Here is a 115,343-nt window from a genome sequence, read left to right on the forward strand (position 1 = left end):
TTTATTCCTATGTCGCAAACATTGAAGATGAAGAATATTTTATGGAATCTTCTGTTTTGCAGTGTGAATCAGATATTCGCACCAAAGGTGCATTGGCCCTTGGTGTTATCTATGATGGTTTAACAACTGTTGGGGGAGTCGCTCGTGATGCCCTATTACTTCCGGAATTCGCCTCCTGCGACCTGAACCGCACAGGAAAAATTATTACTTTGGAACCAATTCGCTTTTAAATGAGGGTCACTATGAAATCAATTCAAACTGTCATATTCCTATCAGTTGTTTCTTCTTTGATTGTGAATTGCCAAAAGCCTGTTGCAACGGATAAGGATACACAATCGTTACTTGTCTCAGGAATATTTGGTTCTTGTTTTAGTCTCGATACTTGTTTTGATCAGTATGCAAAAACTACCGATGAGGGAGCTAGTTTTCAAGTATTTGACGGATCAGGTAACAGATTCTATGCGAGACAATCCATTTTGGATTTTAATACCTATAAACCAATTGCGTCTGGGTCCAAATGGGTGACTGCCATCACCGCTATGCGAGTGATCGATTGTAATGCGGGAAATGCTACCAATTGTGGAACAGTCACTGCTGCATCATGTAATAATGGAGCAATCGGAGGGGCGATTTCCCTGTCACGGACGACGGCGCAAGTATTAGGTTGGACAGGCACATATGCAAACGTCACCTTACGACAATTATTATCTTTTACTTCCGGTTTAAACGCAGGTGGAGGCAATGGTTCTGGCCAAGCAAGTTGTATTTCAACTTTACCAGCAGGAGCATCTTCAACGCAAAAAGATAGTTGTGTGGATGTTATCCGAGACCAGTCCACGGGAACTCCCGGTGCCTTATACCAATACAATTCCAATCATATGGCAGTCGCACAACGTATGTTAGAAGTTTCTTGTAACAAAACTTGGGATACTATGTTTACACAATTGATTGTTACTCCACTTGGATGGGATGCAAGCCAGGCAGTATGGCGGGGCAACTCAAGAGGGGGGATAGATACGGATGGAAGTTTATCCGGTGCTTATGGACTATCGATATCTCCAGCTCATTATGCAGGGATGCTAAATGCGCTATTAACGAATGGAACTGCAAAAAATTCAAGTGGCACGAATGTGAATACTTTTTTATCCGCAACTTCTGTTACCGAAATTTTAGCGGACCAATACAATGGTGCTAAGATTGGTTACTCCCAATTTTCAGCCTTTGGGTATCGTTGGCAATACGGACTTGGCAACTGGAGATTTTGCACCATTACGGATATACCCGCAGAATGCGATAAAGACCTCATTTCGCACAGCATTGGAATCAATGGATTTTATCCATGGATTGATAAAAATCGAAACTATATGGCAATCCTTGCTGTAAATAATACGGGAAGAAAAAATGGATTGAGTTTGTTACCAGCATCTTCAACCTCATTATTCTTTGCAGAAACAGTGAGACCACTCATCCATATACAAATAGGTAAGTAACCATGACAAAAAAACAAATCCTCATTATGACTTTGATAGGAATTTCCTTTCTATCAAATTTATCTTCGCTCTTTGCCCAATCACCCGAATGGTCGGAGTCCAAACGGAAAAAAGGCATCCAAGTACTCACTCGTCCTTTTGCAGGTTCCAACCTTGATGAGTTTTTAGGTCGAACTGAAGTGGATGCTTCTATTTCTCAAGTGATTGCGCTCTTAACTGATCCGGCTTCTTGCAAAAATCTTTACCACCAGTGTAAAGAACTCACTGTGCTTTCCGGAACTGAAAAAAAATCAGTTGTTTATCTTCGTAACGGTGCACCTTGGCCAGTCAATGATCGTGATTTGATTATGGATAGGGGATTTGAACAAAATGAAAAAACTTTGGCCACTATGATGAAAATCAAACGCCTTGATTCGAATGCACGCCCAACTCCTTCTGGAGTCACTCGTATGGAAAACTTTGAAGGTGTTTGGCGTATCATTCCACAGGCCAATGGAAAACTAAAAATTGAATACCAGGCTCACTTTGAACCAGGTGGGTCCGTTCCCCAATCAGTTATTAATTTAGTTTTAACGGACACTCCTTACGAATCACTTTTGAATTTAAAAACCTTAGTAGAAGAAGGAAAACATAAAGATACAAAATTTGATTGGGTCAAGGAACCCACAAAAAAATAACTACAATCGGCGATTTGCTTCATTAGCCTAGGCCACCAAACTTTGACATCACGGAATTTTCATTTAGATTCTCTGTGATGTCAAAATCTAGTTCTGAATCCATAACTGACATAATTGGATCCACAATTGGGATCAGGGGGACAATACAAACCAAAAATTCCTGATCTGTGATGAACTCTGATAAAAACTTCCGTTTTTCGTTCAAATGGCAAATAAGAACTAAATTCCACCATCATATAATTTAGCAAAGCTCTGGATTCGATGGCATCTTTTTGCAAACCATCCAAATAGTATCCTTTGGCTTTATTCTCTAATTTTGGATTTTCAGAAGCAAGAGACAATCCTTCGCCTAACGATAAACTGAATGGTGAACCATACATTCGATCGATTTTGACAATGTAAAATCCATTCACTTCCCAATGATTCATTTCTCCGAAATGTTTGGTGACATTTCCTTCCCATAAAAAATCAAACCAACGAATACGGTAATCGAATGGTCGCGAAATTCCTAAACTTCCTATATATGATTCTTTGTAGTCGGTTTTTTGCCGAAATACTATGGGGATGAGATCTGTTGTTGTAAAGATCCCTCCGTATAAAACCAAATTCCAATTTTCTTTTGGTAAAGAAACGGAATGAAGGTCCCGCAAAGGAAAGAGTGCAGTTAAAAAAATACAAGAAAGGAAAATAACGAGTTTATTAAAAAACATCCGATTGAATTTTATTTTTTGAATATGAATCAAATGAAAAATTACCTTCGTTACGGTTGGAACCAATCCGTATTTCTTTTTTCCCATTCCTTCAATTGTGAATGGATATTGTCGTAATTTTGAAGGAATAACCTTCTTAAAAAAGTTTCATATTCTTTGCAGTTTTCTGTTTGAGATTGTTCCAGTGATTCTCTCAGTTTACTTGGTTTTTCTTGTATGCAAAATTTTTGTAATTTCGATGGGTAACGGTTCGAATTAAAAGCAGGTCCGACAATACTGGATCCAGTACCAATATAAAATGGCATCGGTGCCCATATCGTTTCATGAGTGGATAAAAAAGAAATTCTATGCAAATTCGTTTCACCGGATGTCCAAACTAGCTCTGCTTCTGTTTCCATTGTGCCATAGTACAACATCGTCAATGCAAGTAAACTCAGTCCGACGCTATAAAAAGGTCTTTGGCTTTCTTTTCGAATGACAACCGTAAGATTATCAATATTAGACAATTCAAATCCACGGTCCCACCTTGGGAGTTCATTTGGATTGATAGGTTTTTCTTGTTTTGGTTTTGGTGCAAATTTTGGATCGGGTTCTGCCATTGGAACCGTAGACAAATCTGCAATATTCACAGTTTCATCTAACAAAATGGCAGGTGGAACAGGAAAAATCTCATTAAAAACTTTGGCAAGAATGGGATCTGTGGTTGTCCAACGAATAGAAATCATTTTGTTTTTGGAAAGTTTTGCCTCCGAACTCAGCTCAGGCATAGGAGTTTTGCAGGAGAGGTTCAAAACAATAAAAACAAGGAAATAAAAAAATATTCGTAGGATCATATTAGGTTAAATTTCAAAATTTGATTTTGCAATATTCTAAATTCTTATCTGCCGAATTAAATAAACATAAATAAAAATGACAAGCAACAAAGAAAAGATGACTATATTTCAAGTTAGACTTCCAAAATGAAAATGAATAGGAGATTATCCTGTTATATTAAGTTCTTTCAAGATATAAAAAAAGCCCGAGAAATCGGGCTTTTTCCTTTTCTCTGTGCCGATAGGATTTTCATCCTATCGACTCAAAAAAACTTAATTTCTAACTAAGAAGCGAGTGCTTGGTCAAGTAGGTCTTTCGCAACAACGCGAAGTGCCATTACTTCTTCCGCACCTTCAAAGATAGAGAATACACGAGCATCCACAAAGTATCGTGATACTGGATATTCTTCCGCATAACCCATACCACCATGAATTTGCATTGCTTCACGAGTCACCCACTCAGCAATTTTGGATGCATACAACTTAACAAGTGTTGCTTCCATTTGGCCTTTGTGGTTATCAAGTAAAGTTGCTACATAGTTTGTGTATTGGCGAGTTGCCTGCACAATCATAGCCATCTTCGCGATTTTGAACTTAGTTAAAGTGTAATCGTAAATTGGTTTTGCGAATACTTTACGTTCTTGGGAATAACGAAGTGCTGCTTCGAGAGCCGCTTGCATCACACCATTGGCACGAGCTGCTGTTTGGATACGTCCACCAGCAAATCCTTCCATTTGGAAGTAGAATCCTTTTCCGCGTCCAGCATCACCACCAAGAAGGTTTTCTTTCGGAACAAAGTAATCTTCGAAAGATACTTCGTAAGAGTGCATTCCTCGGTAACCGATGGTTCCGATTGCTTTTCCTTGGATGGTTCCGCCACCGTCTTGTTTGTAACTGAATTCATGTCCTTCAAAGGATGGTTTTTCAGCTAAAATGATAGAAAGACCTCTGTGTTTGAGACTTGGATCAGATTCTGTACGGCAAAGGATAAGAAGGAGATTCGCATAACCTGCGAATGTGCACCAAGTTTTTACACCATTGATCACAAATCCGCCATCTACTTCTTTTGCTGTAACAGAAACTCCAGCTACGTCAGAACCGTAGTTAGGTTCTGTTACCATAATCCCTGCGAATTTTTCACCAGATGCAAGAAGTGGTAACCATTTGTTTTTTTGTTCTTCCGTTCCCCCTTTTAGGAGGGCCTTGGACATAATTTCTGGTCTAGTGATAAGAGATCCAGCAGCTCCGAGGGAACCACGAGAAAGTTCTTCAGTCACAACTAACATAGAAATGTTGTCTGGACGATCATCTGGTTGGATTCCACCAAATTGTTCTGGAATACAAAGACCGAAACAACCCATGTCTTTTAGTCCATTGATGATTTCTTGTGGGATCAGATCGTCATGTCTGTGGACATGTTCTGCATGAGGGACAACCACGTTTTCAGCGAAATCTTTGAAAATTCCGCGGAAGTTTTCATGATCTTCTGAAAGACCATAAGCACCGAAGTGTCCAAGATCAACGATCTTGTCTACAATCGCTTCGTAGTTTTCCATTTTGGATGCTGCTTCTACGTAAGTATTGATTTCATCAGAAAAAAGTTTGGAGAATAGTTCTTGGTATGTGAGTTCATACTCTGCAGGGCGAGCTGCGAGTTCCGAACGAATGTTGGAAACAGTTTCAGCCGCAAAAGTAAGGGCCATTTTCTGTTCCATCTCGCCAGTTCCCTTGGAAGCATCCCAAGCATAAACGATAAAGTTCTCAGCAACACGTTGTTGAGCGGTCATCCAAGCCAATTGGTAAAACACATGTTGTGTTTTGTCCATTTTGCTTACGGATACTTTGCCGTTGTCGGAATTTTTCAGAGCGAGTCGTTTGGTTACATCATTGAGGAGGGCGGCTTGAGCACTAAGAGCCTTCTCCGCCTGGGATTTTTCGAGTTTCACTGCCGTTGCGGTCATGTGTTTAACGTTCCTGCGGTGGTTTTCTTCCACTATACGGAAAGAAAGTACCTTGTCATTTTCATTTTTAGACTAGGTTTTGGGTCGGTGCGGGCCAAACTGGGCAAAAGTTGCGGTTAAGGAAAGAAATTATTGAAAATCATCGGCATTGACCCTGGATCCCACCGTGTGGGGTATGCAATTCTTTCCTTTCCTGAAGGATTGCGTCGTAACCCCGAACTGTTAACTTACGGAACCATTGAAGTGGCTCCGAAAACCCCTTCTCCTACCAACCTCCTCCAAATCCGCAAGGAACTGATGGATATCCTCACCGAATTCCAACCGGAGGCGGCCGCGGTCGAAGAACTCTTCTTTGTTCAGAACACAACGACCGGAATGAAGGTCTCCGAATCTCGCGGGGTCATCTTACTTTCCCTCGGCGAAAAACAAATTCCTGTGGTATCACTGACAGCAACGCAAATCAAAAAAGGAATCTCCGCCAAAGGGAATGCCACCAAAAAAGAAGTCCGGGCAGCCATCCAAATGATTTTAGGATTTAAAGATCTGAAAGGCCACGACGACTCTTGGGACGCCATCGCTTGTGCCTTTGTGGGTCGATCTTTAGTTTGATCCACTCCTTGCATTGTTCATAGACAAAAAGATTTCATTCTTTTGTTCCCGACTCGCATTTGCTGAAACAGTCGAAAATCCAGTGGTGATTTCTAAATCTCCATTTCTTAATCCACTGATCACACCGTCCGCATATTCATCCAAGTTGAGTCCCGCCGTATGCGTGTTAGGAATCCCTAAATCCGTATCGACCATGGGAGGAGAAACTTCAATCACTTCAATCGGTTGGTTGCGAAATTGAAACCTTAAGGTCAAAGTAAAGGAATGTAATGCCGCTTTCGTTGCACTATACACCGGTGCATAAGCCAAAGGGATATGCGATAGTCCGGATGTTGTATTTAAAATCGCCGCATTTTTCTTTGCAAACAGGTGTTTAGCGAATAACATCGAAAGATGAATGGGAGCTCCCAAATTTAAATCAATTTCTTTTCCCAAATCTGCCCAAGGTTCTAGTTCATTTAATTTAGGATAACGTTGGATTCCTGCATTATTGAATAACACATTGAGTTCCGGAAAATCCTTTGTTGTTTCTTGGAATAATTTTTCTCTCTCTTCAGGCTTTGAAATATCACGAAGATAAGTCCCCCACCCAGGATAAGTTTTCCGAATCTCTTCCATTTTCTTTGCGCTGGTTCCGCAAACTAAAATTTGGTTTCCGAGACTGGAGAGTCGTTTTGCCAGAGCAAGTCCGATCCCACTTGTTCCTCCGGTGATGAGGATTGTATTTCCATTCAATTGCATAAATTTTTACCTTTTCCTTAGTTACATTTACAATATTCTGTAAGTTACAAAAAGTCAAGTCCGTAAGTTTTGAAACTAACATTTTTTTCATTTTGTAATTTGAGATTGACCCCCTGGATTTCGATCCGATCCTTTCCTTATGCCAAGAACCGGTCTCACAGCCTCGGAAATCCAAGACAAAGCGGTGGAAATTGCCATAGGCGAAATGCGGGCCAAAGGTTTTGAAAAGGTTCGTCTGGTGGATGTAGCCAAAGAAATGGGGATTAGCCATGCGGCCCTCTACTCTCATTTTCAAGACAAAACAGCTCTTTTTGATGCTGTTTCCGAACGTTGGCTTGTGAAGTTAGATGAAAAACAGGATTTGCTGGTAAAAGAAAAACGAGACCCCATCCAAAAGATCCTCACTTGGTTTCTAAATCTCCACCGAATGAAATTGGAAAAGGTAAATCTTGATCCTGAGTTGTATAAGGCTTTTGATATGGCAGCAGAAGAGTCCAAACCCTTTATCCAAACTCATTTGACCAATATGCGAATCCAAATGGCTAGTTTGGTCACAGAAGCCATAAACCAAAAGAAGATCAAAAAAAGAGATGTGAATTTGGTGGCAGAAATTCTGATTTCGGCAGGAACTGCTTTCACTCACCCAAAACTTGTGGCCCAACACTGTCATGAGAACAGAGAGTCGTTGTTAGTGGAAACGATTGAAGCGGTATTGAAGGGACTAGGTTGAGATGGTGATCAATGTAGAAACGAAACTGTCCACTGATCACTAAAAAGAAAATAAGTTTTTTTTTACTCTTTTTCTCCTGCTAAAAACCTAGCCGTGTTCACATTGCGTATTGTCATTGTCTGATACAATTTATGACTGATTAATTTGGCAAGTTGGCTTTTGTTTACATTTTCTCTTTTGATATTCCAAATGATCGCACCTTTAATATAACGAATATCGAGATAGTCCATTTTAAGTGGAAGTTCCTCGATGATTTTTTTGGAATCTGCTTCTGGAAACAAGTAAGCAATATCCGTCCTTTGCGTGTCATCGTTTTGCCATTCCTCTGGGATCGCTTTGGCAATTTTTTTCATTTCTTTTTCTGTCTTCACAAGAGTGGGGATTTCGAAATCAAAAGTTTTTTCAAAAGCCTTTATAATTTTTGCGAGAACCGTTTTTTGATCATCTTCTGATTCAAAAATGATATTCCCTGAGTTGATATAAGTAGAAACTTTCGTATAACCAAAGGATTCAAAAAGTGTTCGAAGTTTTTTCATTTCGACCTTTCTGTTTCCTCCTACATTGATTCCTCTGAGTAGTGCGATGTATTTCATGGTGGTGTTAGGTGTCGTCCGACTATGTAATTACAAAGAATTAAGATGCTATTGCTAAATCTTTGTAATTGTGAATGCCGTTAAATTCTTTTTGCTTTTTCAACATTTCTTCTTCCAGATCATAATCATTTTGTAAACCAAGCCAGAATTGAGGAGTAGTTCCGAAGAATTTTGATAAACGTATTGCCGTATCAGCGGAAACTGATCTTTTATAGATTAGAATTTGACTGATTCTAGTTTGGGAAATACCAGTTTCCTTTGCAAGTCGATAGGCAGTAATTTTTAATGGAGTAAGAAACTCTTCCGATAGTATTTGTCCAGGATGTATGTTTGCTAAACGTTTCATATTTTTACCGTTATCCGTATTCTCAAACAATTAAAGATCATTAAACCAATCTCTATTAATTTCAACTTTTTCCACAATTTCGATTTCTAAACCTAACTGAAGTTCTTTTAATTTATCTATTAATGCATCTCCATCGATCAAATCAATAGGTGGAGCCCCGTCTCGTGTTGCTTCCTTAATAGCTTCTCTTGTAAACGAACTTGTTGTTACGAACAAACCTTTATCAGCTCGACCCTGTAAGGCACCTCTAAAATCTCGAATTTCAGATGCAGAAACAGAATTATTGCGGTATCTTTTGCATTGGAATAATACATTAAAACTTATAAATCCAGCTATTCTAAAAATTCCTTTTCCATCAATTCCACCATCACCACTCTTGCCTGTTACTTCAACTTGATGAAATCCGGATTCTCTGAGAATTCTTTTAAACAATCGCTCAAATGCATCAGGTTTGATTGCAAACAGTATTTCTTTTAAACCATTTCTCCAATTCCTGAATTCTTCTGGTGCATCGAGATCGTTAGTTTCGAAATCCTCAATTTCTTCTTTTTCTTTTCTTTCTACTTTAGTTAAAGACCTTACATGGGAAACGATATCTTTGGGATTTAATCGATTAGCATTCTTACTTTCACTAGTAAGCGACCAAACACCTCTTGATGAATTTTCCAACATACCCGCACGTTTGAGGTAAGTTCTTGTCCATGCCAAACGATACTCAACCTCGCTACGAGACCCTTTCTCACCATGAGGAATTTCTAGTACATCATTAGAAAGTTCCATTATCGCAAATACTCTTTCGTTTATTTCTTCTATGGTTCCCGATCCTCCTAATTCTTTTAACGCAGAAATTAAAGGATTCATCATTTCGTCATAAGTTGGAATTTTCATTTTATTATTAAATTATTATTTAGAGCGGTAAGATTTAACATCGTCTTAATATTATACATTAAACTTTAGTTCTGTACTTTATCCTAATACGACAGCCTAACCAACACCATCTTATTTAAAATGTATCTAAATACTTTCCTATGGCCTTGGGCAAACCAAAAGGAAATCTTCAAACACTTGCGAAATCAAAAGTTTGTTTTTGAAAACAAGTCCCGTACTTCCGGCTGAAATTTCTGCACCTTCATTGGCATACACTTCAGTGACTTCTTTGTTCTCTGGATTGATTTTAAAAACACGAGTGGGTGCTAGATTCGTTCGATTCATCACATGACGAATGAATTTATAGGTTGAATCATGGGCCGCAAGCCATAACATTCCATTTTCATCTTCTAAAATATTATCGGGGCCCGCACCTATGGCGATGGATTCCAAATACTTTAAATTGATCTTTCCACCACTTCGTTCCACTTGATACACACGAATGGCTTTTTCAGAAAATACAGATCTGTATAAGAGTTCTTCATTTCCTTTTTTACGAATATATATTCCATTACCAAGCATAACAGGGACATTTAAGGCCTGGAAAGTTTTTCCATCATAATAAGATACATCTGCTCTTCCGCTGCGAACGATCATGTCCCAGTACTTACGAAAGGCATTACTAGTTCCATTGTCATTGGAAACAAAAATCTCTCCGGCTTCGTTCATAAAAATATCATTAGGACTTGTGAGAGTGGGATCACTCAAAGTTTTTGTATAGGTCCATTTGCCTGACTTAGAACGTTCAAAAATTTCAAGGGTATGTGGATTCTCATCCACTAGGGTATGGGAAATCACAGCTAGGGTATCAACACCGTTTACTTTCGCATAACTGATACCATGTGGACGAAAATTTTCAGGATAATTGGTTTCAATTTTTTTTGCTTCTAATTTTCCATTCGGGTTAGCGAAAGAAACTTCAAACAAAGCTCCGATATCTTTTAGTCCATTGCGGCGTTCATGGGAAGAAACAATGACTGTAGATGTATCACGGATGAGATCCAAATCTTCCGGGCCAGGAGTTCCTGGAATTCGTTCGCAGCCAGCAATGGGTTTTTCTTGGATGGGGCTACTGCAATTCGCAAACAAGAAAACAAGGGTCAAAATGGTGAAGAGATTCCTTAGGGTTTTTACGCGCATCCGACCATTTTAGCCCAGGAATTCAGAATCCTCCAGAAAATTCTTTCTGGACATTATTGTGCACTGCAAAATAATGGAGAGAGAAGGAGTAACATCCGATGAGCAATGTGGAAAACAAGCTGCAAGATATCGTAAATGCTGGGATTGGCGCCGTAAAAACTTCCAAAGAAGTCTGGGAGAAACTGGTCGTTGACCTAAACGAGAAAAAAAGCAAATTTGAAACAAACTTTCAAAAGTTGAAAGAACAAGGCGAAAGTGATACGAGTGACAATGCCCTAAAAGTAAAAATGGGTGTGGCTTGGGGAATCGTTCGTTTTGATGAAATCAAAGACAACGTAGTAAAATATTTAGATAAAGTGAAAGAAGGAAACCAAAACAAACCTTCTTAAGATTTAGTTTTTTTTGTATCTCACCATCCTGAATTTTCTTCCGGCAGGTTTGTTCGCAGGCCTGCTGGGTTTTTTAAATCAGAACTTTTGAACTTCGGAGTGACCGGATTTGAACCGGCGACCCCTTGCCCCCCAGACAAGTGCGCTACCGCTGCGCTACACCCCGTGTTCTGGAATCCAAAAACCCTACGATCAACGCTCGGTCAAGTCTTACTGATAATTTAGGAAATCAAAGACCCAGATTGTCTGGAGAAATCGCCCAAATAATTTGACCATGTGCAAATCTCTCCCGAGCCACATTGATCGCAATGGTAGAACCAGGTTGGAAAATTAAATTTTCTGCTGCACCGGAATTTCCTAAAAGTTTTGCAGCAAAATACGTGATGTCTGGATTATGACCGACTAACAGAACTGTGTCGGAATTTGTAAAATTGACTAAACAAGAGATAATATCGCTACAACCTTTACCAGCTAATAGGTCATCGGAAGCCACCATTTCGCAACCATACTTTAATTCTTCAGAAAGAATCTCAGCAGTGTGTTTGGTCCTTGTATAAGGACTATAATACACTTGTTTGACGGCTAAGGATGAGTTTTTGATAAACCTTCCGATTTTATGAATATCACTGACACCTTTGTCTGTTAGATCCCGCTGTGAATCGGAAATGGCTGGAGTTGCGTTTTCAGCCTCACCGTGACGAACCAAAATGATCTTCATAGTACTTCCTAAGTCCAAGATTGGAACCACGGACTGGCGGAGAAACAAAAAATTAAGGAATTTCTTGCGAAAATGGCTGATAGAGCCATTCTAAGAAATATGACAGACAAACCCTACCGCAAAAATGTAGGCATGGTGGTTTTTAATTCTTTAGGCAAAGTAATTGTAGGGGAACGCGTACAATTCCCTGGTTCTTGGCAGTTTCCTCAAGGCGGAATCGATGAAGATGAGGATTATTTAGATGCCGCTAAACGAGAATTATATGAAGAATTGGGAGTCAAAAAAGCAATCTATGTAACGGAATATCCTGATTGGATTCCTTACGACTTTCCAAATTCTTTGGGTCTCAATTCTCATTTACAAAAATTTCGTGGGCAATTACAAAGATGGATTTTATTTTATTGGAATGGAACTATTGATGAATGTGATTTGGTCCACCATGAACAAGAATTTTTAACAGTCCAATTTATGGAAATTGATGATACAATCCAATCGGTTGTCGAGTTCAAACGAGCCGTCTATGAGAAGTTTGTTCCTCTTTTTAAATCTGCCATTCAAAATTACATTGCAGAGAATTCAAAATCCAAGTAAGTTCTAGAAAGGAGACTATCTTTGGGAAAATCAGAAGAAGCAAGAGCGCGAATTTTAATACGGGGAACTGTACAAGGGGTCGGATTTCGTTACTATGTCCTCCAAAAAGCCCAAGAAATGAGACTCAAAGGTTATACTCAAAACTTACCCAATGGGGAAGTGGAAGCTGTTGTAGAAGGTGATAAACTTTTTATTGAAGATTTGTACAGAGCCATGCAACGAGGACCTACAAAAGCAAAGGTAAAGGATCATGTCATTGAGTGGAGTGATCCAAAAAATCAATTCAGAACTTTTTTAATCAAAAAATAACATGAAAAAACGAAGACTTGGCAAAACAGGAATGGTGGTTTCCGAAATTTGTATGGGAACCATGACATTTGGCTCCTCGTGTAACGAAGATGAGGCGTTTCGAATTCTGGATCGTGCTTACGATGCCGGAATCGATTTTTATGATACAGCTGAAATTTATCCTGTTCCGCCGCAGAAATCTTGGGTGCATCGAACTGAAGAAATTTTTGGAAAGTGGCTCAAAACAAAACCTCGTGATGGTATCATCCTCGCAACAAAAGTGGCTGGCCCTGGTCACGGTTGGTTTAGTCCCCCACTCCGTGAAGGAAAAACGGCATTAGACAAATACCATATCCGTCGTGCGATCGAAGGCTCCTTACAAAGATTAGGTGTTGAGACCATAGATTTATACCAAACACATTGGCCAGACCATGATGTATCCTATGACGAAACTATGGAAGTTTTGACTGAACTAAAAGAAGAAGGAAAAATTCGTTATGCAGGTTGTTCCAACGAAACTTCTTTTGGGCTGATGAAAAGCCTTTGGACTTCCGACAAATACAATCTCATTCGTTATGATTCCATTCAAAATAACTTTTCCATATTAAACCGTCGTTTTGAAGATGAGCTAGCGCAAGTTTGCCGAAAAGAAGGAGTTTCTTTATTACCTTACTCTCCGCTTGCTGGTGGAGTCCTTACTGGAAAATATAACGGGTCTGTTCCTCCAGAAGGGGCACGATTTGTTCGTTATATGGCGGAGGGAGAGAGACAAAGAAGAATGTCGAATCGTTTCTTAAATGAAAACACTTTGGCATCCACTGCGGAACTGTTAAAAATTGCTGAAAAATATGGGATGAGTGCCACTGTCCTTTCTGTCGCTTGGAGTAAACAACATGACTATGTTGCCTCTACGATCATTGGAGCCAATACGGTAGCCCAACTGGAAGAGTCTTTAAAAGCAACCGATGTCATTTTATCTGATGAAATTCTATCGGAAATCAATCTTGTTTCAAAGAAGATCCAATACCCGATGGGTTAAGGAAAGTATAAACAATGAGTCCTAATTCTTACGATGGTCATATAGAAAAACGTTCCGATTTCGAGGGAGAATCAAATCCGTCAGAAAAAAAAATTTCCAAGTTTGAAAAGATCACCTCGGGAGTCTTTCGAAAGTTTTTAATTTTATTTTTGATTACCTATCTATTCCCTGAATGTTCTAGTTTTGGACCAAAAAATGCACAGAGTAGCCTTATCATTCTTCACATGACAATTGTTAAAGATGAAATGATTTTGGATGAATTGATTGATCCAAGATTTCAAAAGGTTACACTCAAAAAAGGGGATAAAACTTTTGAATACAATGAAAATTCAGAGCACTATTATTACTTCCAAAATTTAAAGGAAGGGCAATATGAAATTCATGATGCAGTCCATCTTTTGAATCGTGGTGCATCAGACTTTTCCTTTGGAAGTACAAAACAACCCACAAAAATTGATATCGATTTTGACCGAGCCGAAATCGAAAAATCAAGAGTGGACTTGCAACCAGGTACAGTTGTGTTTATGGGAAGTTTTCATGTTACCGTTGATTTTAAATTCCAAGAAGAACCTAAAATTACAGTTCGTTATAGCAAATCGAATGAAGAAGAATTAGCAGCGATGGAACATTTGTATAAAAATTTTCCAAGAACTGGTTGGGGACAAAAAGCTAAAAATAGAATGAAACTTCTATCATCATTTGCGCAGTAAAAATCAAATTGGTTTGTCCTCATTCCAAAGTGTTCAAACCAATTTACAGCGATTTACAATTCATTATTTTATAATTCTTAAACTAAAGTTACTAAATCTGGGTTTTGCAAGTGAGGGGTATTATTCCAACTCACGGGCTCCCAATGGCCGTTTTCTCGTCGAAAAACACTAAGAGAAGAATTGGTAATGGATTTCATAAATACTGGAAATTCAACTGGTTGCATCTTGCAGGATAAACCCATCATAATCGCTATGGGAGTGCTGGACGAAACAACTAACGTACTTTTTACGTCGGTTGGAATCTCTTTTGGACCAAAGGAAACTTTTTCAACATATTCTTTAAATGTATAGGGTTCCACAGGATCCCAAACTCCATGAACCCAATCGTTTAAAACAATTTGAATGAGTTCTTGGAAATAATCCCTTGTTTCCTCTTTGCCCTCTTCCCAAGCTTTTTTATAAGATTCATATAATTTGGCAAAGTTATCATTCGCATGACGAATCTTAGCTGCCAGTCCAAGCCACATTTTGGAATCAAATTCATCCCAGGCTGAGTTTTCCAGTGGTTCAGGAATACAAAACAAATCTTTTGAAAAACTTTCCATGATGCCTTGGGCTGTTTGTTTTTGTCGATTGAGGCTACCAGTGTATACAGAATCAAATTCGATCCTTTGGCTTTTAAAGTATTCACCTAATAATTTTGCTTGTTTCCAACCATGTTCAGTTAGTTGGTCATAGTTTTTTCCAAGGCGATCTGCTTGTCCATGACGGACTAAGTACAATAAAGACATTTATGTTTGGAACCTCGGGTTAGAGATGGCCAAATTTTCTTTGAGTTGATTTTTTGCAAAATTCCAAATTTTACCACCAGGTTTTAAATCGGAGTTTGTTTTATCTTTTGATAAGTTTCGAATTGTATTTGCAAATTCTTTGTTCCAATTAAGTAGCAGATTGTATTTTTCTTTTCGAGTTAAATTGGCAAATTCTTCGGATTTAAACTTAGTTTCTAAGTCAGAAATTTTTAAATTTAAATTTTGGATTCGATGAAAGTCGGATTCAAACTCAGAAGATTCTGTTTCTCTTGCAATCACACCCAACATATTCCAAGAAACCAATGTTTTATATGATAACAAATCATCTCCTTCCAATTTTGGAAGAAGTTCCTTCATTAAAAAATCCTGAATGGAGGAAATGAGTTCCTTTGTTTCTGGTCTATATTGCATTACTTACCTCTTCAATGAGTCGCATGGCTTCCCATTCCATTTCCGCGGTTCGCCGACCAATGGCCGCCAGTTCAATTCCTTTGTCTTTGCCCGAAATATGTCTTTCTGTTTGTTGTGCACTCCCGATGGCCCAACGAACATTCCCCATAATTTCCCAAAAAGTTACCTTAAAGGGATCCACTGGGATTCCCGAAGTGTTTTGGTAAGCCTGGTAAAAATCTTTGCGATCACCAAATCCACCCACTTCTTTATTAAGCCTTCCAAATCTCCAGTCGCGCATACACAACCAAGCAATGTCTTCGTGGCGATCCCCAAAGTGGGCGAATTCATAATCTAAAATTCCTTGGAGACCTTCGGAGTTCATCATAAAGTTTCCCGTACGAAAATCTCCATGAACAAGAACTATATCATCAATTGAAGGAGCATTTGATTCTAACCAAAACAAACAAAGTTCTATGGCAGGATGTGATTCAGGAAGTTCGTCTAACGATTGTCTTAGATCAGAAATAGCAATAGAAACATAGTTTTCTTTAGTGACAAATTTTAGTTTTTGTTTGAGTTCTTCATCAGAGACAGAACTTGGTTTTACTGTATGGAGTTTGGCTAAGTTTGCTGCCAGATCCGATACCATCTGAGATTTGCGATAGGAATCTAGTTCCTTATCTTTTGTGATGTAACGTCCGGTGGCTTTGCCTCCAATTTTTTCCATTAGAAAAAAAGGAGAACCTATCACATCGGAAGTTTCTTCCAAAAAAACTGGAGTCGGAGTTTTGACACCTGCTTTATAAACAAGTTCTGCCACTTTGAACTCATCTTTTTTCGACAAAGAAGAAAGTAAACTCGCTCCTTTGTCTGTACGCAAAACTAACGACTGTTTTCCGGATTTAGAAATCAAGTCCAATGCATAATTGTCTTGGCAAGCTCCTCCACTTAAATGTTGCATTTGGGAGACTTTAACATTGTCTTTCCAAACGGAAGATAAGTGAAGTTCAACTTTTTCTTGTAATTCCTTAATTTCCATACTTCTTAGAAGTCCCATTTTTCTGAAATGTAGTTTCGACCAATGACCATCTTATGAACTTCGGATGGTCCATCGGCAATCCTTGCGGCTCTGGCATCCCTATAAAACAATTCTAAAGGAAGGTCTCTTGAATATCCCTTGCCTCCACAGATTTGGATCCCCATATCGATGGTATTGCACAAAGACTCACTCACTTTCCATTTTGCCATAGAAGTTTCTTGGCGGGCATCTTTCCCTTTTTGTAACAACCAAGCCGCTTTCAAAGTCAAAAGGAAGGCCATTTCAATTTCAGTTGCTCGTTCGGCAAACATCCATTGGATTCCTTGGTGGTCTGCAATTCGTGAATTAAATACTTCTCGTTCTTTCGCATAACTTCGAGCAATTGCTAAGGAACGTCTTGCCATTCCTGTCCATCGCATACAATGCGTTAAGCGAGCAGGACCTAATCTTTCTTGAGAAAGTCGAAAACCTTCTCCAACTCGGCCAAGAATCATATCTTCTGGAACTTCTACGTTTTCAAAATTGAGTTCGCAGTGCCCACCTGGTCCATGAGAACCCATCAGTTCAATTTCTCGAACCATCGTGTATCCTTTTGCATCTGTTGGTACAAGGAACATGGTTGTTTTTCGGAAACTCCCATTTACTTTCGCCATCACAATTAGATATTTTGCCCCATTGGCCCCAGTACAATACCACTTACGACCGTTGATAATATATTTATCTCCATGCTTTTCCGCATTGGTCTGTAAGGTGGTTGGATCCGAACCTGCCCCGGGACCTGGTTCTGTCATTGCAAAACCAGTTCGCAAATCACCTTTGATGAGTGGGTGTAGGATTAACTCTTTTTGTTTTTCAGAGGCAGCAATCGAAAGTAAATGCATATTCCCTTCATCAGGTGCATCACAGTTAAATATGTAAGGAGCAATAGGTGAACGACCCAGTTCACTAAAAATAATACATGTTCCAACCAAATCTAAACCCAATCCACCTTCTGCTTTTGGAAGATGTGGAGTCCAAAAACCAGCAGCCTTTACTTTAGCACGCGCTTGTTGGTTGATATCTTCTGGCATTCGACCTTTTTCATAATCATAATGTTTTTCCAGAGGGATGATTTCATTTGTAATGAAGTCGCGAATATTTTTACGAAGTGTTTCCACTTCTTGGGGAATTTCAAAGTCCATTGATTCCCAGAATTACAAGAATCAATGAGTAACGTAAAATCTTTTTTTAATGAGATCGAAAAATAGGTCTTTCTCGTTTTGAATTTCTTCTAATTTCAAAATGCAAATGTGGACCGGTCGCTCTACCTGTTTGTCCAACTTCCCCAATTTTTTGGCCCTTTTTTACTTTCTGACCTACATTTATATTAAAATCAAAAAGATGTCCATAACGAGTTTCATATCCTAAACTATGTTTTAAGATGATTAAATTTCCATAACCACCTTGTTTACCTTTGAAAATTACTTCACCATCCATAGAGGCAAATACATCTGATCCTTGTTCGGCGGCCAGATCAATCCCACCATGAAAGGTATCTTTTTTAGTGAATGGATCAATTCGTTTACCAAAACCAGAAGAGATCCTAGCTTCGGTTAATGGAAATTGAAATCCAAATCCATAGAAAAAAGATTTTTCGGATTTTCCCATTGTGATTCCAGGTAAAAACCATTTTTCTCTTTCAGAATCATATTGTAATTTGTTGGAATCGAGATTATATTTTTCGGCTAACGCTAATTTGGTTTTTTCATCTCCTGTTGATTCTTCAGGGTGAAAGGTTCCCCGCATATTGGGAATTTCTAAAACCATCCCAGGTGATAAATCGTGCGGTGAACTGAGTTCATTCACAGAGGAAAGTGTTTCCAAGTCCATACCTGTTCGTGCCATAATTTTAAAAAAATTATCTTCCTTACGAACTTTGTATTCATAATATTTAAGAGGTATGAGTTCTTCTCTCCTAGCACCGGACTTGGAGATCCTTAAATTTTCTTTGATTTCAGAACGAAGATTTTTTAACGAAGGATTGGTATATTCCAAATTTGCCAGAGTGAGTGGGCTGGAAAAAAGAGACGAGAAGGCACTGAGAATGACCAGGAACAGAGCGCATTTCGGAAAATTGGCAGTTTTAGACATAATCTTCTAATTTGAATATCGACCATTTCCCAAAAAAACGGTGACGATTCTTGCCGAAATTGAGGAACTGTAAGGCAGATGCAGAATCGTTTTTTTGAGATCTTCCGGCTCACCGCTTATTCTTTGGGTCTCGTTTATGTATGTTCTTTCTTCTATTCCGTCATTTTTTTAGCCTTTGTGAACAATACGGTGCTTGGCGATCGGATTCCAGAAGACCAGATACTTCCCCTTTATGAAGAATATTGGGAAGGGAAAATGGATTTTTCCACTATGCTTTCTGAGTATGAAAAGATTGTGACTCCAATCAAAGATCAGTTTCAGAAAGAAATAACTGAGAATCCAAGTTTACTTTTGTCTCAGTTTTATGATAAGGTGTTTTCCGAAAAACCGCATTACCTATTAGGTCATTCGATACCGTGGTTTTTATGTTATGTGGGCTTAGGATATTTACTCTATAAAAAAGTCTTACAAATTCCTGTTACCAATTTACAGGATGAGTTATCAATACCCATATTACTTCGAGGGATTGCCAATGGATTTATTTGTTTTATCGTTGTCGTAATCTTTGGATTGATATTAGAAAGACTATCGGTTCCTGTTGAATCTGGAGTTTTTGCAAAAAAACTTTATGAAGCAATTCATGGAAACACTTACTTATTAGCCTGGGGAATTTATGTTGTCGGTATCATCACAGGAATTTTGGAAGAAATCTTTTTTAGAGGTTTTTTACTAAAGGCTTTTATCGATAAAAATCTTGCGCAAGAAGGTTTATTCATAGTTTCTTTGCTTTTTGGTTGGCTTCATTATGGAGAAGGAACTTCGGTCGCCATTCCGTTTATTATATGCGGAGTGGGTATGTTCTTTGGATACATTTACATTAAGACTGGAAATATTTGGATCGCGATGGCTTGTCATGCCACATACAATTCGTTAGGTTTAATAAATGCTTACCTTCAACTTCCCGGAGTGCAGTCATGAGTTTCATTTTTAAAGGATTCGTATCCTTTGTTTTCTATTTTTCATTTCTCTTATTATTGCCAACAAGCGGAATCGGTTCCCTATTCGCAGGAGAAACAGTTGAAATTTTAGGTGGCCCTGAAGATGTAAACCTTCGTTTGGTGGCGCTCTTAAACAAACTAGATCCGGATTTTTATGCAGATGAAAAAACACAAGGGTTTGTTTACAGATATAGAAACCGTTGGAAAAACCCGTATGATTTTAATATCTATGTAGGAAAAGTTGGAAAAACATCTCCTGATTCTATCATTCGTATTGAATCACCTAGACGTGGTCAGGAAAAAATGTGGAAAGAGATTTTAGAACAAGAATTGCTTCAAAAAGCTCCGCATGAATCAGCAGTTCCATTATCAGAGAAATACCATGTTGTCTCTCAAGGTTTAAACTTAATCTCCCCAATGGCTTCCGTTGGATACAATTCATGGAACTCTCCTCTCTTTTCAAATCGAGATACTTTTGTTAGTATGAGTATTTATTTATTATGCGATTTGATTTTGGCAGGTGGTGCTTATCTTTATGCACAAGAGAATTTACCCAAAAAAAATATTTGGGATAATATGGCCAATGTTAAAGGTGCTGGGAATGTTTGGGACTCGCCGAACGCAGTGGGAGTATTTGCGGCACTCGCCGTCTCAAGAGCGGTTCGAGCCTTTGATGCTTGGGAAGATACATCAGCTCATAATAAAACAGCACAATTTGGTTGGTCGTTTAAATTTTAATCGTTTTAAACTGACAACCAAACCTAATATTCGTAATTTATGATTTGAATAGGTCCCTTGCTGCATCTGCTGCACTTGACCTTTCAAAATCTTCTCTTTCAATTAAAGTTAAGTCTAAGCCTTCTTTGTCAATTCGACTTAGAATCTTTCCAATATCTGCCACCTTACTCAATTTAGTTGCCAAATATTTAAAAGTAATTCCACATTCTGGGCATTTTTTATCTTTTAGATAATTCAGTCCCAATTTTTTACAATTTCCACAAGTTCCATAGAGATCATCAATATAGAGTAGTTGTTTTTTTACATCCTCTACATTGAGCTGTCGCCAAACTCTTACAAATTTAGTATTCTTTCCGGATGCATCTGAAGTCATAGGCAATAGGAAGTATCGTTAATGAATCTTGTCAAGAAGCAATCCTCTGCGCTTTTAATCCTTCTCATTTGCCTTTCTGGTTTTTTAGCTGTTGCCATCGGAGCATTTGGTGCCCACGGACTAAAAAAGATAGTAACACCCGATTTGATGGTAATTTATGAAACGGGAAATCGATATCATTTTTATCATACATTGGCATCACTAGTCGCATTTCTCTTGTTACAACATTCGTTGGTATCTGAATCTTCGAATAAAAGTAACACTTATTTGAAAATAGCTACCTGGATGTTTCTAATAGGAATTTTGATTTTTTCTTTTAGTTTGTACGCCTTAGCCATCACAGGGATTCGGGTTTTAGGAGCTATCACTCCCTTAGGAGGAGTGAGTTTTTTAGTTGGTTGGATTAGTTTAGGAATTGGGTCTTATTATCTTTTTGTACCAAAAAAATAATTCCCTTGTTTACTGATTAAATTTCTAGAAATTAAGCCGTCTGCGATGAGTAACAACCCTTCTGCGGCGGCTTTTCTTGCTTCTTCTGAACTATCCTTTTGTAAGGACATAAGTTCATGTACATACTTTCTTTTTTGTACATCCAAAACTCCAAGCATTGAACCTGCTATTTTTTCATCCATTTGCATGAATGCTAAGGCAAGTGTTTGTGGAGGAGTTTCAATGCATAAATAGTATAATGCAAGGTTATCGAAATATGATAATTGGCTTAGTTTTTCTAATACTTGTTCTGATCCTGACATATGGTTCCTTTGGTTTTAAATTCAGATTTAAATTATTTCGTTACTTCTTTAATTTTCCCATTCAAATAAGAAATTAAGTATTTAGAATTTGCAGATTCGCCTGTGGTTTGTTTCATCAATGTATCGACATCAAATAGTTTCCCCTTTGAATGAATATTTTTCCTGAGCCAACCCAGTAGGTCAGAAAAATCACCTTTCGTAGAAAATTTGTTATGCGAATCAGGAAATTCTTCTGTAAATTTTTTGAAAAACTGCGAACTAAAAATATTTCCAAGTGTGTATGTTGGGAAATATCCAAAAGCACCCATCGACCAATGAATATCCTGCAATACACCTTCGGCATCATTCTCTACCGATAAACCAAAACTTTCTTTCATCTTTGTATTCCAAATTTCAGGTAAATCTTTTACCTGGATTTTTCCATTGATGAGATCCCTTTCAATTTCAAATCGCAGAATGATATGTAGATTATAAGTTACCTGGTCAGCTTCTACTCTTACTTTTGTTTTTTCTGTGCTATTGATATATTGGTACAACTCTTTAAATGGAAGTTCTTTATCTGTGAGACCAAAATCAGATAACAAAATGGGATAAACAAATTCCCAGAATGGCAAGGAACGTCCCACTTGGTTTTCCCACAAACGACTTTGTGATTCATGAATACCTAAACTCAAAAATTCAGTAATTGGCGTGGGCCAATCTGGCATTGCTGACAACCCCGATTCATATAAGGAATGACCAGTTTCGTGTAACACACCAAAGATGGAAGACAGTGGATCTGTTTCAGAATATCTAGTTGTGATTCTCTTATCACCTTTCCCTAAACTTGTGGAAAACGGATGGTTACTAGTATCCAATCTGGATTCTTTTGTTGTTAAACCTAGAAGTGATGGCAAACGATTACAAAACTTAGTTTGTTTCTCTAAGGAGATTGGTCCTGGGAAAGGATTTTTGAATTTAGGAGCGGTAGCCACAATAGGAACCAGTGATTCCTTCAAATCAGAAAACAAAACTTGAATTTGTTCTGCTTTCGCACCTTTTTCGTAACTGTCAAGTAATGCATCATAAGGCTCTGTCGTATAACCGAAGTAATCTGCTTGTTTTTTAGATAATTGTACTAATTCTTCTAAACGTTTTGCAAATGATTGGAAGTTTTTTTCTTTTTTTGCCGTTGCCCATTCTGCATGTGCTAAGTTAGTAACTCGTGCAAATTCGGAAACAAACTCAGAAGGCAGTTTATCTGCTTTCTCTTTTTCTTCCATGAGGACTTCCAACTCACGATTCCAAACTGAACGCTCAAATTCAGGTAGTTCTTTGATCGATTCCTTTGCAGATTGGATTTGATTTAAAAAAGATTTGTCAGTCATCCAATCATGTGTGAGTTCTGCGACTGCGGCGATTTGTGAGGACCGGTATTCCCGACCTTCTTCGGGCATCATCACCTCTGAATCCCAATGCAAAACGGAAGCTACATCTTGGAATAATTTGATTTTACGATATTGTTTTCGGTAATTTTCGAGTGCTTGGGGCAGGGCCATAGTCTCATTTTCTTCCTCCCTCACTTTCTGGAACCAAAAATCATTGACCCTTTACCCCCAACCAAAACTATGTATTTACTGTCGCGGGTGTGGTGTAACGGTAGCACAGCAGCCTTCCAAGCTTCTGGCGAGGGTTCGAGCCCCTTCGCCCGCATGACAATCTCTCTTACTTTTTACAAAAATCCAATCTTAATCTAGAATTCAATTCGAAGGGATCGAACAGTGGTGCGAGCTGATTTGTGAGTGACCCATAGGGAACGAATAAATCAGAAAGAAAGCCACGATGGCTTTCGACGAGCGACGCCGTGACTCGGAGCGCAGTGAGGACACAATGTCCGAACAGCGGAGAGGACGAGCCCCTTCGCCCGCAAAAGACAGACTCTTACTTTTACAAAAATCCAATCATCATCAAAGAATCAATCCGAAGGGATCGAACAGTGACGCGAGCTGATTTGTGAGTGACCCATAGGGAACGAACAAATCAGAAAGAAAGCCACGATGGCTTTCGACGAGCGACGCCGTGACTCGGAGCGCAGTGAGGACACAATGTCCGAACAGCGGAGAGGACGAGCCCCTTCGCCCGCAAAAGACAGACTCTTACTTTTACAAAAATCCAATCATCATCAAAGAATCAATCCGAAGGGATCGAACAGTGACGCGAGCTGATTTGTGAGTGACCCATAGGGAACGAACAAATCAGAAAGAAAGCCACGATGGCTTTCGACGAGCGACGCCGTGACTCGGAGCGCAGTGAGGACACAATGTCCGAACAGCGGAGAGGACGAGCCCCTTTGCCCAGGCAGGTACAGAATGGATATCCGTATCCCCACCCGATTAGGGAGGGGAACTAGACCCGCCACCCAATGACTTCCTCTTACCACAACATCGCTAAATCAAAAAGTCGATTCGGAGCTCTAAAGATTTTTTTTTCTTAAAAATTCATAGTTTTCCATAATGAGTTCATCTATTTACAATTTGGAATTGGTCTTTGCGCCACCGATCGAAGTGGAAATCCTTTCCCGAAGGGAAAGATTGGAACGGAGAGCGGGATCGCTTAATCAATATTAGTTGATTTTACTTTTTTTTGCGAGGCGCCCTGGATAACAACCTAAATATTGTTAGGATATGACATCGTGACAAAACCTTTGAATCCATCTTGATAGACTGCTAAATATAGTTTATCTTTTCCTGGCACGACGACTATGATATGAGAAAACAAACTTCCATTATGCATAGCATAGTATATAGGTTTACTTCCATTAGGTGTTAATGCGAGGATTCCTGTTTTTTTAGAGACTGGCAAAAGACTTTCTGGTATATACAAAACCAAAGATTTCCAAAATGGATGTTTGTGCAACCAAGTGATTAGTTTAGATCGTTCCACTGGAATTGCGATCCAAATTCGGCCCTCAGAATCCCGGTCCATTCCATCCGGAAATCCAGGAAGGCCATCAATCACAACTTCGTCAGTTCCTTTTTTATCTCCAGTTAGGTGAAGGCGAATGAGTCTTGATTTTGATAGTTCGTTCAATAGAATCGATGATTCTATTTCGCTGTTTGAATATTCTAACAAAATTCCATCTAGATAAGTATATTGATGGGCAATCAAACTCGCAGTGTTATCTTTTAAATCATATTTCCATAGATGTCCGTTTCTTCCCAATGTCAGTACTTCATGTTTTGATTGGGAACTTACGCCAAGAATAGAATTAGGATGATCGTATGGTTCAGTAAAATAGATGCGTTCTCCATCTTTGCTAATTGTAAGATCATCTGCTTTTTCTACGTAACGACTGTTTGTTTCATTTAATTTTGAAATTGGGATTTTTGTTTCTTCCTTCCATGGAAAAAATTTTCCGATTTGTCCTTCGGAAGGCTCGACTGTTTTGTCAACAAGTGGAACTCGTGTTCCAATTTTACGTAAACGTTTGGTTGATATCGTTAATTCATAAATACCTGGTCCATCTACGAGAGGGTCTTTGTGTTCTTTTCCACGCGACAAACACATATAAATGATATCTTGGTTCTTGGGATGAAAAACCATTCCACCAGGAAGAAGGGGAGTTTTCACAAAAGGTTCGGAAGTATTTTTTGCTAAATCTACTTTCCAAATCCAACCATCAATAGATGCGATAAAAGCTCGGTTCAAATCTTCTTGAAGAAGGATTTCATCTTGGGCTGGCAGTGTATTTCCGTTGATTGTAACATTATTCTTGATCGGGTCTCCCTCTGATCGAATGGACTCGACAATAGGATTGTAAGAAAGTTCGACAGGACCTTTGATTTGATTTTTAAAATATTCCTCTGGTGTTTTGCAGGATAGGAAAACTAAACAAAAGTTGAATACCAAAAAAGTAAGAAAAGATTTTTGTAAGTTAGATAAATTATTTTTTAATAAAAACATAACTATTCACCTAACAAAAGATTATTTGTCGAAATCGAATACAATCCACGGGAAGACGTATCAAACGATGGGAAATAAACTGAATCTTCATTAGGAACTGCAACAGATATATCTTTTATTTTTGAGCCATCATGCATCGTAAAATAGATTGCTTTTTTTCCAGTAGCATCCAATACCATAATTCCAGTTTTCTTTGCGATTGGCAAAATTCGTTGGGGTAATGAAAGCAAAAATGATTTTATCCAAGGGTTGTTATGGATAAAATTCACGAGACCGGATCTTGGTTTAATGATACCGACCCAAATCCTTCCTGTTGTATCTCGCTCCAATCCATCCGCAAGACCAGGTAAGTTATCAAAAAGTACCTCGAATGTACCTTCTTTTTTCCCACTGATATTGGCTTTGATGATTCGAAATTTTGTAGTTTCTGTTATGATTACCGACTCTTCCTTTGTAACAGAATGTTCCGCAATGATGATTCCATCAACAAAGGTAAAACCATTCATCACAAGGGAAATAGTTTTTTGTTTTCTATCATACATCCATAATTTACCATGAGGATAAAGTCCGATAGCCTCTGGAACAGCTCCGCTTCCCATTGCTGCGTTCACTCTTTCAAATGGCTCTGAAATATAAATTCGATTCCCATCATTTGAAACAGCGAGATCGTTACATAAAGAGAAAGGTCTTGAATTGTATTCGTTTAATGACTGTAAAGAAAATGTAGGGCGTTTCGATTCGGAGTAAACAATTTCAAAATCAGAATTTTCTATTTTTGGAAGAGAAAGAAGAATAGGAGTTATCGACTTTGTTTTGATATTTACTTCATACAAACCAACTCTTTGTGAATCGTCATAAGTGACCCCTCCGAGTTTTGAAGCACAAAACAATATGGATTCTTTCTTTTTATCTGCAAATTGTAATCCAGCAGGATTAACTGGCGGTTTTACCCACGCAGTTTCAAGGTTTGATTTGAAGTCTAATTTCCAGATCCAACCATCCATCCCGGATGCATAAGCTACTTTTTCTTGATTGTTGAAAATAAGATCATCATGACCAGGTAACAGTCGCATAGTGACATTTAAATTTTCTAAAAATGGATCTGGCTTTGTTACTTCCTGAATGGTATTCGGTACAGGTCCTAATTTGTATGCCTTACCAATTTTGATATTGTTTGTATTACATCCAATAGTGAATAAAAGCAGGAAAAATAAGTATTTTTGTTTTTGAATTTTCATTTTAGTTCTTTCCATTCGGCATTTGGTATTTTTTTACGTGAGGGACTTCGTTGTCTAACCAATAGGCTTTGTTCTCTTCTACGACTAAAATCTCTTCAAATTTAAACCCAGTTTTACCCTTTCCTAAATGTGGTTCCACTGCCCATAATCCCACTTTATTACCCTGATGGTCGGGAGTTAATAATTCAGGTAATACTTTGTGTGATAAAAATTCATAAGACCCTTGCAAACTGAACCAACTTGCAAAACTCACAGGCAACAAAGGAAAAGAAACATTAGGAAGATTTACTTTATATACTCTATGTCCAAGTACAGCAAAAGGATATAACGAATGTACGTTGTCAAAACCAGATTGTTTTGCATCGGAATCGATTTTCCACCAAATTTCTGATGGAGTCATTGTAGAACTAAAATATTTCGGAATCTCTTCGCGAAGGTGCAATAGGTATTTCATACCTAAGTCAAGTTCGGAATTTTTGATTAGAGATGAAGAATAACCTATATCGCCGATATAACCATCGACTACTGGTGATACATCCAAAATAAAAGATTCTTCTTCAACCAATTGTTTTTTACCTGGATGAAATTGAGTGAATCGTTTGTATCCGTCAAACCTTGCATGTTCACCAAACCAAGCAAAAGGTCTATGTAAAAAGACATTTACACCGTGATCTCGCAAAAACTCATCCATTCTTTTTGCTGTTTGTTTTTCAGTCCAACCTGGCAACATTTCTTTCTCAATGGTTGTGACACAGTCGTAAGCTAGTTTCTGAGCTTTTAAAAATCCATTTTTTTCATCAGCTGTTGGAATCCGAATCGATTCGGAACTTAGTTTTGAGAGCTTTGAAGATAATTTTGATAATAAACCTTTTTCTTGCAATAATGGCATGAGTCTCTTTTTCCTTAGTAAAAAAAGAGAATAACAAAATATAAAAATCTCTGCTTGAACGATTCCGGTATTTTTATGATTTATTGAAAACTTTCATCCGATTCACAAAATCGAACTTCGGCGGTTTTGAGGTGACCAAAAAAGAGAGAAGGTATAAATCCAAAATTTTCTTTGAAAGTCCTAGAGAAATGTGCCGAATCGGAAAAACCTGCAGCATGTGCTGCATCGGTAAGATTGTTGCCTGCCTTTAATTCTTTCACTGCACGCAAAATACGAACCCATAACAAATACCTTCGAAGAGGGATTCCTAAATTTTCTTTAAACAAACGAATCAATCTATCTTCTGAAATAGAAAAATCTTTTCCTATTTCTCTCATTCGAATGCTATCGGGAACTTCTAGTCGAATTTTTTTAGCAATTTTTTGAATTCTAGGGTCGATTGAAGTTTTTAATTCTTCAAATGGATAAACAGTTCGAAGTAAACTGATCTGAAGTTGTGTTGCTTCTTGATGATTTAAATCACCAAAATACAATGACCACAAAGAATCGATTAATGGTAAAAATTTTTTAATATCTAAACGTTTGACTTCACCAGAAGAAATAGATTCTGAGATAGATCCAAATTCATACGTCTCTGGGTCTATCAACAATGCAACCATTTTCACTCCAGGAGATATAGTTCGGTGGTACGTATTCGGGCCAACTAATGCAACCCGGTATTCTTCTTTTCCTAATTCAGTTTCGATTGTAATATTTTTTTCTAAAGAAATTGCTAATGTAGCTGCATAATGTGAATGAAAGTCAGTTTGCATATTATTGGTTGCAAACATAACACGACTGTTCCATAAATAAAGTATGCTTTTGTTTTCAAACTCCATCTATGATCCTCATACAGAAAACAGATGGGTTAATTTTTATGATAAAACTTCTCTTGTAAATCGAAATAAAATTTAAAGATGCTGTTACTGAAAGATTGCTTCTTATTAAAACAAAAAGTAAAAACATCGAAGAAACAATAAATCAGCGTTTACGATTTCTTCAAGATTGGTTTTTTTGAGTTTGTAGTCTTTTTTTTTTGAGTTTTCTTCTTCTGTTTTTCTAAGTTTTCGCTCACTCTAAATTTAACAATTTTTTTGATCAGAGTATACGGGATTGGCTCATCCAATGGAAATTGAATGGAACCTTTCCCATTTTTATATTTAGAAATTTCTTTTTGAAATGCAAGATTTCCAGAAGGAAGCGCATAAAAACCAATGTGTTTTGCATAAGCTGCGAAATGTACCAAGTTTCCATTTTGTACAAATGTTGGCATCGCATAACTTATTGCCTCTGATGCTTCTGGTGCTTCTTTCTGAATGATACTTCGAACCTTCTGAAGGATATCTTGTACATCTTTCGGAAATCTTCCGATGTATTCATCAATTGATTTTGCTACCTCAGATTTCATAACTTTATTCTCTCTATACTTTTGTTTGTTTCCAATTTCCTTTGGTAAATAACCAAAGAGTAAAAACTCCTACGGAAGATTCCGAGATCATGATAGACCAAAATACCCCTGTGGAGCCAAAATCGAAATGTTTTCCTAATAGATAAGCTAAAGGGATTTGAATGACCCAAAAGAAAATGATATTAATTTTTGTAGGAGTGATTGTATCTCCTGCACCATTAAAAGCTTGTCCAGCAGCCATCCACCATGCATAAATAAAATATGAGTATGAGACAATTTGTAACCATTTACCACCAATGGCGATGACTTCCTGATCATTTGAGAAAATGGAAATTAGGTTTTCACTCCAAAAAAAGTAAATGATGGATACCAGAATTAAATAACCCATATTACAAAAACCGGTAAACCAAACAGATTGTTCCGCACGATCTGGTTTGCCTGCTCCTAAATTTTGACCAACTAACGTAGCAACTGCGTTAGACATTCCCCAAGAAGGCATCATGGTAAACATCATCGTCCTTAAAGCAATGGTTGCCCCGGCAACTGTTTGACTCCCGAATTCCGAAAGTATTCTCATGATAAAGATCCAAGATGTCATACCAACAATCATTTGTCCAATCCCACCAAGTGAGGTTTTTAAGATTCCTTGGATGGTTTCCCATTCTAATTTTAGGTGGGATTTCAAAATTTTGATATGTTTTCCGCCTTGGAATAACAACCACAATTGGAAAAGCACTCCGATCCCACGACCCAAGTTCGTGGCAATTGCTGCACCCGTTATTCCATAAGCAGGAATTGGTCCCCAACCAAAAATAAAAATGGGATCTAAAACAATATTCAGACCGTTGGATACCCATAAAACTCTCATTGATATCGCGGCATCCCCTGCTCCGCGAAAAACTGCATTAATGAGAAAAAGAAGGACGATGACTATATTTCCACCTAACATCCACTGCATATAGTGGTATCCTTCGCTCAAAACCCACTCATCTCCACCCATTAGTTTGAGAAGTTCTTTTGAAAAAAATATTCCAGCGATTGCAAAAGGAACAGAAGCAAGGATGGCGATCCAAATGGATTGAATTGCTGCTATTCCTGCTTTGTCTTTCTCTTTTTCTCCAATTCGCCTTGCAATGATCGCAGTGACCGAAAATGACAAGCCCATTGCAACGGAATACAATAGAAATAAATAAGTTTCGGTAAGACCAACAGTTGCGATTGCAGATGCACCTAAAGCGCCAACAAAATAAATATCGACAACGGCAAATACGGATTCTAATACAAGTTCCAAAACCATTGGAACTGAGAGTAGGAACACAGCTTTACGAATGCTAACTTCTGTATAATCTTCTTCAGAACCAGCAAGAGCTTTTTTTAAATCTTCCCATAAACTAGCACTTGTCATTTGGATTTTTCCTGTAATACATAAAGTTTACCACCTAAATAAGCAATGAGAGGAGTGAGAATCACTAGAGACCATGCATACCACCAAGGTCCAAGATGACCAGCAAATACAACACCTGCAATTCCTAACAATAAACCAATACCACCCAAGATATATGCGTGTTTCATTGGGTTTTGCGGAGCTAACTTAGCAGTCAAATAACATCCAAAAATACTGAATATTATTCGATATCCTAATACAAACAAAACCAAAGGAGTTGATACAAACATATGATCATAAGGAAGGAAATTTAATACCTTAAGAATTGTATCGCAAAGTACAGAGAGGATTACGTTGGATAATAATCCAACAACAATTGCTATGAAACTCTTTAACATTGATAGTTTTCCTATTTTTGATTTAAGAACTGATCAAGTTTTGAAAGTGTCTGTTGTCCACTTTCAATCGCACCAAAGGCAATCACCGCATTTCGAACATTTGTATCAGGAAAAGCCAGTTGCATTTTTACAATGGTTTGATTCTCGCCGAGAGCTATTAGAAATATTTTAGCCAAAAAATCATCCTTTTTATTTACATCACCTGAACCATGTGTGTATTCCATGTAGTCGAATTTCCTAATTTCTTTATATTCGATTACATTTGGATAAACTGTCCCATCTGGTGCGACCATGGTAAAAATCCATTTCCCTCCAATTCGAAAGTCCATTGATTCAGTTGTTGTTTTGAATCCACTCGGCCCCCACCAATGGTCGATCGTCAATGGATTAGAAAGTGTATTAAAAATCAGTTCCTGTGAATGATTCATTTTTCTCTCCATGGAGATTTCATTCGGTTTAGGTAGAGCATTTATTTCTAATTTTTCAAAACTTTCTGACCAACCTTCCTTCATACCTGAACTTGCAAATCCATCTCGAATTTGGTTATTGGCAAATTCGGTAAGGAGAACAACTTTTGTTTTACCATCAACTTCTTCGAACAACACTCTTAACTTTGAATTGAGTATTTTTCTATCGCCTGTTACTCCTGCCATCTTTTGAACTTCCGCCACCCATTCATCAGGATGTTCGTCTACCAAATCACTGATTACAAAACTCTGGAATGGAGTGATTTCTAAAAATTTCCCAAAAACTGGATAATCAACCCCTTCAGGAGATCGCATAACAATTCGATATGATCCGCCTACTTTAAAATCAAATTCAACTGATGGATTTGTGAAACTTTTTGGGCCCCACCATTTTTGGATATGCAAAGGATTTGTCCAAACTTCCCATACAAGCTTTAATGGAGCATCAAACAATCGTTCGATGCGTACTATTTTTTCTTCCAGTGTCAAAATTGTTTCTGAATTAAACATTTTAATAATTTCCTTTCGATTTTTGTAATTCGGTTAAATATGCATCCAAACGATCTAATCGTTCTTCCCATAATTTTTTATATTGTTCTAACCACTGATTGGCTTCCTGAAGTGCTTCCACTTTTAAACGACAAGGTCGAAACTGCGCTGCCTTTCCTTTTTCAATAAGCCCTGCTTTTTCCAAAACTTTCAGATGTTTGGAAATCCCGGGGAGACTCATTTGAAATGGTTCTGCCAATTCGAGAACTGTCGCTTCACCAGATACGAGTTGCATCAGTATCTTTCTACGAGTTGGATCTGCCAATGCTTGGAACGTGGCATTGAGAGTTTCTTCCGAATCCTGCAATTTAACCATTTAGATAATTAACCATTTGGTTAAACTAGAAAGAATGGAAGTTTCTGTCAACAGGGTTTTACAGTTGGTTCGGAGAATTTAGCGGTACAGATTGGATATCAGTATCCCCGCCCGATTAGGGAGGGGAACTAGACCCGCCACCCATTGACGTCCACCTACCACAAAAACCCAGAGAAGAAAATACAATTCTCAAAAATGGAAAATTTAATCTTGAGAAGTTCATGTTTCGAATTTCTCTTAAATTGTTTTTACAGAACGATTTAGAAAATAGGAAGAATTCCCAACGAATTCTTGTTCGCTGGGATGAAAAGGAAGATTCTTTTTTAAATGAATGGATTGTCCGTTTGGATTTACGAAGCCCTTCCAATTTTTGTGGCTTCTTTGACTTCTACTAACTTTCCTGTTTTCACATCGTAATAATATCCATAAACAGGAATGTCTTTGGGAATCAAAGGGTGGTTACGAATTCGTTTGACATCATCAATAACACTTTGTTCCAAATTTTCAAAAGTCAAAAAAGGAATGAACTTCGCTTCATCGGAGCCACCTGATTCTTCTAAGTTACGCCATCCGTTCGAATCAATGGTCGCTGTTTTCAAACTTTTGGAAAGGAGGTTCCGTATGATGGGATCAGTGAAAAGTTGCATTCCACAATCTGAGTGGTGGATGACAAAAAATTCTTTAGTTCCTAATAATTTATAAGAAATGACGAGAGACCGAATGGCATCGTCACTTGCTCGGCCTCCAGCATTTCGGATCACGTGGGCGTCACCTTCGGCAAGTCCTGCTTATTTTGCTGGGTCTAGTCTTGCATCCATACAGGTGAGGATGGTAAAACTTCTTGCTGGAGGAAGGGCCAATTCCCCTTTTTTCCCAAATTCAGATGCATATTTTTCGTTCGCACCGAGGACTTCTTGATGAACTTTGCTTGTTTCTTGTTGGATGAGTGTGTTCGACATAATGGAAATAAAATTCACTATAACGAAGTAGACAAGAAAACCAATTTTGGATCCAAGATTTCCGGTTCAGATTTGTACAGTGGATTTTACAAACGGCCAAAGGACTGGAGATGTACCTTTAAGATTGAAATTTTGTGCCAGGGATACGAAGGGCTTGGTCACCTGCCATCGTTAGATGGTAGGTGACGGGAGCGAACGCGGACCCCGGAGTAGCCCGGTCAGCTACTTTGAGAGTCCGCTCTTGTTTTTATTTGAGGCACCATAAAAGAAACACAATCGTTCTATTTTGTGGTGGGTGAATGTGGATTAACTTGCTAATGGATAGTCGATATAACCTTTTTCATCAGCTGTATACAATGTTGTTTGATCAAAAGAAACCAATGGAATGTTTTTTTGAAATCTTGTGACTAAATCAGGATTGGCTAAAAATGGTTTTCCAAATGCAACTAAGTCTGCAAGTCCAGAAGATAAATCTTTTTCAGCTCGTTCTGCATCATAACCACCACTAAGGATGAGTGTCCCCTTGAATGCTTTTCTGATGTTCTGAACTGTTTCCGGTTCTACCTTGGGAGCACCCATAGAAGAATGATCTACCAAGTGGATGTATACAACTCCAATTTCATTTAATTTTTCAGCTAACAATGAATATTCGTCATGAGTTTCAGGAAATGGAAAAAGATCGTTAAAGGCCGTATATGGAGATAAACGAATGGCCGTTTTTTCTTTGCCGATAGCATTACTCACTGCCGTTGCTACTTCTAAAATAAAACGAATTCGGTTTTCAATGGAACCACCATATTCATCTGTTCGTTGGTTTGAAGATGGATGCAAAAATTGTTCTAATAAATAACCATTGGCTGCATGCAATTCAACTCCATCAAATCCTGCTTTGATTGCATTTTTGGATGCTAAAACAAATTCTTCGATAGTTTCTTTTAGTTCTGCTTTTGACATTTCTTTCGGTGTAGAGTGTTCTTTCATTCCGTCTGTGTCAGTCCACATTTGTCCTTTGGCAAGGATTGCCGATGGCCCAAGAACTTTCGCACCTTTCGGTAAATTCAATTCATGTCCGATACGACCTGTATGCATGAGTTGGACAAAAATTTTACTTCCTTTCGCATGCACTTTGTCTGTGACTTTTTTCCAGGCTTTTGTTTGTTCTTCTGAAAAAATTCCAGGGATTCTCGCATAACCAAGACCATTCGGAGAAGGAGAAGTTCCTTCTGTCACGATGAGTCCCGCTTCCGCTCTTTGTTCGTAATAAGTTGCAACGATTTCTCCTGGCACATTTCCGATGGAACGGGAACGGGTCATGGGGGCCATCACCACTTTATTCTTTAAGGTAAGGTTTCCTAACTTCGCTTCTGAAAATAATGATTTCACAAGGTTCTCCAATTTTGATTTACTATTTAGGAAATAGACTACGATATGAAGTGATTTGATATTGCATTTATTTAATATTAAACTAATTTTCCAAAAAAAATCATAAATCCAACCCGAGGATGGTTAAGTCGTCCTGGCGATCCTGACCATTTAGAAAGTTTTGTAGTGTTTTTAGGAGATGGTCCACCACCCCATCCAAACTGAGAGCACGTGTGGATTGGAAGAGGTGGTAAAGCGATTCCTCACCAAATTCTTCATCTTTCGAGTTAAAAGCCTCAAAAACACCGTCAGTAAAGACAAAAAGCCGATCTCCCTTCTCAAAGTTTATTTCGGATTGTTCATAGTGGATTTGTTTTTTGAGCCCGATCATCCTTCCCGTTTTTGAAAGAAGTTGGATTTTTTCTTTCTGCACCAGTACAGCTGCAGGATGGCCTGCGGATGCATATTGGATTTTTTTTTCGATCAAATCGATATCGAGGATCATTGCCGTCAAAAGACTATTCAAAGAAACAAAGTTATCCATAAACTCTTCATTAAAAATCTCCAAAACTTTAGCAGGTGGTAATTCAAAGTTTTTGATAGGATCATACAAACCTTTGATTGCCATAGTGATCATTGCCGCATGAACACCATGGCCTGTTGCATCAGAAATTAAAATTCTATACTTTGAGTCTTTGAGAAGGCTTAAGTCAAAAAAATCACCACCCACTTCCGATACAGGAAGATAACGATACACTAAATTTAATTTTTTGATGAGATTGGAGTCAATGGCCAAGGAATTCTCTTGGATTTTTTTTGCAACGAACAGGTCTCGTTTCATTGCATTGAGTGTACGATTCAAAGTGAAGGTTCTTTCTTTTACTTTTTCCTCTAAATCAAAATTGGATTTTTCTAAACTAAGTTTTACTTGTTCTTCTGCAGTTTCTTTTTCTCTAATGATGGTATGATAACGATCCGCCAGTGCAAACGCAAGTAACATCATTTCAGCCGCTGATCCATATTGTGGGCCATCAATCGTAAAGGAATTGGTAGGGAGATAACCCAATGCACGCAAAGTAGAAAGAATCAAAGCAAAAAACAAAAATGCAAATGCTAGAAGGAAAAAATAGGCGATTCTCTGCCTTTGGAACGAACATACTATACCAATGATTAAAATCCAAAGTGATGTAATGGTATGGCTAAACACTAAAGTTTTGATCCAGAATTCAAAAGAATAAATATATAAAATAGGCAATCCGATTTGGATCAGAATCAATATTATGCTCAAACGATCTAGTTTGGGAATGATCTGTTTGGTATTTAACAAACTTCGCATAAAAATTAAAAACAGGATTAATACAACGGAAATAAAAAGATTCACCGAATATTGGTCCATCCAAGGTGAAAATTTCCATAAATATTCCGAAGCAATTCCGTTATGCGAGGCAATCGTAAACGCAGTACTAGTAACCACTAGAACATATAAAAAATAATTTTTGTCTTTCAGGATAAAAAACAAAAACAAATTGAATAGAGCCATCGCAAATGCAATTCCAAAGTATATGGCTTGGATGACGTGATCGTTGATTTCATGGCGATCATAGAGATCTTTATTCCATAACTGAATGGGAAGATTGATGGAGTTTGGCGACTTTACTTTGAAATATACAATCGCATTAGAATTTTCCGGAAAAGAAATGGGAAATACAAAAAATCTGCTTTGGTAAGGGCGATTCAACATGGGAACCGAATATCCCGAAGAAATCTTTTTAATTTTTTTTGGGTTACGAAAATAAAAATCCAAAGTTTTTAATCTTGGATAAGAAACAACAAAGGTAACCTCTTTAGAAGAAAAACTTTGATTTTCTAACGAAACCCTTAACCAATAGGTTGAGTTTGAATAGGAAAAATTGAAAGCTTCCTTCGAAGATTTAACTTTCAGAAATTGTGATTCATATTTTGGTGAAACAATATCTTCGAAGTTCAATTGGTTTGTTTTATCTTCCAAAACTAATATCGAATTTGTAAGATAAAGCGGAGAAAAATCACAATCTTTGATGTCGATTACAGAGTCTTCGGCATCAATTTGAGAAGTTGCTAAAAACAAAACCAAAACAAAGAGAAATCTTTTTTTATGAATCAAATTCATTTGGATTCTTCTGTCTCAAATAAATCAATGGAGAACATTTGGTTGTTTTTTGCAAAAATACAAATGCCATCAAAACTAACCGACAACCCTTTCGGACCAGGGAGTATTTTTTGTTTCAGCTCTTTTCCATTGGGTGAGAGTAAAATAAGTTCAATTTGGTCTTCTTCGCTATATTCATCAAAAAAACTCAAAATCAAAATTGTATGTTTTCCATCAAAGGTAAAAAGGGAAATCACTTCACTTTGGATTGGTTTTTCAAAAACTACATTCCCCAAAAAATCAATCATACGAATTCCAGAATGATCGGCCGTGATGATGATCCGATCTTCTGTTACAATCACCGGTGATTTGGCATTACCGAATGAATGTGGTCCAAGAGTATCGGTTGTGCTGAAAGGAAGATCTTTGATTGTATTGAGTTCAGAATCCAAAAGAAGAGAACCATCCAAAGCAAATGGTAAATAAATCCCGCCAGGAAATTCTACAGGTGGAGAAGCCAATTCCCGCACCAAAGAAATTCCAGAACTATGTGTTTGTTCAAAGAGTTTTTTCTTTCCTGTATTTGCCGATTCAACAATGGCATAATAAAAGTATAATTGGAATTGTGAATCGATAAACACTGGATGATAAGGAGAAAAATATTGGAAAACTTCTTCACCAGTTGGACTGATTCCCAAAATTCCTTTTAGAGTATGGAACAAAAGATTTCCGGACTCTGTTTCAAAAGCTCTACCAGAAAAAATCTCAAACTTTGGCAATGTAATTGTTTTCTTTAGTTTTCCAGAATTCAAATCATAAACATGGATTTGTGATTGGAAAGGAAGATACAAAGTATCAGAAAGAATCGTAAAATTGAAATTATGTACGATTCGATTTTCTGAGACATCACGTTCTTCAGTTGAAAGGATTTCATAACAATGAAAAGCAAGTTTGATTGATAGAATAAGTTTACCAGAAAGATCATAAATACAAAGTGTATCCGGTCGATTTAGTTTTGAATAATATTCTGAACCTTTTTGGAATCCTTGGTAAGAACAAAGATAACCGGCTTGGTAAAAAAGAACTGGAATTTCTATCCCATCGACAAATGGTTTTTGAATTTTTTCCTTCCAAAGCATTTGTTTTTGATTAAGGTCAAATGATTGTAGAAAATAGTTTTCTTCGCTATAGGCAATACATACAAATTGATCCCTTCCGATGAATTCAGAGGCAAAAAACGATTCATTTTCCTCCAATTGGAATAGTAAACGTGAGGACTGAGGAAACCATTTTTTTTGAATTCCTTGGAACTCCAAGAGAAATTCTTTTTGAAACCATTGGCGTAACCAGCGTTTTACGGAAGATGGTAAATTCGGATCTCGGTTGAGGAATAAAACTTTTAGTTTTTCTGTTTCTGTTTTAGAAAGAATTTCCAAAACCTCTTCAAAGAATGAGTAAGGAAATAAGTTTTCCTTTGCGGCCACGAGACGAGAAACAGTGGGGTTACGAATCAATTCTGAACGCTGGTCATCAATTCGTTCTGCTGTCTGTTCGTAAAACTCTGGATAGGTGGATCTTGGGTCACCAGTCCCTCTGGTTTTGATCCACCAGAAGCTATGGCAATCCTTACATTCATAAATTTCTTTGAATCGATTCAGGGAATTTCCTACGATATCATCGGTGGGAAATTGGTATGTCAACCTTTCATCACGAACGGGTTCTAAACGTGAAAATTGGCTGGATCCTTCTTGACAAAATAAACAAGACATATCGTTTCAGGGAGTATAGGTCTATCTAGGAATAATACGTAAGTCAAGCCAGATTCATACCCAAGGAAATAAAGAAATCCAACACTTAGTTCTTGGCAATTTTTTTCCAAAATTTGAATCTTACCAATCATCCATGTCGATTCTCCCTAAGACATACGAAGCATTATTTGCTGACCTAAAAAGGTTGGAATCAGAAAACCAAGTTTTAAAACAATCTTTGGAAGACAAAGATGTAAGCCACACAAACCTAATCCATGCTCTGCAATTCACGCAGTTTTCAATTGATACCATCTCTGAATCCATTCTTTGGTTGGATTCAAAAGGCAATTTTGTTTTCGTAAATGACGCCGCCTGCAAAAACTATGGTTACACAAAAGAAGAATTTCTTTCCATGCAAATGTTCCAAGTTGATCCATTGTTTGATCTCGAAACATGGAATGCACATTGGCAGGAAATCTTAGATCGTAAAACATTTTCTATCGAAACAATTAACCAAAGAAAAGATGGTATTTCTTTTCCTATCGAAGTTACGGTGAATTTGGTGGAATATGCTGGAAAACAATACAATTGTGCCATTGTTCGCAATATCACAGAACGAAAATTAGCAGAAACAAATTTAAGAGAATCTGCAATTCGTTTGGCAGAACTCAACTCATCAAAAGATAAATTTTTTTCCATCATTGCGCATGACTTACGTGGGCCACTTGGCACCCAACGGGAATTTACCAAAATTTTAAGCGAAAAAGATTCTAAATTTTCTGAAATCGAAAGAACAACTTATTTGAAAATGTTGGAAGAATCTTCTGACTTAGTGTATTCGTTACTCGAAAATTTATTGGATTGGGCTAGATCTCAAAGTGGAAATATAAATTACCAACCAGTATCCATTCAATTTTTTGACCTCGTCGAAAGAGTGATTGGTCTTTTGGCATTATCAGCTAACAAAAAACAAGTAACCATTTTAAATCTTATTCCAAAGGACCAAGTTATTTTTGCTGATTTATTTATGATTGAAACTGTAATCCGCAATTTAATTTCCAATGCAATCAAATACAGTATTGCCAATACCGAAGTAACGGTAGGAGTTTTACAACAAAACAAGGAATTACATTCTAATACAAATTTGGAATTTGAAAATCCCACAACAAAGTCTCCAGTGAATGAATTCATTTTCTTCGTTAAAGATAGAGGAGTGGGAATGAAGCAGGAACAAATCGATAACCTTTTTCGATTGGATCAAAAATCTTCAACCAAAGGTACGGCGCAAGAACCGGGAACAGGACTTGGACTCATTCTCTGCAAAGAGTTTTTAGAAAAACAAGAAGGTAAAATTTGGGTAGAAAGTGAACTAGGATTGGGTTCTACTTTTTTGGTTCAATTAGTACAACACACAAAAACAAACTAACATCATTCTAAATTTTCAAAATCAATTATCTTTCTAATTTTCTTTTTTTCTAGATTCTATTTTTCAAAAATTTATTTTTTACCAATGATGAATCGAATATGCAAAAAATTATTTCTAGTACTTGCCTTACTAGTCACACCAATCTTTGCTCAAACTCAATCCAATCCTCCAGAACCAAATTTGGATTCAAAACCTAAATCTTCTTCCATACTTGGTAAAGGATTAAAAGTCATCGAACTTGCTGGAGAATTTGCACAAACACCTTCAGAAGGTGGGCCACAATCGGTATCGAGTATTCTCAATTCTTCCCGTGTGGCAGCAAGTTTTGTCAATTCCGGCACGGCAAACAACCTGAACCCTCCAGGGATTATTACCGAAAGTGCGGAATCAAGACCAACTTCTACAGTATCACCTCGAATCAAATATTCTCACCAAATCTCTGAAGATTTTTTTATCGGATTGGTTTATGCAAAAGGAGAACATTACAATGATACAAGAACCAGTTTTAGTACAAATGGATTGTATTTGAACGATCGAGTTCGATCAGGAATCAATGAAGTTGGATTTAAAATTGGCGTTGGTCCTTTAAATTTTCTAACAGAAACAAGTTCACATGAATTTAGTTTTTCTTATTCTGAATTATCTTCCAAAGGACCATTTCAATCCTTTCAATTAAAATTTCCTTTTTTAAGAACTGGCGAACAATCTGTAACGGAAGGTTATGCATTATCAACAGGAACTGTTGAGTTTCGGACTAAAAATTATGGAATGAACTACGGTTTTGTGACTTCAATTACCGATTGGTTAAACTTTTATATGATGGGTGATCTTATCGTATTTGCAGGACAATTAAAACTAGCCTCTTACGGGATTGAAAACTCTTCAACTGGCACACTCAATTCGAGTAACCAAGTTGTATTTAGTACACCTGTTACCAAAACAGACTTAACCATATTTCAATCAAAGGAAGGTTTGGCTCGTGGACTTGGTGGGGCTTCGGTTTCTTTTGAGATGGGACTTGTTTGGAAATTCTTTGATACCTTTGGTTTAAAGTACGGTGGATTTTACCAAATGTCTTCTTTTAGTGTCTCAGAAGTGACAGGTTATAATTTAGGACCTGGAAAAACTCCCGTGGAACTCAGCACAGTTCCCAATCTCAATTCCTCACAAAGTGCCAAAGAATATGGTTCTTTTGGAGTGAATGTTTCTATTGTGAAAAACTTTTGATTCTTAACTACTGTCTTAATAGTAGCGATACTGATCGCAAAAATAGGATTCACTCATGAAACACAAATCGATAGAATATGCCCAAAAACTAGACTTCCAATGGCCAACTTCAGATCCATTTTTGTTTTGTGTACACCATGAAGATTTTTATCCCAAAGGCAATGGAAAGTTTGGGCCAGACGCTTCCTTACAGGGAAGACAAATTGGCCAGGACTTTGCTGGCAAAGATGGATGGAGGATGTACCACGGGGAAACCATTCCCGGTTTTCCTGGGCACCCACACCGCGGATTTGAAACTGTAACAGTTGTCCAAAGAGGTCTGATTGACCATGCCGATTCCCAAGGTGCTGCTGGAAGGTATGGAGATGGAGACGTCCAATGGATGACAGCAGGTGCTGGGATCCAACATTCGGAAATGTTTCCTCTCGTAAATGAGTCTGGTGATAATACTTTGGAGTTATTTCAGATTTGGTTGAATCTGCCTGCAAAAAATAAATTTGTAGATCCCCACTTCAAAATGTTTTGGAACGAAGACATTCCAGTGAAAGTGGTGACTGATACTTTAGGCAAAAAAATAAAAATTAAAACGGTCGCAGGTTCTTTGTTTGGCGAAAAACCGCTAGATCCACCTCCAGATTCCTGGGCAGGTGATCCAAAAAACGATGTGGGCATTTATATTTTAGATTTGGAACCCGAATCCAGTTTTGTGATTCCCGGAAGTTCTAGTGGCAACAATAGAAACCTATATTACTTCCGTGGAGAAGGCCTAGTGCTTGATGGAGTTGTGGTTCCGGGAAAACATATGTACAATCTAAAATCGGAAATTGACGTGGAACTAAAAAACGGATCCGAATCTGCTCGTATTTTAATTTTAGAAGGTAAACCCATAGCCGAACCAGTGGTTCAGTATGGACCTTTTGTGATGAACAAACAAGAGGAAATCCAACAAGCATTTGACGATTACCGCAAAACACAGTTTGGTGGTTGGCCTTGGGATTCTTATGATCCAGTACATGTTGGTAAATCAAGATTTGCAAGACATGCCGATGGCAAAGAAGAAATCCCCACTAAATCCTAAATCGAGTGGGGATTTCCGTTGAGAGTTAAAGGGAATGTGAATTTTTAACGGTCTGTCAAACAACCCGTACTGGCATCTTTTACCATCTGGATGTATTTCCAAAGATACCCAGAGGTAATCCGGTACGGAGGTTTTTTCCAAGTAGCCCTTCTTTTTTCTAGTTCTTCCGGTGATACAATTAACTCAAGTTTGTTGGTGCGTGCATCAATGAGAATTTTGTCACCATCTTGGACTAGGGCCAATTCTCCACCTTCCATGGCTTCAGGTGTGATATGACCCACAACAAATCCATGGCTTCCTCCAGAAAATCTTCCATCCGTAATGAGGGCTACGTTATCCCCAAGACCTGCACCGATGATGGCAGAAGTTGGTTTTAACATTTCCGGCATTCCCGGTCCTCCTTTTGGTCCTACATAACGAATCACAACCACATGGCCTGGTTTTACTTTACCATCTCGAATTCCTGCGTTGGCTTCCACTTCGGAATCAAAACAAATGGCATTCCCTTCAAACATTTCCCCTTCATGGCCTGTGATTTTTGCCACAGCACCTTTTTTGGCAATGTTGCCGTAAAGAACCTGGATATGGCCTTCTTTTTTGATGGGGTTACTGACAGGTCTCAGTAAGTCTTGGTCACTTGGTAAATCAGGAAGTCCTTCCAAGTTTTCTGCAATGGTTTTTCCAGTGACGGTTAAACAAGATCCATCAATCAAACCTTCACGTAACATAAATTTCATGATGGCAGGAGTTCCACCAATGGCATGAAGGTCTTCCATAAGATACTTTCCACTTGGTTTCATATCAGCTAACAGTGGAGTTGTGTCGGTTACTTTTTGAATTTGTTCCAAATCAAGTGGAATGCCCATTGTCCTTGCAATCGCAATCATATGTAAGGCAGCATTTGTGGAACCACCAAGAATGGTCACCACACGAAGTGCATTTAGAATGGATTTGGGAGTGATGATATCAGAAGGTTTGATATCCTTTTCAAGAAGATTGTACATATACTTTCCAATATTCATACATTCTTTCTTTTTTTCTTCACTACGAGCAGGAGAAGAGGAACTATAAGGCAAACTCATTCCCATCACTTCAATTGCCGTTGCCATAGTGTTTGCCGTATACATTCCACCACAAGCTCCAGGGCCTGGGCAGGAATTCTTAATTACTTCTTTAAAATCTTCTTCAGTGATTTTGCCGTTAATTTTTTTTCCATAAGCTTCAAAAGCAGAAACAATATTTAATTTTTCACCTTTGTAATTTCCGCCATTGATCGTTCCACCGTACACCATGATGGATGGCCTGTTGAGTCTTGACATTGCCATAATGGCACCTGGCATATTTTTATCACAACCAGCAGTAAAGATAATCCCATCATAATAATGTGCACCTGAAATTGTTTCGATGGAGTCGGCAATAATTTCTCTGGAAGGTAATGAATAACGCATCCCATCATTTCCATTCGTGATTCCATCACTAACACCAATGGTGTTAAATAATAGACCCACCATTTGTTTTGTATCTAATACACTTTTCTTTTGTAAGGATGCAAGAGTGGTGAGGTGCATGTTACAAGGATTTCCATCAAATCCAGTGCTTCCAATTCCAATGAATGGTTTATTTAAATCTTCATAAGGAACTCCAGATCCAATGATCATTGCTTGGGAGGCAGGAAGGGATTCATCTTGGGTAAGAATGCGGCTATATCGATTCAAAGTCATAAAATTCAATTTCCTTCAGATTAAAGACAAAATGTGAGATGGCGAGGTTAAGGAAAGCGGATTTTAGATTTATGGATGAACGATTTCGACCAGGATTTTATTCTCATTGTTTCCTTGCGCAAGGTCCTTTTCCCAATCTTTAAATTCTAAATTCAAACAACTGTTAGCACGGTCACGATTTGCCTGAGGCAAAAACCCATTGGCTACTATGAGTTTTGCTGCTTTTGCAATTTTTCCTCTAACAGACTCCAACCAAAGGATTTCAGTAAAATTAGCGAACCTTGTTCCATTGTTTACTTGGAATCCTTCTAATTCGCAAGATTCAGCCACAAGAAATGTATATTGGGATTTAAAGGTATCAATATTGGCCGTAGTTGTGGCCTTCAAACTCAATACTCCTGATTGCAAAATTGATTCTTGGCAATCCGTAGTTCTTGTTTGGATGATGCGAGCATCATTGATCATCACATTCACTTCGCTCTGGGTGACAATGAGTTGGTTGACATTGCATACACCAAGAGGTCTTCGACTACAAAATTGGTTATTCGAAGATAAGGAAGTATTGGTTTTGATACAATTTCCCGATTCACGAATTAAATACAAAGTTGTTAAGTTAAAAGTTTGTTTGTTCTCTTCTTTTTTTTGTTTTTCTTCCCCACTATCAAAACAAGAGGTTAACATTAATATGATCGATAATACAATCAGTGTATTTTTCAAAATCGCACCTCCATCCCAATATTGATAAGAGGAATAAAAGCTAATTTTCCATTCGGAGTTTGCGAAATAATGTATGGAGAATTTACAGTATCATAAGTTGGTGCGGGATTTTGATTCCTTTGGTAGTTTTTTGTATTATCAAATTCGAATCCTGCTTGGTTCCTACGGCCATAAAAATTTACAAATTCAATATAAGTATTAATATAACCCCAAGAATAATTTTCAATCCGATCGATTCTTAAGTCAAATTGATGGAAGGGCAAAAATCGATCACTGTTATAGTTCCCAGAATAATTTGGAAAATATAAGTTCAAACCAAAAGTTGCGGCTTGATTTGCTCGTGTAGCACTTGTAATGGGAGTGTAAGGTGTACCTGAAAAATACCGAAACCTTCCACCCACCATCCATTCAGGATTAAATTTATAACCAAATACAATATTTAAAATATGAGTTCTATCTAAATCATAAAGTTGTTCTTTATCGTTATTATAAACAACTTCAAATTGGTTATCATCATAATAATTGATATAGTTGGTTCCAATTTTGGATTGGGCAAGAAGCGTTCTGGAATTATTCAGTAAAGTTCTGTTTCTTGTTTCATCACTGGATAATCTGGCTTGGTTATTGATTCGTTTGGTGATGGAATTTGTGTAGGAAATCCAACCAAAAAGTCCAGATTGTTCTCTTGGATCTTTTGTTTTTTTAATAAAAATTTCAACACCTTCCGAATGACCATAACCTGCATTCGAATAATTTAGATTTTTGGGTGTGATGGGATTTGCGAGGACTTTGGCTGTCTCATTTACAAAAACTCGAGTGTCATTGTTCAAAGCATACGGATCAACAATGTAGGCATCAGGAACAATGATATTCTGAAAGATATTCCGAAAACCTTCGATTTTAATTTGCCAATTGTTAGCAAACTCCTGGCTGACTCCGACAGAATTATGTTCGGAACGTTCCATATATAGATTAGGATTTCCTGACTTAGCAGACAAGGCCTCAATCGACACAGGAGCATTGTAATGAATTCCATGCCCAACCATAAACCCTGTTTTTGTGGATTCAAAAAGATAACCACCTGTGATTCGGGGAGCCAAATTGGTTTCATTGCTGCCAGAATAGTTGTCAACCCTTGCTCCTGGTGTTAGGCGAAATCCACCGTATTTAAAGGGAAGTTCCGCATAAGCAGATTTTTCCCGGTATCGAATTCGATCTCCATCGATCACGGATCGAAAAGCAGCATTGGAATTTAAAAGATCATTAAATATATTATAAAATAATCGGTTATAAGAAGAGATATTCTCTCCTTTTAATGTGGTCTCGCGGAACCGACCTTGGACACCCGCTTCTAATTTAAGATGTTCTTCCCAAAGTTCCCATTCAAAAGCATTATGAACATAGGTGGTGGTATCAGCAGTTCGATTTTGTAATCCAAAAATATTTTCTGCTGTCAGTGGATTCGTAAATCTCAATTCAAAAAATTCATTAAAGGAAGTGCGTGAGTATGATAGGGTATTTCGAAATGTTTTTCCCTTCCAAACGTATCGGATGGCATCAGTGCGAAACATTCGGTCAAGGCCAGTCGGAGGACGCGGGTCTTCTCCTCCCCTTTCCAAATCTGCTTGGGCTTTGGTGTATGCTTGCCTATCTCGTGTTCCAAACGTTTGGATGGAAAGTCGGTGTTCTGAACTAATATCCCAAATCAATTTCCATTGGTAATCTTGATACTCTGCATACTTTGCATCTTCAGGAATCCCTTGCGGATAGGCCTGTAATAAAACCAAGTTAGGATAGTTTTTCCTTCCAGAGCTGATCATTGCCAGTCCTGGCAGGACTTTGGATTGGTTATAAATATCTGATAAAAACAAATTAATATTGATGACTGTTTTATTTTCATCAACACGATCAGTACCTTCGATGGCAATAATCCCACCAGTCGCATAACCATATTTAGCTGGAAAAGCACCTGTAAATACATCAAAGGATTTAATTAAATTGTTATTTAGTACGGAAGATTGATTTCCCAAATGGAATGGATAAGAAAGTGGAAATCCATCAAAATAATATTGGTTTTGTCTTGTCCCACCACCGCGTAAGGATAAATCTCCTCTTTCACTATTGGAATAGGGATTTCCGGTTAACAAATTGGTTCCAATGTTTGTAAAGACTGATGGTAAAATTCCGACGGGGGCACCAATCACAACACCCGGAATGGTTTGGAGAGCTTTTAAGGAATCACCAGAAACTCCGGGGAGTCGTTTGATTTCCTCTTGTACAAGTCCATACCGAGAAAGAGGAGTTTTGTCCCTTTCTCCGCTAACTAAAATTCCCGATAGGTTTGCTTCTGAGATGGTGACGAGGATCACCTGCCCTTTGAATCGAACTTCGCGAAACACAGATTCGGTTCTGTCGGCAGTAGAGATTTTTATTTCATAATACCCAGGTTCGGGAAATCGAAGTTTGGCGATCCCCTCTTCATTGGAAACTCCACTAGCTTTGCCTTTTTTTGAAATCACCACAGCATTTGTGACAGGTTTGCCAGAATTGGATTTTACAATTTGGAATACAACTTCTAGGTTTCCATCTGCGTACAGAGGTAAAAACCATCCCAAACAAAAAATATAAATGATCGATTTGGTATATTTCATTTAGAAGTTGGGATCAAACTCTCAGCAATTCGGTAAAGTTCATCCAATGACCTTTTGTCATCAAGCAAACGGTACCCTTGCAAAACCCCTTCGTAGACAAAAAATAATTGTTTAGCGAGTAATCGACAATCCACTTTAGAAATGATAAAACCATTTTCCAAAGACTCTTCTAAATATTCAGCCAAACAATCGATGGTTTTCTGGGCAATTTCCTCAATTTCTTTCAAAATTTCCAATTCGTTTGGTGCAATCTGTGCTCGGAAATTGGCCATCCCACATCCAAAGAGTTGGGATTCTCTCGCTTCCCGGGAAAGAATCCGAACCCAAGCCTTTACAAAATCTAGTGGTTTTGGATTTCGTTTCATCAGAGATTTGAGAAGAGTTAAATTCTCATTCGAATAAATTCGAAGTACTTCCTTACCCAACATCTCTTTTGAGGAAAAATGTTGGTACAAACTCGCTTTGACGGTTTCTGCTTCCCCGACGATTTGATTGAGGCCAGTTTCCGAATACCCTTGTTTTAAAAAGAGTTCCTTGCTTACTTGCAAAAGGCGTACACGAGTTGGTTCTTTTTTCATATCCCTTACAAATTCCAAAATTACAAAAACTAGGCAAACATTATACCAACCGGTCTGTATGAAAAGTTCTTGCATATACATACCGGTCGGTATGTATATGGACCAGGAGCATCCATATGAATTCTGAAATGATATCCATCCATGAGTCTGCCAAAACAACAACGGAGGCCCTAGAAACTAGACATAGCATCCGAGAATATTTAGAAGAACCTGTCCCAGATGAAATCCTCCAAAGGATCTTCAAAAAGGCTCTACGTTCCCCCAGTTGGAAAAACTCACAACCTTGGAAGGTACATATTGTGAGTGGCAATAAACGAGAGGAGTTGGCATTGGAACTTACCAAAGCGGCAAAAGAGTCATCCCCCCAACCAGAAACCAATTGGCCAGAATCTTATCCCAGTGATGCCAAAAAACGAATGTTTGATTTAGGGATGAAAATTTACGGAGTGGCTGGAATTGATCGTAAAGACAAAGAGGCAAGGGATCAATTTATGCTTCGCAATTTTGAATTCTTTGGAGCACCGACTGCCGTTTTTATCACTTCTAAATTTGATCTTAATTTTTTTGTAGGAATTGATTTGGGTTGTTTTTTACAATCGATTCTTCTTTTGGCAAGAGAGGAAGGATTGGGAACTTGTCCACAAGCTGCTTTGGGTGCATTTCCAGATGTTGTACGAAATCATTTAGGACTTCCGAAGGAAGAAAAGGTGATCCTCGGACTGAGCATTGGATATCCAAAACCAGATTCTGAACTCAATCGTTTTCACACCCCAAGGGAATCTGCAGAAGATTTACTTCGGTTTTATTGAAAAAGTAGTTCTGATTCAGAAAGTTTAGTATATGATGATGCAACCAAAAGAATAAACGGCAGGGACACCATGTATTCTAAAACTTTCTGGAATGAACGTTATGCGAATGAAGACTATGTTTACGGAAAAGATCCAAACGATTTTTTAAGAACTCGTTTGCCTAATTTGAAAAAAGGGAGAATTCTTTTTCCCTGCGAAGGGGAAGGACGAAATGCCGTATTTGCTGCAGGACTCGGTTGGGATGTATTTGCCTTTGACCAATCAGAAATCGGAAAACAGAAAGCAACTGCACTTGCTAAGGAAAAAAATGTCACCATCCACTATGAGATTTCTGATGTTCTGTCTTACCCTTATGCTCCAGAACAAATGGATATGGTTGCTTTGATCTATTGTCACTTTCATAAATCGATCCGCACAACAGCGCATCGGAATTGTGTTCGGACATTAAAAACAGGTGGGATTTTATTATTAGAAGCATTTTCTCCGGACCAGTTGCAATACACTTCTGGTGGTCCCAAAGATCCCGATATGTTGTATCAGTTAAAAGATTTGCGAATGGATTTTTCCGAAATGAGCGTTGAATATGAAGAGGCCTTAGAAATTGAACTCAATGAAAGCCCGTTCCATAGAGGAAAGGCAGCCATTGTTCGTTTGGTTTTACGAAAAATATAAGTTAGTTTTTTCTTTTAACTTTTAAAATCCATGATTCTCTTTTTCCGAAAGAAAGGGAGATTCATTTTTATGAAGGTTTTAGTTTCGGTATTTATTCTCGCAGTTTTGAGTTTACAATGTTCCTTCGGTCAAAAGGTAAAGTATGCGGAACTAAAACAATCTTATCCCAAAGTCAATTGGGAAGCACGCAGGTCGGAAGCGGTAAAACTTTTATCAGATTTATTAAAAATACCATCGGTTCGTGGAAACGAAATTCAGGTGGCCAAATACATCCAAGCGGTTCTTGCCAAAGAAGGAATCCCTTCTCGTTTTGTTTTTGATCCGAAATATCCAACAAGACCAAATTTGATTGCAGAATTACAAGCGACTGTTCCTAATCCCGAGCCAGGAATCATTCTCGCAAACCATTTAGACACAGTCGAATTTGATTCTAAAGAATGGAAGGTTAATCCGCTTTCTGGAACGGTAAGTGAAGGCCGGGTTTGGGGACGTGGTGCCATTGATATGAAAGGTATGGCCGTGATGGAATTACTTGCCTTTCTGGAAATCAAACGATCTGGAATTCCAAGAACTAGAAAAATTATGTATTTGGCTTTGGCTGATGAGGAATCAGGTTCCGAGTTAGGCGGCAAGTATATGACTTCAAAACAAAAACAAGTTTTTGAAGGATACGAGTACGCACTCAATGAAGGTGGTGTGGCGACAAGGGACATTGTGATCCCAGGTTCCACTATCTTTAACATTCAATATGCGGAAAAAGGAAACATTTGGTTACGAGCCAAAATCAAAGGAACCAGTGGGCACGGATCTTCGCCTCCCACTCAATACCCAGCATTGTCCTTAATCCAATTTTTTAATGAAGTCAGAGAACTGGAATCTGATATCCGCATCACTTCCGAAACTGATGCATTTTTTTACCAACTAGGTACCATCAGTTCCTTTCCAAATTCATTTTTTTTGAAGAATGCCAGAAACCCATTGATCAAACCGTTATTACATGGAACCATCCGAAGCAATCGCCACCTAACAGCAATGACCACAAACACTAAGTCTATCACTGGATTTAGAACCACAGAAGGCGAAGGAGGAGAAAACGTAATTGCAGGGGAAGCCTCAGGAAGACTCGACATCAGAACATTGCCCGGAGTTGATATTGAAGAATTTGCCAATAAAGTAAAAACTATTGCCGCTAAATACAATGCAGAAATTACTTTTACCGATATCAATCCAACCGACGTATCTCCTATCAACACTCGACTTTTTAGCACTTTGGCAGCTGTGTCTGTCAAAAAGTTTCCAAACAGTACGGTAACTCCTTTTCTTTCTCCCGGAAAAACAGACAATTCCTACTTGAGAAGGTTGGGAATTAAATCATACGGATTGATTCCTGCGGTTCTCAAATCGGAAGATATTGATGGGATGCATGGTAAAAATGAAAACATGACCATTGATAACTTAGAATTAGGGACTAAAATTTTATTTGAAACCTTGGTGGAGATGAACCAGTAAGGAAGTAAAAGTTGTGAAGAATGAAAGTTGGCACTGACTCTGAAAAGGGTGAGTGCCATGGAAGATTTACTAAGCGATGTTATGTGAAGTTGCCATTTATTCTTCTCTCATTAAATTCTTACTTTATTGAAATTTAATTAGAGTTTCTTGTGCATAAAAATTGCTGAAGATGGACAAATGTCTCTAAACTGAGTAGATTGTTGAATAAGATCGGGAGCATTCGTTCTGCTAATTTCTTCAAACCCAAATTTTAAAAAATATTTATCCGCTGTAGTAGTAAGTAAATAAACATCCAAGATGTTTTCCGCTCGGGCGTAATCGAGTATTTTATTGATAAGCGACTTTCCAATATTATCATTTCGATAATTCTCTTCAACACAAAGAGAACGAAGCAAGGCTAAATTGTCGAATCTCTCTAGTGCAACCGTACCAATTATCTGATCGTTACATTTTACAATAATGAAATGAATTAATGAATTTGCATGAATATCTTCATTAGGAAGCTTAAATTTTTCTAGAAGGATAATGATTTGTTCTAAATCGGTTTTTTTGGCATTTTTAAATTCTAAGCTGTTCATAATTTTAAATGTCTCCAAAATAAGATAAGTTTAGCGGAAATTTCGTATAACGAATTAGACTTACCGACGTAGGCTGACACGGAGTCCCGTAGACAGGACGTTAAGGATTGAAATGACACTTGCACAGGCAAAGGGAGTACCTGAACCCTATGTGTCACAGACAGAGCGAGGCCGCAAGTGCCGAAGCAATTCGCTACTGTTATACGAAGGAAGAAGTTTTCATTGGCTTTGGATAATGACTTATTGAGACTCATTTTCTACAGATATTTTTTAGAATATTTATTTTAAAGGAAAAGTTGAGAATAAATTATCCTATTTAAAAAGATGAAGAGTTCAAATTATTTCGGAATTAATATGTCCTAATTGCATTAATCCATTAAGATTGTCATATTCAACCCAAGTCTCTGAAATCTTATCGTCGACGATTTTGAAAAAACAATTGAATGAAGCGGATAATATTTTGTTTGACGGGGGAAATTTTCCTAATTTACCTTTCTGAGTGCCTGTAAATTTAATTCGGGCAGCAACCAGATCATTTTCCTCTATTAAGAATTCAATTTTTTCATCAAGATCAGGAAAAGTTTTCAATTCATTTTTATGGAATTCTACTAGAGAGTGATTTCCATGAATTTCATGAGGAATTGAAGAGCTATGTCTTATGAAATTCGAATGTGTTAAGCTTAATACTTTTTTCCAATTGTGTGAATTTGTAGCTTTGATAAATTCTTCTACTATTATTTTTTTCATTCAATTAATATCCGGATATACTGTAAAGTTTAATCCTATTTAAATAAATTTCATAATATATATGAATCATACAGGGATTACTTCTTCTTTCGCATAACGAACTAGTCTTCCCGAAGTGAAGCAGTTAGTCGCTGTTATGCGCAATTTGGTTTTTATTGAGAATATATTGTGTTCAATCCGTACAATTGTAATTACAAAAATATTGGCTTTAATCGTTTCTAAATTAAAGAATTTATTTTTTCCGCTCATATAAATGTCCATTTGATGTTTTTAACCTAATTTTACTCACCTAATTCGGATAAACAAAGTTCCGCATTTGCTAGCTGTTGAGTCCAAAAACTGTGTGCAATACCATTAGAATAACTTATTTCGCCTTTACGAATTTTGCGAATTTCCGTTTTTGCTGAAGATTTTAATTCTAGTAATGAGCTCTTAATTGTTTGAGAAGAAATCTTTTTTAAATATTTTGTCGGAATTAAATGTGCCATTAATCGACCACGTTGATCAATAGAATCGAATCGAGCATCATGTTTAATGAATTTTTCCTCATTAGCTGGAATTTCAAATAGTTTTTTTAAATGCAGCGTATTGAAAACAATAAAACCATTTTTATGGGCAAGTTCACCTGTTGGTAAACGGCAGTCTTCAATTAATAAAAGGAAGCCATCAGTCTTTAGGATTTTTTCAATGCTACTAAAGGTTTCACACCATGACTCATGTGGTATTTCATGGAGGACATTACTTAAGACAACCACATCAAAGTAATGGTCATCTACCTTAGACCGTAAATCTTCAAGTGAATTATGATAACGATTGGTTTCATTTGAATAAGATAATGAAATATTCTTAAGGCAATGTTCTTTCTCTGAATCTGATGAATCGTATGCATGATAATCCAATATAGCTGGTGATATGTTTTCGTAGTCTGCAAGGTTAGCAATCATTCGACCTTTACCTGCACCAAAATCAAGCAGACTAATAGTTTCTTTTTTTTTCCAAATTATTTCAAGTTGGTCATAAAGCTGTTTAGATTGTGGGTCTTTAGAATCAGTTTCAATAACTTTAGGAGAGCATAAACATTCGAATGCAAAACGATTTCTAGCTAATTCATTAGGTAAGCTTGTAAAATCTTTTAATTTCTGAATTCTTTCTTCATTGCCTAATAGACTTTTCAATACTTCTTCTGGTTTCTTACCTGAGTGTTTTATTATACCTTCTTCTACAAACCAAAGAGAAGAAGCGTCAAAATGCGATAAAAGTGGTATTGAGTGGGTTGCTATCCAAATTTGACCATTTGGATTATGTTTTTTTATTGTATCTAATAAATCTATGACTGCAGAAGGATGTAAATGGTTTTCAGGTTCATCCATAAAGAGAATATGATTTGATAAATTACCTCCTTGAGCATAAATTGCGACACAAAGTTGCAGTAATACTCTTTGCCCCGCTGAAAGCTGGGCTTTAGCAATTGGTTTTTTAAAGATAGTAGTATAGCCGTCATTGTCCCATTCTATTTCGGTACCTAAAAACGATTTTACTATGCTTTGTAAGCGGTGGTAATTATTTGTCGAATTCTCGATGTCGTTATCTGAATTCTGTAATTTTGGATGAGTTGAATTAATCCAACGATCTAATACTTGTTGTATTAAGGGGAGTGTTGAATGGTGAAGGTTTGAAACTCCTAGGTTTGTAGCTTGATGAGCCTTCCGCATCCAATTTTCTTTGCTTTGATTTGACCAATCCTCTAAATCAATCTAATTAGGAACAAAATCGACGATTATTATGTTTTTTTCATCGTTTTCTGTTATTATGGGAATTTGTTTTTTTACCAATTTTTCAAGATGTAGAATTTGTTGCTCAAAACTTTGTTTTTGTTCAGGTTGTTGTGATATTTGTTGTTCGTATTGTATGATTGCGTTTTGATAGGCTTGAATTTGTTGTTCAAAACTTTGCTTTTGTTCGGGTTGTTTCAATATTTGTTGTACAAGTTGTAAAATCGTGTTTTGATAGGCTTGAATTTGTTGCTCAAAACTTTGTTTTTGTTCAGGTTGTTGTATAATTCTCTGTTTAATTTGATCTAGTTGATTAGTCGCTTGTTGTTTCTGATTAAAAAAGTTGTTTAAATTTAGTGTTTGATCACGTATAAGATTTAGGATTCGTGTTTTACCTGATCCATTTTTTCCTGCTAAGAGTATAGTGTTGCCAACTTTCTTCATAGAAATTTCTTTAAGACCAACTATGCTTGCTGTTTCTTCATTTATATTAACCTCAGATATTTTCATGATTTATTTCCTTTAATTGTATGAATGACACAGAATAAGTAATTTATGCACGCAAATATATAGCAATATAATATTAAAACGAAGCACCAAATTTCGCATAACACTTTATATTCGAACCAACTTAAATCGGAAACTCCTATTTAAGCGAACGCAGATATTTCAAGATCCCGTCTTCCCCTCGTTCTTCTGCCAGCTCTGCAATGCTGACCCCACCTACGGTTTTGACTTTGGTTTCTGCACCGGCTTCTACCAGAAGTTTGACTAATTCTAAATTACCACGATAGACGGCGCGGTAGAGGGCGGTCTCACCTGTTGTGTTACGAAGGTTGACGTTGGCACCTTTGTGGATTAAAAATTTGGCAATCGCCAATTCTTCCTCATCAACTGCTTTGATTAAGGAGGAATTGCCTAGGGAATCCTTTGCATTGATCGAAACACCTTCCGCTAACAGTTCTTTGACTAGTTCGAGGTTTCCCTTGTCGACAGCCTGAAAGAGACGTAATTCCAAACTCTTAGGAGCTTTGACTACAGATTCGTCTTCCGTACACGAAACACTCATTCCGATGAAAGCCAAAAAAACAAAATAAAGTGGTGCTGAAATTAAAAATCGACTGGATAGAAATTGTAACATCGGTTTTAGTCTAATGGTTTAACTATGAAACGTCGATCCATTTTTCCCAACAGTTTCCGGTTCCTTCCCATAATTGCGGTAAGTCTATTTTTTGTATCTTGTCTCACCATCATCAGTCCGGGTGAAGTTGGGCTTATGTGGCGACCATATAGTAGCGGTCTTAGCCAAAAACCCCTAGAATCCAGGGTACAAACTTATATGCCTTGGAATAGTGTTTACGTTTATTCTATTCAGTGGGTGAGTCACCAGGAAAAAGTAGAAGTTCTCACTCGTGACGATTTAACAATTACAGTGAGTGCTGCCATCATCATCCGGCCAATCGAAAACGAAATTTACGAATTGGAAATGGAAATTGGAAGGGGTTACTATGAGAAGGTAGTCAAACCTCAATTTCGCACAGCCATACGAAATATTTTGTCTGCTTATAATATGGTTTCGATATCCAAAGAAACACCGAATGTTTCGGCCCAAATTAAAAAGTCCCTGGCTGAGAAGTTAAAAGATAAACATGTCGAAATTGATGATGTGATTATCGATGACGTAGAATATAGTCCATCCATATTAAAAGCAATCGAGAGTAAACTCACCAAACAACAAGAACAGGAACAAATGAAGTTCGAAATTAACATTGCTAAACGAGATGCGGAGATTCAACAAATCACTGCAGATGGTAGAGCGAAGGCCGTTCTCATCGAAGCGGACGCTCAAGCGAAAGCGCAAAAGATGATTTCTGAATCATTAACACCAAAATACATTCAGTTGAAAGCAATGGAGAATCCAAATAATAAATTGATTTTTGTTCCCAATGGAAAAGATGGATTGCCGATTATTGTGAATCCGGAGGGGAAATAGGGAGGGTGGACTTGTGAATCTCGCTATGCAAAGTAATACAATTGTTTTGTGTTACCTTTCAATTATAGGATATGGTGAATAGATTATTGGTTTGAAAAAGAATTCTTCTAATGTTTATTAATTAAGGAAATTTTTTATTTTATCTAACAACCATCATATCAGCTTAAAACCGATCAGATGGTTGTTATTGTTAAATCTTAGAAAAACTTATAAGTCGCTGCGACAGTAAACGTTACACCCATTCGATAAGAGTAGAATAGTAAATCTTCACCAGTAACTTCACTTTTTTGATACACTTTAAATCGCGTATCCATGATATTTTTGGCCGCAGCTTTGAAATCAAGACGGTCATCATGTTTATAACTATAAACAATATCCGTGATTCCTACTCCACGTTCTATGGCATCAGGAGTACCGTTGGCACCGACAGCATAAATTCGATCACCGAAGAAGTTATAATAAACTCCTATCGTTTGGTTTTTCTTTGCTGTAATGAAGTAATCAAATTTTAGATTGTATACATATTCAGACTGTCCTTGGAGTGGTCTCGAAATGTTAGTAGGATCAAAAGAGGCACTCCTATTGATTTTATCAATGGCCCCTGCTTTAATCATAGCATTATCTTCCCAAGACATAACTTGCACTTGTGATTTAATGAAGAATAGGTTTGTTTCCACACGGAATCGATCAAAAAATTCTTTTCTGTAATCTAACTCAACCCCTTTGATCGTTGCTTCCTTAGCATTTGTATAAGAGAAATTAAAAGAAATTCCTCCCGATTGGGGTAATCCAACCATTTCAATTGGATTAGATAAGTGTTTGTAAAACGTTCCGATTCCAAAGAAATCAGTATTCGTAAGATAATATTCATATCTTACATCATAGTTATGAATATATGTTCTTCTTAAGTTAGGATTACCAAAAATCCTATCTGCTCCGAAATATGGAGTAAAACCGAAAGGAGATAGTTCTCTTAAATCTGGCCGAGTTAAAGATTGGGTATAACCAAATCTTAAATTCATATCTTTGTGCATTTCCCAAACCATATTTACAGACGGTAGTCTATCTTGGTTTCTTAATACACCGATTCCATTATTGTCAGCATCACAAATATTAGATCTTACTAATGCAACTCTCACGTCCTCATTATTAATTGTACAACCGTAATCAACGTTTCTCAATGAACTTGTATCTTTCGTTCTAAACGTTTTTACTTTTTGGAATGAATCTTCAAATCGAACACCACCAATAAATCTTAGTTTTGGAACGAGTGGCATATCGACTTGTGCAAATTGTGCATGTAATTTCTGTTCAGCATCATAAGCATTTGGCTCGATTTGACGTTCAGAAAAAGTTTTGTTTGCAACACCAGTTGATTTTTGAATGTACTCCGTCGGATTATACACAACTTCACCAGGCACAGGGAAATAATCAACAGGGTATTGAGTTCCTACGTTTGATTTGTTTCCAAACTCTCTAAAGGTAAAACTTTTGAATCGATCAAGTGCCATTCCACCGATTTTGAGTTCTGATTTCAATCCATTCCACTGCTCGAAAGGAATAGAATACTTCATATTAGCTTGTCTGACAGTATCTGCCGTTGAAGAAAAAAACCTTGTTCCATCGGGGTTGTTTCCTAAACGGAAATAACCATCGGATAAGTTTGCTGGATTTGCTCTTCTCCAAACCTGTTGGATTAGATTGGGTTCTTCACGATTAGCTAATGAGTAAGCAACATTCCATTCTAGTTTATGAGGTCGATTCATACTTCCAAATTGCAAAGCATGGTCGCCTCCTAATACGGTATTTAACAATCCTCTTGAAGTTACAATTCCTGTTTGCGAAATAAAGTCGAAGTTATCGATAAAATTTTGACCAAATGCATCCCGAACCGTTGTATCAGAAGCAACAGTATAAAGATTTTTCAAATAGATTTGCTGGCCTTTTGTGAGCTCGTAAGATAAGTTTACGTTTGCTGCAAAGTTTGTATCTTTATTATAAACTTTGGTATCTTGTTTTTGGATTGGTATAAGATAAGTTGCATCTGACGTTTGAATTCCACCTGCGTAGTTTGGAACATATCTTGCCGATTTTTCATCTCGAATCCTATATTCCTCGCTTCTTACAACGCCTAAAAGTACTCCCAATCTTTGGCCTGATTCTGTTAGTTTAAATGTATTTCCGACACTAAAATTGATATTTTTATCGTAACCACCTTTTCCAGAATCTGGTGTCCATTGCTGATTGAATGCTAAAGAACTTAAGTTAACGAAATTAGGCGGAAGACCACCGAACCGGTTTCCCGGTTCAAGAGGTAAAAATCCAGGTAATGAATTTACAACTCCAGGGAGTTGGTAGGAAGAATTAGGTCTTCCTAAAAAATCAACGGCATCAAATGTTTTGAATTCATAACCAGTGGAATTCATGTTTCTACCGATTCCCAAACCTAAATTCATTTGGAATTTGTCAGGATATTCTTGCGTTTCTACTTTTACGAGTCCACCCGAGAATTCAGCCGGATCCTCTGGAATAAATGTTTTGATTACACGAATATTTTTTAAGATGGATGCAGGAAATATATCTAGAGGTACAACCCTTTTATCTGGTTCTGTTGTAGGAATGAGAACTTCATTCAAAACAGTATTAGAATATCTTTCTCCCAAACCACGAACGAATACATACTTTCCACCAATGAGTGTGATTCCTGTTACACGCCGCACTACATCTCCAGCATTAGAATCAGGACTTTTTTTGATCGCTTCCTGGGAGATACCATCAGAGACCGCAGCAGATTTTCTTTGAAGTGCTAATAAAGCAGATTCAGTGTTATTCGATGCTCTGTCTTTTACTTCGACTGTCTCCAGTGTTTGCGCACCGAAAGTAACATTGATAGATTGATTTTTTCCTGCTGCAATGTTTACAGTTCGTTTCTGTGGACCGTAACCATACATTTGGAATTCGACATCATAAGAACCTGGAGGAAGAGATAAGGAATATTTCCCATCAAAGTCAGTTTTTGCAAATTTCTTCTCAGAACGAACTACAATTGTAGCTCCAAAGACAGCCTCTCCGTTCTCAGAATCGATGATGACACCACTGATTGAACCAGTCGCCTGTGCGAAGAGCGAAAGTGGAGTTAAAATGACAATCATCAGGAAGATTTTTAGATATTTCATACGTTTAGATCTCTAAAGGTAGATTTTTGAATCTACCTTCGAGGTAAACGATAAGTGATTTAATAGCGTTACAGTGAGTTTAATTTTATGTTACAGAATTGTAATAATTCACGGTGCCAATATTGCTACTTTGTAACGGTTCCCTAACTGGATCACACTTCGGATTTCACCAATTTCTATTTTTCCTTTTGGTGTTCCAATGATCACTAAGCCAATTTTATGGAATTTTGTTTTTCCGTAATCTTTCACCGACCTTACCATAATCTTAATTGATTTGAGATCTGACTCCGTATAAGATTTTTCTTTTAATTTTCCTAAAGCTAGTATTTCAAATGAGCGAATCATTTTATTGTAATCGTCCAGTGGCGTTACGTCCAACGATGTTCCATATCCAAGAATATTAGGATAAAGAATAAATTCTTTTTCAGTTTGGTCTACTAGGGATTTTAACTGAGCGGATTCAATTTGATTTGTCTTCCGAACTTCAATTAGAAAATTTTTGACCGCTTCTTCCACTGAAGAATATCCTTGAAGAGAGTAATTCAATGATTTTCTTTCAGTTAAAATTTTTTTAGATTCTTCTAGTTTTAGTCTTTGTAATTCATTTTGAGTATTTAATTCTTGTTTTTCTTTTTTACATGCGAATACCAAACTTACTAGCAAAAGCATTAAGAGTATTTTCTGTTTCATTATTATAAAATAAAAAAGGCTCCGGAAATTCCGAAGCCTTTTTTGCTGTTTTTTAAATTTGTTTACCTACTTCTAAAAACAGCCCAACCATCCCACCATTTACCTTCAGCTACAGATCCACCACCGAGTGAACCGTCACCAAAAGTTGTTGTGAAGTCAGGTTTTGTTGCTCCAATACCGCAAGTTTCAATATTTCCAAGTGTTACAATTGGAAGTGAAGTGATTTCGGTGTTATTAGTAACATTAGTGCAAGATCCATTGATATTTGCTCCTTTTCCACTTTGACCTTTTACATTGGTCCAAGTAGTTGGGTTTGTATCTACATCACATTGAAAGTTATTTGCTATATAACCAAAAACCAATCCTTTGGAAAAGTTTCCAGCATGTCTTTCGCGGATTCGCATACCGACACCAGCAGCGTAGGATTGACCAATCGTAGTAAAGTTTGTAACAGTTGGATTTGAAGGACCAGCAATTGCAGCCCCAGCTTCTGTTCCATCCATTTCAAATCCATGTGGATCTGTCGATTTCGTTCCACCACAAGATTCTGGGTATTTCACACTGATGATGTGATTGAGTGTACCTTGAAATCCTTCATCCACGTCAAAATCATCATCCATACCACCTGAAACTAGTAGGTGTGAACCATTTACGTTTCCACCCCACCACTCAAATCCATCATCCAATGGTCTGTGAATCTGAACGTAATCATAGTTACTATCTTGAGTTACTGTGTAACTTGAAATACCATTTAACTCGTTACCAGGAGCAACCTCATTTCCAACAAATTCAACAACTACATACTTAAAGTTTGCAACTGCATTAAGAGTACCTGGATAAGACTTCGGATTAATTCCTTCCGAGTTGTTTGGAGCAGTGTGTGCGTGTACAGCACTGTTGCCAACGATAACGATTCCACCCCAATCTCCTGGTGCGCGTGTTCCAACAGTCGCCGCAGATGTAAAACAAATAGGATTACTTGCTGTTCCGATTGCGTTGATCGTTCCGCCTTCGTACACGAAAAGAGAAGATCCTCTTTCTCCGTAAATTACCGATTTAGGTAGTACAGTTAATGAACCACCGTTCGTTACGTTTACTGTTCCTCTTAAAAGAGCAGAACCGCTTACAGTTACCGCAGTAGAAATCGTACCTTCAAGTATTTGAGTTGGAGTAGGGACACCAACACCATCACAAAGATCTGAACCTGCAACACCTTGGTTAGAAAACAATAAAGCCGCCAAAAGTGCGGTATCATCATTTTTCTTTTCACCTGGACAATTAATCATAGTGAATCCCATCAACGCGATGGAAAGAAGCACCATGCTTTTTTTGAATGAATTTTTCATTTTAAATCCTCTTTCGAAAAAATTCGAATTTGTTTGGCTAGCGGGTCTTCCCGAAAGGGATTTGTAAAAAATTCTCCCTCTAGCTATAGAAAACTATGTTCTTTATATGTTACAAGGGAATGACAAGCTGGTGAAGGTTTTATGAAGGATTGGTGAATGAGGCTAATTCTTGAGTCGATTTAGAATTTTTGTAAGATTACTTTTGATGCGACGAATTTGGTCAGCAGTTAGTTGGAGGTCACCTTTTTCTGCTTTTTCGATGACAAGCTCTGCTTTGTTCACAAAAGTAATCGCTTCTTCATCGATGGCTTCTTTTGATTTTTGTTTTTTGCGATAGGCATCTAAGGCCTTTTGGACATCCAAAAGTTCCTTCGATATCCCACCGATTGCGATATTTAGTTCAACTATGTTTTCATCCATAAGTTAAAATACTCAATTCACATAAAAAAACTTTGATGGACTCTTTCTTTTCTATTGATACAACACATCGATAAATTTCTTTTTTGCTTCTAAATGTTCTTTAAATGTCGCGGAAAAATAATGAGATCCATCTGGTTTTAAAAGGAAAAATAATTTATCAGATTTCATTGGTTTAAAAGAGGCTTCTAACGCCGGTAAACCTGGATTAGAAATTGGTCCGGGTGGCCATCCACCATTGATATAAGTATTGTAAGGAGAAACAATCTTTAGGTCCGATTCAAAAAGCCTCTTTTTAGGTTTATCAAACAAATACTGAATGGTAGCACATGATTCCAAATTGATATTTTTTTCGATGCGAGTGAGGAAAACACCTGCCATCATTGGTCGTTCTTCTTTCCTTACTGCTTCTCTTTCCACAATGGAGGCTAACACAACTCGAAAATGAAGATCTGCTGGTTTGATATCCTTTGCTTCTGGAATAGATTCTAGTTTTTTATAGAATCGTTTGATCATCATCTCTGTAATTCTTTCTAAGGGATAATTCAAAGGAACAGAATATGTTTCTGGAAATAAGTATCCCTCTAAAGTTTTTGCAGGGATATTATATTTTGTAAGGAGTGCCTGACTTTGGGTTACTTTCAAAAACTCTTCGCGAGAAATCGCAAGTTTTTTTGAGACTAATAAATCTCCAATCTGACGGTTGTTATACCCTTCAGGAACTGTGAAGTTAACTAGTTTCACTTTTCCAGAAATAATGACATCCAAAATCTTACGAGAACTCATCCCATCATTAATATCATAAACACCTTGTTTGATTTTGTTTCCGGCTCGTGTGAACTTCATCAAATAATTAAAATACACAGAGGATTTGATCATGCCGGCAGCAGCTAACTCTCGAACGACGCTTGAAGATGGTTCTCCAGAATCAATGATGAGTTCATATTTATTTTGACCATCGCCGACAGCCCCACCTTTGATTTCATCCACGACAAAAAAACCAATCAAAGCTAAAATCAGCAGCAAGGAAACACCAAGTCCTGAAAGAATCAGGTATTTTTTAAGTTTCGAATTCATTCCATCCCCATTCTCTTTGTTATATCGACAATTACCAAATCTTTTTTAGGGTCTCACAACCGGTTCCATTTCCAATTGAACAAAAAATGTTTCAAATACTCGTTGTCTCACTGATTCTGCCATTTCTAAAAGTGCAGATGTTGTGCCCTCTATATTGATTAGACCTAAACAATGGTTCTCGGATATGCCCACTCCTCCGGGATATTTTGACCCTTTTTGAATTCCAGAATTTTCAATAAGCCAGGCTGCAGAAAGTTTTTTAAAGCCAGCGGATTCTGGATAAATTGGAGGATTGTCAAATCCCCTTTTTTTGGCATTTTCTAAAAATAAAACAATCTCATTTTCATTTAAAATTGGATTCATAAAAAATGATCCCACCGAACGGGTGTTTGGATCTCTTTCATCCAATACCATTGATTTTTTTTTCCGTAGTTCAATGACCAAATTTCTAATAGCTTCCAATTGAACAATTCTATAGTCGATACTAGATATATTTGAACTGTTAGAAGAAAACTTTTCCAATTCAATCTTTTCCCATGCTTTTTGAACTTCCGGATAACGAAAACATGGTGGAGACAATTTAGATAATTGGAAGGTAACAGAAACGACAATATGTTCTTTATAAATTCCAGATTTGAACTCACTATTTCGATATCGAAACTTACAATCTTCATTTGAGATTGTCATTAGTTCTCCAAATTTGTTCATACATTCAACATTTACAATTGAGTCTTTTACTTCTTGTCCATAGGCTCCGATATTTTGTATCGGGGATGCACCAACAGATCCAGGGATACCTGACAGGCATTCAATTCCAGCTAATCCTTGTTTTACTGTATATTCAACAAATTGATCCCACGGCACACCCGCTCCCACTTGATACAACGTACAATCGTCGTTTGTATCCAAACAACGAATTCCAGGAATATTCATTTGAAACACAATTCCAGGAAATCCAGAGTCCCGGAAAATTGTATTGGAGCCTCCACCTAAAATATAAAAAGATTGGTTTTGGCTTTTAGAAAAATCTAAAGCTTTCGCTAGGTCTTCTTTTGTTTTGATCGAAATGAAATAATCTGCCTTGCCACCCAAACGCAACGTAGTGAACGGAGCCAACGGAATATTGTTCTGGATCAACATAGTTCCAATAAAAAGTTTCCGCAAAAATCGTAAGTAAGAAAATCAGTCTTATGAGTCGTTCCAATCCCAAAGTTTACGAATATTCAGGATGCAGCACCTGTCGCAATGCTCTGAAATATCTGAAATCAAAAAAAGTGGATTTCCTACAAATCCCGATTCGAGAAACAGCCCCGACTGTGGCTGAATTAAAAAAAGCAAAACAATACTTAGGCGATATTAAGAAACTTTTTAATACCTCTGGAAAAGATTACCGAGAGGGAAATTGGAAGGAGAAATTGGGAAGTCTGTCTGAGGAGCAAGTTTACAAAGAACTTTCGGCCAATGGAAATTTAGTGAAGCGGCCTTTTGTTGTGGGTGAGGGTTGGTTTTTGGTGGGTTTTAAGGAAGAGGAATGGAAAGAGAAGTTGGGGTGAGCGGTACAGATGGGATTTTGGTATCCCCGCCCTGACTAGGGTGGGGAACTAGACCCGCCACCCAATGCGTTCCTTCTATCACATCTTATCAAGTAACCCAAGCGGAATCCCGACTTCCCGAAAAAAACTCCCAGAAAGTTCATATTTGTTCGCGAATTACGTCCACTTCGACTTTTAGTTTATGTTTTCCACCACCAAACAAAATCCCCTTCAACGGTGAAACGTCTGCATAATCTCTTCCAATGGCTGTAATGATATATTCTTCAGTAATCATTTTTCCATTCGTTGGGTCAAAATCCATCCAACCAAACAAAGGACAATAGACAGAAACCCAAGCATGAGTGGCATCGCTACCTTGTAATTTTTCAGTTCCTGGAGGAGGTAATGTTTCCAAATACCCACTCACATAACGAGTTGGAATCTTTAATGACCGTAAGGCGGCAATCATTAGATGTGAAAAGTCCTGACAAACACCTTTTCTTTCGTTTAAAACTTGGTCAATGGGAGTGTTGATACTCGTTGCTTTTGGATCGTATTGAAAAGTTTGGTAGATATATGTGGTCATCTCCAATGCTGCTGCAAACACTGGTTTTCCATCAGTAAAAAACATTCGCGCAAATTCTGAATAAGATTCTTTTGCTGCAATGAACGAAGAAGGTTGAATGTATTCGATCGATAAAATATCTGCATCTAAAGTTGATTCATGAATGAGCGAATAAATATTTTCCCAAGGAGTGGATTTGTATAAATCAATTACTAAGGTTTGATGCGTACGCACTGTTGACTCAACAACTACCTCTAAAAAACGATGAGGATCTTCTACCGAAAATAAAAACACTTGGTTTCCAAAATAATCCCTACGAAAAGAAGAAACCACAGGTTTTGGATTCACAGTCACATGGGTCCGAAAACAATCCTGGTGTGGGGATGTCAACGGATACATATGTGCCATATTATGACAATACGCAACAGTATCATCATAACTGTATTTGGTTTTATGAATTACCTTAAAATCAGCCATTTCCATCACCGATTCGAGTTTGTTCTTCGGTATAATTAAAGTACCTTGATGCCAAAGCATCAGATAAATTTTTCAAATCGTTATGAAGTTCTTCTAACCAAATCGAAACAGATTCCAAAGGATTTTCCAATTCAAAGAAAATGGAGATATCTTTCATTTTAAAGTGAGTATACAATTGTAATGCGGCACGATCTTCCGAATACACAACCTTGTCATTTTTTCCAGGTAAAAATTTAATATCGGAATTGATTTGTTCCAACTGATATGCGAATGACCTTGGATTTGTAGTATCAAATAATAGAATATCTAACACGGATTCTTGATCAATTTTTCCACTATACCGTCTATTGTATGTTAAACGAATATCATTAATTCTTAAAAAAGTTTCAAATGAGGCTTTGTCTCTAAAACTATCCCAACGAATCATACCTTGTAACATCAAAATCATATTGATTGATCTTTCAATTCGGCGACCAAGGTTTAGGAAATACCAACCGGCTTCCCGACTCATATTTTCAAAAGATAAACCAGTGAGAGAGGACAAGTTAACGACAATTTTTTGTAAAAAATCTATGATTTGATCATAAGATTCAATTTGATGGTTTGACTGATCTTCAAGATGCAAAAGAATCTTTTTCATATCATCAGAAAGGCGATCCCGAACAGACTTCGAAGCCATCACCAAACTACGTAAATGAAATGCTAAACTTCCCACAACCCCACGATCAGATGTCAATCTTTGCAATTCAGAAAAGGGATTTAAAAATAACTCACTTGCATCATCACCTAAAAATCCGGGATAACTATTCGTGACATGAGTTACGAGTTTTAATGAATTTTCTAAAGATTCTCTTTCGTAACCGTCTTCTACTTGTAAAATTTTAAATACAGCTTCACGTATAACTCTAGTTTGGTTTTCTGATCTTTCCAAATATCTTGCCAACCAAAATAGATTGTCAGCTACACGGCTAGGCACTCCGGAACTTTTTCTGGAAATCATCACCTGGTCAGATTTTGCTACAAGTAAGGACTCTTCTTTTTGTGTTTCCGTTGCTAACACCCAAAGATCTTTACTCCAAGCTCCTCTTTGGCTTGTAATGAAAAAATCATCCAAAGAAGGGGAAACTCTTACTAATCCGCCTGCCATCGTTTGGTAACCAGATCCAGACGAAGAAACAAATGTTCTCATGATGGCTCTTCCTGGCCGAAATCCATTTTCACCTAATACAGGTACGGTGGCCGATGCAATCATTTCTTGGGCAATAAAGCGATTGGGAGAAAGTTTTAGTTTTTGTAAAAAAGAATCCTTCCTATCTCCACTCAATTCAATAAAGGTAACTGGTTTTTCCTCATCTGTTCGAGATACGGTTTTAAAAACATATTTCTCTGGATTTTGTAATACCAATTGAAAATGTTCCTTTGTTCCCATCCAATACGTGGGGGCCATAGGAAGGATTAAATCTTCCCCTAAATAAAAACGGCATAGGTCAGAATAAAACGGCAATAGTGCACGATTTTCTAAAAATCCAGTTCCAATGGGATTGGCAATTTTAACATGTCCCGAACGAACCGATTCTAAAAGTCCAGGAACTCCTAAAAGAGAATCTCCCCTAAGTTCTAATGGATCCATAAAGTCATCATCAACGCGGCGCAAAATCAAATCGATTTGTTGTAAACCTTCCACGGTTTTCATATACACTTTATTTTTTCTAACCGTTAGATCTTCACCTTGTACAAGAGTGTAACCCAAATATCCAGCAAGATAAGCATGTTCAAAATAGGTTTCATTTGAAGGTCCAGGAGTTAAAAGGACAATCACAGGTTCACGACCACTAACACCCGCAAGCTGAGTTAATGATTTACGAAGGGAACGAAAATAAACCGCAACCCTATGAACCATTGCATCACGATACATACTGGGAAAAATTCGAGATAAAACAATTCGGTTTTCAAGGGAATAACCAGAACCCGAAGGAGCTTGTACCCGATCATTTAAAACATAAAAATTTCCATCGGCAGCACGAATCAAATCACAAACAAAAAATAATAAAGCAGGATTTTTAGTTAGGAAATGATTGGAATCATACATTCCATCACAAGCTCGTAAAAACGAAGATTCATTTAAAAGTATTTCTGGAGGAATTTTTTTCTCGTATAACAGGCGTCTTTTGGAATAAACATCTCTCACAAGGGCATCAAGTAAATCAGCGCGTTGGTTTAACCCTCTTTCTAAAACTCGCCACTCCTCACTTTCCATAACCAAAGGAAACAAATCCAAATCCCAGGGTCTTTCTTTTGCTTCTGGTGAGTCTGATTGGTATAAATTGTATGTGACACCATTCTCTCTAAGAATACGATCCGTATCACGTCTACGATTGACAAGTTCAGCGGGCCCAAGTTCTTGAAACGATTTGACTAAGAACTTATATTTGTTTCGGATCTGACCTTCTGCATCATAGAGTTCGTCATAAACTCCAGGAATCGTTTTATAATTTCCAATTAAATGATAAGGATCTTGTGTCATCATCTACTTGAATGTTACCATCCTAAGATCCAACGTTGATGGGAAGGCTTTATTTTCCAATCGAATGGGTGGAAGGCTTTTTCCAATTTTATGTCCATGCGTCCAAAAACGTGAGATCCTTCTTGATTCTGCTTCATATCCATTGATAGGGATAGTTTGGTAAGACAAACCTCCAGGATGAGAAACATGATAAGTACATCCACCAAGTGCTCTATGATTCCATGTATCATAAACATCGAATACCAAAGATTGTTGAGCAGGTAAGTGAGGATGTAAAGTAAAAACAGGAGTCCATGCTTTGAATCGTACGCCAGCGACATATTCATTATGAACGGATGTTGCTTGTAGCGGAACTTCGTACCCGTTACAACTCAACCGATATCTATCTGGCTGAAATCCTTTTACTTTTACTTGAACTCGTTCTGTTGCTGAATCAACACCACGTGAAGTTCCTTGCGCAGTATTCTCTTCGCCAAGAACATTCCAAGGTTCCAAGGCCATACGCAATTCAATTTCCATTCCATCCAAATAACAAATTCCATATTGTGGAAATCGAAATTCAAAAAATGGATCAAAGTCCTTTGATAAAAAACCGAATCCATTATTTTGTAAATCTAGAATCACTTCTTTAAAGTCACGATAAACAAAGTAAGGCAACATAAATCTGTCATGCAAATCCGTATTCCAATTGATTGGATTTCCATAATAAGGTTCTTCCCAAAACCGACAGATGATTGCCATCATAAATGCTTGTTGAATCACACTCATCTGGTAATGAGGAGGCATTTCAAAAGCGCGCATTTCAATCAGTCCCAATCGTCCGGTTGGTGATCCAGGATCAAATAGTTTATCAATAGAAATTTCTGTTCGATGTGTATTGCCAGTGATATCGATTAAAATATTTCTCAATACTCGATCTAACATCCAAGGAGGAGTATGCCGATTGGAATCAATTTGTTGGAATGCAATTTTTAATTCATGTAATGAATCATTTCTTGCTTCATCAATTCGGGGTGATTGAGAAGTAGGACCAATGAACATTCCAGAGAACAAATACGAAAGACCAGGATGATTTTGCCAATATGCCACCAAACTTCGTAAAAGCGAAGGTTTTCTTAAGAAAGGACTATCTCCAACAGAGGCACCACCCAAAGTAATATGATTTCCTCCACCTGTTCCAGAGTGTCGACCATCCATTAAAAATTTTTCAGCAGTCAATCGAAGTTGTTGCGCTTCCTCATAAAGGATTTTTGTTTTTTCTACAATCTCTCCAAAAGAAGAAGATGGATGGAAATTAACTTCAATGACTCCCGGATCTGGTGTGATTTTAAAACGATTTAACCTTGGATCCTGAGGAGCTTCATACCCTTCCAATACAATCGGAAGGTCTGTTCCTAGAGCCGTTTGTTCAATCGCATAAATCAAACGTAACCAACCTTCTAGTGATTTGATTGGTGGTAAAAATACTCTTATATTTCCATTTCTAGGCTCTACACAAAGAGCAGTGCGTGTTCTCTCTTCAGCTATCGTATAACTTGCAGTTGTTGTAAAGAATGGTGACTGGCCTAGTTCTTTTGCTTTTGGAAGATTTGGTTTCGGAGCTGCAGGGTCTTCAGGAAGAGAATATGTTTGTTTTCCACCTAACGAATGCAAAGGTAACCTTAATCCAATAGGTGAATCTCCAGGAATTAGATACATTTTCCCACGTCGAAAAATCCATTCATCCGATTTCCAAGACTGATTTAATACATCATAATCTAATGGCAGAGTATATCCCACTTCACGATGTAACCCCGAATCAACTACTTTCAGGATTCTTTTTCGTTCCATTTCATCGTAAGTATTTAAATCATCTAATATAGATTCAGTTTCCGCAGGTAAATTTGCTTCCTGCCAAAGATAGTATAGATTATCTTCGTAAGCAGTGTGAATGGATGTGGTCGGAACACGTAGATATTCACCCAGTACACTAATGAATCTTCTTGCATCTTCAGTTGTTGCCGAACCCGTATAACGATCATCGGCGAGAAGATATGGATGGCTCCAAATAGGTTCTCCATCTTTTCTCCAATAAGAAATCATCGCCCAACGCGGAAGTGGTTCTCCCGGATACCATTTCCCTTGGCCATATTGCAGAAGTCCACCTGGCGCAAAATGTTTTCCCAGTCGTTTGATGAGTTGTTCTGATTTAGAATATTTTTCAAAACCTAAAGCATCAAAACTCCATTCTGGTGCTTCTCTATTTTCCGTGGAAACAAAGGTTGGTTCTCCACCAATCGTAAGCCTTATATCATTTTTACGAATTCGTTTGTCAATGGAATCACCTAACCGAATGATGCGATTCCAATCTTCCTCTTGGTAAGGTAAAGTGACTCTTGGAGTTTCTAAAACTCTTTCCACACCCATATGAAAAGTAAATTCAACTTTGGATTTTTCAGCAAAACCTTGGATTGGACCCGCAGACTCAGGCTCTGGTGTTGCCGCCAAAGGGATATGGCCTTCTCCCGTAAAAAGACCGGAAGTGGGATCAAGACCAACCCATCCAGCACCAGGAATATAAACTTCTGCCCACGCATGCAAGTCTGTAAAATCTGATTCAGCTCCAGAGGGACCATCTAAAGATTTTACATCAGCTTTTAATTGGATCAAATAACCGGAAACAAATCTAGCAGCAAGGCCCATATTTCTAAGAATTTGAACAAGCAAATAAGCAGAATCTCGACATGATCCCATTCTTGAAGAAAGAGTTAACTCTGGAGTTTGGATTCCTGGCTCCATTCGGATCACATAACCAACGTCAGAGTAAATTTTTGCATTCAATGCTACCAAAAACTCAACGGTTCTTTTCTGCGTTATATCTATTGTTTTTAAGTATGGGGCAAGTAACTTCCCGGGTTTTTTAACTTTTAAGTAAGGAGCGAGTTCCTTTTTTAAAACTTTATCGTATGTAAAAGGAAAGTTCTCTGCATACTCTTCTACAAAAAAATCAAAAGGATTGATTACTTTTAAATCAGTAACTAAATCAACTGCTACCTGTAAAATATTGGTTTTTTCTGGAAACACCAACCTTGCCAAATAGTTTCCAAATGGATCTTGTTGCCAGTTGAGAAATTTTTGTTCCGGTAAAATATTTAAAGAATAAGAAACAATATGATTTTTAGTGTGCGGTGCTGGTCTCAGCCTGATCACATGAGGTGATAATTTTATCGACTTATCATATTGATAGGTTGTGATATGGGAAAGTGCAACTCGTATACTCATAGTTAGTTTGTAAAAAATCGTTCCACAATTTTGGAACCTATATGATTCAGTTCTATCTGAATATCATCTAGGTATTCATGTAGACCTTTATCAAAAATGGATTTGATATTTTCAGATCGCAAACGATTCAAATATACAGTAGTGGCGTCCTGTGCTAAGTTCCTTGGTAAACCTTCCTTAATGCCAGATATTTTTTCCAATGCCTCTTGCATCTCTTGGATACAAAAGAAAATGGACCTGGGAAAGGTTTCATTCAAAATCAAAAACTCAGCAATATCAGTTGGATCCACACGTTTGTATTTTTGATTGTACATCTCATGAGCAGATGCTGATTTTAGAAGAGACAACCATTGTAATAAATCTAATGTTGAACCTACATCATGAACGGAAGGAAGTAGAATAAAATACTTCATATCTAAAATTCTTGTGGTTTTGTCTGCTCGTTCTAAAAATCTTCCAAGCAAAGAAAAATTCCAAACTTCATCATGAGAGATCGTCGCATCAGAACATCCATAAAAACTTTGGCAACTTTTCCGAACTGTACTGAGGAACTCAGAAAGTCCCATTGATAATGTATCCCCATGCGCTTCTGCATTTTCCAAATACACTTTACGATAATCTTTTACGAAAAGATAAAACTCATTTAACACTTCCCACATAGAAGTAGAAATGTTTTCACGAATGGTTCGGGCATTCTCTCTGGCCCTTGATAGACATTGAAAAATTGAGTTTGGATTCTCTTCATCAAAAGTCATAAACCTTATGACGTTGACCGGACTTGGACTAGAGTATCTTTTCTCAAACAACTCAATGTCACCAGTGGTATGAACAAGAGGTAACCATTGGTTAGGAACCTCTTCATTCAAATCCAAAGACAACTGGTGATTGACGTCAATAAACCTTGAGTAGTTTTCTGCCCTCTCAATGTAGCGATTCATCCAAAAAACTGATTCTGCAACTCGGCTTAACATAAAAACACCTTTATCCTAGAACCCAGGTGTCTTTTGAACCGCCTCCCTGGGATGAATTGACTACTAATGATCCTTTACGAAGTGCCACGCGAGTGAGTCCACCAGGCATTACATATATATCTTTACCGTACAAAATAAACGGTCTTAAATCAACGTGTCGAGATTCAATTTTATCCGCAATGAGAGTAGGAACCGTAGATAAATTTAAAACTGGTTGAGCAATATAATTTCTTGGATCGGCTTTGACCAATTCCTTAAAATCTTCTTGTTCTTGTTTGCTTGCTTTAGGGCCAATGATCATTCCATAACCACCGGCACCGTTGGCTGCTTTTACCACCAAATTATGAATGTTATCCAAAACAAATTTTAAGTCGGCTTCTTCAGAACAAAGGTAAGTAGGAACATTAGGAATGATCGGATCTTCGCCTAAGTAGTATTTAATGATCTTGGGAACGTAAGAATAAATTACTTTATCATCCGCAACACCCGTTCCTGGAGCATTGGCAAGAGCTACATTGCCTCTTTTGAATGCTTCAAAAATCCCTTTTACACCAAGTAAAGAATCTGGTCTAAAACTTGACTGGTCCATAAAGGTATCATCGATCCTTCGGTAAATCACATCTACCTTACGAAGGCCTTTGGTTGTTTTCATATAAACTTTATGATTTTCAACGATAAGATCGGATCCTTCTACAAGATACACACCCATCTTTTGTGCCAGAAAACTATGCTCATAATATGCTGAATTAAAAACTCCAGGAGTCCAAACGGCAATCACCGGATCAACAACATCCGTTAGATTTTCTAACATGGATCTTAGGTGATAAGGATAATCGTATACCTGGCGGATGTTTAATTTTTCAAAAAGTTCAGGAAAGGTTCGTTTCATTACTTCACGATTTTCCAAAACATAAGAAACACCAGATGGACAACGTAGATTATCTTCTAACACATGGAAAGCGCCTGCGCCATCCCGAACCAAATCTGTTCCGGTAATATGAATCCAAATATCTTTGGGTGGTTTGATTCCAATACATTGTTTAAGGTATCCGGAACTAGACTCAATCAGATCCCTCGGAATGATTTTATCTTTTAGAATTTTACCTTCACCATAAATATCAGTTAAAAATAAATTGAGAGCTTGGATTCTTTGTTTCAGTCCTTTTTCTAAACTAATCCATTCTTCACTTGGAACAATACGAGGAATCACATCAAATGGCATAATTCGTTCTTGTTCTCCACCATCACCATACAGAGTAAAGGTGATCCCAAGCGACATGAGTGCTCTCTCTGCCGAACTACTACGTTTTACAAGTTCGATCCCACCCAAACTTTCCATTTTTGTTTTTACAAAATCGTAACTTTTGCGCGGATAACCCTCGCTGGAAAACATCTCATCGTATATATTTTTGGCACTATAGTCGGCAATAAACATGGGGGTACCCTCTGCTTACTTAGTTAGCAATATTTGTACCAAATGGAAGAAATGACCCGAAAGGATGGATTGCGTCACCATCCGACATAAGACTGTTAAACGAATGGGTTTCTATGTTCAAAAACTAAGCACGGGGAAGGAATCGAAAGAGAGATTGTATATTAAGAGTACGAAATGACTAATTTTCGGAGGATGGTAACAAATCAGCTTGGGAAATTTTTTTCTTTTTCTCCTGTTTTAATCGAAATGCATAGGCTAAGGTTCGGAAAAAACGTAAAAAAGGTAATAAATTTAATAAAAACCGATTTCCCCATTGGTAAAAATGTTCGTACCGACGTTTTTTAGGCCGAAGGATCGATTGCAAAACCCGATTTGCCAGTCGGTTTCCTTTTGAAAGTTTCGGTTCCATCGCAATGACCCGTGAAAATCGAAACTCTCTACCGATCTGTCCTCGGAAGGAATCCCAAAAATAATCCAAGGCAGCTTTGGAAGATCCATAAAGTCCAAATCCTGGTGTGGGAACTTTTGTTAAATCAGAACTAACAACGATGATATGGAGTCCTACAGAAATTAAGTTAGTTAATCGTTGTATGGTGTGAATGGGTGCTAAAGTGTTTGCATTGAATAAAATTTTTAATCTGTTCCAATCTTCTTTTTCATCTTCCGCATAAGTGATTTGTTCTGAGTTTAAAATGAAAACATCAATTTTATCTAAGGTTTCAATTGCAGATTCAATCAAACGTTCCATTTGTTCGGGTTTGGATGGATCAATTTTATACTTTTGAAGATTCGGATGGTTTGGAATTTCTTCCGGATTTGAATCACCAACGACAACGAGTGCACCTTCCGCTAGCAGTAGCGGCAACAGTTCCTTTCCTAAAGGAGAGGAACCAGAAGAAAGCACTATCTTTTTGGATGAAAGTCTCATATGAGTGATTCTATGTTTGAATCAATTGAGGGATGGATCTTTTGTATGGTCAACAAAGTATTTGTAGATTCCACCTTTGCTACGAAGGGCTTCTCGCCAAACAACTTCAGAATCGTCTTCACTAAAAACGATTGATTCATCTACTAAATCCGACACAACCCAAGACAATCTTTCAAATTCGCTTTCTAATTGGCCAGAAGACCAACCCGCATATCCTTGCAAAACACGAAATTGAATTTGATCAGAAGAAAGAACTTCAATCATTGTATCAAAACTTCTAGCCATATAAATGCCTGGCACAATTTCCACACCAGGGTCTTCCGTTTGTTTCCCATTATGCAGGATCGAAACGAACATATTGTCCACTGGTCCACCAGAAAACACTTGTTTGTTGGAATAAGCGGTTTCTGGAAGATTTTTGATTAATGATTCCATCGTTTGGTCGGTGGGTTTATTTAAAACCAGACCAAATGCCCCGTCATCATCATGGTCCACCATGAGGACAACGGATTTGTGAAAAAAATCCTGAATCACACTGGAATTGGAAATGAGTAACTTCCCGCGAGTTGAATCAGGATGGTCTGTCATTATTTTTTTCCGTGAATTTCTTCCAGGATTTTATATGCCACTTCTAATGTTTTAATATCAGAATCACCCTTCACCATAGGTTCGGATTCTCCTTTGATACATTTTACAAAGTGTTCATGTTCCTGTTTGAGTGGATTGTCTTTGTGAACAAAGATTTTTTCCACAATGGATTCTTGTCTGTATTTGATTTCTCCAGTTCCTAGTTGAGTGGTTGAACTTGCTTGTCTATGTAATTCAATTTCTTGGTTGGTAAAATCTAAAAATACATAAGAATCTTTTTGAGAAATATTAAGAGTTCTGATTTTTGCTTGGGAGGCACGAGATGCGTTAAGGGAAGCAACACATCCGTTGGCAAAAGTTAAAACCACACTTGCCACATCTTCATGATTGGAAACAATAGAAGATCCTACTGCTTTGACTTTCGTTACTTCTGATTTAACCAAGTTTAGAACGATGTCGATATCATGGATCATCATATCCAAAACTACACCCACGTCCGTGATGCGACTATTGTAAGGAGCAATCCTTCTGGATTCAATGAGGAGTGGATGTTCGGCAATTTTCCCGAGCTCCAATACCGCTCCATTGAATCTTTCAACGTGACCCACTTGCAAAATCAAATTGTTTTGTTTTGCTAAAGCCACAAGTTCTTTTGCTTCTTCCACAGTTTGTGAAATTGGTTTTTCTACCAAAACATGTTTCTTTTCAGTTAGCGCCTGTTTTGCGATCTTGTGATGAAGGAAAGTTGGTGCTGCGATGACGATGGCATCCGTTTCCTTTAACAATTCTTCCACAGTTGGAAACGCTTTTGTTTTGTGTTTCTCAGCAATTTGAGTGGCGCGTTCCAAGTTGGCATCAAATATTCCAATGAGTTCAGCATCAGAAAGCTGTTTGGCAACGTTTACGTGGTATTGGCCCATATGACCAGTACCGATGACTCCGAGTCGGACTTTTTTATCCATAGATGCTCTCAATCCTCCAAAAGTTCAGCGGAAAAACAACTTAGATTTTCCGCCACTGCCGACCTTTTCGCCGGACTCACGGGCAAATTCTTCCATCAGTTCTCTCTGTTTTTTAGAAAGTTTCTTAGGAATTTCTACTTTAATGATTACGTGTTGGTCCCCTTTTCCATAAGAACCAAGGTAAGGGATTCCATGTCCTTTCAATCGGAAGATTTGTCCACTCTCTGTTCCTTCTGGAATTTTTAAGTTGATGGTCTTTCCATCAATAGAGGGAACTTCGATCTCACCACCAAGACAAGCCATAGACAATGAAATCGTTTTTTGAACAATTAAATCATTCCCTTGGCGTTCAAAGGTTGGGTGTTTTTTGATATGTGTGACTACATACAAATCCCCACTTGGTCCACCATTCGGGCCAGACTCTCCTTCCCCAGAAACTTTGAGTCTGCTACCGGATTCAACACCGGCAGGAATTTTAATATGAATTGTTCGTCTTTTCTCTGTTAGGCCCTCGCCCTTACAAGTTTTACAAGGATTAGAAATGACCTTTCCTTTTCCTTTACAACGAGGGCAAGTGGTTGTGACACTAAAGAATCCTTGTGTCCTTCGCACTTGGCCTGTTCCCGAACAATCAGGACAAACTGTAGGCGAAGATCCTTTTGCTGCTCCCGATCCAGAACAATCCACACAGGTTTCGAGTCTTGGAATTTCTATTTTATATTCTTTTCCAAGAGCGGCATCTTCTAAACTAACTTCTAAATTATAACGGAGATCCGATCCCCTTTGAGGACCGGACCTTCTTCCACCACCGCGGCTACCGCCAGCACCTCCGCCTCCGAAAAATTCACTGAAGATATCACCGAAGTCGCCAAAGATATCAGAGAAGTCTGTATAAGCCCCTGCTCCATATCCTCCACCAGCTCCTGCATTGACTCCTGCTTTGCCGTACTGATCGTAGGCTGCACGTTTTTGTGCGTCACGTAACACTTCATAGGCTTCTGTCGCCTCTTTGAATTTTTCTTCCGCTTCTTTATCACCCTTATTTTTGTCAGGGTGATATTTAATGGCTAACTTACGATAGGCGCTCTTGATCTCATCATCAGAGGCACCTTTCGAAACGCCTAATACTTCGTAGTAACCACGGTCGCTCATAGTTTTACTTCTTTTTCTCTATTTATTTTTTATCTTCATCAACTACGGTGTAATCCGCATCAACGACCTTTTCGCCACCGGCAGAAGACTCACTTGCACCTTGTCCAGGAGCACCCGCTTGGTCTGCACCTGGAGCTCCGGCTTCAGGGCCTGCTTGTGAATAAATCTTTTGTCCAATTTGCATTGCTACTTGTTGGATAGAATCTCTTGAAGCTTTCATTCTTTCTACGTCACCAGATTCCATAGCTTCACGGCCGCGTTTGATTTCGTCCTGTGCTCTTTGTTTTTCTGATTCGTCGAGTTTGTCAGCAGATTCACCGATGGTTTTTTCTAATTGGTAAACAATAGCTTCCAATTCGTTTTTAGTATCAGCAGCTTCGCGAAGTTTTTTATCTTCTTCCGCATGAGCTTCTGCATCTTTTACCATCTTTTTGATTTCTTCTTCAGAGAGTCCCGAAGAAGATTCAATACGAATCTTTTGTTCTTTTCCTGTTCCTAAATCTTTCGCAGATACATGGACGATACCGTTTGCGTCGATATCAAAAGTCACTTCGATTTGAGGTACTCCTCTTGGTGCCGATGGAATTCCCACTAAGTCAAAACGACCGAGGGTTCTATTGGCACTTGCCATTTCACGTTCCCCTTGTAATACATGAACCGAAACTGTTGTTTGGCTGTCTGCAGCAGTAGAGAACACTTGTGACTTTCTTGTAGGGATGGTTGTGTTTCTTTCGATGAGTTTTGTCATCACACCACCGAGAGTTTCAATCCCAAGTGATAGTGGAGTTACATCGAGTAACAATACGTCAGTAACATCACCTGCAAGAACTCCCCCTTGGATCGCAGCACCAACTGCTACTACTTCATCCGGGTTTACAGATTTGTTTGGTTCTTTACCAAAAATTTCTTTTACAAGTGCTTGCACCGCAGGAATACGAATCGATCCACCCACAAGGATGACTTCATCAATTTCACTAGCAGAAAGACCTGCATCTTTCAATGCATTCAAACATGGAATACGAGTTCTTTCGACAAGAGATCTTGTGATTTCATCAAACTTTGCTTTGGTGAGAGTCATATCCAAATGTTTTGGACCAGAAGCATCAGCCGTGATGAATGGAAGGTTGATTTGAGTGGAAGATGTTCCAGACAACTCGATTTTAGCTTTTTCAGCAGCTTCTTTCAATCGTTGTACTGTGTTTTTATCTCCAGAAATATCAATCCCCGTTTGTTTTTTAAATTCATCAATCATCCACTGCATGACTACGTTATCAAAGTCATCACCACCAAGATGAGTGTCCCCATTTGTGGATTTTACTTCAAAAACTCCGTCACCAAGTTCTAGGATAGAAACGTCAAATGTTCCACCACCTAAGTCGTATACGGCGATCTTTGCACTAGTTTTTTTCTTATCAAAACCATAAGCAAGAGCTGCTGCTGTTGGTTCGTTGATGATACGTTCTACTTCGAGACCAGCAATACGACCTGCGTCTTTTGTTGCTTGTCTTTGTTCGTCATTGAAGTAAGCAGGAACTGTTACTACTGCTTTTTTTACTTCATGACCAAGAAAGTCTTCCGCAGTTTTCTTCATTTTTTGAAGAACACGAGCCGCAATTTCTTGTGGAGTGAATTCACCGGAAACGGTTTCAAATTTCACACCATCATTTCCAGCACGGATCACTTTGTAAGATACCATCTTGGATTCGTCACCAGCTTCGTTAAAACGACGACCGATAAAACGTTTCGCAGAACGGATTGTGTTTACTGCATTCGTAATTGCCTGGTTCTTTGCGAACTGACCCACAATGGTTTCACCCTTTGCGGTAAAGGCAACAATCGAAGGAGTGGTTCTTGCCCCTTCTGAGTTTTGAATGACAACAGGGTCTCCACCTTCCATAACCGCCACACAAGAGTTAGTGGTTCCTAAATCGATACCTATAATTTTTTCCTTAGACATAGTCTTCTCCTTCTTACTAATATTAACTTTGTGGTTTTCCCACTTTCACACGTGCAGGGCGAATGGATTGTTTGTTCTCACCTTCTTCATGGTAATAACCAGCTTGGTAAGTTTCCACAACCGTCTCTTCCGTAAACTCTACACTTTCCTCAGAAGCAATTGCTTCCATAAGCATTGGATCAAACGGCATTCCTTTCGGATCCAAACGTTTGATTCCTTCTTTTTCCAATACGGAATAAAATTCCTTTTGAACCATCTTGATCCCTTCCACGAAAGCCACTACTTCCGGAGTTTGGTTTGGAACATTGGATACACGTTCCAAGTTGTCGAGAGCTCCCGTGAGTCCTTCCGCGAACTTTTTGATGGATTCCTTTCTTGCATTTAACAAGTCGTTTGCGGTTCTACGTTTGTAGTTTTGAAACTCCGCACGTTCTCTTAACCAAGAATCTTTTAAAGTTTCGATTTCCTTTTTGGCGTTATCGAGTTCTTTTTCAGCACCTTCTACCGCTTGTTCAATGGCTTCATCCGTAATGGCCTGCCCTTCTTCGACCGACACATTTTGTTCATCAACGGATCCGTTTGTTTCTTCTGCCATTTTTCCTCCTACTATCTACTCAATTTCGTAATCATTTCTGAAACTAACTTTGAAGTGAATTCAATCAAAGGTAATGCTTTGTTGTAATTCATCCTCTGAGGACCAATGATTCCCATGGAACCAATCCTCTTTTCTCCCATTCGGTAATTGGTTGTAATGATGGTAACACCACCTAACTTCTCATTACCGTCTTTCCCGATAATGGTATAAACACCATCCATCGGAACATAATCGCTAAAAAACTCTTTGAGGAACTGTTTTTCATCAAACAGATGCAGGATGTTTTCTAATTGTTCCTCTTCATCCTTAAAGTTTTCGTATAAATTTTTTAATCCATCGATATACAAGTTATCAACGGACAAACTGTCCGATCCCATGGCTCTCGCAATTGATGGTGCAAATAAAGAAAATCCTTCTGGACCTTCCTTTTTCATCATCATCTGAGGGATCAGATTACTTTGAATTTCATGAACATCAAAACCTTTGACGTTATCATTCAAATATCTTGAGATTTGGTACAAAGTCTCTTGTGAGATATGGTAATCGAAAAATATATTTCGATTCAGCACCGTACCTGACCGCATCACAAGAATCATAAGAACTTCTCCACCATTTACATGGATGAGTTCAATATGTTTGAGTGTATCGAGTGACCCTTCTGGGCCAAGAACCACACTCGCTGATTGCGAAAGGGAAGCCAAAACTTTGGATGTGGCAATGAGAACTTGGTCCAATCGAAATTGCATCCGAAGATACTCTTCCTGGATCCTTTGTTTTTCCCGCATGGTAAGCTCAAACAAAGTCACCAAACTATCCACATACAACCGGTAGCCCCGTTCCGTCGGAACTCGCCCACCCGAAGTATGCCTTGCCACGATAAAACCCATCTCTTCCAATTCCGCCAAACAAGAGCGGATGGTGGCAGGGGAAACACCGATATCGTATTTTTCAGAAAGGGTTTTGGATCCGACCGGTTTGTTATCCGATACAAATTCCTCTACCAAGGCTTTTAAAATAGATCGATGTCTAGGGGATAGATCCATATCCTTCTGGCACTTCCTTTAGCACTCTGATGATTAGAGTGCCAAACTATGCTTAAAGTTTACGGATTTGGTATTTTTTCGTCAAGCAGGAAGAAGATTAGAGCCTGGAATTTTAGCAGAGTTTATTAGAATCTGCTAAAATTATGTCACACTGGGTAAACTTGGATCTGGTTGCGGCCGTGGTTCTTGGCTTGGTAGAGGGCAATGTCCGCCAATTTCAAAATCTCTTCTGGCTTCTGAATGGGATGCACCTTGGTATACCCAATGCTAAGGGTGATGTTGAGATAATAGTTATCAAAAATGAAAAAACGGTGGTTTTCTACCGATTCTCGCAAGCGGTCAAGGACTATGGTTGCCCCTTCTGTGGTCGTGTCAGGGAGGATACAACCAAACTCTTCTCCCCCAATCCTTCCCACTGTGTCTTCTTCTCTGAGGCAATCCACAAAGATATTGGCCATTTTTTTGAGAACCAAATCCCCGATGTCGTGCCCATAGGTATCGTTGATGACTTTGAAATGATCGATGTCAAGCACTGCCAGAACCGATTCCCGGTTGCGGCGTTTGACCGTGGCGACAGTTTTTTGCAAACTTTCCGAAAAGGAACGACGGTTTGGCAACATGGTGAGCTCATCCATATAAGCCAATCGTTTCAAACTATTGATGAGAACATTCTTTTGTTCTTCCAGACGCCTACGTTCACGAACATCTCGAATGATGGCAGCATAGAACATTTGGGTTTCATTCCGAATGGTAAAGGCCCGAATCTCCACAGGGATGGTACCTTTTGGTTTGGTGACAAGTTCCAACTCTTTTAAAAATCCAGCAATATAATGCGAATCTTTGGAACTAACAAAGGTTTCGATCGTGTTTTGTTCCCCCTTTTCATTCGGAGGAAAAAGAAAAGAAAAAGTTTTTTCTTCTAATTCTTCTTTGGAATAACCAGTTAACGATTGTAATGCTAAATTGCTAAATAGTATTTTATTATTCGTATCTAAAACGACAATTGCATCGATGGATTGAGAAACAATTTCTCTAACAAATACATCCGTATTAATCTCATTCATTTCCCCAAATTTCCCCATAACCTTTTTCGCTTCGGAATGAATCCCGCCACTTGTGGATATGACGAAAATTAATCTCGGGTTTGTTCGACCGAGAATCCTTTTTCGGCAAAACCTTCATTGGTTTTGGATTCAGACCTTGATACCAATAGGCAACTGCGATTAAATCTAAGGTCAAGGAATTTGCATGTCCATGCTCTAATAAGAATAGGAAATTTTTTTCAAAACGAATGGGGGATTCCACCCAAAACCGATACAAATGCGTTCTGCCTAACCAACCAACAGAATCAGATACTCGTGGATATCCGAAATAAGGATGCATAAAGATTTCTTTTGGTGACCAAGCTGTGTTAAAAACATCTTCTGTTCCTGTTCCCTTTAGATTGGCTTCTGTTTGGTTCCCATCAATGAAAATCAAATCATCCCCTTCTCCATACCAAAGTGGAGTGGGTGAATCGACATACAAATTGAGACCAACAAACTGGCCTTTGCCTTCTGTTTCGAGAACCGAGAAGTAATTTTCTTTTTTAAAAACAGTTTTTTCTGTTTCTCCAAGAAGTCCCCATTCATTTTCTTTTCCATTGGTTGTGTTCGGTTTTGTAACACTTCGACTCCATTGTGCATGGAAACGTAAATTAGAATTTAAAGGTTCTTTCCATTCTTCATAATCAATATAAAAATAAAAATTACTGATGTCTTCTTCAGATTCATTTTCAATTTCTATCCTTGCCCCCGATTCAAAAGGCATAGGAAAGTATGAATTCATAGACTTTCCTTTTTTGGGTGCAGCCACAAGTGGTGCCGAATTCATGATGTATTCTTCGCCCCAACCTTGTCCAAAAAATTCACCTAACGGAACTTCTACGGAAGCATGTGGATGATTGTCCCAATACATACGAATCACAGCATTTTTTCTGGCCATTGGATCTTTACTGGCAAGTGTCATCCAAATGTGTTTGATCACACCCCTAGATTTGATTTCAGCAATGGTTACTGTTTGTTTCTTTGGGATTTTAGTAAAATCATCGTTTCCATTTGTGGGATCTGCACTCGATATTCTTTGGTTACGATAAGTTTTTTCTTTCCAAAGAGAAGACTCCCATCCATCAGCAATCAAAGGAATGGTGGAAAGGTAAAAAATTCCGAAAAAAAGAATTATTATTATTTTATTTGTGAAACCAAACAAGTTTGGAATCGAAACAATTGGAATTTGAAAATTACGAATATACATAAAACAAGATCTCAGCTTAATTTTTCATTTAATGTTTTATATTTTGATTTTATTTTCATAATCACGTTAACCAATCTTTGTGGTTGTTTTTCCACGATTCACTAATACCAGAAAAATCCCAGCTTGCACAACTGATTGTAAAAAAATTTCAAAAACTACATAAAGATGAATGGAAATGGATACCTCTGGAATCAAAAACACCATTCCTTCCAAACTTCCAACAGCAGGAGAGATGGCAGCAAAACCGCCAAGGATGGTCCTCATCCAAATCAATACAAACATCTGTTTGCCGAAACTTTGATTTCGAAACCAATCCCAAATTAGAATCACAAAACTCGCCATTAAGATGGCTTGCAAAATAAGTGCCGGAAACAACCAAAACATCGCTCTTGACCAAGCTGCACCATCAGTTGCCGTAATGAGAAACAATGGGAACACGGCGTTTTCTCCCTCATAATATTCTTTCATAACGAACTGGAAATAAGGGACGGATACCAGTAGATAAGCGGAAAGATGGCTGAAAATAAACTGAATTGTGATTTTAATCTTCGGATTCATGTTAAAGTTGTCCAATAAGGTAGGAAACCCATCTTAACATGATGAAATCAGAACTCAAGGCAAAACTGCAACGGACATTTCCAAAAGCCAAAACAGTTGCTTCCGGCAGACTCTTCACACGCCAGTTGAGTAATCTTGTCGACGAGTCCATTCGAACTCTTTTCAACGAGGTATCGGCTGGAATTCCATTAAAAGACCATCTGTGTCTCATTGCAGTGGGTGGATATGGTCGCAGAGAACTTGCTCCTTACTCTGACATTGATATCCTTTATCTTCACGATGGAAAATTATCTGAAAAAATCCTCGGTGAAATCATTTCAAAAATTAATACATTCTTATACAACAATGAAAAGGAAGTAGGACATTCTTGTCGTACGATCAAAGAATCATTTTTATATCTAGACCAAATCGAAACTTTTCATGCAGTTCTTGATTCCCGATTTCTTGTTGGTTCAGAAGTTCTATTTCAAAAATACAAATCAGAATTTTTAGCAAAAATCCCAGAGAAAACCATCAAAGTTTTTAATGAATGGAAACTCTCTTATCTTAGAGAACGAATCATTAATTCTTATAATCCCATTTTACTTTCTGAACCTAATATCAAAACAGATCCATTAGGTCTTCGGGATATCCAACATATGTATTGGATTGAAAAAACCAATCCTCTGGTCGATTCGGCTGATGGTGGAATTTTTGATTTTTATTTGATAGGTGATAGTTTAACTCTATTGTCTGCTTATGATTTTTTGCTATTAACAAGGTCTGCACTTCATATTATCAGTGGTAGAAAAAATGATAGGTTGGATTTAGGACTCCAACCGGAAGTTGCTGAATTTTTAGGATTTGGTGCGCGAAACGAAATCAAAACTCTCGAAGCCTTTATGAGCCAATTTTACAAAGCCCAAAAAGATGTGTATTTTTATATTGGAACTTACTTAGACGAAAAAACGAATTTAAACAAAAAACGAATTCAAAAAGAACTCTCTAATCCAGACAGTTTGTATGATGACATCATTCAATTTTTTGCAGAATCACAGAGTAACCAAGAAGAACCTTCTCGTATCGATTTAAATCAAATTCGATTCGCATCACACTTCTTAGATGATGATTTCAAAAATCAAAAATCTGTTTTAGATACTTTCCTTGAAATGTTACGAAAAAAAAATAGAATTGGGCATACGCTCACTTTGATGCATGAGTGCAACATTCTAGGAAAACTCATTCCTGAATTTGGAGCCTGTACAAACTTTCCTCTATTCAGTTACCACCACCAATACACTGTTGATGAACATACACTTTTGATCTTAAGAGAGTTAGATGTTCTCATTGCTGATTTATGGGAAGATAGACAAGTCCAAGATGTATTTAATGTTTGTGAAAAAATTGAAATTTTAGCACTGGCCATTCTCATCCATGATGCCGGAAAGGTAAAAGAAGGAGATCATAGCCAATACGGTGCGGAACTTGCTCTCATCATTGCAGAACGTTTCCGATTGTCAGAAGAGGATACAGAGCTGTTACGTTTCCTTGTTGCCGAACATATTGTAATGTCTGAATTATCTTCCAAACGAGACATTTACGATCCAAAACTCATTTCCTCCTTCGCAAAACAATTTTCTAATGAAAACACTCTTAGACTTTTATATGTTCTTACCATCATTGATACAAAATCAGTGGGCCAAGGGATTCTCACCAATTGGAAAAAAGAAATATTACACTTCCTCTTTACTTCCACACTCACTTATATACAAAAAAAAGAAAATCTCACCGACACCCAAGACCGGATTGAAACCACTTTAGAAACATATTTAATCGAAAAAGAAGGTCTTAACGCAGAAGAAGCGGAACGAATTGTAACCTTTGGAATGAAAATTAGACCCTCTTCCTATTTAAATTACAATACTCCTAGACGTGTTTTCCAACACTTCAGTTTACTTTATGAATGGCAAAATTCCGGATTACCTTTTCGAATGATTACCGAAAGAGAACCTGCTTTTGTCACATTATCTATTTTTGCGAAGCCCGATAAACAAATGTTACTTTATCTTTCTGGAACTATATCCTCATTAGGACTTAGTTTGGTGGGATTAAGACTCTTTCAAACAGAAGAAGACCAACTCATCTTACAGGCACAAATTACGGACGAATATGGTAGCGGCGAAATTGCTGAACAACAAATCGCCGATATTGAATCTACATTAACCGAATGTATCGAAGGAAAAACCAATATCGAAGATTTAGCTTCCACTACCAATATTTGGAAAACCCTTCCACAAATTCCCGATGGAATGGTAGAAGAATTAGTAAAATTCGCTAATGATATTTCTGAGTCTTATTCCGTTTTAGAAGTTAGAGTTCCCGATTCCATTGGACTTGTGTATCGAATTCTAAAAACATTACTCGACTTTGAATTAGAAGTCATTTTTGTTAGGATCTCTACCAGCGCGGATTTTGCTTACGACTCATTCCACATTCAAACTAAAAATGGTAGAAAAATTGAGGATACAGGATTACTCTTAGCAATCAAAGAAAGAATCCTTTCGGTGGCACGAGTCAAAGAAAACCAAGGAATCATGGAGATTAATTTTTAATATGGCATGGTGGAAAGAAGCAGTCATCTATCAAATTTATCCACGTAGTTTCCAAGATTCCAATGGAGATGGAATTGGAGATTTAGAAGGAATCATTCAACGATTGGATTATCTTGCAGGATCCAAGGATTCTCTTGGCATTGATGCCATTTGGTTATCTCCCGTGTACCCATCTCCTATGTTTGATTTTGGTTATGATATTTCTGATTATGAAGAAATTGATCCTGTTTATGGTGACACTCAAACCTTCAAACGGTTGTTAAAGGAAGCGCACAAACGTGGTATTCGAATCATCATGGATCTTGTTGTCAATCATACTTCCCATCTACATCCTTGGTTTATTGAATCCAGATCTTCCGTCAATAGTCCCAAAAGAGATTGGTACATTTGGAAAGAACCAAACCACAATGGTCCACCAAATAATTGGTTAGGTGCATTTGGTGGTTCTGGATGGGAATACGACAAACGAACTGGAGAGTATTATTTCCATTCCTTTTTAAAAGAACAACCAGATCTCAATTGGCGAAACCCCGATGTAGAAGATGCCATATTTAAAATGATGAAGTATTGGTTGGATATGGGAGTCGATGGGTTCAGACTAGATGTTGTCAACTTATATGTGAAAGATGAATTTTTAAGAAACAATGCTTCCTATTTTATGAAAGGGCCAAGACCATACGACAAACAAGTCCATGCTTACGATCGTGATCGTCCCGAAATGCATGGAATCCTTCGTCGGATGCGTAAACTTTTGGATTCATATCCCGAAAAACGTATGTTTGTTGGTGAGATCATGCAAGATTTTCCAGGAAACGTTCTCCTACCAGCGACATACTGTGGTCGTAATGATGAGTTACATCTTGCATTTAATTTTATGTTTTTATTCTCTCCTTGGAAAGCAGAACGATTTTATCAAATTGTAAAAGATTTTGAATCGGCACTCGGAGAAGACAATTGGCCGAACTACACTCTATCCAATCATGATTTTCCACGACATATCACAAGATATGAAAAAGGAACCGACACAATCGCAAGAGCCAAGTTGGCCGCCTGTATGATGTTAACTCTTCGAGGAACACCATTTCTTTATTATGGTGAAGAGATTGGGATGAAACGCCAAAAGGTTCCTTACAATAAAATCCAAGACCCAGTAGGAAAACGTTATTGGCCTTTCCATCCAGGTCGTGACCCGGAACGAATTCCTATGCCTTGGGATGGAACCAACACAACTGGTTTTACAACAGGTAAACCATGGTTGCCATTGTATGAGGATGCACAGACACTCAATGTGGATTCTCAAAAAGAAGATCCCAATTCGTTGTTTTATACTTATAAAAAACTAATCCAATTACGAAAAGATAGAAAGTCTTTAAGAAAAGGTAAGTTAAAAATATTTCTGAGTCCCGATAAACACGCGCTCTATTACAGAAGAAGAGAAGGAAAAGAAGAAACATATATATTTTTGAACTTTTCTTCAAAACCTGCGAATGTATCATACCCGCGAAAATGGATTCTGGGTGAAATTCTTTTTAGTTCTGCAAATCGATCTTCCTCTTTTGAGTTAGAAAAAGAGTTGGACCTCGGTGGTTTAGTTTTGTTCCCAAATGAAGCTGTCATTTTTGCGAAATAAAATTTTTTGATCAAAACGGGCGCCTCGAATCGAATCCAAAACTTAACTTAGATTCATCAACGACCCCGCTTTTCGCTCCAATCTTTCCTATTTGGTTCTTAGAAGAAAATGGACTGGGTATGGAAAGGATTTCCGCTGCAATCGGTGGCGCGGGAATTTCAATTTGAATACAAAATTTCTAATTAGCTATCATTATAAGTTTTAGGTTTTATCCTTATCAATTTTCTTTTTCAATTGTAACAACTGATTCACCTCAGCCGGTAAAGATACAATCTTCTTTGTGACTTGACTCACTGTTATATAAGTTAGCATACCCGAACAAATAAGTTTTTCTCCGCAACGCATTTGGAACGACCAAAAGATCTTGGAAGATTGATAACTTGGAAACAAAGAAATCTCCAGTTCATCGTCAAACTTGGCACCATTCCGATAATCAATAAGAGATTGAACCACATGAAAATCAATTTGGTAACGATCAATAAATTCAGAATAAGAAATTCCTTTTGCACGAAAGTATTCGGTGATGGTGACATCCAAATAATTTAAATAATTGGCATTAAAAACAATCCCTTGCGAATCCACTTCAGAATAGCGAACCCGAAGCTTAAATTGGAAATTGTATTCTTTAGCTTTCATTAAAAGCCAGCTGTATCTGTTTTTCTTTTATGATATAATAATGCTTTTTTCAAACAAATGGTTAGTTTTGATTTAGAAATTTTTTGACTCACAGAAAAATACAAAGCTCGTTTCCCATCACAATTCCATTCGGGAAATTCAATTGCGATCTCTTTTGCGATTGTGGTTTTACAATTAAAGTATAAAGCAAATTCAAGTTCGTTCACTTTTGCCATTCGAATGGTGGATCCAGACTTTGTTTTTGGAGTTAAAAAACTTGGTTCTCCCCATTTCAAACATTCTGCAATTTCACCAATCTTTTCATCGGCAAACGACAATTCATAAATCCAATTTCGGATTTCCATAAACTTTTCCAACATTGCAGGCGTTAGATTAAAATAATAGGATGTTATTTCTTCCGATGGAAGAGGATACTTTAATTTGGAATTTGATTTAAAATTTGATTTCGATTTTATTTTATATTTAGTGGTTGCCATTTTCATTTTTGAGGATTCGAATTTCAAAATACAAATGTTACCTAATTTTTGAATTGAATATTAGATTCGGTCTACGCGACCTATTTAAAAATCTAATATTGAAATACGGGACCGATTTTTTCATCCGTTCCTTTGAATCGGACTTTATCACCAATTTTCACCGCACTAAAATCGGTAACACCATCAATCACCGTTGTCAGTTTTACATTTTCCTCGGTTTGAACAATTGCTAGAACATAGGGCGCACGAGAAGCCATATGACCAAATCCAACATACACAACAGTGAATGAATGGATGGTTCCATTCTCTTTTAGATCCACTTTTTCCGTGGATTCACTGCCACAGGACGGACAACCACTTAAAACCTCTGCTACTTTAAAGTTACATTGGTTACAAATTGTGCCTGTGAATGAATGTGTTACGCTCATAGTACATTTCTTATCCAGGGCAGATTTAATTGCAATCCGTTTAAATTATTGTTAGGTGAAATTGGCAAAAAATGTATTCTTGAACTTTTCTAAACACAATTCAAACTATTGGACTTTTACAACTACTTTACCTTTAGTACGTCCTGTTTCCACATAAGATATAGCTTCGTTGGTTTGTTCAAACGGAAATACTCTGTCGATTACTGGCCGAATTTTCCCAGCTTCAATCAATGAGGTAATTTCACTTAACTGATAACCATCGGATCTCATAAACAGAAATTCGAAATTAACATTCAGCTTTTTAGCAAATCTTTTCACTGACATACTTAGCAAACTCATTATGAATTGGAAAGGCCAGCCTAGGCCGATTTTTTTTGCAAATTCACTAGTTGGAGGCCCAGTGAGTGACACTAGAGTTCCACCTTGTTTCAAAATTTGCAGAGATTGGTGAAGTATTTTATTGTCTCTATTGCTATGTAGTACCAAATCATAATCTTTTAAAATTTTTGAAAAATCTTCATTTTTATAATCGATAATTAGATCAGCACCAAGATTTTTCACCAAATGTGTATTAGCGGAACTAGTTGTAGTTGCTACAAAGGCACCTAAATGTTTTGCTAGTTGGATTGCAAATGTTCCAACACCACCAGAACCAGCTTGGATGAATACCTTTTGGCCTTTTTTGACATTTGCAATTTCCACCAAAGCCTGCCATGAAGTGAGTCCTACAAGGGGAATGGAAGAAGCTTCTTCCATTGAAATGTTTTTAGGTTTCAATGCTAAATCATTTTCTGAAACAGCGATTAACTGAGCAAAGGTACCTATATGATAATCAGAAGGTCTTGCATAAACTTCATCTCCAACTTTAAATTTTGAAACATTAGCTCCCACTTTTATAATGACACCTGCCATATCGTGTCCGTTAGTAAAAGGTGGTTTGTATGGAAGAAAAATTTTAAAGTCACCATTTCTAATTAAAGAATCAAGTAGGTTGATGGCCGCTGCATGAATTTGGACTAAAACTTCATTTTCGCTTACTGTTGGTTCTGGTACTTCTGTAAGCACCAGTTTATCTTTTTTACTGTAACGAGTAACTTGAAATGCTTTCATTGTCTTAACCTTTAAACCGATTGAAGTTTTTTATTAAAGAATTCTCAAATAGTTTGTATGCAAAGTGTTGTATTGTTAAAATCACAGAAGCACCTTTACCAACTGGATGATTAAATTTAGGTTCTTTTGTTTCAACCAATTTGATTAAAGTATCAATCACAGGTGTTGGTTCAGGAGCATTTCCAAACAAATCTTTTGCAAATCTTTCAATTTTACTTCGGTATTGGTTATAGTCATCAATTTTGGTTTCAGCTTTCACAGCATTAGTAACGATATTGGTTTTAAAACCCATTGGTTCCACCATAGCCACTTTGATGTTAAACTCATTTAATTCAAATCGTAAGGATTTAAAAAATCCTTCTAACGCATGTTTAGATGCTCCGTAATAAGAGGCACTCGGAAAATTCAATAATCCCATGATCGATCCTACGGTGATTATTTTTCCAGATCTTTGTTTTCTAAAATCGGGTAATAACTCTTTAGTTAGTTTTACTGTTCCCCAAAAATTTGTTTCAAATTGTCTTTTACCTTCTTCAATGGAAGTTTCTTCTGCAAGTCCCGACAAATAAAATCCTGCATTATTAATCAAAACATCTAAATGGGAAATATGCTTGAACAATTCATTACGAAATACCTTGATTGAATTATCATCGGCAATATCAAGTGATAACATTTTAAATGGAACTTTGATTTGGTTAGGGTTACGACTTGTGCCAATGACATTGTAACCACTTTCGTGAAGTCTAGTTGCGACGATTAGACCAAAACCTGAGGATGCACCTGTGATTAAAATTGTTTGTTTCATACGACGATTAGACTCCGTGTTTCAATTTTTACTTGCAATTTGCAAGTAAAAATATCACTTTTATTTTGCAAGTGATTATTTTGTAATATTTTTTAAAATTTTAGATTGGAGGAAAATGAATGGAAAAAACCAATAAAAGGTCAGAATGCCCTCTTAGCTGCTCACTAGACATATTCGGTGACAAATGGTCCTTACTCATCATTAGAGATATGATGTTCTTTAATAAATCAACCTACGGTGATTTTTTAAAATCTGAGGAAGGTATAGCTACAAACATCCTAGCAGCCAGACTCCAAAGTTTAGAAGAAAACGAACTTATCGAAAAAACAGAACATCCAGATAGTAAAGCAAAAGTTCTCTATAAACTGACAAATAAAGCAATCGAACTATTACCAGTTCTTGTCGAAATCCAATTGTGGGCAGAAAAATATTTTGAAATTCCGGCAGAAATCAAAACTCAACTCAAAGAAGTGAAAAAGGGAAAAGAGGAATTTATAAAGGTTATGACAAAAAAATTAAGGAAACAAATTGTCGACCAAACCTAGTTAAGGAAGAAAAAGGAAACTAACGAAATTCTTTGCCTGCTTCATATGTTTGTTATGCGTATTGCGCATAAATCCCCCATCCCGTCAAGTGGCCCAGACTCTGGTATTATTTTAAAATATGCTGTGTAATAAACGAAACACGTTTAAACCCCGCAGTTACGAGATCCAAACGTGTTTTTTCAAATTCTTAAAGTTTTATCTTACTTCAATCTTTCGATGATAGTAGCAATTCCCATGCCGCCACCGATACAAAGAGTGATGAGTCCGTAACGAAGGTCTCTTCTTTCCAACTCGTCAAGTACGGTTCCAGTCAAAATCGCACCAGTTGCTCCGAGTGGATGTCCAAGAGCAATCGCTCCCCCGTTTACATTGATTTTGGATTCATCAATTCCGAGTGTTTTCTTTACGTATAACACTACAGAGGCGAAAGCTTCGTTGATTTCCCAAAGGTCAATGTCTTTTACGCTAAGACCAGCTTGTTTCAAAGCTTTTTGCGAAGCAGAAACAGGACCAGTTAACATAATCGTTGGATCTTCACCAGTTGCCACTGTTGCAAGAATTTTTGCACGTGGTTTCAAACCGTATTTTTTGAGTCCTTCATCATTAGTCACTAAGATCGCAGCTGCACCATCAACGATACCAGAAGAGTTTCCGAGTGTGTGGATATGATTAATTTTTGTTACTTCTGGATAAGAACGAAGTGCAATCGCATCCAATTCTTTTTCACCAATTGTTTTGAATACAGGACCAAGACTAGAAAGGAAAGCATAGTCTGATTCCAAACGTGGGTTTTCTTCTTCTGTCACAACAGTTCCATCATCCAAAGTAATTGGGATTACTGATTTTTTAAAGTAACCATTTTGAACTGCTGCATGTGCTTTTTGTTGTGAAGATTCTGCAAAACGATCTGCTTCTTCACGAGAAATATCATACTTAGTTGCGATTAGGTCAGCAGAAATACCTTGTGGAACTAGGTTGTAGTGAGCAGCAATTTTATCGTTGCCAACGTTAAAATCACGTCCCATCATATCATCACCCATTTTCACACGGCTCATGGATTCAACTCCACCACCAACTCCAATTTCCATTGCTCCGGAAGCAACATGGTTTGCTACGTTGTTGAGGGCTTGTAATCCAGAACCGCAAAAACGGTTTACTGTATAACCTGGAACATCTTTTGGCCAATGAGCCGCCATGACCGCATAACGAGCGATACATGCAGCTTGGTCAGCAACTTGGGATACACAACCCATTACAACTTCTTCAACCGTTTTTGGATCGATTCCGGTACGTGATTGGATGGCTTTTAATGTGGCAGCAGCTAATTCTTGTGGATGGACGGATGCAAGTGTCCCGCGTTTTTTGCCCTTTCCTCTCGGAGTTCGGACAGCATCAATAATATAGGAATTCCCCATGGGTTTACCTCTCTCTGGGTGTTTCTAGGAAAAACGTACAGAGTTCGCCTCATAAGAAAAGTAAAAAAATCATCATTTCGTCATAGTTTTCATGAATTTGTGACGGTAGTAGAGTAATTTTGCTCGAATTTGGCACCCGTAACCCGAAAACATCGCATCCAACCTGTCCGCCTTGCTTTCATTTCGTTCTTCGGCGATACGAATATAGCGAAAATTGGGTTCGATGGCCTCCGCAAATTCTCGTTTGTTCCAATCTACATAACGCCAAGCGCTAAAACTATGGTTCACACCCACCTTCTCATCGATGGTTCCCAGGAGTTGGAATTTGGATTCGCAAGGGGTTCTAAAAAATATATAACGATTAAAAAAGTAAAGAATCGTTCGATGCGGATTAGCCTCTAAAACCGAACGAAAATGTTCCCGCATCTCTTCCACAGTATAAAACAAATCAGGACCCGAATTGGTACTGCGAAAGATCACTGGTGAAAATTCATTTGGTGTATATAATTTTGTTAAAATTCGGATATAAGATGGATCATCCAACCGGTAAGGAATCTCGTTAAATGCAAAAGGGAAAGGATCTCTTTCTGTGAGATGAATTTCTATATAACGTGTATGATCGTATTCAGGATCATTGATATCAGTTGCCACAATCTTTTTGATATACCGAGAAAGGAACTGGTCTTCATATAAATCACGAACCGTGACCGCACCTTCTTCATAAAGAATGGCACTTCCAAAATCTATAAAACTAGCTCCATCTAACAAACGTCCAATGGATCCATACTCATGGTGTAAAATTCGATTTCGAAAAATCGAACGTAAAATCAAATTATGATCATACAACCGTTTACGGCCGGATCGTTGTTCTACAACTGTGTTTTTTGTTTTTTTTACTTTATAGTAGTGAATATGATTGGCGAGACCAAACCTTAACTTTTCAAATGCATGATTCTCCAAAACACGTCTTTCGTCTTCTTCGTTTTCGATAATGGTTGTTTCTGCAGAAATTGCAAATTGAAATCCTAATAAGATCATCCAAACCAAAAGAGAGATAAAGAATCTAAAGCTTTTGATTATTTTCAATTTGTTTGCAAATTCTATATCAGAAAAACTATTTTTGGATTTTTGAATCAAAGAAAATAAATTCACAAATAGGTTAATCAAGTGGGATCAAAAATAAAAAACCCGGATTCGTCATGAAACAACAAAAACCGGGTAATCAAATAGAATTGAAAAAATAGATTTAAATCCTTTGGCCGAGAATGGGACCACCAGTTTTTTCCATCATTCTTTCTTTGGTTAAAAATAAATCTTCACGATTGTCGGCTGCCATCTCTCCTGTTCCGTCTAGATAAATCGCACCTTTAGGACAGGCTTCTTCACATAATCCACAGAAAATACAACGTAGTAAGTTGATTTCAAACTTCTTAGCAAACTTATCTTCTGGGTGAAGGTGTTGGCGATCCGTTGGTACTTCTGCTGCTTCAATATGAATGGCATTGGCAGGACAAATCCACATACAACAAAAACATGCAGTACATCGTTCCCTACCTTTTTCATCTCGTTTCATGGAATGCATTCCACGAAAGCGAGTGGAATATTGGCGTTTTTTATCAGGATATTCGATGGTCACTTGTTTATTGAACAAAGCTACCTTAACGAAATGTTTCAAAGTGATCCAAAGACCTTTGCCGATGGACCAAAAATAAAACTTCTCATACCAAGAAAACTGATGTTTTTTGGCTACGTTGATGACATTAACGGTTCCCAACAGATGCCTCCACTTTTTCAGTTAGTTTTTGGAAAATCAAATCCACAACACCAGCAGAATTTAACAATCCTTTGATTGGATTCATCGATTGCTCAAAGTTTTGTTTTAGGCCGTTTTTATTGGTAAAACTACCGGCAGATTCTGCAAAAATTTGAATTGGAGCCGCCAAACTAGCGTTTTTTGCAGCTTCAGTTAAATTAGTGTCAAAAGAAATTACCTTTGATGGATCGATTCCCTCTGGGATTGACTCTTTCAATACAAAAACTAAATCAATGGCACCTGATTTAACTGCATTCACAATTCCCGACATTCCTGAAATTGATGTGATTCCCAAATCAACAGCTCCCTTTGTATTAGGGTGGTTGTCTTTTGTAAGTAAAAAGTCCACTTGTTCAGTTTCTTTGTTTTGTGCATCTGTCACACGGGATTCCCATTGAATGGATTTCCCACCTAACTCACGTGCAACTAATTCAAATCCTTTTTTCAGTGATTCCAGCGTTTCATTGGATTCATGAGCTCCACCAAGAACGGCAATTGATTTCGCTGCTTTCATTCGATCTACTATTTTAGATATGACTTCTTTGGATGTTGAAGGATTTCCCGCTTCCAAATAACTATGAAGGCGATTCTCGTTCATCCAATCCAAATCGAATCTTCCTTTGTCACAAAGGAAAAACATACCTTGGTCATAGTTTTCACGAACCATATAACGATACATTTTATTGTCTCGTACATTCGTTGTTACATTACATCCTGTAGAACATCCGTGACATACTGATTTATGTGATTTATACCACCAAACACGTGACTTAAATAATGTTTTATTATTTAGGAGTGCTCCCACTGGGCAAATATCTGCCAAAGCACCTTGGTAGTTGTGATCGATTGGTTCTGATTTCGCAAGGCCAATGATGGAATGGTTTCCTCTTTCAAAAAGTCCAAGATTAGACTGACCAACCTTTTCCTCTTCAAATCTAACACAACGATAACAAACAATACAACGATTATGATTGATGATGAGATTGGTTCCAATCTCTTCTTGAGGAATATTTCTTTTATCGAATTCAAACCTTGAATGTCCCGAACCAGAACCAAATGCGTTGTCTTGCAAACGACATTCCCCGGCTTTATCACAAACAGGACAGTCTAACGGGTGATTTGCGAGCAAAAATTCCATTGTACCAGCGCGAGCTTCTATCACTCGGTCTGACTTAGTAATGATCCCCATTCCTTCTTTTACAGGAGTATTACAAGCTGCTTGTAAACGAGGAACACCTTCAATTTCAATGAGACACATGCGGCACATACCGACAATGCTGAGTGCTGGGTGGTAACAAAAGTAAGGGATTTCGACTCCAACTTCTTTTGTGGCGTCGATGAGGTTTTTCTTTTCGTCGACTTCGTATTCGACTCCGTCTATCTTTATCTTAACCAAAGAACAGGCCCCCTAGGTTTGATTAGACCTAGGTCTTTGGTTTTTGTCAAACCTTCATTTTGAAATTATATTTACCTCGGAAAGATAGGTGAAAGGTTGCAAATCCACTACATGGTTATTGAAGAATTCCGAATCTAAAAACAAGGAACTGGCTCGGATATTTGTCTGTTTGAGAATTTTTGCGATCAGATCATCCAAAATTTGTAAGGATCTGACTTCGTAAAAGAAGGCGTTATCGAGATTGATTCTCAAATTGGTGAAAGACCCTCTTCCTCCCAAAGACAACATAAACCGATCAAAGATTTCCTCAGTGGATTTTTTGCCCGGACAACCCTGAATGTCCAAAACCATTTGAGAAATTGATAGTTCCGTGACATTGACCACCAATGGAAATGCTTTTTTGTCGATGATGTTTTCAGGTTTTAGCTGCAAAACTTGTGCAATTTTTTCAAGTAAAGCTTGGTTTGCGATGGGTTTTAAAAGATAAGCAGTGACGTGACTAAGAGCCGCTCTTCGTACTTGGTCTTTTTCACCAACAGCAGTTAACATGATGACAGGGGTCATCTTTAACATTTCTTTGCCTTTCTCCAAAAAACTAATTCCGTCCAAATAAGGCATATTGACATCGCTAATGATCAAGTCATAACTATTGTTTCTGATTTTGGTTAGTCCCGACATTCCATCCACAACATGAGTGACGTCAAAGTTATATCTTTCTAAAGTATGTAATAGTAGTTTGGCGCTACTTTCATCATCTTCAAGTAATAGGACTTTATAAACTTTTGGTCGATTCATCTGTTTTAGGATTCCTTTATTGTTCTGGAATAGAATCTAAATTTGCATATTTCAAAAACCATTTTGGCTGTAAGGCTCTTTGGTAAAGATAAGCATCTACTAACACAAGATTTACCACAGCTTCCACAATCGGAACCGCTCTTGGCAAAACACAAGCATCATGTCGACCTTTTGCTTTTAAAATGGTTTCTTCATTTTTATCGTTAATCGTTTTTTGTTCTTTTTTAATGGTCGAAGTTGGTTTAAAAGCGGCACGAAGGATCAAATCCATGCCGTTAGAAATTCCACCTTGGATCCCACCAGAATTGTTAGTTCTTGTTTTGACTTTTCCAGTTCCCGGCTCTATATAAAATTCATCGTTGTGAACGCTTCCCGTTTGGCGAGTACCTGTAAATCCAGAACCCACTTCAAATCCTTTACATGCCGAAATAGACAAAATTGCCTTTGCCAAATCAGCATCTAACTTATCGTATACGGGATCTCCTAAACCAGGTGGTAAGTTTCTGACGGCAATTTTGACAACTCCACCAACAGAATCTCCTTCATCTCTAAGTTTACGAATGAGAGTCTCCATTTCGTCATTAGACGATTTTTTTGGACATCTTGTTGGGAAGTTGTCCACGATATCTCTAGAAATAGGATATTCAGATTCACTAATATGAGAATCGATTGGGCCAATCGAATCCACCCAACCTACTGTTGAGATTCCAAGCTCTCTCTCTAAAATCACACGGGCAAGACCTGCCGCCGCTACTCTTCCAATCGTTTCCCGAACGGAAGACCTTCCACCGCCCACATGAGCTCTGTGTCCGTATTTCTCCGAATATGTATAATCTGCATGAGAAGGCCGAAACACATGGGCCATTTCATCATAGTCACTTCCAATGGTATTTTGGTTGTTCACTTTCATGAGAATGGGACTACCAGTTGTTTTACCTTGGAACACTCCTGATTCCACAACCATCCGATCTTTTTCATCTCTTGGAGTGGTAAGATCATTTTGGCCTGGCCTACGGCGTGTTAAATCCTTTTGAATTTCTTCCTCTGGAAATGGTAAGCCGGCAGGAACTCCATCCACGACAACTCCAACAGAAGTTCCGTGAGACTCACCAAATGTTGATACTCTGAAAATTTTTCCCCAACTTGAAGGCATATACGGACAATGAAAATGGAGATTGCATTCTCTCCAATAAAGTTTTTCATGAACTTGGAATGCACACCCTCTTTGAAGGTTCGAAATACAAGGCTCTTTCCATCACTTTTGGAATTCACCTCTTGTTAGTTTTCGCTCTATTCGGTTATAACCTAAAAAGGGACATAGATTCGCCATTTTTAAAATGGAAAAAGGGAAGTAACGTATCCACCATAGATTTACAATTTTCCACAGGGATCGGAAATACTACATCTTCCTCCTCAAAAAATCCATCAAAAGAAGAAGGAACAAAAACCATTGAAGATGAGATCTCAGAATTCCAAAACTGCCTTAGTTATCCGGCACTAGCCTTAGAACAAAAATTAGAAGATGTTTGTGTGTATCGATTGACCATCAAAGAAGATGGTTCTTTGGAAAAAATTGCAGTGGTCACCCCATGTAGGTATGGTGTCTTTGATTTACAGGTGCGTCGGCAACTCGCCGATTGGCAGTTCCAACATTCCAAAGGTAAAGAATTTGTTCTACCCATTAGGTTCCGTTTAGATGTCCGAGACTAATCCCCCCATAGAAGAAAGTGCTTGGTACATTGTGTATACAAAACCCAGAGCAGAAAAAAAACTAAGCGAACTTTTAAAAAAATACCACCTGGAGAATTATCTCCCCATCCGTAAGGAACGAAAAAAATGGACCGATCGATTTAAGTGGATCCATGTCCCTGTTCTACCTTCTTATATTTTTGTTAAAATTGTCTTCTGGAGAGATAAAAATAAAGTCCTCCAATTACCCGGTTCCCATCATTTTGTCTTTCATAAAGGCCAACCAGCAACGGTGACCCAAGACGATTTGGATATTTTAGAACTTGGGCTACAAAAATATGCAGATTCATTGACCACGAGCCCAGAATCCGTTTTAGAAAAAGGGAAACGGGTTCGTATCATTGGCGGTGCCTATGTTGGCAAAACGATGGAAGTTATAGAAATTAAAAATAAAACAAAAGTAATCCTTCGTATACCGGAGATTAACACTGCTTTTGTTTACCATGTCAATGTAGGTGATTTGGCCTGGGAGGAATTAATTGTATGAAAGAAAAAGACACGATCGCAATCGTTAAACAAGCACTAGATGATGAAATTTCTTCACTGGTACACTTCCGCGACCAACTGGATCCATCCGTTAAAGATTGTATTGATCTGATTTTAAAATCCACTGGCAAAGTAATTGTCACCGGGGTCGGTAAATCAGGCGATATTGCCAAAAAAATTTCCCATACACTGTCTTCCACAGGAACCTCTGCTTACTTTTTGCATCCAACGGATGCATCGCATGGGGATTCGGGAATTGTTGGACCGGATGATGTTGTTCTTGCCATCGGAAAAAGTGGGGAATCGGAAGAACTCAATTATATTTTGCCTACACTTCGTAAAATTGGGGCAAAGATAGTAGGGATTACAGCAAACGCCAAATCAAAGTTAGCTTCCCTTTCGGATATAGTCATCATCACTCCCGTTTTAAAAGAAGCTTGTCCTTTGGACTTGGCTCCTACTTCAAGTACCACAATTGCCTTAGTCCTTGGTGATGCCATAGCAGTGGCACTCATGGAATTAAAGAATTTCCAAGCCAATGATTTTGCTTTGTACCATCCAGCAGGAAGGTTGGGAAAACGCCTTTCCTTACATCTATCGGATGTAATGCGAAAAGGGGAAAGAAATGCATCGATTCCGGTGGATGCCAATTTAGAAACCATTCTAAAAGAAATCACAGAGAAAGGGATCGGTGCTACAGGTGTTGTGGATTCAAATTCCAAATTAATTGGTTTGATTACAGATTTTGACATCCGAAAGTTTTTGACTAAAAACACTCTTTCACCCACTGTCACTGCAAAGGAAATGATGAATGCAAATCCTAGTAGTTTCCGACCAGAAGAAAAAGCATATGATGTTTTAATCAAAATGGAAGGCCGGGAGCGACCAATATCCGTTGCACCCGTTGTGGACGAAAAAGGTTTATTTGTGGGAATGATCTCCCTACACGATTTATTACAAAAAGGACTTTAAATCATTATGCCAGATTCATATAAAATTGTAGCTTCTGTTGGTGAAGATGATCTTCGCCATTTACAAAAAAAAGATGTAAAGGATGTCGATATCATCGAAGTCCGATTAGATCTTTTTTCCAGAAACTACATTCAAAAAGAAATGAAAAAAAAGCTAAAAGCTTTAGGTCTTCCAGTTCTTTTTACTTATAGAAGGGCAGAAGATAGCAGCGTACGTTCCTATGTAAAACTTTTCCATGAAGATGTTGAAGGGATATTAAAAGATTTTAATGATAATGCCAACTATCTTGATATCGAACTCAATCGCGAAGACACCATTTTTCGAAATTATGAAACTTTAAACTATAGAATCATTTATTCCTATCATTCTTTTAAAAAGTCCATCCTTGCAAATGAAATGACCAATTTCATAAATAAAGCAAAACCAGTGAAAAAGAAAAACCCCATCTTCAAGTTTGCAATCACCCCAGAAGATATAGAAGAAACTGCAGATTTTTTAAACGATATCAAACTATTATCAAAATCAAATACAATGATTGGAATTTGTATGGGTGAACTAGGGCTTATCTCTCGAGTTTTTGGAGATAAATTCCACTCTTCTTTCACCTATATGACATTAGGTGAACCAAAAGCACCTGGCCAAATTTCAGTGGAAACCTTTAAAAAACTTAGGGCAGATTTGTTTAAAAGTCCAGGTTCAGGAAAAGAATCTAAAGAAGATTAGAAAACGATAACCTCGGGAATTCATTCCGAGGATTTATGATTTTGTGTTATTTTAGTTTTAAAACGATTTCTTTTATAATTAAGGTTGGATTTGGGAAGTCGCAGTTCCCGCTTTTGTTTGGATAAATTCTTTAAAAGAACTATCTTTCCAAATATCTTTAAAATCCTTTTCTAAAGAATCCGAAGTCCAATACTCTGGTTTCAAATCTGCAGCTAACTTAAATTGTTCCTTGGTTTTAGAAATATCCCCTTTTTTAGAATAACATCTAGCGAGAAGATAATATCCGGAAGAAGAACCAGTTACTTTTTGTAAAATCGAAATGGCTAAATCGAACTTCCCTGAATAAAAATAATTTCTCCCACGATAGAATAAAAATTCCCGGGACTCGGACCGAGTCGGATCTTTTTCCAAAACGGAAAAATAAGATTCTGCTTTGTCAAATGCATTGGTTTCCGTATACCGTCTCGCCAGTTTGATAAAACCCATTTGGTATTTTTCAGGAGTTTGTTTTAAATCCGGAAATTTGGAATCAATGAATTCCGCATATTTTGCAAAACTAGTTTCAAATTTTTTGGTTCTTTTGCCAGCTTCAAACATACAAACAAAACGAAACATATGAGATTCTATTTGGTTTGGATTCAGAGAAAGTGCCTTGTCAGAATAGGAAATACAATTTTCCCAATCTGATTTTTGTTCATACAACCTTGCCAAAGCCAAAAGAGGAGGATCCTTTTGTAATTGTTTGTAAGCTTGTTGGAAAGAAGTTTCTGCTTTATCTAGTTCAGCTAACTTTTGAAATGCAATACCTTCATTCAAATAAACATAATACAAAAATACATTGGTATCTTTTGAAAATGGATTTTTTTTCGCACGTTCAAATGATTCAATTGCGGACTTGGGATCATCCTGTCTTAGTTTGACAATCCCCAATTTATAATGGTATCTAGACCTAGATGGATTTTTTTCGATCAGGATTTTAAGATTGGTTTCTGCTTTGTCGTATTTTTTTTCTTCAAACAATGCCAGCACATAATCCCAACGAACGTCTTCTAAATTTGGTTGATTTGCCAAAAGTTGTTCATAGTGTTCGCTAGGTTTTGTTGCTTCCGAATCATCAGAAACATCTTCTTGTTTTTTAACCGAATCTTTTTTGACTTCTGGTGGTTTTTGTTCCGTAGGTTTGGTTTCTACTTTTGTTGGATGTGAATAAGATTGTGAAGAAGAAGGATTCCCTTTGTTTCCTACAGCTCGATTGTAAATCTTTTGAACCTCTTCGTTTTTTGGATCATATTTCAAATAACGAGAAGAGTATGTTGCTGATAAATTCCAGTCTTGGTGATAATTAAAAAAAAGTGCAAGTTTCAAAAGGACCGTTTTTCTTTGGTCTTTGTCCAAATCTAAATCTGCGGCTCTTCTAAAGTTTTGAATGGATTTTGGGTAATCTTTTTTATATTCATAAATATAACCCAAATACATATAAGCTTCACCGTCTTGCGGGTGTGAGTCGGCGTGTTTTGTAAATTTTTTAATCGCTTCGCCATAAGCTTTTTTTGAAAAAGCCTTTTTTCCTTCCTTCATCGCATCACTATCAATGGCGAAGAGTGTAGGTTGAAAGATTACAAAGATAAAAACTAAGGAAAGATATTTCCGCACGGATTCCAAACTAGTTGGAACCCATGGGAATGAAAGGGATTTTTGGAAAAAAGTTAGACCTTCGTTCTTTCTTCTTTTTGCGAAGCCAAATTTCTTGAGGCTCTGAGAACGATACTCATGGTCGTTATTTGTGGGTTCACCGAAAGTCCTGTAGGATAAACTGAGGCATCCATGACAAATATGTTTTTATGACCATAAATTTCCAAATTTAAATCAACTGCACCCTTTTCCGGATCGTTTGCGGACTGGATGGACCCATGCGGGTGCGCCGAACCGACGGTTAGATCCCCAGGTTTTGTACTTTCTTTCAAAATCCAATCAAAGTTGTCGTTTCCTGTTACCTTGTACGGTTCTGTGAATCTGGTAAAAGGAAAAATTAATTCTTTGGCACCAGCTGCCACAGTTACTTCCGCAAGCGCTTTCAGTCCACGTAACATATTGAGGCCGTCTGTTGGTGTTAGCTCAAAATATACTTTTCGTCTTCCCAAACTATACTTCACACTTGCATTGGCTTCCCCATCTGCACCGTCTCGAACAAGGACAATCCCAGCATTGTAATTCGTAAAATCTTTCATTACATCAAACTGTTGTTTGCCGTAAAAAGGAACGAGTGAAGATGCCAAAGTGGGACGGTAAGGAGCTGCTTCCAACCAATAACCGTAACCAGTTCCATTTTGGTTGTGACCATCTTTGATCACAATGGATTGTGGCGGACCATGGAACATTTTGATTTCTGAGTCAAATTTTCCAAAGATGGTAGATGTGGGATGGACTTTTAAATTTCGGCCTACCCAACCATTTCCAATCCCACTCCTTTGTAAAAGAGCAGGGCCTTCGATCGCACCGGCACTGACAATCACAACTGGTGCTTTGATTTCCATGATTTGAATGACTTCTTTGGGAGCCGCTTCGTAAGCATCAGGTGTAAACTCTGCAATTACAGTTTTAATTTTGCCTTCTTTGATTTTTGCTGCACGCATGTTCGAAACAACAATGGCACCAGCTTCAATAGCATCCGGAATCCAAGTTAAAAATGCAGATTGTTTTGCATTGATCGGGCAACCCAAACCACAACGGCCAAGTCCAATACAACCACGATTGTTATTACGAAGTACCTGCGGAGTGAGTCCCACTTTTTTTCCACCCACACGTAACACATTATTGTTCGCATTAACTAAGTTATCTGGTACTTCATGTACTCCCAATCTTTCGTGTACTTCTGAAACATAAGAATCCATTTCTTCTCTTGAGTAACCTTGCCATCCAAAACGTTCACTCCATTCATTGGTTACATAGTCAGGTGGATATAATGAAGTTTGCCAATTGACGGTTGTAGACCCACCAATGGACTTACCCTGTAAAATTGATAAAGTTTGTTCTTCTGTTACAATGAATCCAGCATCCCGATACAGTCTTGCTTGCGAAATGAATTCATCGGAATTGAATTGTGCAGGTGTGAAATAACTTCCTTCTTCAATTAATACAACTTTCCATCCATTTTTTGCAAGTTCACTCGCTGCAACGGCACCTCCAGCTCCGGACCCAATGACCACAACATCTGCAGTCAGTTCCCATTTTCCATTTTGGATTTTGTTTTCTTGGATGATATTTGAATGATTTTTTGGAGTGATAATTTTTTGGTTAAAAATTGGAATTCCCATTGATTGTCCGCCTTAATGGATATAACCGACAAATTTTTGGTATTCTTTGTCAGAACTTAAAAGGAAAAATGAAATTTGTCTAAGGATCGCATAAACCCCACGTTTGAGACCGAGGGAGGAATGTTTCCATTCTTGTAATCGTTTGATCCTTTCTTCCATAGGAAGTTTCACAATTGGAGTAAAAGAAAAGTCAAGAGCCATTGCCGCTAAAATGGAAGATGGAACGCTAGCTAACAACTGTATGACGCTTTCTGTCTCAATGGGATAAGGATGTCCGTATACATAATTATCCAAAGCAAGACCCAAGTCAAAATTCGGAATGGGGTTGTCGCTTAGGAAGACTTCTTGCAAGCTACGAAAACTATGGTATTGTTCTGGAGAAATTCCCCGGAGAGTGGGTGTGTTCACTCCAGGCCCACAATTCACTCCATGAATCGAAACTGCGGTTAGGGCAAAACATTTGAGAGAAAATTTTAAGAAACGATTTCGCGATAGAATAAAGGGTGTATACGGCTCCAAGTCTCTTTTCCTTGCTTTGATTTTGAACCCATTGTGTCAGAATCTTGTAAAATTATCACTCATTTTCCTTATTTCCACCGGATGTATTGGTATTTTTCGAAAGGTACCGGACTATCCATCCATTCGTATCAAAGGTTTGGTGTCTTATAACGAACTTGAGTCGACAAGGAATGTAAAATGGAACTTACTTTCTAAAGTTAGAGACCCTAAATCAATTACTGCCATTGTCTTACACAATTCTGGAAAACGAAAGTTACCTGAACTACTAAGACTTTCTGTTGAAAATCAATTTATGTTTCACATCTATGTGGACTCTGATGGAAACATCTATGGTGACCCTAACTTTTTAAATCATGAATGGTCTACGGCTCCAGGAATTGATTTAGAATCCATACATCTAGTCTACGAAGGGACACAAGAAACTCTTTATAATAACCGAAAACAACGTGGAGTTTTGAATCAGATCATATCTTATCTGACAGATGAATTAAACATCCCCAAATCCAATTACGATGTTATATCAAAAAAAGGAGTTTTCACCCATAACCAAACCAAACGAAGGTTTGGTGGATTTGTGGATTTTTCTCCTTGCGGAAGTGAACTTGCTCTCAAACAAATCCTTTCTGAAATTGATGGTAAATTTTTTGAAGAAGATGATTGGAAAGATCGTTTTGTCACAGGTTGGGTCTTAAAAAAAGAAAACAAAGAAATACTAAAAGAAACTTTTAAACCCACCAACGGACGAGGAATCACAAAAGCAGAAAAAATCAACATTGCCAGTTTAGAAAAAGATGAAAAGGGATTCCCTCCTGAAGAATATCGCGTTAAATACACTTTCCGTGGAAAAATCAAACCGAGTTGTGTTGTTTTACATTACACTGCTATTTCTGAATATTTTAAATCCTTACGTACTTTAGAAGCAAGAAACCTAACCGCATCCATAATGGTGGACAACAATGGTAAGGCTTATCAATTAGTCGATGTTTTGGAAGACCGAGCTGCCGCTGCAACCGGGACAAATGACAATTGCATTCAAATCGAAATTGTTGCGAAAGATACGGATGAACTATTCAAACAACCAGACCAAATCAAAACTGTAAAGGATCTTGTCATCCAATTGACTACCAAATACAAAATTCCCCTTTCAAATGAAAAATTAGAAGATTTAACGGGAGTTTTTAGCCATACACAAGCCAAGAAAAAATGGGGTGGCTCCATTTTCTTAAACGCAAAAGACTTTGATCCAGGCGAAGAGTATATGGAAATGATTTTAAATTCGGTTGGTGGCAAATACTATAGTGAACCAGAATGGAAAAATCGAAAGTCTATTGATTGGGCAATTTTATTTCGTAACTTTCAACCTTAACGAGACGGAGCTTCTATGAAACAAATCCTACAAACACTTTTTATACTTTCAATTGTTTTGACTTTAGATTGCCGCCTCAAAAAACCGGTCTACCACCTAACACAATCTGAAGCCGAAACTAGATTTGAAATCATTGAAAATATCAAATACGAATTGGATGTCCATCTAACCCCAAAAGATAGTTTTGAAGGAAAGGTCAAAATCTATTTTTTTGGAAAAAAACTCCGAGACCTTCGATTGGACTATTACCAAGGAAAAATCAAAAGTATCGTTTTGAACGAAGAAGATCTGACCAACCTTCCTTACGAAAATGGCCATATCCAACTGCCAGCAAACAATTTGATGATTGGAAACAACACACTCACTGTTGAATTTGAAACTCCTTATGCAAAAACGGGAAACGGCTTACATAAATTCACAGACCCAGATGATAAAGAAGTGTATTTGTATTCTCAGTTCGAAGCTTTCCATGCGAACAAAATGTTCCCTTGTTTTGACCAACCCGATTTAAAAGCTACGTTCAAACTAAATGCGACAGTTCCTAAAAATTGGAAGGTAATTTCCACAACTCTTCCGAATGGACAAACCAAAGGAACCAACCTAGAAGAAATTTCGTTTTCTTTCCCAGAATCCGCAAAAATTTCAACTTATGTTTTTTCTCTCCATGCAGGCCCTTACCAAGTTTGGGAAGATAACTTTGAATCCATTCCTCTCAGATTATTTGTTAGAAAGTCATTAGCCAAGTATGTAGATCCAAAAGATTGGTTTACCTTTACCAAAGAAGGATTTGCTTTTTTTAATTCTTATTTTGGAATCCCATATCCGTTTTTAAAATATGATCAGATCATTGTTCCTGAGTTTAATTTTGGAGCTATGGAAAATGTAGGAGCCGTTACTTTTTCAGAACGTTTTGTATCTCGTGCCCCAATGACAAGATCCCAAAGAGAAAATCTCTCGGATGTAGTTTTACATGAAATGGCACATATGTGGTTTGGAAATTTGGTCACGATGCGTTGGTGGAACGGATTATGGTTGAATGAAAGTTTTGCAACTTATATGGCGAGTTTAGCCCAAGCCAAAAATTCCGAATTCAAAGAAACTTGGATTAGTTTTTTTGAAAAAATGAAACAATGGGCTTATGATGAAGACAGTTTTGTCACAAACCATCCTGTAGAAGCAAAAGTTTCTGACACCGAAGAGGCTTTCACACAATTTGATGGAATCACTTATGGAAAGGGTGCATCTGTTCTCAAACAACTTGTTTATTTTATCGGAGAGGAAGCCTTTCAACGAGGGGTTCAAAATTACCTAAGAAAGTATTCTTACTCAAATTCTACACTCACTGACTTTTTAAAGGAGTTGGAATTTGCCAGTGGTTTCCCAATGAAGAAATGGTCCAAAGATTGGTTAGAAACCAAAGGAACCAACCAAGTGGAATTAACCACCATTTGTGCCGAGAACCAATTCTATTGGAAAATTGTACAATCAGCTCCAGGTTTAGAAAATAAACTCCGTGACCACAAAACCATTTTAGGGCTTTATTTTTTTGATAAATCCAACAAACAACTATCCTTTGAAGAAGTTCCTGTGGTGTATTCAGGCCGTTCCACAAACGCAATTTTTCCAGTAAAAACCTGTCCCAATTATACTTTTATCAATGCAGAAGACCATGATTTTTCCATTTGGAAATGGACAGAATCAAACAAAGAAAGTTTAGAATACGTTTTAGAATTTGACACAGACCCAATGAGAAAACTCATCTTGTGGACTGATTACTTTAGACAAGTGCAACTAGCAAATATTACATTTGATGAATTTAAAGATACTGCGATTCGTTTGTATTCTTCTGAAACTGATATCAAAATCAAACGTTGGATTTTATCTAGGGTTGCGGGTGATAACGGTTCAACTTATTTCACTAGTCGTTTTTGGTTTCCAGAGGAAAAACGAATTCGTGATTTGAACTCTTTACAAACATTTATTTGGGATGAACTTCTAAAAGCAAAACCGGGAAGTGATGAACAAAGATATCTGTTTGTATCGCTTGTTGATTCAACTTATACGGCCAATGCAAAAAAAAGATTGTATGACTTTTTGGAAAACAAACTCTCTGTCAGCGGCTTAAAAATCGACCAAGACTTACGATGGAATCTTATTGTAAAACTTAGTTCTCTAGAAACGGAAAGAACTCAAATCCAAAATATCATTGATCGTGAAAAAAAAGCAGATCCTTCTAGCAGAGGAGTTAATTCAAGTTTAGCGGCAGAAGGGGCCGAACCCAATCGTTCTGTAAAAGAAAAATGGATCCAAATTTTACTCAATCCTAAGTCGAGTCAGTATTCCTCCTCTACTCTTCGAGTGGTTTCCTATTCTCTCTTTCCTGAACATCAAAAAGATATTCAATTAACATTCTTAGATACTTATTTGGATGCTTTGGACAAGTTTAACAACGGAGAAGATGAAAACTATTTGGATGCCTTTGCCAAAAGTTTGGCACCTGATTTTTGTACGGACGAAACACTTCTCATCCTTAAAAAGTTTACTGGAAACCATCCTCGTCTCCCGGCTCCGGTCAAAAAAACTCTTTTAAAACAAATTGATTCAGAAAAAAAATGTATCGAAATGAAAAACAAACATAAAGATCTAATCGCCAACTAAGGTATTTCATTGAATCGAACTTTCTATTTTTTTATTCCATTTCTGATTCTTTTCAGTTTGTTTTTTGGAAACTGCGCTTCCCCCGGGTTTGGACCAAGGGGGCTTTTATATACCAAAACAAAAATTGGAATTTTTGGAACCGGAGAATTTTCTAAAAGAAGGGCTACCTCTTGCGTACACTCTGTACTCGGACTAATTTCTTTTGGAGATGCTTCTTTAGAGTTTTTAAAATCTAGATCCAAAATTCAAAATGTTACCGAAACCAATTGGACTACCTTTGCCATTTTGGGAATGTATGCGAACCTTTGTGTAGAGATTTCCGGTAACGAATGAAGATAAGTTCCAAATCAAAAAAGAAAACATTTGTATCCGCAATCTTCTCGATTTTATTCGCTCTTGGGATCAGTCATTGTGCCAATTTAGGACAACCCCAAGGACTAGGTCCTACCGGTCTTCTCTATGCATCCTATTCCTTAGGTTTATCAGAACGGAACTTACCTAAACTTCCTTTAAAAAAAGGAAAGTCTTGTGTGAAACGATATGGATTCTTTTTTACTAGCGGAAATGCAAGTATTGGCTCTGCAGCTAACACTTCTGGAATTGTGGAGATCTATCGAATTGAGAAAGAGGCAACAAATTACCTCTCTCTTTATTCTTCACTCTGTACTATCGTTTGGGGAATTTAAGGTTTTGGACGAACAACTGAATCCAATATATCTGGATAATCAGAAATAATTCCATCCACACCACAGGAAACTAGTCGTTTCATTTCCTTCTCTGTATTCACGGTCCAAGGAATCACTAACATTCCTTTGTCATGCGACTCTTTTACAAACTTTGGTGTGACATACAAAAAATAAGGGGAAATGATATCAGCTTGTTTGTCTTTTGCAGCAGACAAAATTGTTTCTCTATACCCATTTCCAAATCCAATCGTCATCAAAAAACCTTGGAAGTAAGTAGGAACAAACAAAGCACTGGTTTTGATTTTTGCATTTTTTGATTTAGAAAAAGTTAAAGTACGAAGGTCAAAAGATTGGATGGTGGAACGTTCCACTACTTTATACTTTTCAATGATTTGAATCAGTTTTTCTGTATGTTCTTTCACTAAACTATCTGGTGCAGAACCATCATCAGGAAATTTGGTTTCGATATTAAATTCATAAACCTCTTTTGATTTTTTTTCAGCAAGTATTACCTTTTCAAAAAATTCTTCTAAAGAAAGCAGTTTGGTTCCAGGAACAGGTATTTGTTTCGGAAAGTTTGGATTTTTTTTGGAACCACAATCGTAAGATTGTAATTCAGCCAATGTTAATTCATAAAGAGATGTTTTTTTTATCTCAGTACCATTGGCATTTTGACAAATGATTGGATTTGTATCGGAATCATGATGAATGACAATACGTTTGTCTTTGGTAAGAACGGTATCCAATTCCAAAGTGACCATCTTGTATTTGATTGCCTCTTCAAAAGCAGGCCAAGTATTTTCTGGTTTGAGTCCTCTTGCACCACGGTGCCCTTGCAAATCAATTGTTTTACGCAAACGATTCGGCGTTTCTAGAGTGGCACAGTTAGTAAAATAAAGTGTAAAACAAACTAAGATTAAACAAATTCTAATCAATTGGATTTTCTTCATCAATGGGTTTCCTTTCAAACGAATTCCATCCTAGACATTCATTGTGATTAGAAAGAAATTTTTAAGACCAAATCTAAAAATAAAACAATTCATTGCATCTGAATCAGGGAAATATCGGTGGTCCTGAGGTTTCCAGATCACAAAATACGGAAAAAAAGAGAAATCAAAGGGTAGAAATAAGAAAAGGCTGGAAAAAACGAGCACACCACCTAGGCTAACCCCGGTGGCGGACTCCAGAAAGGAAATTTAGCGTAACTGAAGCCTAGCGCTACTTTCCTTTCCTAAGTCAATCGAATCCATGCGAATCTTAATCTCCCAAACCGTTCAAAACGTTTTTGGAGTCATTTCAGACCGTTTATAACGGTAATTTTGAATTTTTTTTAAAACATGGAAAAAGTTAATCATTTCAGAAACTACCGAGAAAAACGAAAGCTGACACGAGTTGAATTATCAGAAAAATTGAATATTCCTCGTTCGGCATTAGAACTTTTAGAATCAGATGATTGGATCCGGTCCAAGTTTGATTATGTCGTTTTGGTAGCTAAAGAACTTGGACTCTCTCTGATTGATCTCATCAAACAAGAATTCGATTATGATTTGGAAAAAGAATTTTTTAACGAAGAAGAATTCGAAGAAATCGTAGCTCGTTATGCCAACGCAAGGGTCACATTAATTTTATCTGAACTCAAACTATTCTGTCGAAATGCCAAAGTTCGTTTGGATGATTTTGATATCACAGAACTTTCCTTCTCGATAGGAAACTTGCACAAACTCATCACTCTAAACCAAAAATTAGAAAGAAATGAATTAACTTCCAAAGAAGCACTCGCTGAATTTCCACCTAAATGGGGAAAATTCAGCAATCGAATCAAATAGAATTCATAAATTCTAATTTTCTAAATCACTTCTTTAGCGAAAAAACAACTTGTGACTTAGACCACAAGTTCGTCTTCTCCCGCACGAGCCACAACGATCTCGCCCGCTTCTTCCAGTTTACGGATGATGTTTACAATTTTTTGCTGCGCATCTTCCACGTCTTTCAAACGAACTGGACCCATAAAGTCCATATCTTCTCGGAGTAGGTTTGCCGCACGTTTCGACATGTTTTTAAAGATTTTATCTTGTACTTCAGAATCCACAGATTTTAGCGCTTTCGCCAAATCGGTGTTATCGACTTCACGCATTACCTTTTGGATCGCACGGTCATCAAGCAAAACGATATCTTCGAATACGAACATACGTTTTTTGATTTCTTCGGCAAGTTCTGGATCTTCTTCTTCCAGGGCTTCAATGATGGTTTTTTCTGTTCCCCGGTCTACCAAGTTCAAAATTTCAACCACAGAATCAATACCCCCAGCAGAGGTATAATCCTCAGAAGCAAGAGTGGAGAGTTTACGCTCTAACACCCGTTCTACTTCGCGGAGAACGTCCGGTGATACACGGTCCATCGTTGCAATCCGTTTTGCCACTTCCGCTTGGATTTGGTGCGGTAAGTTCGAAAGGATATTAGATGCCTTTTGTGGGTCTAAATAAGAAAGAATGAGGGCAATGGTCTGCGGATGTTCCCCCTGGATAAAGTTGAGGAGGTGGGCCGGGTCCGTTCTACGAATGAAGTCAAAGGGCCTTACTTGTAAGGACGACGTCAACCGGTTGATGATATCAATGGCTTTCTGGTTTCCGAGAGCTTTTTCGAGTAGGCCACGGGCAAAGTCAATACCACCATTGGTGATAAATTCTTGGGCCATCATGAGTTCATTGAACTCTACGAGCACCTTCTCTTTGTCTTCTGGAGTGATTTTATCTAAACGAGCAATTTCGAACGTAATTTGTTCGATCTCGTCTTCTCGGAGATGTTTGAAGATTTCGGAGGCCACTTCGTTTCCAACCGCAACCAAAAAGATGGCGGCCTTTTGTCTTCCTGTAAGCGATGGCTTCTTATTGATCATACTTCGTCCCGAAATCCGTACTACTTAGTTTATCGGCGGAGTCTTAAAAAAACAATGAGATTTATTCTGAGAGAATTTTCCCCTCTTATGCCAATTGTTGCTTCACTTTGGATACCAGGGGAATTTTTTATGTTGACCGGTCTATTATTTTTGAAACCACTGGGATTGTGGGCAAAAAAGGTTTAGAAACCAAACAGAAAATGATCGAGGTCATGTCCGGGCTTTTGGAAGAAACTGGGTATGAAGCAACGGGACTTACGGAACTTGGGAAGGAAACGGGGACACCCAAAGGTTCTCTCTACTTTCATTTCCCAGGTGGAAAAGATGAACTCACAAACCTAGCCCTGCTACATTCTGGAAACCAATTGAATTTGTTTTTCCAATCAGTTCTTAACAATTCAGATTCTCCAAGCCAAGCCATTAAACAGGTGTTTCATGCTTTGGAAACTCGTATTGTTTCTAGCAATTATAAAAAAGGCTGTCCCATTGCCACAACAGCAATGGAAACTTCCGGCTCCGTTCCGATAGTTTCAAATGTCTGTGCAGAAGTATATTCTCTCTGGTTAAAAACATTCGAGAATTATTTAATCGAAGAAGGTTATACAAGTCGATTGGCAAAAAATCTTTCCCTTTCTCTGCTTTCGTTATGGGAAGGCGCATTATTACTCGCAAAACTACAAAAATCACCAGAGCCGTTGCGAGTGGCAGCAAAAACTGCTGAATTACTTTTCAAACAAAACTAATTTTATTTAAGGCAATCAAAAATGAAACTTATATCCAAAACCAAAGTATTGTTAACGCTAAGTTTAGTCTCCGTAAGTATATTTTTTTTATACTTTCTTGGATATCCAAAAGAAACGATTCCATCTTACTCTCCAGAGGAGAATACAAATACTGCTAACATTCCAAAACCAAATGGAAAATCAAATTTGGTATTTTCCATCCTCAAAACGGGAGAAGCTAAAACGTTAGAAGGATTTGTGATTGAAGGTGGATCCGTATTCAAAACTGTCACGGTCGCCCACTCTGCTTTTTACATCCAACATCCCAAAGGGAATTTTTTGTTTGATACCGGACTCGGAACAAAAGTCAAAGAACAGTTCCAAGTATTTCCGTTATATCTAAAACTTTTAATGGATTACAAACCATTCCAAACAGCAAACGAACAATTGGAATCTAATGGAATTGCTCCCACATCCATTCAGGATGTATTTTTTTCTCATCTCCATTGGGACCATGCGAGTGGTTTAAAAGATTTTCCTTTGGCGAATATACATAGCTTACCTGATGAATTGAATCACCCTAAGATAGAATTAGGATATATCCCTTCTCAATTTGATGGAGATTCAATCAAATGGAATCATTTAAAGTTCTCTAATAAACCTTACGCATCTTATGCGAAAAGCATCGACTGGTATGGAGATGGAACGGTTGTTTTTGTTCCCATGAAAGGACATAGTGAAGGTTCTGTAGGTCTATTTTTGCATACTGCCAATGGAGAAGTTTTCTTTCTTACTGGTGATATTGTTTGGCGAAAGGAAGGTTTTACAGAATCAAAACACAAACCAAGAGGGGCTAGATGGATTGTGGATTTTGATACAGCCAGTCTCGGAGAAGAAATCGCAAGAGTTCATCATTTAATCCAAAACAATCCAAAACTACAAATCATCCCAGCACATGATCATGATGTACAATCTGCACTTGGATTTTATCCAGCAGTTGTGGGAAAATAATTACTTTATCAATTGATAGACCGAATGAAATGAATCGAAAAACTCTAGAGAATTTGTATCACTGAATATGAAAATCCTACTTTTTGATTTTTTTCTTTGGTTTCTTTCCTTATCGAGTTTCCTTTTTTATTTCATAAAAAAAGTGAATCTTCTTCTTTTATACGGAATTGTTTTTTTAGTGTTACTTTCTCTTTTCCGATTTGGTTGGATTTTGTGTCTTTTAGTTTACAGAAGGAAAGATAAAATTTCCTTCTATCTCTTTTCGATTCTTTCTTTAGTCATGAATGGAGCGAATCTAATCGTTTTATTTTTTTTATTTCTTTTGGTCTTAGGTTTTACTGGTTGTCACTAGTCTGAGTCGATTCCCAATATAGTTTTTATAACTTTCATTTTTTCCGCAAACGACCAAATCAGATTCCTTCTGGATTCTCAATTTATGATTGTTTCTCTTGGAAAAGTAATGATTTGATTCCGGCTATCGACCGTTCCATCTGTTCGATTTCTTTCCGCAAACGATCCCGATTCTCTTGGATTTCTTCATGATACAAATGAGCTTTCCCGAGCAGTTGGTGGTAGTCGAGAGAAAGTTGATGGAGGGCGGAGTCCCAAGTTTTCGGTTGGATCCGCCTTTTGTTCCAATAGAGTTTTTCTCCAAAACGATACAATATTTGGAAGAGTCCAACCGCATGTACGGGAACAAGAATGTAGAGCGAAGCAAAGATTACCTTTCCATAGGAAACTTCTTTTGAAAACAATCCCCAAAAATAGATCCAAAGTGCAGAAAGTAACAAAATTGCAATGGTAAGGTTGGCCTTTGGAGTTTTGGGAGAAACTGAATTGAAAATGGAAAGGAGGATGACAGAAAAGATCAGTAGAAGGAGAACTTCCCAAGGGACTAAAGTAAAAAACAAATCCCAAAACTTTTGAAAATTCTCCCAACTGGTTTTGATCTGGTTGATGGTAGTTTGGATTTCAAGAATTTGGTTTTGGATTTTTTGAAAGAAGTCTGTGATCGCCGACATGTTGCAAATACTAACCAAAATC

The 115,343-nt window shown here is 37.7% G+C and carries 113 protein-coding genes, 2 tRNA genes and 1 pseudogene (1 of these 116 only partly in view); 37 read left to right on the top strand and 79 right to left on the bottom strand.

The window, feature by feature from the left end:
• The 3 genes in view from EHQ47_RS07615 to EHQ47_RS07625 are tightly spaced (at most 12 nt apart) and all read left to right on the top strand, a layout consistent with a single transcriptional unit that may run on beyond the window.
• Positions 1-230, top strand: the 3' end of a protein-coding gene (locus EHQ47_RS07615) for a TIGR04452 family lipoprotein (protein WP_135776911.1). 244 nt of this gene lie to the left of the window's left edge; 230 of the gene's 474 nt are visible here — the last part of the coding sequence; its start codon lies off the left edge, out of view; it ends in the stop codon at positions 228-230.
• A 12-nt stretch (positions 231-242) separates the two neighbouring features.
• A complete protein-coding gene (locus tag EHQ47_RS07620) occupies positions 243-1,490 on the top strand; it encodes a serine hydrolase (protein ID WP_135776912.1) in 1,248 nt (415 codons plus the stop codon).
• Between the two features lie 2 nt (positions 1,491-1,492).
• Entirely contained in the window at positions 1,493-2,167 is a 675-nt protein-coding gene (locus tag EHQ47_RS07625) for an START domain-containing protein (protein WP_135776913.1), read from the top strand.
• An 80-nt stretch (positions 2,168-2,247) separates the two neighbouring features.
• Here the strand turns inward: EHQ47_RS07625 and EHQ47_RS07630 are convergent, their stop codons facing one another.
• The 3 genes from EHQ47_RS07630 to EHQ47_RS07640 all read right to left on the bottom strand — a co-directional run bounded on the left by EHQ47_RS07630 (position 2,248) and on the right by EHQ47_RS07640 (position 5,650).
• Positions 2,248-2,964 carry a hypothetical protein gene (locus EHQ47_RS07630; protein WP_244290255.1) on the bottom strand — a complete coding sequence of 239 codons (717 nt, stop codon included), beginning with the start codon at positions 2,962-2,964 and terminating at the stop codon, positions 2,248-2,250.
• Positions 2,928-3,710, bottom strand: a complete 783-nt coding sequence (locus tag EHQ47_RS07635) for a hypothetical protein (RefSeq protein WP_135776914.1) — start codon at positions 3,708-3,710, stop codon at positions 2,928-2,930. The genes EHQ47_RS07630 and EHQ47_RS07635 overlap by 37 nt, the downstream gene beginning before the upstream one ends.
• 263 nt (positions 3,711-3,973) lie before the next feature.
• On the bottom strand, positions 3,974-5,650 hold the full coding sequence (locus EHQ47_RS07640; protein ID WP_135748861.1) for an acyl-CoA dehydrogenase family protein: 1,677 nt from the start codon (positions 5,648-5,650) through the stop codon (positions 3,974-3,976).
• Between the two features lie 132 nt (positions 5,651-5,782).
• On the opposite strand from EHQ47_RS07640, the gene EHQ47_RS07645 reads away from it, so the two are divergent.
• A complete protein-coding gene (locus EHQ47_RS07645; RefSeq protein WP_135695481.1) occupies positions 5,783-6,259 on the top strand; it encodes a crossover junction endodeoxyribonuclease RuvC in 477 nt (158 codons plus the stop codon).
• Here EHQ47_RS07645 and EHQ47_RS07650 read toward each other — a convergent pair.
• Positions 6,251-7,000 (bottom strand): SDR family oxidoreductase, encoded by a 750-nt coding sequence (locus EHQ47_RS07650; RefSeq protein WP_135748860.1) that lies wholly within the window; start codon positions 6,998-7,000, stop codon positions 6,251-6,253. The genes EHQ47_RS07645 and EHQ47_RS07650 overlap by 9 nt on opposite strands.
• A gap of 139 nt (positions 7,001-7,139) precedes the next feature.
• Here EHQ47_RS07650 and EHQ47_RS07655 point away from each other — a divergent pair, with 139 nt between their 5' ends.
• A complete protein-coding gene (locus EHQ47_RS07655) occupies positions 7,140-7,730 on the top strand; it encodes a TetR/AcrR family transcriptional regulator (RefSeq protein WP_135776915.1) in 591 nt (196 codons plus the stop codon).
• A 62-nt stretch (positions 7,731-7,792) separates the two neighbouring features.
• Here EHQ47_RS07655 and EHQ47_RS07660 read toward each other — a convergent pair whose 3' ends face one another.
• From EHQ47_RS07660 to EHQ47_RS07675, 4 genes are all read right to left on the bottom strand, one after another.
• Positions 7,793-8,323 carry a DUF1697 domain-containing protein gene (locus EHQ47_RS07660; RefSeq protein WP_135776916.1) on the bottom strand — a complete coding sequence of 177 codons (531 nt, stop codon included), beginning with the start codon at positions 8,321-8,323 and terminating at the stop codon, positions 7,793-7,795.
• Between the two features lie 40 nt (positions 8,324-8,363).
• Complete coding sequence (locus EHQ47_RS07665) at positions 8,364-8,669, bottom strand: HigA family addiction module antitoxin (protein WP_135776917.1); 306 nt, start codon at positions 8,667-8,669, stop codon at positions 8,364-8,366.
• 30 nt (positions 8,670-8,699) lie between these two features.
• On the bottom strand, positions 8,700-9,557 hold the full coding sequence (locus EHQ47_RS07670) for a restriction endonuclease (RefSeq protein WP_135776918.1): 858 nt from the start codon (positions 9,555-9,557) through the stop codon (positions 8,700-8,702).
• 138 nt (positions 9,558-9,695) lie between these two features.
• Positions 9,696-10,700, bottom strand: a complete 1,005-nt coding sequence (locus EHQ47_RS07675; RefSeq protein ID WP_244290256.1) for an arylesterase — start codon at positions 10,698-10,700, stop codon at positions 9,696-9,698.
• Between the two features lie 134 nt (positions 10,701-10,834).
• Between EHQ47_RS07675 and EHQ47_RS07680 the strand changes: the two genes are divergently transcribed.
• Complete coding sequence (locus EHQ47_RS07680) at positions 10,835-11,125, top strand: LIMLP_16025 family protein (protein ID WP_004785337.1); 291 nt, start codon at positions 10,835-10,837, stop codon at positions 11,123-11,125.
• Positions 11,126-11,219: 94 nt separating this feature from the next.
• On the opposite strand, the gene EHQ47_RS07685 is transcribed toward EHQ47_RS07680, so the two are convergent.
• A tRNA-Pro gene (locus EHQ47_RS07685) sits at positions 11,220-11,291 on the bottom strand.
• A 63-nt stretch (positions 11,292-11,354) separates the two neighbouring features.
• Positions 11,355-11,843, bottom strand: coding sequence for a phosphohistidine phosphatase SixA (sixA, locus tag EHQ47_RS07690; protein WP_135776920.1), 489 nt, complete (start codon positions 11,841-11,843; stop codon positions 11,355-11,357).
• A 72-nt stretch (positions 11,844-11,915) separates the two neighbouring features.
• Here sixA and EHQ47_RS07695 point away from each other — a divergent pair, with 72 nt between their 5' ends.
• Genes EHQ47_RS07695 through EHQ47_RS07710 form a run of 4 tightly spaced genes read left to right on the top strand, consistent with a single transcriptional unit; the run spans position 11,916 to position 14,471 of the window.
• The gene (locus EHQ47_RS07695) at positions 11,916-12,434 is read left to right on the top strand and encodes an RNA pyrophosphohydrolase (RefSeq protein WP_135748854.1); all 519 of its coding nucleotides are present in this window, start codon (positions 11,916-11,918) and stop codon (positions 12,432-12,434) included.
• Between the two features lie 21 nt (positions 12,435-12,455).
• Positions 12,456-12,743: an acylphosphatase gene (locus EHQ47_RS07700; protein ID WP_135572996.1), complete on the top strand. Its 288-nt coding sequence runs from the start codon at positions 12,456-12,458 to the stop codon at positions 12,741-12,743.
• Position 12,744: 1 nt separating this feature from the next.
• Positions 12,745-13,761 (top strand): aldo/keto reductase, encoded by a 1,017-nt coding sequence (locus EHQ47_RS07705; protein WP_135748853.1) that lies wholly within the window; start codon positions 12,745-12,747, stop codon positions 13,759-13,761.
• A gap of 14 nt (positions 13,762-13,775) precedes the next feature.
• Positions 13,776-14,471, top strand: a complete 696-nt coding sequence (locus tag EHQ47_RS07710; protein WP_135748852.1) for a hypothetical protein — start codon at positions 13,776-13,778, stop codon at positions 14,469-14,471.
• A gap of 77 nt (positions 14,472-14,548) precedes the next feature.
• On the opposite strand, the gene EHQ47_RS07715 is transcribed toward EHQ47_RS07710, so the two are convergent.
• Genes EHQ47_RS07715 through EHQ47_RS07735 form a run of 5 tightly spaced genes read right to left on the bottom strand, consistent with a single transcriptional unit; the run spans position 14,549 to position 18,845 of the window.
• Positions 14,549-15,262, bottom strand: coding sequence for a histidine phosphatase family protein (locus EHQ47_RS07715; RefSeq protein ID WP_135748851.1), 714 nt, complete (start codon positions 15,260-15,262; stop codon positions 14,549-14,551).
• Positions 15,263-15,694: a hypothetical protein gene (locus tag EHQ47_RS07720; protein ID WP_135748850.1), complete on the bottom strand. Its 432-nt coding sequence runs from the start codon at positions 15,692-15,694 to the stop codon at positions 15,263-15,265.
• Entirely contained in the window at positions 15,684-16,715 is a 1,032-nt protein-coding gene (locus tag EHQ47_RS07725) for a phosphotransferase family protein (protein WP_135776921.1), read from the bottom strand. Before EHQ47_RS07725 ends, EHQ47_RS07720 begins: the two co-directional genes overlap by 11 nt.
• A gap of 5 nt (positions 16,716-16,720) precedes the next feature.
• Positions 16,721-17,896, bottom strand: coding sequence for an acyl-CoA dehydrogenase family protein (locus tag EHQ47_RS07730; RefSeq protein ID WP_135748848.1), 1,176 nt, complete (start codon positions 17,894-17,896; stop codon positions 16,721-16,723).
• A 46-nt stretch (positions 17,897-17,942) separates the two neighbouring features.
• A complete protein-coding gene (locus EHQ47_RS07735; protein WP_135748847.1) occupies positions 17,943-18,845 on the bottom strand; it encodes a LysM peptidoglycan-binding domain-containing M23 family metallopeptidase in 903 nt (300 codons plus the stop codon).
• A gap of 78 nt (positions 18,846-18,923) precedes the next feature.
• Here EHQ47_RS07735 and EHQ47_RS07740 point away from each other — a divergent pair, with 78 nt between their 5' ends.
• Both EHQ47_RS07740 and EHQ47_RS07745 read left to right on the top strand, forming a co-directional pair.
• Positions 18,924-19,823, top strand: coding sequence for a CPBP family intramembrane glutamic endopeptidase (locus EHQ47_RS07740; RefSeq protein ID WP_100739595.1), 900 nt, complete (start codon positions 18,924-18,926; stop codon positions 19,821-19,823).
• Positions 19,820-20,581 (top strand): hypothetical protein, encoded by a 762-nt coding sequence (locus EHQ47_RS07745; protein WP_135748846.1) that lies wholly within the window; start codon positions 19,820-19,822, stop codon positions 20,579-20,581. Before EHQ47_RS07740 ends, EHQ47_RS07745 begins: the two co-directional genes overlap by 4 nt.
• Positions 20,582-20,618: 37 nt before the next feature.
• Here the strand turns inward: EHQ47_RS07745 and EHQ47_RS07750 are convergent, their stop codons facing one another.
• Positions 20,619-20,954 (bottom strand): hypothetical protein, encoded by a 336-nt coding sequence (locus EHQ47_RS07750; protein WP_135748845.1) that lies wholly within the window; start codon positions 20,952-20,954, stop codon positions 20,619-20,621.
• A gap of 21 nt (positions 20,955-20,975) precedes the next feature.
• On the opposite strand from EHQ47_RS07750, the gene EHQ47_RS07755 reads away from it, so the two are divergent.
• Positions 20,976-21,404 carry a DUF423 domain-containing protein gene (locus EHQ47_RS07755; RefSeq protein WP_135748844.1) on the top strand — a complete coding sequence of 143 codons (429 nt, stop codon included), beginning with the start codon at positions 20,976-20,978 and terminating at the stop codon, positions 21,402-21,404.
• Here the strand turns inward: EHQ47_RS07755 and EHQ47_RS07760 are convergent.
• Both EHQ47_RS07760 and EHQ47_RS07765 read right to left on the bottom strand, forming a co-directional pair.
• Positions 21,380-21,706: a hypothetical protein gene (locus tag EHQ47_RS07760; protein ID WP_135695518.1), complete on the bottom strand. Its 327-nt coding sequence runs from the start codon at positions 21,704-21,706 to the stop codon at positions 21,380-21,382. The two genes, EHQ47_RS07755 and EHQ47_RS07760, sit on opposite strands and share 25 nt — an antisense overlap.
• 32 nt (positions 21,707-21,738) lie before the next feature.
• Complete coding sequence (locus tag EHQ47_RS07765; protein WP_135748843.1) at positions 21,739-23,244, bottom strand: carboxypeptidase M32; 1,506 nt, start codon at positions 23,242-23,244, stop codon at positions 21,739-21,741.
• Between the two features lie 83 nt (positions 23,245-23,327).
• Here EHQ47_RS07765 and EHQ47_RS07770 point away from each other — a divergent pair.
• Positions 23,328-23,398, top strand: a tRNA-Gly gene (locus EHQ47_RS07770).
• A gap of 954 nt (positions 23,399-24,352) precedes the next feature.
• Here EHQ47_RS07770 and EHQ47_RS07775 read toward each other — a convergent pair.
• The 14 genes and pseudogenes from EHQ47_RS07775 to EHQ47_RS07835 all read right to left on the bottom strand — a co-directional run bounded on the left by EHQ47_RS07775 (position 24,353) and on the right by EHQ47_RS07835 (position 38,554).
• A complete protein-coding gene (locus EHQ47_RS07775) occupies positions 24,353-25,648 on the bottom strand; it encodes an SMP-30/gluconolactonase/LRE family protein (protein WP_135776922.1) in 1,296 nt (431 codons plus the stop codon).
• 2 nt (positions 25,649-25,650) lie between these two features.
• Positions 25,651-26,886, bottom strand: coding sequence for an SMP-30/gluconolactonase/LRE family protein (locus EHQ47_RS07780; protein ID WP_135748841.1), 1,236 nt, complete (start codon positions 26,884-26,886; stop codon positions 25,651-25,653).
• Between the two features lies 1 nt (position 26,887).
• Complete coding sequence (locus EHQ47_RS07785) at positions 26,888-27,775, bottom strand: M24 family metallopeptidase (protein WP_135776923.1); 888 nt, start codon at positions 27,773-27,775, stop codon at positions 26,888-26,890.
• Positions 27,776-27,855: 80 nt separating this feature from the next.
• Positions 27,856-28,605: a helix-turn-helix transcriptional regulator gene (locus tag EHQ47_RS07790; protein ID WP_135748839.1), complete on the bottom strand. Its 750-nt coding sequence runs from the start codon at positions 28,603-28,605 to the stop codon at positions 27,856-27,858.
• Between the two features lie 197 nt (positions 28,606-28,802).
• Positions 28,803-29,222, bottom strand: coding sequence for an iron chaperone (locus EHQ47_RS07795; protein ID WP_135748838.1), 420 nt, complete (start codon positions 29,220-29,222; stop codon positions 28,803-28,805).
• Positions 29,223-29,235: 13 nt separating this feature from the next.
• Positions 29,236-30,627, bottom strand: coding sequence for an MATE family efflux transporter (locus tag EHQ47_RS07800; RefSeq protein ID WP_135748837.1), 1,392 nt, complete (start codon positions 30,625-30,627; stop codon positions 29,236-29,238).
• On the bottom strand, positions 30,624-31,004 hold the full coding sequence (locus EHQ47_RS07805; protein ID WP_135776924.1) for a hypothetical protein: 381 nt from the start codon (positions 31,002-31,004) through the stop codon (positions 30,624-30,626). Before EHQ47_RS07805 ends, EHQ47_RS07800 begins: the two co-directional genes overlap by 4 nt.
• 11 nt (positions 31,005-31,015) lie before the next feature.
• On the bottom strand, positions 31,016-31,981 hold the full coding sequence (locus EHQ47_RS07810) for an SRPBCC domain-containing protein (RefSeq protein WP_135776925.1): 966 nt from the start codon (positions 31,979-31,981) through the stop codon (positions 31,016-31,018).
• 1 nt (position 31,982) lies between these two features.
• On the bottom strand, positions 31,983-32,336 hold the full coding sequence (locus EHQ47_RS07815; RefSeq protein WP_004786391.1) for an ArsR/SmtB family transcription factor: 354 nt from the start codon (positions 32,334-32,336) through the stop codon (positions 31,983-31,985).
• Positions 32,337-32,686: 350 nt separating this feature from the next.
• Positions 32,687-33,106 (bottom strand): annotated as a pseudogene (locus tag EHQ47_RS07820) (beta-class carbonic anhydrase); the annotation flags it as partial.
• An 18-nt stretch (positions 33,107-33,124) separates the two neighbouring features.
• Positions 33,125-33,295, bottom strand: a complete 171-nt coding sequence (locus tag EHQ47_RS19820) for a hypothetical protein (protein WP_244290257.1) — start codon at positions 33,293-33,295, stop codon at positions 33,125-33,127.
• 306 nt (positions 33,296-33,601) lie between these two features.
• Positions 33,602-34,678: an alkene reductase gene (locus EHQ47_RS07825; RefSeq protein ID WP_135776926.1), complete on the bottom strand. Its 1,077-nt coding sequence runs from the start codon at positions 34,676-34,678 to the stop codon at positions 33,602-33,604.
• Between the two features lie 100 nt (positions 34,679-34,778).
• Complete coding sequence (locus EHQ47_RS07830) at positions 34,779-36,806, bottom strand: SpoIIE family protein phosphatase (RefSeq protein WP_135748832.1); 2,028 nt, start codon at positions 36,804-36,806, stop codon at positions 34,779-34,781.
• Complete coding sequence (locus EHQ47_RS07835; protein WP_135748831.1) at positions 36,803-38,554, bottom strand: hypothetical protein; 1,752 nt, start codon at positions 38,552-38,554, stop codon at positions 36,803-36,805. The genes EHQ47_RS07830 and EHQ47_RS07835 overlap by 4 nt, the downstream gene beginning before the upstream one ends.
• A 133-nt stretch (positions 38,555-38,687) precedes the next feature.
• Here EHQ47_RS07835 and EHQ47_RS07840 point away from each other — a divergent pair, with 133 nt between their 5' ends.
• From EHQ47_RS07840 to EHQ47_RS07850, 3 genes are all read left to right on the top strand, one after another.
• A complete protein-coding gene (locus EHQ47_RS07840; protein WP_135748830.1) occupies positions 38,688-39,959 on the top strand; it encodes a PAS domain-containing sensor histidine kinase in 1,272 nt (423 codons plus the stop codon).
• Between the two features lie 84 nt (positions 39,960-40,043).
• Entirely contained in the window at positions 40,044-41,186 is a 1,143-nt protein-coding gene (locus EHQ47_RS07845) for a hypothetical protein (protein ID WP_244290258.1), read from the top strand.
• Positions 41,187-41,241: 55 nt separating this feature from the next.
• The gene (locus EHQ47_RS07850; protein WP_135748829.1) at positions 41,242-42,264 is read left to right on the top strand and encodes a pirin family protein; all 1,023 of its coding nucleotides are present in this window, start codon (positions 41,242-41,244) and stop codon (positions 42,262-42,264) included.
• Positions 42,265-42,308: 44 nt separating this feature from the next.
• Here EHQ47_RS07850 and ilvD read toward each other — a convergent pair whose 3' ends face one another.
• From ilvD to EHQ47_RS07870, 4 genes are all read right to left on the bottom strand, one after another.
• Complete coding sequence (gene ilvD, locus EHQ47_RS07855; protein ID WP_135748828.1) at positions 42,309-43,985, bottom strand: dihydroxy-acid dehydratase; 1,677 nt, start codon at positions 43,983-43,985, stop codon at positions 42,309-42,311.
• 69 nt (positions 43,986-44,054) lie between these two features.
• Entirely contained in the window at positions 44,055-44,666 is a 612-nt protein-coding gene (locus tag EHQ47_RS07860) for a hypothetical protein (protein ID WP_135777072.1), read from the bottom strand.
• Between the two features lie 32 nt (positions 44,667-44,698).
• On the bottom strand, positions 44,699-47,353 hold the full coding sequence (locus EHQ47_RS07865; RefSeq protein WP_135748826.1) for a TonB-dependent receptor plug domain-containing protein: 2,655 nt from the start codon (positions 47,351-47,353) through the stop codon (positions 44,699-44,701).
• Complete coding sequence (locus EHQ47_RS07870; protein ID WP_135748825.1) at positions 47,350-47,931, bottom strand: TetR/AcrR family transcriptional regulator; 582 nt, start codon at positions 47,929-47,931, stop codon at positions 47,350-47,352. Before EHQ47_RS07870 ends, EHQ47_RS07865 begins: the two co-directional genes overlap by 4 nt.
• 116 nt (positions 47,932-48,047) lie before the next feature.
• On the opposite strand from EHQ47_RS07870, the gene EHQ47_RS07875 reads away from it, so the two are divergent.
• The 3 genes from EHQ47_RS07875 to EHQ47_RS07885 all read left to right on the top strand — a co-directional run bounded on the left by EHQ47_RS07875 (position 48,048) and on the right by EHQ47_RS07885 (position 50,921).
• Positions 48,048-48,740, top strand: a complete 693-nt coding sequence (locus EHQ47_RS07875) for a nitroreductase (protein WP_135776927.1) — start codon at positions 48,048-48,050, stop codon at positions 48,738-48,740.
• 69 nt (positions 48,741-48,809) lie between these two features.
• On the top strand, positions 48,810-49,412 hold the full coding sequence (locus EHQ47_RS07880) for a class I SAM-dependent methyltransferase (protein WP_135748823.1): 603 nt from the start codon (positions 48,810-48,812) through the stop codon (positions 49,410-49,412).
• A gap of 69 nt (positions 49,413-49,481) precedes the next feature.
• Positions 49,482-50,921, top strand: coding sequence for a M20/M25/M40 family metallo-hydrolase (locus EHQ47_RS07885; protein WP_135776928.1), 1,440 nt, complete (start codon positions 49,482-49,484; stop codon positions 50,919-50,921).
• 137 nt (positions 50,922-51,058) lie between these two features.
• On the opposite strand, the gene arsN2 is transcribed toward EHQ47_RS07885, so the two are convergent.
• From arsN2 to EHQ47_RS07910, 5 genes are all read right to left on the bottom strand, one after another.
• Complete coding sequence (gene arsN2 / locus EHQ47_RS07890) at positions 51,059-51,499, bottom strand: arsenic resistance N-acetyltransferase ArsN2 (protein ID WP_135776929.1); 441 nt, start codon at positions 51,497-51,499, stop codon at positions 51,059-51,061.
• A 333-nt stretch (positions 51,500-51,832) separates the two neighbouring features.
• Positions 51,833-52,246 (bottom strand): ester cyclase, encoded by a 414-nt coding sequence (locus EHQ47_RS07895; RefSeq protein WP_135776930.1) that lies wholly within the window; start codon positions 52,244-52,246, stop codon positions 51,833-51,835.
• Positions 52,247-52,527: 281 nt separating this feature from the next.
• The gene (locus tag EHQ47_RS07900; RefSeq protein ID WP_135776931.1) at positions 52,528-53,958 is read right to left on the bottom strand and encodes a methyltransferase domain-containing protein; all 1,431 of its coding nucleotides are present in this window, start codon (positions 53,956-53,958) and stop codon (positions 52,528-52,530) included.
• Positions 53,959-54,000: 42 nt separating this feature from the next.
• The gene (locus tag EHQ47_RS07905; RefSeq protein WP_135776932.1) at positions 54,001-54,528 is read right to left on the bottom strand and encodes a hypothetical protein; all 528 of its coding nucleotides are present in this window, start codon (positions 54,526-54,528) and stop codon (positions 54,001-54,003) included.
• 136 nt (positions 54,529-54,664) lie between these two features.
• Positions 54,665-55,159: an ankyrin repeat domain-containing protein gene (locus EHQ47_RS07910; protein WP_135748504.1), complete on the bottom strand. Its 495-nt coding sequence runs from the start codon at positions 55,157-55,159 to the stop codon at positions 54,665-54,667.
• A 24-nt stretch (positions 55,160-55,183) separates the two neighbouring features.
• Between EHQ47_RS07910 and EHQ47_RS07915 the strand changes: the two genes are divergently transcribed.
• Positions 55,184-56,011 (top strand): prohibitin family protein, encoded by an 828-nt coding sequence (locus EHQ47_RS07915; protein ID WP_135776933.1) that lies wholly within the window; start codon positions 55,184-55,186, stop codon positions 56,009-56,011.
• Between the two features lie 197 nt (positions 56,012-56,208).
• Here the strand turns inward: EHQ47_RS07915 and EHQ47_RS07920 are convergent, their stop codons facing one another.
• From EHQ47_RS07920 to EHQ47_RS07945, 6 genes are all read right to left on the bottom strand, one after another.
• The gene (locus tag EHQ47_RS07920; protein ID WP_135748502.1) at positions 56,209-59,187 is read right to left on the bottom strand and encodes a TonB-dependent receptor; all 2,979 of its coding nucleotides are present in this window, start codon (positions 59,185-59,187) and stop codon (positions 56,209-56,211) included.
• A gap of 108 nt (positions 59,188-59,295) precedes the next feature.
• Positions 59,296-59,856 carry a hypothetical protein gene (locus tag EHQ47_RS07925; RefSeq protein WP_244290260.1) on the bottom strand — a complete coding sequence of 187 codons (561 nt, stop codon included), beginning with the start codon at positions 59,854-59,856 and terminating at the stop codon, positions 59,296-59,298.
• An 83-nt stretch (positions 59,857-59,939) separates the two neighbouring features.
• The gene (locus EHQ47_RS07930) at positions 59,940-61,163 is read right to left on the bottom strand and encodes a hypothetical protein (protein WP_244290261.1); all 1,224 of its coding nucleotides are present in this window, start codon (positions 61,161-61,163) and stop codon (positions 59,940-59,942) included.
• A gap of 222 nt (positions 61,164-61,385) precedes the next feature.
• A complete protein-coding gene (locus tag EHQ47_RS07935; RefSeq protein WP_135746885.1) occupies positions 61,386-61,643 on the bottom strand; it encodes a hypothetical protein in 258 nt (85 codons plus the stop codon).
• 51 nt (positions 61,644-61,694) lie between these two features.
• On the bottom strand, positions 61,695-62,717 hold the full coding sequence (gene mltG, locus EHQ47_RS07940; protein WP_135746886.1) for an endolytic transglycosylase MltG: 1,023 nt from the start codon (positions 62,715-62,717) through the stop codon (positions 61,695-61,697).
• A gap of 45 nt (positions 62,718-62,762) precedes the next feature.
• Positions 62,763-63,857: a UDP-N-acetylmuramate dehydrogenase gene (locus tag EHQ47_RS07945; RefSeq protein WP_135776934.1), complete on the bottom strand. Its 1,095-nt coding sequence runs from the start codon at positions 63,855-63,857 to the stop codon at positions 62,763-62,765.
• 50 nt (positions 63,858-63,907) lie between these two features.
• Here EHQ47_RS07945 and EHQ47_RS07950 point away from each other — a divergent pair, with 50 nt between their 5' ends.
• Positions 63,908-64,270, top strand: a complete 363-nt coding sequence (locus tag EHQ47_RS07950) for a Spx/MgsR family RNA polymerase-binding regulatory protein (protein ID WP_135746888.1) — start codon at positions 63,908-63,910, stop codon at positions 64,268-64,270.
• Between the two features lie 139 nt (positions 64,271-64,409).
• On the opposite strand, the gene EHQ47_RS07955 is transcribed toward EHQ47_RS07950, so the two are convergent.
• The 15 genes from EHQ47_RS07955 to EHQ47_RS08025 form a co-directional block, all read right to left on the bottom strand.
• Positions 64,410-65,291, bottom strand: a complete 882-nt coding sequence (locus EHQ47_RS07955) for a transglutaminase family protein (RefSeq protein ID WP_135776935.1) — start codon at positions 65,289-65,291, stop codon at positions 64,410-64,412.
• Positions 65,284-67,818, bottom strand: a complete 2,535-nt coding sequence (locus tag EHQ47_RS07960; RefSeq protein ID WP_135776936.1) for a circularly permuted type 2 ATP-grasp protein — start codon at positions 67,816-67,818, stop codon at positions 65,284-65,286. Before EHQ47_RS07960 ends, EHQ47_RS07955 begins: the two co-directional genes overlap by 8 nt.
• Positions 67,819-71,076: a transglutaminase family protein gene (locus EHQ47_RS07965; RefSeq protein ID WP_135776937.1), complete on the bottom strand. Its 3,258-nt coding sequence runs from the start codon at positions 71,074-71,076 to the stop codon at positions 67,819-67,821. It abuts the gene before it with no gap.
• A gap of 2 nt (positions 71,077-71,078) precedes the next feature.
• On the bottom strand, positions 71,079-72,047 hold the full coding sequence (locus tag EHQ47_RS07970; RefSeq protein ID WP_135746891.1) for an alpha-E domain-containing protein: 969 nt from the start codon (positions 72,045-72,047) through the stop codon (positions 71,079-71,081).
• Positions 72,048-72,057: 10 nt separating this feature from the next.
• Positions 72,058-73,482, bottom strand: a complete 1,425-nt coding sequence (locus tag EHQ47_RS07975) for a circularly permuted type 2 ATP-grasp protein (RefSeq protein ID WP_135746892.1) — start codon at positions 73,480-73,482, stop codon at positions 72,058-72,060.
• A 178-nt stretch (positions 73,483-73,660) separates the two neighbouring features.
• Positions 73,661-74,410, bottom strand: coding sequence for an SDR family NAD(P)-dependent oxidoreductase (locus tag EHQ47_RS07980; RefSeq protein ID WP_135746893.1), 750 nt, complete (start codon positions 74,408-74,410; stop codon positions 73,661-73,663).
• A 21-nt stretch (positions 74,411-74,431) separates the two neighbouring features.
• Positions 74,432-74,998, bottom strand: a complete 567-nt coding sequence (locus EHQ47_RS07985; protein WP_135746894.1) for a YqgE/AlgH family protein — start codon at positions 74,996-74,998, stop codon at positions 74,432-74,434.
• Positions 74,998-75,960, bottom strand: coding sequence for a Gfo/Idh/MocA family protein (locus tag EHQ47_RS07990; protein WP_135695592.1), 963 nt, complete (start codon positions 75,958-75,960; stop codon positions 74,998-75,000). The genes EHQ47_RS07985 and EHQ47_RS07990 overlap by 1 nt, the downstream gene beginning before the upstream one ends.
• Positions 75,961-75,984: 24 nt before the next feature.
• Positions 75,985-77,112, bottom strand: a complete 1,128-nt coding sequence (dnaJ, locus tag EHQ47_RS07995) for a molecular chaperone DnaJ (protein WP_135746895.1) — start codon at positions 77,110-77,112, stop codon at positions 75,985-75,987.
• Between the two features lie 22 nt (positions 77,113-77,134).
• Positions 77,135-79,069: a molecular chaperone DnaK gene (gene dnaK / locus EHQ47_RS08000; RefSeq protein ID WP_135746896.1), complete on the bottom strand. Its 1,935-nt coding sequence runs from the start codon at positions 79,067-79,069 to the stop codon at positions 77,135-77,137.
• 22 nt (positions 79,070-79,091) lie between these two features.
• Positions 79,092-79,664 (bottom strand): nucleotide exchange factor GrpE, encoded by a 573-nt coding sequence (gene grpE, locus EHQ47_RS08005; protein ID WP_135746897.1) that lies wholly within the window; start codon positions 79,662-79,664, stop codon positions 79,092-79,094.
• Between the two features lie 11 nt (positions 79,665-79,675).
• A complete protein-coding gene (gene hrcA / locus EHQ47_RS08010) occupies positions 79,676-80,707 on the bottom strand; it encodes a heat-inducible transcriptional repressor HrcA (RefSeq protein ID WP_135746898.1) in 1,032 nt (343 codons plus the stop codon).
• Positions 80,708-80,853: 146 nt separating this feature from the next.
• A complete protein-coding gene (locus EHQ47_RS08015) occupies positions 80,854-81,771 on the bottom strand; it encodes a sensor domain-containing diguanylate cyclase (RefSeq protein WP_135746899.1) in 918 nt (305 codons plus the stop codon).
• Entirely contained in the window at positions 81,764-82,999 is a 1,236-nt protein-coding gene (locus EHQ47_RS08020) for a glycoside hydrolase family 172 protein (protein WP_135746900.1), read from the bottom strand. Before EHQ47_RS08020 ends, EHQ47_RS08015 begins: the two co-directional genes overlap by 8 nt.
• A gap of 66 nt (positions 83,000-83,065) precedes the next feature.
• Complete coding sequence (locus tag EHQ47_RS08025; protein WP_135746901.1) at positions 83,066-83,557, bottom strand: hypothetical protein; 492 nt, start codon at positions 83,555-83,557, stop codon at positions 83,066-83,068.
• 38 nt (positions 83,558-83,595) lie between these two features.
• Between EHQ47_RS08025 and EHQ47_RS08030 the strand changes: the two genes are divergently transcribed.
• Complete coding sequence (locus EHQ47_RS08030) at positions 83,596-86,148, top strand: [protein-PII] uridylyltransferase family protein (protein ID WP_135746902.1); 2,553 nt, start codon at positions 83,596-83,598, stop codon at positions 86,146-86,148.
• A gap of 1 nt (position 86,149) precedes the next feature.
• Positions 86,150-87,778 carry an alpha-glucosidase gene (locus EHQ47_RS08035; RefSeq protein ID WP_135746903.1) on the top strand — a complete coding sequence of 543 codons (1,629 nt, stop codon included), beginning with the start codon at positions 86,150-86,152 and terminating at the stop codon, positions 87,776-87,778.
• A gap of 201 nt (positions 87,779-87,979) precedes the next feature.
• On the opposite strand, the gene EHQ47_RS08040 is transcribed toward EHQ47_RS08035, so the two are convergent.
• The 5 genes from EHQ47_RS08040 to EHQ47_RS08060 form a co-directional block, all read right to left on the bottom strand.
• Complete coding sequence (locus tag EHQ47_RS08040) at positions 87,980-88,414, bottom strand: acyl-CoA thioesterase (RefSeq protein ID WP_135746904.1); 435 nt, start codon at positions 88,412-88,414, stop codon at positions 87,980-87,982.
• Entirely contained in the window at positions 88,414-88,890 is a 477-nt protein-coding gene (locus EHQ47_RS08045; RefSeq protein WP_135776938.1) for a hypothetical protein, read from the bottom strand. Before EHQ47_RS08045 ends, EHQ47_RS08040 begins: the two co-directional genes overlap by 1 nt.
• A 92-nt stretch (positions 88,891-88,982) precedes the next feature.
• Positions 88,983-89,318, bottom strand: a complete 336-nt coding sequence (locus EHQ47_RS08050; protein WP_135746906.1) for a Zn-ribbon domain-containing OB-fold protein — start codon at positions 89,316-89,318, stop codon at positions 88,983-88,985.
• Positions 89,319-89,423: 105 nt separating this feature from the next.
• Positions 89,424-90,428 (bottom strand): NADP-dependent oxidoreductase, encoded by a 1,005-nt coding sequence (locus EHQ47_RS08055; protein WP_135776939.1) that lies wholly within the window; start codon positions 90,426-90,428, stop codon positions 89,424-89,426.
• Between the two features lie 4 nt (positions 90,429-90,432).
• Positions 90,433-91,233, bottom strand: coding sequence for an SDR family NAD(P)-dependent oxidoreductase (locus EHQ47_RS08060; protein ID WP_135746908.1), 801 nt, complete (start codon positions 91,231-91,233; stop codon positions 90,433-90,435).
• A 119-nt stretch (positions 91,234-91,352) separates the two neighbouring features.
• Between EHQ47_RS08060 and EHQ47_RS08065 the strand changes: the two genes are divergently transcribed.
• On the top strand, positions 91,353-91,778 hold the full coding sequence (locus EHQ47_RS08065) for a winged helix-turn-helix transcriptional regulator (protein ID WP_135746909.1): 426 nt from the start codon (positions 91,353-91,355) through the stop codon (positions 91,776-91,778).
• A gap of 200 nt (positions 91,779-91,978) precedes the next feature.
• Here the strand turns inward: EHQ47_RS08065 and EHQ47_RS08070 are convergent, their stop codons facing one another.
• The 6 genes from EHQ47_RS08070 to aroC all read right to left on the bottom strand — a co-directional run bounded on the left by EHQ47_RS08070 (position 91,979) and on the right by aroC (position 98,350).
• Entirely contained in the window at positions 91,979-93,193 is a 1,215-nt protein-coding gene (locus EHQ47_RS08070) for an acetyl-CoA C-acetyltransferase (RefSeq protein ID WP_135572852.1), read from the bottom strand.
• Positions 93,194-93,265: 72 nt separating this feature from the next.
• Positions 93,266-94,231, bottom strand: coding sequence for a hypothetical protein (locus tag EHQ47_RS08075; protein WP_135777073.1), 966 nt, complete (start codon positions 94,229-94,231; stop codon positions 93,266-93,268).
• 208 nt (positions 94,232-94,439) lie between these two features.
• The gene (locus EHQ47_RS08080; RefSeq protein WP_135746910.1) at positions 94,440-94,967 is read right to left on the bottom strand and encodes a NuoI/complex I 23 kDa subunit family protein; all 528 of its coding nucleotides are present in this window, start codon (positions 94,965-94,967) and stop codon (positions 94,440-94,442) included.
• Positions 94,954-96,402: an NADH-quinone oxidoreductase subunit G gene (locus tag EHQ47_RS08085; protein ID WP_135746911.1), complete on the bottom strand. Its 1,449-nt coding sequence runs from the start codon at positions 96,400-96,402 to the stop codon at positions 94,954-94,956. Before EHQ47_RS08085 ends, EHQ47_RS08080 begins: the two co-directional genes overlap by 14 nt.
• Before the next feature lie 54 nt (positions 96,403-96,456).
• Entirely contained in the window at positions 96,457-97,197 is a 741-nt protein-coding gene (locus EHQ47_RS08090; RefSeq protein WP_135746912.1) for a response regulator, read from the bottom strand.
• Between the two features lie 16 nt (positions 97,198-97,213).
• Positions 97,214-98,350, bottom strand: a complete 1,137-nt coding sequence (aroC, locus tag EHQ47_RS08095; protein ID WP_135746913.1) for a chorismate synthase — start codon at positions 98,348-98,350, stop codon at positions 97,214-97,216.
• A 59-nt stretch (positions 98,351-98,409) separates the two neighbouring features.
• On the opposite strand from aroC, the gene EHQ47_RS08100 reads away from it, so the two are divergent.
• The 4 genes from EHQ47_RS08100 to EHQ47_RS08115 are packed head-to-tail and all read left to right on the top strand — an operon-like array spanning position 98,410 to position 101,127.
• Positions 98,410-98,907: an LIC_10042 family TonB-like protein gene (locus EHQ47_RS08100; RefSeq protein WP_244290262.1), complete on the top strand. Its 498-nt coding sequence runs from the start codon at positions 98,410-98,412 to the stop codon at positions 98,905-98,907.
• On the top strand, positions 98,894-99,433 hold the full coding sequence (locus EHQ47_RS08105; protein ID WP_135746915.1) for a UpxY family transcription antiterminator: 540 nt from the start codon (positions 98,894-98,896) through the stop codon (positions 99,431-99,433). The genes EHQ47_RS08100 and EHQ47_RS08105 overlap by 14 nt, the downstream gene beginning before the upstream one ends.
• Positions 99,430-100,404, top strand: coding sequence for a KpsF/GutQ family sugar-phosphate isomerase (locus tag EHQ47_RS08110; RefSeq protein WP_135746916.1), 975 nt, complete (start codon positions 99,430-99,432; stop codon positions 100,402-100,404). Before EHQ47_RS08105 ends, EHQ47_RS08110 begins: the two co-directional genes overlap by 4 nt.
• Positions 100,405-100,410: 6 nt before the next feature.
• The gene (locus tag EHQ47_RS08115) at positions 100,411-101,127 is read left to right on the top strand and encodes a type I 3-dehydroquinate dehydratase (protein ID WP_135746917.1); all 717 of its coding nucleotides are present in this window, start codon (positions 100,411-100,413) and stop codon (positions 101,125-101,127) included.
• A 78-nt stretch (positions 101,128-101,205) separates the two neighbouring features.
• On the opposite strand, the gene EHQ47_RS08120 is transcribed toward EHQ47_RS08115, so the two are convergent.
• The 3 genes from EHQ47_RS08120 to EHQ47_RS08130 are packed head-to-tail and all read right to left on the bottom strand — an operon-like array spanning position 101,206 to position 104,960.
• Positions 101,206-102,789, bottom strand: a complete 1,584-nt coding sequence (locus EHQ47_RS08120) for a tetratricopeptide repeat protein (RefSeq protein ID WP_135776940.1) — start codon at positions 102,787-102,789, stop codon at positions 101,206-101,208.
• Positions 102,790-102,833: 44 nt separating this feature from the next.
• Positions 102,834-104,441, bottom strand: a complete 1,608-nt coding sequence (locus EHQ47_RS08125; RefSeq protein WP_135776941.1) for a GMC family oxidoreductase N-terminal domain-containing protein — start codon at positions 104,439-104,441, stop codon at positions 102,834-102,836.
• Between the two features lie 12 nt (positions 104,442-104,453).
• Positions 104,454-104,960: a hypothetical protein gene (locus tag EHQ47_RS08130; RefSeq protein ID WP_208721789.1), complete on the bottom strand. Its 507-nt coding sequence runs from the start codon at positions 104,958-104,960 to the stop codon at positions 104,454-104,456.
• Between EHQ47_RS08130 and EHQ47_RS08135 the strand changes: the two genes are divergently transcribed.
• From EHQ47_RS08135 to EHQ47_RS08150, 4 genes are read left to right on the top strand one after another with little or no spacing between them, the layout of a single operon-like run.
• Positions 104,902-106,326, top strand: coding sequence for a peptidoglycan recognition protein family protein (locus tag EHQ47_RS08135; RefSeq protein ID WP_135776942.1), 1,425 nt, complete (start codon positions 104,902-104,904; stop codon positions 106,324-106,326). The two genes, EHQ47_RS08130 and EHQ47_RS08135, sit on opposite strands and share 59 nt — an antisense overlap.
• Positions 106,327-106,341: 15 nt before the next feature.
• Positions 106,342-108,984, top strand: a complete 2,643-nt coding sequence (gene pepN, locus EHQ47_RS08140) for an aminopeptidase N (RefSeq protein ID WP_135776943.1) — start codon at positions 106,342-106,344, stop codon at positions 108,982-108,984.
• Between the two features lie 9 nt (positions 108,985-108,993).
• Positions 108,994-109,317, top strand: a complete 324-nt coding sequence (locus EHQ47_RS08145) for a TRL-like family protein (protein WP_135746922.1) — start codon at positions 108,994-108,996, stop codon at positions 109,315-109,317.
• On the top strand, positions 109,314-109,670 hold the full coding sequence (locus EHQ47_RS08150) for a TRL domain-containing protein (RefSeq protein ID WP_135776944.1): 357 nt from the start codon (positions 109,314-109,316) through the stop codon (positions 109,668-109,670). Before EHQ47_RS08145 ends, EHQ47_RS08150 begins: the two co-directional genes overlap by 4 nt.
• On the opposite strand, the gene EHQ47_RS08155 is transcribed toward EHQ47_RS08150, so the two are convergent.
• A complete protein-coding gene (locus EHQ47_RS08155) occupies positions 109,667-110,620 on the bottom strand; it encodes a glycerophosphodiester phosphodiesterase (protein ID WP_135776945.1) in 954 nt (317 codons plus the stop codon). The two genes, EHQ47_RS08150 and EHQ47_RS08155, sit on opposite strands and share 4 nt — an antisense overlap.
• Before the next feature lie 387 nt (positions 110,621-111,007).
• On the opposite strand from EHQ47_RS08155, the gene EHQ47_RS08160 reads away from it, so the two are divergent.
• The gene (locus EHQ47_RS08160) at positions 111,008-111,496 is read left to right on the top strand and encodes a helix-turn-helix domain-containing protein (protein WP_135746925.1); all 489 of its coding nucleotides are present in this window, start codon (positions 111,008-111,010) and stop codon (positions 111,494-111,496) included.
• A gap of 56 nt (positions 111,497-111,552) precedes the next feature.
• Here EHQ47_RS08160 and fliG read toward each other — a convergent pair whose 3' ends face one another.
• Positions 111,553-112,566, bottom strand: coding sequence for a flagellar motor switch protein FliG (gene fliG / locus EHQ47_RS08165; RefSeq protein ID WP_004785217.1), 1,014 nt, complete (start codon positions 112,564-112,566; stop codon positions 111,553-111,555).
• Between the two features lie 167 nt (positions 112,567-112,733).
• Between fliG and EHQ47_RS08170 the strand changes: the two genes are divergently transcribed.
• The 3 genes from EHQ47_RS08170 to EHQ47_RS08180 all read left to right on the top strand — a co-directional run bounded on the left by EHQ47_RS08170 (position 112,734) and on the right by EHQ47_RS08180 (position 114,651).
• Complete coding sequence (locus EHQ47_RS08170; protein WP_135746926.1) at positions 112,734-113,309, top strand: TetR/AcrR family transcriptional regulator; 576 nt, start codon at positions 112,734-112,736, stop codon at positions 113,307-113,309.
• 21 nt (positions 113,310-113,330) lie between these two features.
• The gene (locus EHQ47_RS08175) at positions 113,331-114,299 is read left to right on the top strand and encodes an MBL fold metallo-hydrolase (RefSeq protein WP_135776946.1); all 969 of its coding nucleotides are present in this window, start codon (positions 113,331-113,333) and stop codon (positions 114,297-114,299) included.
• A gap of 67 nt (positions 114,300-114,366) precedes the next feature.
• Entirely contained in the window at positions 114,367-114,651 is a 285-nt protein-coding gene (locus tag EHQ47_RS08180; protein WP_135776947.1) for a hypothetical protein, read from the top strand.
• 82 nt (positions 114,652-114,733) lie between these two features.
• Here EHQ47_RS08180 and EHQ47_RS08185 read toward each other — a convergent pair whose 3' ends face one another.
• Positions 114,734-115,321, bottom strand: coding sequence for a hypothetical protein (locus EHQ47_RS08185; RefSeq protein WP_135746929.1), 588 nt, complete (start codon positions 115,319-115,321; stop codon positions 114,734-114,736).
• Between the last annotated feature and the right edge of the window lie 22 nt (positions 115,322-115,343).

Source organism: Leptospira bourretii, from assembly GCF_004770145.1.
GTDB classification, from domain to species: domain Bacteria; phylum Spirochaetota; class Leptospiria; order Leptospirales; family Leptospiraceae; genus Leptospira_A; species Leptospira_A bourretii.

Coding starts and splice junctions, on each gene's coding strand:
- EHQ47_RS08090 (WP_135746912.1), bottom strand. CDS start 97,197: ATGAATCGACCAAAAGTTTATAAAGTCCTATTACTTGAAGATGATGAA.
- EHQ47_RS07870 (WP_135748825.1), bottom strand. CDS start 47,931: ATGAAAAAAGAACCAACTCGTGTACGCCTTTTGCAAGTAAGCAAGGAA.
- EHQ47_RS07680 (WP_004785337.1), top strand. CDS start 10,835: ATGAGCAATGTGGAAAACAAGCTGCAAGATATCGTAAATGCTGGGATT.
- mltG (WP_135746886.1), bottom strand. CDS start 62,717: ATGAATTCGAAACTTAAAAAATACCTGATTCTTTCAGGACTTGGTGTT.
- EHQ47_RS07810 (WP_135776925.1), bottom strand. CDS start 31,981: ATGTTTAATTCAGAAACAATTTTGACACTGGAAGAAAAAATAGTACGC.
- sixA (WP_135776920.1), bottom strand. CDS start 11,843: ATGAAGATCATTTTGGTTCGTCACGGTGAGGCTGAAAACGCAACTCCA.
- EHQ47_RS07620 (WP_135776912.1), top strand. CDS start 243: ATGAAATCAATTCAAACTGTCATATTCCTATCAGTTGTTTCTTCTTTG.
- EHQ47_RS07850 (WP_135748829.1), top strand. CDS start 41,242: ATGAAACACAAATCGATAGAATATGCCCAAAAACTAGACTTCCAATGG.
- EHQ47_RS07880 (WP_135748823.1), top strand. CDS start 48,810: ATGTATTCTAAAACTTTCTGGAATGAACGTTATGCGAATGAAGACTAT.
- EHQ47_RS07920 (WP_135748502.1), bottom strand. CDS start 59,187: ATGAAATATCTAAAAATCTTCCTGATGATTGTCATTTTAACTCCACTT.
- EHQ47_RS08060 (WP_135746908.1), bottom strand. CDS start 91,233: ATGAAACAAACAATTTTAATCACAGGTGCATCCTCAGGTTTTGGTCTA.
- EHQ47_RS07730 (WP_135748848.1), bottom strand. CDS start 17,896: ATGGACTTTGAAATTCCCCAAGAAGTGGAAACACTTCGTAAAAATATT.
- EHQ47_RS07710 (WP_135748852.1), top strand. CDS start 13,776: ATGAGTCCTAATTCTTACGATGGTCATATAGAAAAACGTTCCGATTTC.
- EHQ47_RS07950 (WP_135746888.1), top strand. CDS start 63,908: ATGAGTCGTTCCAATCCCAAAGTTTACGAATATTCAGGATGCAGCACC.
- EHQ47_RS07815 (WP_004786391.1), bottom strand. CDS start 32,336: ATGGTTAAATTGCAGGATTCGGAAGAAACTCTCAATGCCACGTTCCAA.
- EHQ47_RS07705 (WP_135748853.1), top strand. CDS start 12,745: ATGAAAAAACGAAGACTTGGCAAAACAGGAATGGTGGTTTCCGAAATT.
- EHQ47_RS07805 (WP_135776924.1), bottom strand. CDS start 31,004: ATGTTAAAGAGTTTCATAGCAATTGTTGTTGGATTATTATCCAACGTA.
- EHQ47_RS07985 (WP_135746894.1), bottom strand. CDS start 74,998: ATGACAGACCATCCTGATTCAACTCGCGGGAAGTTACTCATTTCCAAT.
- EHQ47_RS07720 (WP_135748850.1), bottom strand. CDS start 15,694: ATGCAATATAGACCAGAAACAAAGGAACTCATTTCCTCCATTCAGGAT.
- EHQ47_RS08040 (WP_135746904.1), bottom strand. CDS start 88,414: ATGAAAGCTAAAGAATACAATTTCCAATTTAAGCTTCGGGTTCGCTAT.
- EHQ47_RS07945 (WP_135776934.1), bottom strand. CDS start 63,857: ATGTTGATCCAGAACAATATTCCGTTGGCTCCGTTCACTACGTTGCGT.
- EHQ47_RS08075 (WP_135777073.1), bottom strand. CDS start 94,231: ATGATCTTATTAGGATTTCAATTTGCAATTTCTGCAGAAACAACCATT.
- EHQ47_RS07925 (WP_244290260.1), bottom strand. CDS start 59,856: ATGCTTTTGCTAGTAAGTTTGGTATTCGCATGTAAAAAAGAAAAACAA.
- EHQ47_RS08160 (WP_135746925.1), top strand. CDS start 111,008: ATGGAAAAAGTTAATCATTTCAGAAACTACCGAGAAAAACGAAAGCTG.
- EHQ47_RS07845 (WP_244290258.1), top strand. CDS start 40,044: ATGATGAATCGAATATGCAAAAAATTATTTCTAGTACTTGCCTTACTA.
- EHQ47_RS07755 (WP_135748844.1), top strand. CDS start 20,976: ATGAATCTTGTCAAGAAGCAATCCTCTGCGCTTTTAATCCTTCTCATT.
- EHQ47_RS07975 (WP_135746892.1), bottom strand. CDS start 73,482: ATGTTTATTGCCGACTATAGTGCCAAAAATATATACGATGAGATGTTT.
- ilvD (WP_135748828.1), bottom strand. CDS start 43,985: ATGACTTTGAATCGATATAGCCGCATTCTTACCCAAGATGAATCCCTT.
- EHQ47_RS07665 (WP_135776917.1), bottom strand. CDS start 8,669: ATGAAACGTTTAGCAAACATACATCCTGGACAAATACTATCGGAAGAG.
- EHQ47_RS07840 (WP_135748830.1), top strand. CDS start 38,688: ATGTCGATTCTCCCTAAGACATACGAAGCATTATTTGCTGACCTAAAA.
- EHQ47_RS08030 (WP_135746902.1), top strand. CDS start 83,596: ATGATGAAATCAGAACTCAAGGCAAAACTGCAACGGACATTTCCAAAA.
- EHQ47_RS08105 (WP_135746915.1), top strand. CDS start 98,894: ATGTCCGAGACTAATCCCCCCATAGAAGAAAGTGCTTGGTACATTGTG.
- EHQ47_RS08115 (WP_135746917.1), top strand. CDS start 100,411: ATGCCAGATTCATATAAAATTGTAGCTTCTGTTGGTGAAGATGATCTT.
- EHQ47_RS07875 (WP_135776927.1), top strand. CDS start 48,048: ATGAATTCTGAAATGATATCCATCCATGAGTCTGCCAAAACAACAACG.
- EHQ47_RS07625 (WP_135776913.1), top strand. CDS start 1,493: ATGACAAAAAAACAAATCCTCATTATGACTTTGATAGGAATTTCCTTT.
- EHQ47_RS08045 (WP_135776938.1), bottom strand. CDS start 88,890: ATGGCAACCACTAAATATAAAATAAAATCGAAATCAAATTTTAAATCA.
- EHQ47_RS08125 (WP_135776941.1), bottom strand. CDS start 104,441: ATGGGAATTCCAATTTTTAACCAAAAAATTATCACTCCAAAAAATCAT.
- EHQ47_RS07790 (WP_135748839.1), bottom strand. CDS start 28,605: ATGTTTGCAACCAATAATATGCAAACTGACTTTCATTCACATTATGCA.
- EHQ47_RS07830 (WP_135748832.1), bottom strand. CDS start 36,806: ATGAATTTGATTCATAAAAAAAGATTTCTCTTTGTTTTGGTTTTGTTT.
- EHQ47_RS08070 (WP_135572852.1), bottom strand. CDS start 93,193: ATGGGGAATTCCTATATTATTGATGCTGTCCGAACTCCGAGAGGAAAG.
- EHQ47_RS07695 (WP_135748854.1), top strand. CDS start 11,916: ATGGCTGATAGAGCCATTCTAAGAAATATGACAGACAAACCCTACCGC.
- EHQ47_RS07640 (WP_135748861.1), bottom strand. CDS start 5,650: ATGACCGCAACGGCAGTGAAACTCGAAAAATCCCAGGCGGAGAAGGCT.
- EHQ47_RS07650 (WP_135748860.1), bottom strand. CDS start 7,000: ATGCAATTGAATGGAAATACAATCCTCATCACCGGAGGAACAAGTGGG.
- EHQ47_RS08065 (WP_135746909.1), top strand. CDS start 91,353: ATGGAAAAAACCAATAAAAGGTCAGAATGCCCTCTTAGCTGCTCACTA.
- EHQ47_RS07955 (WP_135776935.1), bottom strand. CDS start 65,291: ATGGCTGATTTTAAGGTAATTCATAAAACCAAATACAGTTATGATGAT.
- EHQ47_RS07980 (WP_135746893.1), bottom strand. CDS start 74,410: ATGAGACTTTCATCCAAAAAGATAGTGCTTTCTTCTGGTTCCTCTCCT.
- EHQ47_RS08015 (WP_135746899.1), bottom strand. CDS start 81,771: ATGAATGAGATTAATACGGATGTATTTGTTAGAGAAATTGTTTCTCAA.
- EHQ47_RS08110 (WP_135746916.1), top strand. CDS start 99,430: ATGAAAGAAAAAGACACGATCGCAATCGTTAAACAAGCACTAGATGAT.
- EHQ47_RS07760 (WP_135695518.1), bottom strand. CDS start 21,706: ATGTCAGGATCAGAACAAGTATTAGAAAAACTAAGCCAATTATCATAT.
- pepN (WP_135776943.1), top strand. CDS start 106,342: ATGAAACAAATCCTACAAACACTTTTTATACTTTCAATTGTTTTGACT.
- EHQ47_RS08050 (WP_135746906.1), bottom strand. CDS start 89,318: ATGAGCGTAACACATTCATTCACAGGCACAATTTGTAACCAATGTAAC.
- fliG (WP_004785217.1), bottom strand. CDS start 112,566: ATGATCAATAAGAAGCCATCGCTTACAGGAAGACAAAAGGCCGCCATC.
- EHQ47_RS07660 (WP_135776916.1), bottom strand. CDS start 8,323: ATGAAATACATCGCACTACTCAGAGGAATCAATGTAGGAGGAAACAGA.
- EHQ47_RS07835 (WP_135748831.1), bottom strand. CDS start 38,554: ATGTCTTGTTTATTTTGTCAAGAAGGATCCAGCCAATTTTCACGTTTA.
- EHQ47_RS07780 (WP_135748841.1), bottom strand. CDS start 26,886: ATGAAAATTCAAAAACAAAAATACTTATTTTTCCTGCTTTTATTCACT.
- EHQ47_RS07655 (WP_135776915.1), top strand. CDS start 7,140: ATGCCAAGAACCGGTCTCACAGCCTCGGAAATCCAAGACAAAGCGGTG.
- arsN2 (WP_135776929.1), bottom strand. CDS start 51,499: ATGAACAGCTTAGAATTTAAAAATGCCAAAAAAACCGATTTAGAACAA.
- EHQ47_RS07865 (WP_135748826.1), bottom strand. CDS start 47,353: ATGAAATATACCAAATCGATCATTTATATTTTTTGTTTGGGATGGTTT.
- EHQ47_RS07635 (WP_135776914.1), bottom strand. CDS start 3,710: ATGATCCTACGAATATTTTTTTATTTCCTTGTTTTTATTGTTTTGAAC.
- EHQ47_RS07795 (WP_135748838.1), bottom strand. CDS start 29,222: ATGAAATCTGAGGTAGCAAAATCAATTGATGAATACATCGGAAGATTT.
- EHQ47_RS07965 (WP_135776937.1), bottom strand. CDS start 71,076: ATGAGTATACGAGTTGCACTTTCCCATATCACAACCTATCAATATGAT.
- EHQ47_RS07930 (WP_244290261.1), bottom strand. CDS start 61,163: ATGATTAATTGTCCAGGTGAAAAGAAAAATGATGATACCGCACTTTTG.
- EHQ47_RS07860 (WP_135777072.1), bottom strand. CDS start 44,666: ATGTTAACCTCTTGTTTTGATAGTGGGGAAGAAAAACAAAAAAAAGAA.
- EHQ47_RS08185 (WP_135746929.1), bottom strand. CDS start 115,321: ATGTCGGCGATCACAGACTTCTTTCAAAAAATCCAAAACCAAATTCTT.
- EHQ47_RS08025 (WP_135746901.1), bottom strand. CDS start 83,557: ATGAATCCGAAGATTAAAATCACAATTCAGTTTATTTTCAGCCATCTT.
- EHQ47_RS07740 (WP_100739595.1), top strand. CDS start 18,924: ATGCAGAATCGTTTTTTTGAGATCTTCCGGCTCACCGCTTATTCTTTG.
- EHQ47_RS07885 (WP_135776928.1), top strand. CDS start 49,482: ATGAAGGTTTTAGTTTCGGTATTTATTCTCGCAGTTTTGAGTTTACAA.
- dnaK (WP_135746896.1), bottom strand. CDS start 79,069: ATGTCTAAGGAAAAAATTATAGGTATCGATTTAGGAACCACTAACTCT.
- EHQ47_RS07935 (WP_135746885.1), bottom strand. CDS start 61,643: ATGGATGAAAACATAGTTGAACTAAATATCGCAATCGGTGGGATATCG.
- EHQ47_RS07725 (WP_135776921.1), bottom strand. CDS start 16,715: ATGGAAATTAAGGAATTACAAGAAAAAGTTGAACTTCACTTATCTTCC.
- grpE (WP_135746897.1), bottom strand. CDS start 79,664: ATGGCAGAAGAAACAAACGGATCCGTTGATGAACAAAATGTGTCGGTC.
- EHQ47_RS07735 (WP_135748847.1), bottom strand. CDS start 18,845: ATGTCTAAAACTGCCAATTTTCCGAAATGCGCTCTGTTCCTGGTCATT.
- EHQ47_RS07970 (WP_135746891.1), bottom strand. CDS start 72,047: ATGTTAAGCCGAGTTGCAGAATCAGTTTTTTGGATGAATCGCTACATT.
- hrcA (WP_135746898.1), bottom strand. CDS start 80,707: ATGGATCTATCCCCTAGACATCGATCTATTTTAAAAGCCTTGGTAGAG.
- EHQ47_RS07800 (WP_135748837.1), bottom strand. CDS start 30,627: ATGACAAGTGCTAGTTTATGGGAAGATTTAAAAAAAGCTCTTGCTGGT.
- EHQ47_RS08100 (WP_244290262.1), top strand. CDS start 98,410: ATGCACACCCTCTTTGAAGGTTCGAAATACAAGGCTCTTTCCATCACT.
- EHQ47_RS19820 (WP_244290257.1), bottom strand. CDS start 33,295: ATGTCGAACACACTCATCCAACAAGAAACAAGCAAAGTTCATCAAGAA.
- EHQ47_RS08035 (WP_135746903.1), top strand. CDS start 86,150: ATGGCATGGTGGAAAGAAGCAGTCATCTATCAAATTTATCCACGTAGT.
- EHQ47_RS07630 (WP_244290255.1), bottom strand. CDS start 2,964: ATGGGAAAAAAGAAATACGGATTGGTTCCAACCGTAACGAAGGTAATT.
- EHQ47_RS07715 (WP_135748851.1), bottom strand. CDS start 15,262: ATGTCTTTATTGTACTTAGTCCGTCATGGACAAGCAGATCGCCTTGGA.
- EHQ47_RS07670 (WP_135776918.1), bottom strand. CDS start 9,557: ATGAAAATTCCAACTTATGACGAAATGATGAATCCTTTAATTTCTGCG.
- EHQ47_RS07895 (WP_135776930.1), bottom strand. CDS start 52,246: ATGAAAAAAATAATAGTAGAAGAATTTATCAAAGCTACAAATTCACAC.
- EHQ47_RS08150 (WP_135776944.1), top strand. CDS start 109,314: ATGAAGATAAGTTCCAAATCAAAAAAGAAAACATTTGTATCCGCAATC.
- aroC (WP_135746913.1), bottom strand. CDS start 98,350: ATGCCTTCAAGTTGGGGAAAAATTTTCAGAGTATCAACATTTGGTGAG.
- EHQ47_RS07905 (WP_135776932.1), bottom strand. CDS start 54,528: ATGAAAATATCTGAGGTTAATATAAATGAAGAAACAGCAAGCATAGTT.
- EHQ47_RS07915 (WP_135776933.1), top strand. CDS start 55,184: ATGAAACGTCGATCCATTTTTCCCAACAGTTTCCGGTTCCTTCCCATA.
- EHQ47_RS07960 (WP_135776936.1), bottom strand. CDS start 67,818: ATGATGACACAAGATCCTTATCATTTAATTGGAAATTATAAAACGATT.
- EHQ47_RS07745 (WP_135748846.1), top strand. CDS start 19,820: ATGAGTTTCATTTTTAAAGGATTCGTATCCTTTGTTTTCTATTTTTCA.
- EHQ47_RS08020 (WP_135746900.1), bottom strand. CDS start 82,999: ATGTATATTCGTAATTTTCAAATTCCAATTGTTTCGATTCCAAACTTG.
- EHQ47_RS07765 (WP_135748843.1), bottom strand. CDS start 23,244: ATGGCCCTGCCCCAAGCACTCGAAAATTACCGAAAACAATATCGTAAA.
- EHQ47_RS08180 (WP_135776947.1), top strand. CDS start 114,367: ATGAAAATCCTACTTTTTGATTTTTTTCTTTGGTTTCTTTCCTTATCG.
- EHQ47_RS07785 (WP_135776923.1), bottom strand. CDS start 27,775: ATGCCATTATTGCAAGAAAAAGGTTTATTATCAAAATTATCTTCAAAG.
- EHQ47_RS08155 (WP_135776945.1), bottom strand. CDS start 110,620: ATGAAGAAAATCCAATTGATTAGAATTTGTTTAATCTTAGTTTGTTTT.
- EHQ47_RS07910 (WP_135748504.1), bottom strand. CDS start 55,159: ATGTTACAATTTCTATCCAGTCGATTTTTAATTTCAGCACCACTTTAT.
- EHQ47_RS07750 (WP_135748845.1), bottom strand. CDS start 20,954: ATGACTTCAGATGCATCCGGAAAGAATACTAAATTTGTAAGAGTTTGG.
- dnaJ (WP_135746895.1), bottom strand. CDS start 77,112: ATGAGCGACCGTGGTTACTACGAAGTATTAGGCGTTTCGAAAGGTGCC.
- EHQ47_RS07990 (WP_135695592.1), bottom strand. CDS start 75,960: ATGGATAAAAAAGTCCGACTCGGAGTCATCGGTACTGGTCATATGGGC.
- EHQ47_RS08055 (WP_135776939.1), bottom strand. CDS start 90,428: ATGAAAGCATTTCAAGTTACTCGTTACAGTAAAAAAGATAAACTGGTG.
- EHQ47_RS07775 (WP_135776922.1), bottom strand. CDS start 25,648: ATGTTTTTATTAAAAAATAATTTATCTAACTTACAAAAATCTTTTCTT.
- EHQ47_RS08175 (WP_135776946.1), top strand. CDS start 113,331: ATGAAACTTATATCCAAAACCAAAGTATTGTTAACGCTAAGTTTAGTC.
- EHQ47_RS07900 (WP_135776931.1), bottom strand. CDS start 53,958: ATGCGGAAGGCTCATCAAGCTACAAACCTAGGAGTTTCAAACCTTCAC.